The following is a 115,343-nucleotide window of genomic DNA, read 5'->3' on the forward strand; positions in this document are numbered from 1 at the left end:
CCTAATTTCGCCAAAGTTTGGCTTCTCTTTTGGTCCTTTAGCAAAGAAAGCAATTTAGTCTGAAATGATTGAGAATCTTTTGGGTCGAAGGGTTCGTAGCTGGCATCTAAAACTTCAGGTAGCACACTGGCATTGGAGGAGAAAACAGGAGTTCCTACACTTTGGGCTTCTAAAACTGGAAATCCAAATCCTTCAAAGAGAGAGGGAAAGAGAAAAAGTTTTGCTGCTTGGTAAGCGAGGGGAAGTTCAGCGTAAGGAATGTGAGATAAAAAATAAATTTTATCTGGATACTTCTTTTGAAATTCTAGAAAATCTTTTGGAATTTCTTTACTCAAACCACCAACAACCAAAGGCAATGAAAGTTTTTTCTTATCCCATAACTCTTCTAAATTAGATAACAAAAACGGGAAATTTTTATGTGTTTTTCCGATTCCAACTGTAAATAAATAAGATTTCGGTAATTTATTTTTTTTAATAAAATTAGAAACTTCGTTTGGATTTTTTTTGGAAAAGTTTTTTAAATCGATTCCGTTATACACCACAGTGATCTTTTTTTCAGAAAAACCAAAATGATTGACTAAGTCTTGTTTGGTGAATTCAGAAACAGCAATAATTTTGAGTGCAAACCATTTGATCCATCGAAACACGATATGCATATACATTCGTTTGACGAACGAACTATGAGCCGCCTTAAAATGGTAAGGAATTAGATCATGGATGGTAACAATGCACTTTCGAATGTATGGAAAAGGTATATTAAAATGAGGTATATCCAAAATATCCATATTTGCCATTTGAGGGTGGCCTAAAAATTCTTTGGGTGAATAAATATTGGTTTTGTATTCTATGATTCTTGCTTCTTTGGGAATGTCGTATTTTTTTAGAACTACCGGATCGCCGAAGATATATAAATGAGCTTCCTCCGGAGGGATAGGCCAAAATTTTAAAATATGTTGGATACGAATCCCAATCCCCGAATTTTCGATCATCCGTGCATCGTAACCTATTTTAAGTGGCATTGGATCTAGATTATGTCCTTTAGAATTAATTTAAAAAAAGGAAATGTGTCTTTTCCTTTCTGGTAGAGTCTAGTCAAATTGGTAGTGATAATTCTGCATTCATAATTTGGAAAGCAGCCTCACAAGGAACATATCTGTAAAAAGGAATCGGATGGAAAACTTAATCGAAGAAATCCTAAAACAAATTGGTGAAGATCCTAAAAGAGAGGGTCTTACGAAAACTCCGAGTCGCGTGAAAAAAGCGTATGACTTTTTGACAAGCGGGTATAAAGCCGATTTGAACCAGATTGTCAACGGAGCTATCTTCGAAGAAAACACAACAGGGATGGTTCTAGTGCGTGATATTGAAATGTATTCACTCTGCGAACACCATTTGCTTCCTTTTTATGGAAGAGCACATGTTGCTTACATTCCCAATAAAAAAATCATTGGTATTAGTAAAATTCCAAGAATTGTGGATGTTTTTGCACGTCGTTTACAAGTCCAGGAACGCCTAACCGACCAAATTGCCCAGGCCATCCAAGAAACTTTGGATCCACTTGGGGTGGGGGTTGTCATCAAAGCAAAACATTTATGTATGATGATGCGCGGGGTAGAAAAACAAAATTCAGAACTCTTTACTTCTAGTCTTCTTGGTCTATTTAAAACGGATCCAACGACACGAAGTGAATTTTTGGATTTGATTCGAACTGGTTCGCATTAAGTTCAATTTTTAAATTCTATTTTTAAGATTCATGCTGGACTTTTCTAAAAAAAAGTTCAGCATTCTCTCTCTAGAGGGAATCTATGCCGAAAGAAAGAATCGTGGCACCGTCCAAAGACTTCGCAAAACTTGCGAACGTTAGTTTAAAAGAATACAAAACCAAATATAAAGAATCCATTGAAAAACCAGAAAAGTTTTGGGCCGAACAAGCAAAACGCCTAACATGGTTTAAAAAATGGACCAAAGTCCTCAAACATGATTTTGCAAAAGCAAAAGTGGAATGGTTTGTTGGTGGCAAACTCAACGTTTCTTACAATTGTTTAGATAGACATTTAGATTCTCCACTCAAGAACAAAGCAGCTCTGATCTGGGAAGGCGACAACCCCGATGAATCGAAAGTACTTACTTATCACGACCTCCATCGCGAAGTGAATTATTTTGCTAACGTTTTAAAAAAGTTCCAAGTGAAAAAAGGGGACCGCGTACTCATTTATTTGCCTATGATCCCTGAACTTGCAATCGCAACACTTGCATGTACTCGTATTGGTGCAGTTCATTCTGTTGTATTCGGTGGATTTTCTCCCGAAGCACTACTTGGTCGAATTGAAGATTGTAAACCTACTCTTGTGATTACAGCAGACGGTGGATACCGAGGTGGCAAACCCATTGAATTAAAAAAGAATGTCGATGTTGCTTTGGAAGAAACCAAATTTAAAGTAAAAGATGTTATCGTTGTAAAAAGAACTGGGGATGAAGGAAACTTAAACTGGAAAGAAGGCCGAGACCACTGGTACCACTACCTAATGAAGGAAGCAGATGTTCGAAAAGAATGCCCGCCCGTGCCAGTAGATTCGGAAGACCCGCTTTTTATTCTTTATACTTCTGGTTCTACCGGAAAACCGAAAGGAGTTCTTCACACAACCGCAGGATATTTGTTAGGTGCCAATCTTACTTTTGCAACTATTTTTGATTATAAAGAAACGGATACCTATTGGTGTACGGCAGACATAGGTTGGATCACAGGGCATAGTTATATTCTCTATGGACCTTTGTCCAACGGGGCAACTTCTCTTATGTTTGAAGGTGTTCCTAGTTACCCCGATGCAGGACGGTTTTGGGATGTAATTGATAAATATAAAGTTACTGTATTTTATACAGCACCTACTGCCATCCGTGCCTTGATGCGAGAGGGACTTGAGCATATCAAAAAAAGATCACTGAAGTCTTTACGACTCCTCGGCTCCGTGGGCGAACCGATCAATCCAGAAGCTTGGGAATGGTATCATGAAAATATTGGAAAATCAAAATGTCCCATTGTAGATACTTGGTGGCAAACAGAAACAGGATCGATTATGATCTCTGGAGTGCCTGGTGCTATACCACAAAAGCCAGGTTCGGCAAGTTGGCCATTTTACGGTATCCAACCGGTTCTTGTTGACAATGAAGGTGTGGAAATTAAAGGAAAAGGAGAGATCTCTGGAAACCTTTGTATCGCCAAACCTTGGCCTTCGATGATGCGGGGAGTGTATGGAGATTCCAAACGATTCTTTGATACTTACTTTTCACAATTCAAAGGATACTACTTTACTGGGGATGGTGCCAACAAAGACAAAGATGGTTACTTTCGGATCACAGGAAGAGTTGACGATGTTTTAAATGTTTCTGGCCATCGTATTGGTTCAGCAGAAGTAGAAAGTGCTCTTGTAGAACATAAATCAGTGGCCGAAGCAGCTGTAGTTGGATTTCCCCATGACATTAAGGGTCAAGGAATCTATGCTTATGTGACAGTAAAGCAAGGAGTCACAACCAATGATGCCTTAAAGAAAGAGCTCATTGCTATGGTTGAAAAGGTAATTGGTAAAATTGCAAGGCCAGAAGTCATCCACTGGGCTCCTGGACTTCCAAAAACACGTTCAGGGAAAATCATGCGTCGTATTTTACGAAAGATTGCCAATAATGAATTTGATACACTCGGAGATATCAGTACACTTGCTGATCCATCCGTTGTACAATCGTTAATTGATGATAAAAAGAAATACCATAGTTAAAAATGTAATTTAGTTAAATCCAATCCCTTTCTTTTAGTAAAATCTCAAAGGAAATGGATTGGATTTCGAAATCTTGACCTCTGCATTTGAATTGGTTACAGACATTTTAAAGATCCTGTGGGAGGATAGAAAAAGGTCCTATAACTCTCAGGAATTCCAATTCTTCAAATTCTGAGTCACGATCTTTTAGTTTTTGTCTAAATTCGTTTGCCTTTGCTGTATCGTGTTTCGTAAACCAATAGATACAAAAAAGTAAATACTCTCTATTCTTACGATAAGTGTTTTGATGGTTTTCCAATTCAATCGCCGTAAGTTTGTTTTGGTTCATAAAGTCTTTTACGAGAGAGTCAATGGCTAGAGTGTCTCTATCTTTTCCTAGATTCGCATAACTTTGTCTAATGAGAAATAAAATCTCTCCTGCGTCGGAGTTCGGATAAAATTTTAGTAAATTATAAAATCCACGTCGAAACAAAGAAAGTGATTCTAAATATCTTTGTTTTTCTTGAAGATAAACTCCATACCGTGTAAAATATCTGGTTTCGTTTAAAAATACGGTGGCTGTCCACTGGTAAGCTTGTTCTAGGAGTTCTGACTGGCGGCCTCTTCTTGCAAGAATCAATGTTTCATACATAGCCTCTTCTCTTGGAAAATAAACTAAATACCGTAAACTTAAATCATCCGCTTCTTTCCATTTTTTGTTTTTGATATTTTTTAAAAGACTTGTTTGTAGAGCCTCTTTTTCGGAAACAAAAGTTTTGTCAGATTCTAAGGATTGCATGTACTTTTCGTATTCTAATTCTAATCCAAGTTGTCGGGATAAAATGGCAGCTGTATACAATCTGTACTTAGCATTTGGTTTTTGTTCTAAGTACAATTGAGTATAGAACAAAGCTTCCTTTTGTTTCCTTTCTTTTTCGTAAAAATCAGCTACGTACAAAATTAAATCGAGTTGGTCTTTTTTCTTTTTAATCGATTCTTCATAGGCATGGATTCCTTCAAAGATTTGTCCCAGTTTCATATGTGCTCTCGCCGCTAAATTGTGGTAACGAAAGTCAGGATCAGGATTTATTTCTTTGGCTTTGATGAGGAAATCGAAGGCTTTAGCGGGGGTTTCTTGGACAATTTTGTCTTCTGCCATACGCAAAAGATCTTCATAACCATAAAAGGCCTTAACAGGGTTCAGAACCTCTGTTTCTGCTAAATTTGGGCTGGAAACTAGAAATAGACTTGTTGCCAAAACACCAAATTGCCATATTCTCCTAGACCGAAGTATCATCTATGGATTCTCATCGGTCATCTTCTAAATAATCTTAGAAATTCAAATAAACAATCTCAAAGAGGATCTCATGAATGTAGAGTTAATCATAATCGTCATGGCGCTTGTTTCCATTGCCACGGCGATTTTCTACGCAGCACGGGTGGTACGCATCCAAGTGGGCGCAGACGGTGGCGACGTAAAAGAAACCGCAAAACTTAAAGAAATCTCCGCCGCGATCGCAGAAGGGGCTATGGCCTTCCTTCTCAGAGAATACCGAGTCATTTTGCTATTTATCAGTTTCATGACAGTTCTCATCTATTTACTTTTGGACAATCCAAAGACAGAGTTCAACGAAGGGATTTATACTTCCGTTGCCTTTGTATCTGGTGCCCTCATTTCTTGCCTTTCCGGTTTTATTGGAATGAAGATTGCGACAGCAGGGAACGTTCGTACGGCCCAAGCAGCAAAAACTTCCCTTTCCAAAGCATTCCGAGTGGCTTATGACTCCGGTGCCGTAATGGGTTTTGGACTGATAGGTTTGGCTGTTCTCGGTATGATTGGACTTTTCCTTCTGTTTACTGGTGCAAACGTCGGTGTAGCAAAACATATCCTTATGGAATCACTTGCGGGATTTGGTTTAGGTGGTTCTTCTGTAGCACTGTTTGGTCGTGTGGGTGGTGGTATTTATACCAAAGCTGCAGACGTAGGTGCTGACCTTGTTGGTAAGGTAGAAAAAGGAATTCCAGAAGATGATCCAAGAAACCCTGCAACCATTGCTGATAACGTAGGAGATAACGTCGGTGACATTGCTGGTATGGGTGCTGACCTTTTTGGTTCAGCAGCGGAAGCCACTTGTGCAGCTCTTGTGATTGGTGCCACAGCATCAGCACTTGCTGACAATAACTCAGCTTTACTTTATCCACTTTTGATTTCTGCGATTGGAATCCCTGCATCTCTCATCACAACATTTTTTGCTCGAGTGAAAGAAAATGGAAATGTTGAGAAGGTTTTAAAATTCCAACTTTGGATATCTACTTTTATCGTAGCGATCGCTCTTTACTTTGCTACTGATATCTTTATGATTGATAGTTTCCAAATCGGGGACAAAACGATCACAAAATGGAATGTTTATATTTCAGTCGCATTAGGTTTGTTTGCTGGTATGTTCATTGGTTGGATTACTGAGATTTACACTTCTCATTCTTACAAACCAGTGCGTGAAGTTGCAGATGCTTGCGAAACAGGTGCCGCTACAAATATCATTTATGGCCTTGCTCTTGGTTACAAATCCACAGTGATTCCGGTGATCCTACTTGTGATCGTGATTGTTGTTTCCAATATCCTTGCGGGTATGTATGGAATCGCTATCGCTGCGATTGGAATGATTTCCACCATTGCAATTGGTCTTACTATTGATGCTTACGGCCCAGTTTCCGACAACGCGGGTGGGATTGCTGAAATGGCAGAACTTGGAAAAGAAGTTCGCGATAGAACGGATACCCTTGATGCAGCCGGTAACACAACTGCGGCAGTAGGAAAAGGATTTGCTATTGGATCTGCAGCTTTAACATCACTTGCTCTATTTGCTGCCTTTATCACAAGAACACAAAATGCTTCCAAAGAAATGGGAGAAGGTGCGATTGATCTTACTTCGATCGAACTTTTAGATCCTTTGGTGTTTGGTGGACTTCTTTTTGGTGCCATGCTTCCTTTTATTTTTTCTGCCATGACTATGAAGTCTGTAGGAAAAGCAGCCCTTGATATGGTAAAAGAAGTTCGTCGCCAATTTAAAGAAATCCCTGGTCTCATGGAAGGAACTGCAAAACCTGAGTATGCAAAATGTGTAGATATTTCTACTTCAGCAGCTCTTCGCGAAATGATTCCTCCAGGTCTTTTGGTTCTTTTAAGCCCAATCGTTGTAGGATACCTGTTTGGTGTGAAATCACTTGCTGGTCTTCTTGCCGGTGCCCTTGTATCGGGTGTAGTACTTGCTATCTCTTCTGCCAACTCTGGTGGAGCTTGGGACAATGCAAAAAAATACATTGAGAAAACTGCCGGTGGAAAAGGTTCTGAGAAACACAAAGCAGCGGTTGTAGGTGATACAGTAGGAGATCCGTTTAAAGATACTTCTGGCCCTGCGATCAACATTTTGATTAAACTTATGGCGATCACCTCACTTGTGTTTGCTGAATTTTTTGTAACAAAAGGTGGTATCGTTTTAAATTTCTTTAAATAAGAAATCGAATTCGAAATTACTTTAATTTAGTGGAGACTTTCTTCGGGATGTTTCTGTCAAAGAAGCCGGCGGAAACGTCGGCTTTTTTGTTTATAAAGTAGTGAAACTAAAACTTGTATTTGTGCCTAAAGTCAGTCCAAAAATCGATTGGATGTTTTGATTAAGAGTGATGGTATAAGTAGTTCCCGTGACGAGGGCACTTGCTGGTGTGAGAGTGATGGTTCTGTTGGAAGCACCACCTGTGAGACTAGGGCAAGAAGGAGAACAGCTTATATTTGTATTGAGCGAAGTCGATTCGATGGCTTGTGTCATTACAATGGTGATAGTGGGAGTCAGTGAAACACCCGTTGCCCCATTACTTGGATTAGTTGATTCTATGGAGAAGTTAGCTGATGTTTGTGTGATGAGAGGAAGTACAAGGACTCCTAGAAGCGAAGGTTTTGGCTCAGGCAAACAAGCCAGAGAGGAAAAAACAAATAAAACCAGAATTCGTATTTTCTTCCACATTGGCATAGGTTCTAGATTTAGTTTCGACTAATTTCCCTTGGTAACCGTACATAGTTTTGCGTAAATCCCCAAGAAATTGTAACTTTCCAGTTCAATAGACGTAATTTCTTTGATGTTTCCGTTTTTCTGGGAGGTTTCCACTGAAGCATCTCCAAGGGCCAGGAGGCCTAAATAGGACTTAGCACAGGCAATTCCTTCTTTGGTCGCAGAGAATCCCGTTTCCATCAGACTAATTCTTTGGTCTTCAAAAAGTAGGCCTTGAGTTCCGAATCCAGAGCTTGCACAGGAAAATGAAAAAACGAAGCAGAAAACGTAAGTGAACTTCAAAATTTGGGTTCGTAACAAGACTGTCTTATTTTTTAAGTTCCTGATCCAAGGCTTGCGAAAGTTTATTTTGTAAAATGATGATATCGTCATAGAGCTTTTTGATTTGTTCTTCTTTCTTTCGAATTTTGTCTGTCAGTGCATCAAAAGATTTACTGGAAACATTATTTTTTTTGGAATGAAATTCTTTCAATTTGGATTCGATTTCTTCATAAATCAATCCGCTCTTAATTTTTTTTGCGAATTCACTTAAAGAGTCAATGTTTTGTTTCATCGGCCTGTGACGCGTAAACAAAGTTCTTGGAAAAAGAAATACTGATTTTTGTAGTAATGGTCTAGGCTTAAAATTTCTATAGGACGGGAATGGCGAGGAATATAATCCAAACTAGCATTCCCTATGCTCACCAATCCAAAATAATTTGTCGTACAAGATTCTGCAAATCTGTCTGAAGCAGTGGGAACTTTTCCCGGTGAATACCAACCTTCTTGACCTTTGTTATGAAACAAAGTTACCGAAGGATTTCCAATTTGAATGCTTAAACATTGAAAAGAAAATAAAAGCATTGGTAACCAAAAAAGTTGTTTCATACACTATGGGCTTGTATCGAAGAAATAAAAATAGGAAAACCGAATTCCTCGATCCATGGCATTGTCTGATTTGGGAAGAACACCCAAAAGTACAGAAAAACTAAAAGTTCCCAAACTCTCTGTATTCATAGAGATACCTGGATACAAATTAAAGTATCTTAAGTTTTTATCGGCAGTTCTATCCAAAGGTTCTCTATATTCAAGTTCTGTAAAAATACGGACGGAGTCAGCTATAGCAAATGATGGCGCAATTCCAACTTGGTAGAATCGTTTGAATTCTTCTAAACTAGATTCTTTTCCATGTTTGTTGGTTTCCGTTTGGAAACGGAACTCTGACATAATTTGGAAGATACCATATTTGTAACCTAAGCCAAAGTTAGGGCGAACTAAATAGAAATCAGGATTTTCTCTCTCTCTGAATTCAGAATTTCTTTTTTTATCGTAGAGTCGTAAACCAGCACCGATTAAAAATTGTGAGGAACCATTTTCAAAGATTTTACCATACTTAATTCCTGCATTCCAGCGATCCCAAGTAACTTCTTTTGCTGTATCTGTTTGGGAATATTGATTTCTACCAATCGAAGAAACTACGGAAAAGGATTCTGAAAATTTGTATTCCCCTTCAATATTGATATTTTTATTAATTTCTTTGACTTGGTTGTAGTCTTTATCCCAATAACTGGCGTTTCCTCTAATTTTAGTATAAACTGCTACGGGATCAATTTGTAATGGGTGTGCAAATCCACTGTTTGTTGGTTGTGAAAACAATGAAGGTACAATTAAAAAGCTAAAGAGAGAAATTATAATTTTATTTTTCATATTTAAAGTCCTTGATTGGTGATCGGATAAATGAATCTCGCAAATTTATCTGCAAGAAGCGTATAACCTAAGTTATTTGCATGTATGCAATCTAACATAAATTCTGCACGTGACATTGGTTTTCCGCCCAGTGTACTTCTCAAATCTACATAGATGAAAGATGGTTCTTCGCGAGTAATTTCTAAAAGAAGATTATTGAAAGCATCTACTTGAGTTGAAGTAAATACAGCCGCATCGGGAACAATGAGTCCTATACGATCAAACTTGGATTTACAACCTTCTTCTGAGCCAGCAATGACTGATGGCATATAAGGATTTGGATAATCGTATCCGTGGATGATCCATTTTAATGGTGGTCCACCAAATCTTGCGATTTTGTATGCATTTCCTGTAATGATCATTTGTTTGAGGTTTGCTTTGATCGTTGCAAAACGCTGTGCTTGTACCGCGTCGATATTTCCAATATATTGGGAAAGATTTGCTTGGATATCATTCCCCCCAAGAGAAAGAATGATTACCTTCATATCCGCGCCACCTTGGTCGATGACTTGGAATTGGAGGCCCTGGCTGACTACTTGTTGTAAAGTTTTTCCACCTAGGGTGGCACCAACAAATTTATAATGAAATCTGTTTTCTAACTGAGGTCTTAGAGTTTCTACAAATGGAAAACCAAGAAGAATATCTGTCCAACTATCACCAATGATTCCTGTTTTTGCAGGTGTCTCCCCATTACAAATTGCATAGGTAGTGCAAAGTAGGTTTGCGCCGATATCATCGAAATAATCCTTTTTGGTATCACAATGGGTTAGGAATATTAACATTCCTAACAAAATTGAGTTTTTAAATATTTTCATTGGGGTTTGTTTCCTTCCAGATATGGTCCATAATAAACGCGCAAGATAGATCGCCGGTTAGATTTACTGAAGTTCTACACATATCTAAAAAGCGGTCAACTCCAAAAAGGATTGTGATTCCTTCTATGGGAATATGAAAAGTATGGAGGATGGAAGCAAGGATTACTAGTCCGACTCCTGGTGTGGCTGCTGTTCCAATGGATGCGGCGGTAACCGTTCCAACTAACAAAAATAAGTCTAATGGAGAAAGATCTACTTGGTATACTTGGCTAAGAAAAACTGTAGCGACTGCTTGGTATAAAGCAGTTCCATCCATATTGACGGTGGCACCAAGAGGAAGAACAAAGTCAGCCACTGTTTCTTTTAGTTTTAACTTCTCTTTAGCAAGCTTTAGAGAATACGGAAGAACGGAACTTGAACTAGAAGTAGAAAATCCAAGTAAGGGGATTTCACGAACCTGGTTCAGGAAACGGAAAGGATTTTTTCTCGTAAAAACCAGGATCAATAAACCGTAAAAAACTAGGATACAGAAAAGTCCAAAAAGGACAGTTCCAATATAGGAAAGAAGTCCCAAAAACAAAGAGAAACCAATTTGAACAATGGCAAAACTCATTAAACCTAACACGGCTAAGGGGGCTAATTTCATTGCTGTCGCTACAACCCAAAGACAAAAACTTTCCAAAGAGTGACAAAAGGCTTTTAAGCCAGTGCCTGACTCTTTTGATGTCAGGAAAAATATTCCTAAAAACATACCAAAAAAAACAATCGACAACATTTGTTGTTTGGACCAAACATTGACTAAGTTTTTAGGAATGATCGTCGCTATGATCTCAGGAATTGATTCTTGGTTTTCATTTAATTTTGTTTCTTGAACATTCATCTTGGATTCTATCGTTTGCGATTGAATGTATTTACCAGGTTTGATGACTAGAGTCAGTGAAATTCCAATGCTTACGGCGATAACGGTAGTAAAAATAAAATAGATAAGAGTTTTGCTTCCTAAACTCCAAAGGTCTTTTAGATTGCGTAAACTAGAAACTCCGAGGGCGATAGAGACAATCACCAAAGGAATCATAATCATTTGGAGGAGATTTAAAAAAATATCTCCTGGAAGTTTCATCCAAGGCAAAAATGGTTTTAAAGTGTTTGAGGATACAAATCCAGTTTCAGGATTTAATAGAATTCCGAATAACAAACCTAACAATAAAGATACGAGAATTTGAATCCAAAACGCGATTTTAGGAAAGAACATTTCCAAATTCTATTGTTCGGAAATTCTATGTAAATGAATTTAAATGCTAATGTAGGTTTGGTAAAGTCGGATTCTGTGGAAAATGGTGGCCCCATTTTTAATTTTCCGAATTTCTACCGTGTATTCGTCTTTTGCACGTTGGATTTCTTTCATGGTTTTGTGAAGGACTGCTTTTTTTTCAGGACGATTGTCCCATTTGTAAGCGGCCTCTTGACGCATTAGTTTTTCTTCCAATTGACGTATGGTTTTTTGATGAGAAAGTTCCACTTTGTATTCTTCTTTTTGAAAAATTGACAAGGTTTCTTTTCTAAGGATTTCTTTTTTAATCTCTGCTTCTGATTCTACGATAGGATAACAATAGATAAACGCTTCTTCCAGTTTTGAAAGAGGAATTTCCTTTTCGGGAACATAGGTTTTTGTTTCTGTCCATTCCGTAGGTTTTTCTGTGAGAATAGTGGTTTTTTTCTTTTTTAGATCAAATTCAATAAAGAAAAGATCCTTTCGTTTGAGTGAAAAATCAAATTCAACTTGGAAGACAAAAAGAATTTTTTGACCTAAGTTATTTGCTAGCAGATACTTTTTTTTTCGACCAACATCGCTTAGAGTAAGTAATTCTGTTACCTTCTCCACAAAAGGATGTCCAAAAGCTAAAAATTCCAGTGAGTCATTGGTTAAAGCCAGATCGGAATCGAAGGTTGCTTTTTTAATTTTTCCTTCTGCGTTTTTATATTCGTAAGATCCTTTGCTAATTGGTGTTAGAGTACCAGGTAGCTGGTTTTGAAAAAATTTCGCACCTTGAGCAACCACTTCCTCTAAATGGCTATTGTTCCATTCTCTTTCTTCAAGAGTGTGATCGTAGTAATCTTTTAAATTAAAATCTAATACTTTAGGAGTGACAAGTGCGTTTAGTTTTTCAAATCCTTTTTGAGCTACTTGAATCCGTAGATCAAATTCAGTTTCTAATTCTTCTTTTGTTTTTGTCCCAGTTACAAATTTCATCAAACTAGAATTAAAATCCAATTCTTCTTCGATAGTTCCTAAAAGATCATCAGAAGCACCAATTGATTCTTCAAACAATCGAATTTTATTAGTAAGAACTTCCAAAATTCTTTCGGCAACCGTATCTTTAGAAGCGAAATTAAAGATATAAACATTATCTTTTTGTCCGAAGCGGTGGATCCTACCGATTCTTTGTTCGATCTTTAGTGGGCTCCAAGGTAAATCATAATTAAAAAGTATATTTGCAAATTGTAAGTTACGACCTTCTCCACCAGCTTCTGTACAAATTAAAATTTCGTAGTCTTCTTTGAATTTTTGGATCGCAACTTCTTTTTCATCCATACTTAAGGAACCATGGAAGGGAGATACTTTGAAATCAGGTTCTAACACAGATTGTAAATGGTCTTGAGTGGTTCTAAATTGAGTGAAGATAATGAATTTTTTATGGCCTTCTTTTTTTAAACGATAGAGTGTTTCTTTTAGTTTTAGAGTTTTTTTATCTTCTTTGATTTGTTTTCCCAAATGGATGAGTCGGTTCAAAGTGAATAACTCACGTTTGATCCTTTGAAAACTAGACATTTCTTCATCTTCTAATTCTGTGATGAATTCTTCGACACCTTCCGTTTCATCCAAATCCCAATCATCTAGAGTGGTTTCGTGTTCCTTCATGTAATGGAATTTGGATTCCAACATAAATTTACGTTTTTGTAAGGCAGAGAGAAGTGCGATCACAGAGGAATCCAATAATTTTTGAAAGACTACCATCACAAAACCAATGGCTCGGTTTTTGGTTCCCATCGCCATATTGTATTCTCTCTTCACATATTCAGTGGTTTCATCATAAAACGCACGTTCAATGGGAGAAAGGTCAATGCGTACTGTTTTCGCAAATCGTTTGGTAAATCCGCCAACTTCTACCTTTCGACGACGAAGGAGTACTTTTGATATTTTTTCCTTTAAATCACCTTTTTGGCCCACTACATAATCATTTACGAAAGTGTGGTACGGCCCAAGGATATTTGGATCTACTAAGTGTAATAGATAAAATAGTTCTTCTAGTTTTCCGCGAAAGGGTGTGGCCGTGAGAAGAAGTAAACATTCTGTTTTACGAGCAATTTTTTCTGCAAAAAGATAACCACGAGTGATTTTTGAATAATCACGTCTGAGTCTATGAGCTTCATCAAAAACAACGATGTCCCATTTAGTACTTAAAATTTCTTCAGCATACCTTGGGTTTTTTATGAAATCGATAGAGGTGATGATTTTGTTAAAATTGCGCCAATGGTCGGGGCCGTTTGTGACAAAGTTTCTTCTTCTTACGATGGCAAATTCTTCATTGAATTTGTTTCTCATCTCTTGTTGCCATTGGACAAGAAGCGGAGAAGGTGCAACAACAAGGACTTTTTTAAGTCCACGGCGAAACATCAGCTCTTTTACAGCAAGACCAGCTTCAATAGTTTTTCCAAGACCCACTTCATCAGCTAAGATAAATCTAGGTTTTAAACTATTGGCAACGATAAACGTAGATTCAATCTGATGAGGAAGTAATCGCGTTCTAGAATTTGAAAGAGAGGAAAGTTTATTAAAATTATAAGTGAGTTTTAGTTGGCTTGCCGCAAGGGCTAAGTCCATTGCTTTCGGAAATTCTTCCCAAACGCGTAGTGAATCAGGATATTGATTTAAAAATTGTAATTGTTTGTTTGATTTATTAACGGTTCTAAAAATTTCTTTGGATTCAAAAAACAATTCAACAGAAGTCGCAGTTTCATTTGTAACTTTTGCTAGACCTAACTCCGGTTCGTCGATGAGGAATCCATACTCATTTGTTTGTTTTGGTTCAACCGTTGTTTCAAAATCTAAACTTAATTGAGTAGGGATGTCCATCAAACTCCTTTCTGATTTCCCCAAAGAACTTTGTGAATTTGAAGCGACAAACGACACTTAGGTGGATTGTCAACTTTGATCCATTCGACTAGTTCTTTGGCATCCACTTCACCGTGGACTGGCGAATACAATATATTTGTCTGTATTTTTTGTTCGCGAATGACTTCGATACTTCTATCAAAGTCGATTCTATCTCGCACAACGAACTTGATTTCGTCAAGTGAATTATGTCTCTTTTCTAGAATCCTGAAATTTTCCTGATTCATTCGATCTTCCATACCTGAACCCGGTAATTTGTAATCCATAGTAAAAACAAAAAAGGAATCATCGGTGATCTGTTCGCTCCCATTGGTTTCTACTCGGGGAGCAGGGTAGGGCCTACCGAAATTCATTCGGTGTTCGTAGATTCGTTTGGCAATGGCTACGGAGAGGTCGCGGTTTTTTCCTTCCAAAGGTTCGCCTCCCGTCAGTAACACTTGGTATCCATGGTGCGAATCCAATGTAACTAATTCATTCCAAACTGTTTCCAGAGATTTTTCTTCGCCTTGGTTTGGTCCAAGTGCGTAAGCTGTGTCACACCATAACGCTCTTGTTTCCGTTTTGCCACAACGTAAGGAACATCCAGCAAATCGAATGAAGACAGTAGGGATTCCTTGTGAAATTCCTTCACCAGAAATGGAAGAATAGACTTCATGAATTTTTCCAAACATTGTATTGATTCTCTCTGTGTCAGATTACTTGAAATTGTTCTTGCGAAAACATTTATTCAGAATTTCATTTTATGGTCATGTTCGTAGATGCCAAATTGGAATTTCCATTGATTCAAGAAAAAGAGGTACAAGAAAACCATCTCTTACTTCGATTTCGAACACCTGCCAACCCAAAAATCGATGAACGTAAACCTTTGGTCATTGGTCTTGCTGTGGACAAAAGTTGGTCGATGAAAGGTGAAAAAATGGAATCGGTCATTGATGCCTCTTGTGCACTTGTCAATTGGCTTACAAGACATGATGCTGTGACTATCATCGCTTATTCTGCAGATGTACAAATCATTCAACCAGTAACCCACCTAACAGAAAAAGTTTCTGTTACTGATAAAATTAGAAACATTCAAGTAGCTACTTCAACCAATCTGAGTGGCGGGTGGTTGTCTGCCTTAAAAAGTCTTAGCCAATCCAAAATACAAAACGCTTATAAACGCGTTTTATTACTTACCGATGGCAATCCTACTTCGGGAATCAAGGAAAAAGAAGCTTTAGTAAAGATTGCAGCGGACCATTTGGCAATGGGAATTTCTACCACAACCATCGGAGTGGGAAACGATTTTAATGAAGAGATGTTAGTGGAAATTGCCAAAGCTGGTGGAGGGAATTTTCATTACATTGACAATCCAGAAAAAGCATCGGATATATTTTTTGAAGAATTTGGTGACATTGGCGCACTCTATGCGCAAGCGATCGATGTAGAATTACAATTGGCTCCCGGTGTCCGGTTAAAACAGGTTCTATCGGAAACTTCTCACCAAATTGCGGAAGAGTTTGATGAGTTTTTAGGAGATTCCAAAACTATTTCCAGACAAAAAATCAATCTCCAGTTAGGTGATCTTAGAGCGGATGACATTCGCAATTTAGTGTTACGTTTGGAAATTGACGATCGGGTGAACCAAGCGGAGGCACCATTTTGTGAAGTAAACGTTTCCTATTATAATTTATTACAACAAAATGCTTTGGAGTCTGTGAAAGAATCCTTTCGGTTTTCGAGAGGAAATAATCGTGGTAAACAAGACCCTGATGTTCTTGTCGAAATTCTGATCGCCAATGCAACTCTCGGAATTAAGGAAATATCAGATTTTATCAAACGTGGTCATATAGAAGACGCCAAAACATTGTTATTTGGACTCATTCAAGATATAAAAACCAATTTACATTTTGCTCCCAATGCGTTGGGATCGGTTCTCAGTAGATTACAAGTATTAGAAAATAAAATTACCACCAAATCAGATGATTTGAACAAACATCTATTTATGAATTCTCAAATGATGATGAAAGGTCCCGAAAAGTTAGATTTGAAAGATGTGTTAGTTCATGATCAAATTTTTGAATACCATAGTGTGGGAGATATAGATTTATATAAATGTCCTGAAATCAAACTTCTGATGGAACAAAAAATGTCAGAAGGATTTCGGTATGTTGTTTTTGATTTTGCAAATACATCGCATATTGATTCGTCTGCGATTGGTATGGTGATTCAAATCGTGGGATGGTTACGGCGCCGTGGGGGAGAACTTGTGGTTGCCAACATTCATGATTCCGTTAAAAAGATTTTTGAAATCACTCGGTTGTACAACCACATTCGTGTGGCAGAAAATGTATCCTCTGCGAAAGAAGTATTACAAAGGATTATTTATGCAAACGAAGGAGATACTAACTAATAGTTTGTTTATGCTAACCAACGTTCTGCTTCTTCTATAGCTTCTTTTAATTCACCTACAAGAGTCGGTGCAATGGCTATGCCTTTTTGCGTAGGTTTTAATTCTCCATTTGGATCGGTGTACCAAACTCTAATATTAAAAAAAGTTTGGCCTTTGTATTCGGAGATTTCCACGCGGATGACTTCTCCTCTACCTTTATCAATGTCTCGAATGATTCCTGTTTTTGCCATGTTAGTACGTCTCTACAAAAAGTTGTTCTTTTTCCTCTAGGTGTTTTTTAAATTCATCATACGAAAGATCAGTTCCACAAGCGGACATGATTTCTTGTATCACTCCTTTTTCCATTCCCTTCGGGCCGCCACAAATATAAAACTTACCGTTTCCATTGACAGCATTTTTAATCGTTTCTGCATTTTCTTTTGCACGGTGAGTGATGTACATCTTTCCGCCATCGAAGGAGTTTTTTTCCTCTCGGCTAATTGCTGTTATAAAATGAAAATTGGAATGAATTTTTTCCATTCCTTCAAAATAATCTCTTAGAACGATTTCATCAGTATAAGGTGCACCATATACCAAGTAAAGATTCCCTTGAAAGGAGATGAGTTTTTGGACAAGGAGTTCTTCTACCATTCCCAAAAATGGACTGATTCCTGTTCCTGTGGCAAAAAAGAAGATATCGCCAGTAAAATCCATTTGCGGAAGTAAGAATTTTTTGCCTGCGGGCCCTGTCATCGTGACTGTATCACCAGGTTTCAAATCACAAAGATAATTGGAACAAACTCCCTTATGGACTAGATTCCCATTTTCATCGTACACATTGTCGCGTTTGACAACAAATTCAATATTGTCTTTGGTTTGGCCAAAACTGAACGATGGTGACGCGATCGAATACAAACGAATGGTATAGGATGGGTCGGCCGATCCTTTGGCCTGTTTTTCTGGATCAACACCAGGAGGGATGATGCCAGCACTTTGTCCGATCATATAGGGATAGGTATTGTGGTCGATGGCGATCGTGATTCGGTGGACTGCGGAGTCACCTTCTTTGGTTGGACGTTTTCCCTTACCTGGTTCCGGAGTCAAACGGGTGTTCGCGATCACCTGGGCTAGGATGGGATTGGATTTCTTAAAGAGATTGATTTGAGGGGTAAGCAAGGTCGTCCTCGTACAGAGTGGTTTTTGGTCAAGTTTGGCATTCGGATGGTTCGGGAAAAGGAGAAGTTGGACTTTTCATTTTTCCTCCTCGGAATTATGTCTCTTCCTTGACTGTATTTTTCCATTTTTTAAACTTTAGTCATTCCGGCTCCTTCGCCGATCCTATAGACAACCGGGAAAACAAATTGCATGAGATCGACTGAAGCACAAGAAAAGAAACCAACTACATTTCCAAATACCGTCCTTCATCAGAAATTGGAATCATTCACAAATACAATGATCCAATCCATGCAAACCAAAGCGAAAGAAGAAAAAACATGGGCAGTTCTCTCTATGTCGGGAGAAATTTTAGCGCAAGGCCACCAACTTCCCCAAATCGATCGTAATTCTGATTCATTATTTTCAATCTAAGTACGGAGGTTTCTATGTTCAATCGTAGAATCCGACTCATTTTTAAAACTCAACTAACTATCATTAGTTTAATTTGTCTTTTTACTTCTGCTTCTCTTTTTGCGGAGCCCTATGGAATGGCTGGTTGTGGACTTGGTTCTATGATTTCAGTATGGAAAAATGATATTGGACAAGTCCTTGCTGCTACTACCAACGGAAGTTTGTCTTCCCAAACGTTCGGAATTACATCGGGAACTTCTAACTGTACTAATGATGGAATTGTCAGAGCCGACAGAGCTCAGGAAGTATTTGTAACTTATAATGAACAACCACTAGAGTTAGAAACTACAAGTGGAAATGGAGAAAGGATACAAGCTTTTGCTTCGTTATTAGGATGTCCTACTCATAGTAAAGAACTCGGAAAACTGATGAAAGAAGAACATTCTTTTATCTTCGAAAAAACAAAAGAGGCAAATTCTGCTTCACGATCCAAAATAATTATCTCTCGATTAAAATCAAAGATTGCAGACGATCCTGAATTAAAACTAGCTTGTTTGTATTAATCTCGAATCACTCTAGAAATTTCTGAGTTATAACGATAAGCAGCCTCCGTTTGGTTGAGATAACCGAACGCACCTAGTTCAAATAAAAAAGCAGCAGTGATTCCGTAACCGCCATCAGGTACATCGTCACAACCTTTTTTGCCTGCAGGATGAATTTTCCAATCACGTGGATTGAGAAATTGAAAGTTATCGGGACAAACCACGTGACCATAATTTTTTCCATCCGCATGTCTTGCTTCATGTAATAAAACTATGACTCGATCCAATCGATTTAGACTAAAAAAAGCGCGACCGAGTAATACATCCCCATCATGATACATTGCAATATAGTCGCCAGTGGATCCGTAAGAGTATTTTTTGATCCGAGATTGAATCCAACGAGAAAGTTTTTTTCCTGAAAAACCAAACTTAAAAATAGATTCAAATTGTGTAAGTCGGTTGTAGGTAGGTTTATCAATTTTGATCCGTTTTGGTTCGAGAGATTCCAAATAGGAAAAGGATTCCTTTAAAACTTTGGATTGTTTCGCATTTAACTTTGATTCATCGGAGTATATAGCTATCCCAGACAGGCAATAAAGAACAAAAACAATTAATACTGTTTTATGAAATTTGAATTCAAAAAGTGGCTTGGAGTCCACCATAGTAAAACCTGGGACGTATAGGATTGTATGTAAGCTCGTATTGGTCTAGGACGTTGTCTACTCCTAAAAACAAAGACATCCTTCCATCAAAGAATTTTTTCTCCATTCTGACGTTCAGAAGGGTGAAAGGCTTTCCATACACTACTTTGTTATTTTCTTCTACGCTTTTGGTTTGTTGGTCGATTAGTGCAGTACTGGAACCCGCAGTAAATTCATTGGTTGTACTATAAAACGGCCGTTTGTCTAAACGTTTGGCACGAAGGGCAAATTCCCAACCACCTGGTGCGTTCACAAAAAAGTTCATTGTTCCTTGGTGAAGGGCTCTTCCTTCCAATGGTCTATCTGTTGTTAGGTCACGAGTGTCCGTTTGATTATATCCTAGTTCTAAAGCAAAATACTTAAGAAATCGAACTCGGGATCCTGCTTCCACTCCTCTGGTATAGGCTCTTTGAATGTTCTTTAATTGGAAGTTTGCAAATTCACTAGTTCTTGTTCCAAAACTATATTGGATGAGATCAGTGATATCATTTCGGAACACACTAAGAGAAAGTGTCCAAAATTTATATGGCGTGTATTCAAGGTCGGCGTTAACTGTTGTTGATCTTTCTGGCCTTAGTTTGTCATTTCCATCCACAACATAACCCACACCAGGGTTTTCAAAACGTAAATATAGTTCTCGAAATGATGGTGGTCTGAATCCTTTTCCATAACTGGCACGAAAAACTAAGTTACTTGTGATATCTACTTTGGTCGCAATTTTTGGTGTGGTTTGTCCACCAAATTGAGAGTCCACATCATGTCGAACTCCGGGAACCAATCGCCAAACAAAGCCTTGGCGCCAGATAACCCATTCATCTTGAATGAAGGCTGCTCTTCTAGTTCTATATGCATTTCTTCTTTGTAATCTGTCTGATTGTAATTCTTCAGAATAAGATTCCACCCCGGCAGTAACCATATGGTCTTTATTGATTTCATGATCAATTTGAGCTACGCCCTGTGATGAAAATTCATTTGTGAGTTCTTTTACATCCAATTCATTGGAATTTCTTTGATCTAATTTATAGTGATTTTCCCAACGAGAAAAATTTCCACGTAGTGAAACCATATTTCGTTTTCCGTAGGAATATTCTAGAGCACCTAACCCAAGAAAGTCGTTAGTTAAATTGGTTCTATCGAAAACACCGCCATTGGCTCTCGAATCAACTCCTGCTTGGTTCCGATTTAAATAATTAATTCCAGTTTTTACCTTAAATTGGCCATCGGGATTGAAAATCATATTTCCACCCAAGTTGTTGTCTTGGAATGCATTTCCAGTGGTCGCTGGAGTTTTTGGATCTAAATCGTAAGCTGCTGATTGGTTGAATCCGCCAAAAAAATTTGTAGCAACAAAATCATTTTTAAAACCCACATCGGCGATCATGTTTTTTTCGCCTTGGGTTCCAAAGTTAGTTTGTCTACCGTTTCCATACGAAGTTCGGAATTGGTAATGTTCAGGTTTTTCTGCTTGTTTGGTGATGATATTGATAACACCACCAATGGCATCGGCACCGTATAAAGATGAAGAACTTCCTTTTACTATTTCAACTCGTTCAATGTTTTGTACTTTGAATCGAGTAAGGTCGATAGTGTTATTCAACCTTCCTGCAACACGTTGTCCATCTACTAGAAAAAGTACGTATTTAGAATCGAGCCCGAGCATTTGTACTTGGGATCCTCCAAAAAATGGAGTTACATTAATCCCGATTTGAGTATCTAGCACCTCACCTAAGTTACGTGCTCCTGTTTGTTCGATTCTTTTTCTGGATATTACTTCTGTCGCTACGGCGGAATCTTTGAGTCGTCGCTCCCCACGAGAACCAGTAACTACAATTCCATTTTTATTATCTAAATCTTTGAACCGGTCCACTTCCTCAGAATTTGTTTCCTCTTTATTGCCTTCTTCTGGTGTGGAAACATTCGGTGTAGTAGTTCCTGTTTTTTGTAAATTTGGATCCGTAGGAATTGTTTCCGTCGGGACCGAAGGTGGAGCTGTGGTAGTGTTTGGTATTTGGTCTTCCGTTTTGGTTTTTTTTCCAGTTTCACGAGGACGTGTTTGGGAATGAACCTCACCAATAAAAAGTACAAAAAGACAGAGGATAGGAAGTAAAAACTGAAAGAAAGAATGCATTAGGGAAGTTTTTTCCATCGGATGGTCGGATAACCAGAAGTTCCCGCATCACTATAATAATTTTCTATATGAACGGCATAGGTAGCGAGTCCTGTTCCAGAACGAATGAGGAAAATATCAGGTTTTGGAGTTAAGTTTCCAATGGTGTAAAAGTACCACTCCGTAACGATTGCATTTCCAATATATACGGCTCCTGCTCCTCCAATTCCTTGTGTGGTCGTAGCGACATCAACAGTAAACGTGTTACATCCTTGGCTTGAAGCAGAATTTGAGCTAGCAACTCCAAAGTCAGTGGTGTTACTTTTACAAGCACCGCCGAGGCCAAAACGATTGGTTTCTCCTGAATTAGTTGCCGCCTTGTATCTGTTAAATGCAATATCCCAGGTAAGGGAATCTTTTTCTGAAAAAGGAATTTGTTTATTCCCTTCGAATTGAAAGTAAATGTAAAAATCTAAATTGGTCGCATTGAATCTTGTTGTATAACTTCCGTCGCCGTTGGCCCGAGAAAATACAATTTTATCCAGAGCATTGGGATTCCCCGCATTGATCAAATTTGTGACCAATTGATTTACAAATAATTTTTGGTCCGACAAGGCACTTTCTTGTCGGGCACAAAAACTAGTCAGTAATAGAAAACAACCAATGCTAAGGAATCGAATCACTGTTAAGGGGTAAAAGTATAGTTCACAGCTGCCGATTGCCCGTTTCTTGGAATCGCGTAAATGAATACATAATAGTCACCCGCTCCCTGAGCTCCGTTGAAAGTAATGGTAGCCGTTTGGTTTGTGATTTTATAGGAACTTGGAAATTCACTATTGGAATCAGTTGCTGTTGCAATTGAAAAATTGCTTGGTGTAGCTGCAACATTACTTGTTGTCAAAGGACATGCCGACGCTTTGTAAATAATAATGAAAGCACTTCCATTTACAGTAAGAATTGTAGATGCATCAGAAGTTAACTTGATGGCAGCAGTTGTATGTCCTACAACAGGAACTGAACCCAATTTGGAAATTGTTCCTGCAGTAGTTCCTGTAACATCAGTGGTCCAAGTGTTGATGGTTGCTTTACCAGAAGCAGAAACAGAACAGTCGCCAGCAGAAGTTGTCAAAGCCGCAAGAGCTATGATAGGAGTTAGGTCTTCCTCTTTTTTCTTTTCACACTGGAAAGTAAGTCCAGCAATCAAACCCAAAACGATCAGTAATTTAGTCTTATTTAGAAGGGATTTCATAGAACCTCGGTCATTTTTATCCAAACTTGTGCACTGGTATTGAGAATCAAATTCATTTTATCGTTTTGCCTTTTTTTTCGAACACTGACAAAATCATGACAGATGTCTTAGGAATGTCTTAAAATTGGTCATATTATTTTCATTCTAATCAATAAGATAAGCAGAATGGATACAAAGCAATGGTCAAAAAAATCAATTGTAAGGAAAAGGATTTTTCGTCTACTATGCCTAGGTCATGTCACTCAAACACATCACTATCTATATTGAAGAGTTTGATCATGATTTCTACAACCGACTTCTACGCGACATAACCAACATTGAAACCTGCAATGTACATAGCTTTCATTCTATCTTAGATATTAAACCAGGCACAATCCAAGAATCCGCAGTCTTCTTTTTTTGGAATGATCCCAAAGTTTTAGATAAACAAAAATTTATTTTTGAACAATTTCCTGAATCTCCTTATATTTTACTCTCTGTTGAGCCATTAGCACCTAATGAATTAGCAAGAGCGGCCCATCCAACCTATTTACATCTCACAGAAGAAATCTATTCAATAGGTATATTAGATTTAGTACTAAACTTTGCTGAGCGATTGATAGAAGATATGAATCGTTCCATTGCTTATGACAAAATCAGAGAAAAGGTAATCGTACTTCAGAATGTGTTTGAAGAGTCATTAGACATTTTAATGCAGATCGATCCAGGCACCAAACAGATCATCAACGCAAATAAACAAGCTGTGGTTGTATTGGATTATCCTTTGGAAGAAATAGTAGGACGAGAATTTTCCTTCTTTATGCCTCCTGTAGAAGTGGACGAAGATGAAGAATTTGAAGGTAACTTAATTGAAAGTACTGCTTTAAAAACAAAGTCAGGAAAATTGATTCCTACAGAATCTTCGTTTCGATTGTTTCCCGTAAACGGCAAAATGGCAATTTGGGCCACATTTCGTGATATAACAGAAAGAAAACGATCGCAAGAACAAGTAAAAAATCAAAAAGCTTTTTATGAATTTATTCTAGATAATCTAGACTCTGATATTGCTGTGTTGAATGCAAATTTTCAATATGAATATACTAATCCAGTTTTTTTGTCTGATAAAGAATTAAGAAAATGGTTATTTAAGAAAACAGATGTGGATTTAGCGGAGAGGTTGGAACTACCTGCAGATTTTCATGAGAAAAGAAAAAAATATTTAGAAATTGCAGCCAAAGAAAACGAAATTGTTCAGTTTGAAGAACTCATTCAAGATAGTAACGATAAGGTTACGTATCTATTAAGAAAATACATTCCTATCGATGATACAGAAACAGATCAAAAAAGATTTATTAGTTTTGGCGTTGATATTACGGAAAGAAAACTTTCCGAAGAACGAATTACTTACTTAGCGTATTACGATGCATTAACAGGTTTATCCAATCGTACATTATTTATTGATCACGCAAACCAAGCTTTAAAAAATCATAAGTCAACAGAGACATTACTTGCTTTCTATTTTTTTGATATCGATAACTTTAAGTTTATTAACGATAGTTTAGGCCACACCAAAGGCGATATCCTTCTTCAGATGGTTGGTGCCAGACTCAAACGTGTCATGACAGAAGTAGATACAGTGGCGAGATTTGGTGGAGATGAATTTGCCATTTTAAAAGTGGATGTACCTAATAAAAGTGCAGCTGCCGAATTTGCTCAAAAAATTCTAGATATTTTAAGCCAACCTTTTCACATCATGGGTCGTGACTTGTTTACAACCATCAGTATGGGAATTGCCCTTTCTCCAAATGACGGCATATCCTCTTTAGAACTTTTAAAGAATGCAGATACGGCAATGTATAAGGCAAAGGAACTTGGTAGGAATAATTATAAATTCTATACGAACGAACTCATCCTTCGTTCGGAGAAACGTTTGTACATTGAAAACTCTTTGAGAAAGGCCATCCAAAACGAGGAACTTCTACTTTTTTTCCAGCCAAAGATTTCTACTGTCACCAACCAAGTATGCGGAGCAGAAGCTCTGATTCGTTGGAAACATCCAGAAAGAGGGTGGGTGCCACCCGTTGAATTTATTCCTGTGGCAGAAGATTCTGGTATTATTGAAAGGATTGGTGATTGGGTTCTAGAAGAAGCCTGTCGGCTTAAAAAAGTCTGGAAAGAACAAAACCTTCCTACTTTCCCTGTAAGTATCAATGTCAGCGGAAAACAACTAGCGCGCGCTAATTGGTCTCATCGGGTCCAGTCTACAATTCTTCAATATAATATAAACCCTGAAGAAATTGAATTAGAACTTACAGAAAGTTCAATTATGGAAAATCCAGAAAAAAGTATCGAAGCATTTGAATATTTATCTGGCCTGGGAATTAAAGTTTCTATCGATGATTTTGGGACTGGTTACAGTTCTTTAAGTTATCTTAAAAAAATCAATGCTGATGTTTTAAAAATCGATCGTTCTTTCGTAATTGATTTGGAATTAAACGAAGATGATAGAGCCATTTGTAAGGCAATTATCAATATGGCACATTCCTTAGGTATGGAAGTCATTGCAGAAGGTGTTGAGAATGTCGCGCAAAGGGATTTGTTACACGATTTGGGTTGTCATATGATCCAAGGATATCTTTATAGCAAACCTCTTCCTGCAGAAGATTTTGTTGTTTTCGTACAAAAATTTAACGAATCTGCTAAAACAAAATAGCCGAAATTGAAAGAGATGATACGGCTATTATCCTTATTGATCTTAATTTTATCTTTTGTGCGTGCGGTACCTGCGGAATCTCGTGAGGTCAAAAAAAAACCTACAAGATCCACTCCTTCTAATTATTTTGTAAAAAAAGAAGAAAAGAATTTTTCCTTACTTATGGAAGCTAGAAGATTCGGAAGAGGAGAAGTGATTTTTTTACGTCTCACACCGAAAGATAAAAAATGGATTAATGAATCCTATAAAATCAGTTGGTTAGGAAAAGATGTGATCCTGACCAAACGAGAAAATAGTATGGTAGCTTTTTTGCCCATTTCTCCAGACACACCGGCAGGGGCTATGACTCTGGAAATTGTATCAAAAATCTTTTTTGTCAAACGGGGACAAAAACAATACCAAATCATTTTAGAACCAACTAAGTTCCAAGTAATCAAAAAAAACCAACAGATCAAAGTGGATGAGAAGTTTGTTACCAAAGAACTTCCGAAAGAAACTTTAGATTTTATCCAAGAATGTAAAACAGCAAAGGAAGCAGCTTTTTCAAAACAAAGCAGACTACAATTTTTAGGTAATTTTAAAAACCCTTTGGAAAAGATATTTATTACCAGTAGATTCTATGTTAGACGAGACTATAATAACAAACAAGGTCGTCCCCATGGTGGTGTAGACTTTCGCGGAAAAACAGGAACACCCGTGTATGCGATCCAAGATGGAGTGGTAGTCCTTGCACGTAAAACTTACTACGAAGGTAATTTTACGATCTTAGATCATGGAAATAAGATATTCTCTTTTTATATGCACCAAGAAGAAATCAAAGTAAAAGTGGGCGATGTAGTCAAACAAGGACAAGAAATTGGTACTGTTGGTTCTACAGGAATGTCTACGGGACCGCACCTTCATTTAGGTGCAAAAGTAAACGATATCTTAGTGGATCCACTTTCTTTAATTGCTTTGCAATCGATTTCCGAATCGAACTGAAGATAGGAAATCACGAATGCCTTGTTCGTGGATTTCGCCTTTTTCCAAATTTTCTGTAATATGTAACAAAAGTTTGTCGTGATTTGGTGTTTCTACAAGTATAAAACCAGTTTTCGCATAACGGGGACGTAGTAGATCATAAAAAGTCCAAAACTTGGATGTCAGAACAAATGGTTCCAATTCTTTTTGTTGAATTTCTTGAATGTCTTCAATATCACCTTTGCTTACTTGGATTTTAAGAAATTCTGAAAACTCCGAGATCGCTTGGTTTTCTTGAAAACCTAAATAATCTGGAAAATAAAAAATCCGAACAAATGGATATCTTTCCGCATCATGATCACTGAAAGCGAGTAGGCCGGCAATCTGGCCTGCTCCTGTTTTGTTTTCCATGGTTAAGTCTTCTGGTTTAAAGAAGTAAAATCCTTCGGGAAGAGTAAATCCCAATTGGAGTTCCTCATTCCAATATTGGTTGTTGTCAGTGACCACCCAACCATTCAGATCCTTTTCCTCAATTTGGTATTTGTTTTTGAAAAGAAGATATGCTGATAAAACTTCTGCTCCCTGTAATGCTTTAAAAGCAATCAATGCATTACTTGCAATAAGACAGGCTGCAACTAAAAGACGTGCATACTCTTCGATTCGCAAAACTCGAATGAAAAAAGCAATGGCTACAAATAAAAACAAAAATACAGTTCCGGCCTCAAAGACTAAAATTTCTGTGAGCCATAGAGCAAATATAAATACAACGACAACACCTAACTCAATGAATGGATGGAAAGTTTCTGACCAATACCTTTGGATGACATACAAACTGGCATAAGTGATGAATAATCCAACGATTAGAGAAATGATACAAAGTGCAAAGATATAGTGCCAAGGCAAATGGGATTCATGATAAATGAAAAAGGGGATGGCTATCAGAGAATATAATATGAGTAGGTTTCTTGTGGTTTTTGGAGCTAAGAATTTGCTAAAGAAACCACTTGCATGATTTTGGATTTTGATTAGTATTTGCTTCATGTCGGCGATCACAGACTTCTTTCAAAAAATCCAAAACCAAATTCTCGAAATTCAAACTACCATCAACCAGATCAAAACCAGTTGGGAGAATTTTCAAAAGTTTTGGGATTTGTTTTTTACTTTAGTCCCTTGGGAAGTTCTCCTCTTACTCATCTTTTCTGTCATCCTCCTTTCCATTTTCAATTCAGTTTCTCCCAAAACTCCTAAAACCAATCTCACGATTGCAGTTTTGTTACTCGCAGCTCTCTGGATCTATTTTTGGGGACTGTTTTCCAAAGAGGTAACTTATTCCAAGGTCATCATCGTTTCCCTATATATTTTGGTTCCTTTGCATGCGATTGGTTTGTTTCAGATCCTCTTCCAGTGGGGAAAAAAATGGTATTGGAACAAAAAAAGGATCCAACCGAAACATTGGGAATCTGCTCTTCACCAACTTTCGTTGGACTACCACCAATTGGTAGGTAATGCTCATTTGAATCATACTGAAATTCAAGAAAATCGGGACAGTTTGTACAAAGAAATAGAAAAACTGGAACTATCTTTGAAAGGAATGAAGTCTCTACTTTCGCAAACTAGTCAAACTAATGAGAACCAGTGAAACCTAATGCCAAAAGAAAGAGAAAAAATAAAAAGATTACATTAGTTCCATTCAATACGAAAGAAAGGGAAGAGAGGATATAAAACGAAAAATTCCCTTTCCTTCTAAAAACGCAATCATACAAAATCCAACTGATTCGGACGATTGAAAGTAATCCTAAAAATACAATTCCATACAAAAGTAGAAGATTCACTTTTTTCGTGAAATAGAAAAGTAAACTAACTAAGGAAAGTAACCAAAGCAAAAAATCAATGAATAGAATTTTCATATCAGATGAGGAATTTCTCTATTGGATTGGAACTCAATTCTCCAAGATCATAAATAAATAAAAATTTATTTATTTTTCCCAATCACGAGCGGATAAAATCCAAGAGGGGATTGGACATCATGATCATGGGCTGGAATCACTTGTAACTCTGGATTCAATTTTAAAAGTTCATGGACTCGGGATATTTCTTCTCCAAGAGCGACTTTGTCGTAATCTACAATCCAACGTGCGCCTCTTGGTTTATGTCTTTTGTTGCTAAAACCTTCTCGCCTCCAAACAATATCTCCTGTAAGAAAGTAGGTTTGTCCATTTTCGGTATTTAAAAATAAACCAACAGATCCTTCGCTATGGCCTTTCATCGGCACAAAAACTGCGGTACCGTCCCCAAACCAATCAAAACTTTTTGCATAAGACGCATAAGGTTTATTTTGAAATTGTAAATGACTCCAATGTACAGAACTTCCATCAAACTGTGAGGAAATATAACCTAATTCAATCTTCGGATTGTTTAATTCACTAGGTAAAGTATGTATTTTTGCAAATGGAAAGTCTTTCAATCCACTCGCATGATCCCAATGTAAATGAGAGAAAAAAACATCTTGGATAGAATCAAGTTTTACACCATTTGTTTCTAATTGTTCTTTTGCAGTTTGTACCAATTGATATTCCATTAATATTTTTAAATACAAAGGAAAAACCTGAAACTGTTCGTTGATTTTGGTTCCAAGACCCGTATCAAATAAAAAATTACCTTTGGGGTGTTGGATATAAAAACCGGAGTGAGCCACTGTCACTATCTTAAATACAGATCCACCTTCGATTACAAAGGCTTCTAATGTTTTTGCTTCTCCCGTTTTGAGAATCGAAAATACTAGAGATGATTTCCCCTTTGGTTTTGGAATCTGAAATTCAATTTCTTTTTGTCCTGAGAATGTATCTTCAATCGTTTCCTTGGGATATCCTAAAAAATAAAGAAGGAAGAGAAAAAGGGGAAGTGCAGTTAGGCTAGTTGCAATCAGAGTTTTTGATTTGAGTTTCATATTCGATAGTTATCCTTTATAAAAAATTAATTTTGTTTGAAGAGTGATTCGGCAGTTTTTGCAGCAACACGGAGTGGTTCAGGAGACTTTTGGAGTTTGGAAAGTAACAAAGCTCCTTCCCATAAAGAAAGTAGAGATAGTGAAAGATTTTTAGAAGTACGAAGTGGGTAACCCTTTGTCACTAGGTAGGATTCAAAAGTTTTTAGCCATAAGGAATAAACTTCTGTGCAGGCATCGGAAACCATAGGAACAGAACCTGAAGTTTCCATTGCCGTTGTGGCAATGGGACATCCCTTTTTATAATCACTCGAAACAATCCGTTCTTCCAAAGCATGGAACACTTGTTTGACGGCCTCTGTGGGTGAATCAGTATCTTTCAAAACGGACAAAAAAAACAAATTCAGTTGCTTACCAGAATGGAGAAGGGCAAGGCTTGTCAGTTCTTCTTTCCCACCAGGAAAATGAAAGTAGAGAGAACCTTTCGGAGTGTTGGTTTCTTTTCCAAGCTCACTCAGTCCACTCGCTCCATACCCTCCCGTTTCCAAATGTTCAGCCATCACCTCGATCATTCTCTGTTTTGTGGTTCCACCTTTTATGCCCATAAACCATCCATTTCAAAAATAATAGACCGGTCAACATAAAAAATTGGTATGGGAAATTGATCCGGTTTTATAATTCCTATGTTTTTGCGTTGGTTTGGATTTCTTCAGTCCCAAATTTTCCCGAAGAATAAATCTCATTGTTTTTTTGGGACCCGGCCGATAAACTAAGTAGTACGGATTTCGGGACGAAGTATGATCAATAAGAAGCCATCGCTTACAGGAAGACAAAAGGCCGCCATCTTTTTGGTTGCTGTTGGAAACGATGTGGCATCCGAAATCTTCAAACACCTCCGTGAAGACGAGATCGAACAAATCACGTTTGAAATTGCTCGTTTAGATAAAATCACTCCAGAAGACAAAGAAAAAGTTCTCGTTGAGTTCAATGAACTCATGATGGCTCAGGAATTTATCACCAATGGTGGTATCGACTTTGCACGTGGCCTTTTAGAAAAAGCTCTCGGAAACCAGAAAGCGATCGATATCATCAACCGGTTGACATCGTCCTTACAAGTAAGGCCGTTCGACTTCATTCGTAGAACGGACCCGGCCCACCTCCTCAACTTTATCCAGGGGGAACATCCGCAGACCATTGCCCTTATTTTATCTTATTTGGATCCGCAAAAAGCATCCAACATCCTATCCAACTTACCACACCAAATCCAGGCAGAAGTGGCCAAACGAATAGCAACCATGGACCGGGTATCACCAGACGTACTCCGAGAAGTAGAGCGCGTGTTAGAACGGAAACTTTCCACTCTGGCATCAGAGGATTATACTTCCGCTGGGGGTATCGATTCCGTGGTAGAAATTTTGAACTTGGTAGACCGGGGAACAGAGAAAACCATTATCGAAGCCCTGGAAGAAGAAGACCCAGAACTTGCAGAAGAGATTAAAAAACGGATGTTCGTATTCGAAGATATCGTATTACTCGATGACCGTGCGATTCAAAAAGTAATGCGAGAAGTAGATAACACTGATTTGGCGAAAGCCCTTAAGTCTGTGGATTCTGAATTACAAGATAAAATCTTTAAAAACATGTCCAAACGTGCAGCAAACCTTCTTCGGGAAGATATGGACTTTATGGGTCCAGTTCGTTTGAAAGACGTGGAAGATGCTCAGCAAAAAATTGTAAACATTATCCGTAAACTGGAAGAAGCGGGCGAGATCGTTGTGGCTCGTGCGGGAGAAGACGAACTTGTGGTTTAGTCCGCAAGTTTAGTTTTTATTTATTTCGGTTACTGAACTTACCCCATTTGGGCGGAAATTCTACTAAAGCATCCTTGGATGTAATTTCACCACGTTCTAACCTTTGGTTTAAGGTGATCAGTTTATGAAGGTTCCCCATAGAAAATGAAAATTCCGTAATATCAAAATCATCCAAACGTACTTTTGCATTTCGACAGAATAGTTTGAGTTCTGATAGAATCAAAGTCACTCTTGCGTTAGCATAACGAGCTACGATCTCTTCAAATTCTTCTTCATTAAAAAATTCTTTTTCTAAGTCGTAGTCAAATTCACGTTTAATCAGATCGATGAGGGACAACCCAAGCTCTTTTGCAACTATAACGACATAATCAAATTTAGATCGGATCCAATCTTCCGATTCTAAGAGTTCGATGGCAGATCTCGGAATATTCAATTTATCTGATAGTTCGACTCTTGTAAGTTTTCGTTTCTCTCGGTAGTTTCTGAACGGGTTTACTTTTTCCATGGTTTAAAAAAAAATCTAAAATTCCGTTAATAACGGTCTGAAACGGCTCCAAAAACGTTTTAAACGTTCCGAAGGAATAAGATTCGCATGGATCGGGTTGACTTACAGCTGGAAAGAACCGCTAGGCTCTAATTACGCTAAATTTCCTTTCTGGAGTCCGCCACCGAGGTTACCTTAGGTGGTGTGCTCGTTTTTTCCAGCCTTTTCTTATTTCTTAACCTCGAATTCAATATTTTTCTATGTTTTGTGATTCAAAGACCATTCGGTAACGGGTATTTCCCTATTTCTTAGAGGTAAAGAGGGTATTCTTTTTAAATGACCATTCGAAAAATTTCTTTATAATCATTACAAACGGTTACGATGGAACCCATTAGAAAGGAAACCATTGATGTATAAAACCCAATCATTTAGAATTAGTTTACTCTTAGTTTGCATTGCACTTTATTCCACCAATTGTGCAACAGTGGAACCTCCCACACGTTTACGTAAAGAAATCGATTTACAAGGCCACCGAGGGGCAAGAGGACTCAAACCGGAAAACACTTGGCCCGCTTTTGAAGAAGCGATCAAATATAAAATGGTTACCTTAGAACTTGATACCGTTCTAACCAAAGACAAACGAGTGGTCATTCATCATGATTCCGAAACCAATCCAGTCATTTGTCAAAATGCGGATGGAACAGAGATAAAAAAAACATCTCTTTATGAACTGACTTTGGCTGAGTTACAAACCTATGATTGTGGATCTAAAAAAAATCCAAACTTTCCAAAACAAATTCCTGTTCCTGGAACCAAACTTCTATCCTTAGAAGAATTTTTTGAGAAAGCACTTGCTACGGAAAAAAAATCAAAAGAGATTTATGAATTCAATATTGAAACAAAATTTCCTGATGATGGATCCGCTCCCGATAGTCTGGTAAAAGAACATACGGAAAAACTAATCCAAATCATTGAAAAGTATAAGGTTACGGAAAGGTCCACCATTCAATCGTTTGATCTTCGCACCTTGGTCGTTTCCAAACTAAAAAATCCAAAAATCAAAACAAGTGCCTTGTTCGTTCCTACTTACTTCCAAGGATTTTTAATGACAATTGGTCTAGGAAATGGATATCGAGAAACAATTCTTAATGTAGCAAAAGACAAAAAAGCCGATATCATTTCTCCTTACTTTCTGTATGTAACACCAAGGTTTGTGAATGAGTCGCATAACAAATCAATGTTGGTGATTCCTTGGACTGTAAATACGGAGAAAGAAATGACAAGACTTGTCAATTGTGGAGTGGATGGAATTATCTCTGACTATCCAGATTTATTGGATTCAGTGGTTCGGAAAAAACCTTAAATTCCCCAAACCACAGTACAAAGCGAAGAATAGAGAGAAAGGTAGTTTGTAGCCTCTTTCTCTATTCTATATATATCTACAATCCCTCCGGCACTAGCAGCAGTACCAATGCTTGCATTTCCAGAAGTAAAAAGAAATCCATACCGTTTTATACAAGCCTTCCCCTTTTTTAACGGTTGTTTGGGTAAGTTCCTTTCAGACAAACCTAACGAATAGGATGCATACAAAAGTCCTGTTGGACCTAATCCTTGTGGTTGTCCCAAGTTTACACAACCGTTGATAAAGAAACCAATGAGAACCAGAATTCCCAAAGTGAATGAATGTAAAAAGGGGAGTTTTGTTTTCATTCGTTTCCTGAGATTTCTACACATAAATTCGCATAAATACCGAGGATGGCAAAAGTTGTCCAATTTGTCTCGGTGACATTTTGAATTTTCGATCTAGACTTTAAAAATTCCAAAGAAGCATCACCATAAGATAAAAGACCAAGTACAGAGTGTACACAAGAAGTAGCCCTTCGTTTTGAAGTTTCCCCTGTACCAAAAATTCCGATTTTTGTCTTTGTATACAAAAATCCCCTGGGACCAAAACCAGGGGAGGCACAGTGGATGAAAAACAAACTAGAGATTAAAACTAGTAAAATAGAAAAACTTAAAACTCGATTCAAAGATTTTCCTTAATTGTTAATGAGTTCTTTATGTTTGTTTTTGATTTGGATGCACTTTTTTTCTGAATCAATTTGTTTCAAAAGAGTTTTTTTAACCGGTGCAGGAAGTTTTGGATGGTTGCCAGTAAACTTTTTTAAAATGAGAAGAGTTTCATCAGTGCAAAAATCAGGTGCTAAACTTTTAGCAAAGGCATCTAAATAATTTTCATCTTCCCCGTTACTGAACTTGTCTAGTGCATCCAAATAGGTATCTAAAAAACTAAGTTGAATGTCTTTTTGATGTTCCGGAAATAAGGAATACGAAACAACCCGTAAAGTTGAGGAGGAGAATTTACTTGATTTGGGATTCAGTAGAATTTGGATCCATTTCTCTTTTACAGAACGATTGGGTTCAGCCCCTTCTGCCGCCAAACTTGAGTTCACTCCACGACTGGATGGATCAATTTTTTTCTCTCGGTCAATGATTGCCTGGATTTGAGTTCTATTTGTTTCTAAGGAACTAAGTTTTACGATTAGACTCCATCTTAAGTCTTGGTCAATTTTTAAGCCAGTGACAGAGAGTTTGTTTTCTAAAAAATCATACAAACGTTTTTTCGCTGTGAGCGTATAACTAGAGTCAATTAACGAATTAAATAAATACCTTTGTTCATCACTTCCTGGTTTTGCCTGGTTTAGCTCTTTCCATAAAAAAGTTTGTAAGGCATCAAAGTCCCGAATCCGTTTTTCTTCTGGAAACCAAAAACGACTAGTTACATAAGTGGAACCGTTGTCGGAAGCCAAACGAGATAAAATCCAACGTTTGATTTTTGTGTCTGGTTCATTTGGATACAAACGGATAGCAGTGTCTTTAAATTCATCAAAAGTGATATTAGCAAGTTGTACTTGTCTAAAATAATCTGTCCACAGAATGAGTTTTCGCATAGGATCTGTATCAAATTCCAATACATATTCCAAGTTTTCTTTGTTAGGTTCTGTCCATTTCCAAATTGCAAAGTCATGGTCTTCTGCATTGATAAAACTATAATTTGGACAAGTGTTTACAGGAAAAATAGCGTTCGTAGAACGACCGGAATAAATCACAGGAACTTCCTGAAAGGAGAGTTGTTTGTTTGGTTTATCAAAAAAGTAAAGTCCGAGGACTGTTTTATGGTCTCTAAGTTTATTTTCTAAACCTGGCGCGGATTGGACAATTTTCCAATAAAACTGGTTGTCCGCACAGAGAGTTGTTAGTTCTACTTGGTTGGTTCCTTTGGTTTCCAACCAATGTTTGGACCACTTTTTCATAGGAAATCCACTCGCAAATTCTAGTTCTTTTAAAAAGTCAGCAAGTGTAGAATTGGAATAGGAATACTTACGAAGGTAATTTTGAACTCCTCTCTGGAAGGCATCTTCCCCTATAAAATAAACCAATTGTTTGAGGACAGAAGCTCCTTTTCCATAAGTGATTCCATCAAATTGGGTGAATGCTTCTTCTGTGTCGGATACTTTTGCTTCGACAGGATGGTTTGTAATATAACTATCCTCATCATAAGCCCATTGTTTCATTTTTTCAAAAAAACTAATCCAAGTTTCTTTAAATTCGGAATTCTTTGCTTGGGCTAAACTTGCCATATAGGTCGCAAAACTTTCGTTCAGCCATAAACCATTCCACCATCGCATTGTGACTAAGTTTCCAAACCACATATGGGCCATTTCATGTAAAACTACATCAGATAAATTTTCCCTCTGGGATCTTGTCATGGGGGCCCGAGAAACAAATCGTTCTGAAAATGTAACGGATGCTACATTTTCCATAGCCCCAAAATTAAATTCAGGTACAATGATTTGATCGTATTTTACGAATGGATAAGGAATACCAAAATAAGAATTAAAAAATGCAAAACCTTCTTTGGTAAAGGTAAACCAGTCTTTGGGGTCTACGTATTTGCTAAGTGACTTTCGAACAAAAAGTCTAAGAGGGATGGATTCAAATTTATCTTCCCATACTTGGTAAGGACCTGCGTGAAGTGAAAAAACATAAGTCGCAATTTTTGCTGATTCTGGAAACGTATGAGTTACTTCTTCTGAGTTTATAGATTTGGTTTGGGATTGAGAAAGAGTGGTAGAAATCACTTTCCAATTTTTGGGAACTGTAGCATTAAGTTGAAAAGTAGCTTTTAGATCTGGTTGGTCAAAACAAGGGAACATTTTGTTCGCATGGAAGGCTTCAAATTGTGAGTAAAGATATACTTCTTTATCATCTGGATCGGTGAACTTATGAAGGCCGTTTCCCGTTTTGGCATAAGGTGTTTCGAATGAAACAGTGAGCGTATTATTTCCAATCATTAGGCTATTTGCTGGAAGTTGGATGTGGCCGTTTTTGTAAGGTAGGTATGTTAAATCTTCTTCGTTTAGGATGATGGATTTAATTTTTCCTTCATAATAATCCAAACGAAGGTCTCTAAGTTTTTTTCCAAAAAAACGGATTTTGACCTTTCCTTCAAACGAATCTTTCGGAGTTAAATGGACATCCAATTCATAATGAATGTCTTCTAAAATTTCAAATCGACTTTCAGCTTCAGATTGTGTTAGGTGGTAGACAGGCTTTTTGAAACGGCAGTCCAAAACGAAAACGATAGAAAGTAGGGAAAGAATATGTAAGATCTGTTTCATAGAGGCTCCGTCTCGTTAAGGTTGAAAGTTACGATATAAAATGGCCCAGTCGATAGACTTTCGATTTTTCCATTCTGGTTCACTATAGTATTTGCCACCAATGGAATTTAAGATCATTTCCATATAATCTTCCCCTGGATCAAAGTCTTTTGCGTTTAGAAAAATAGAACCACCCCATTTTTTTTTGGCTTGGGTATGGCTGAAAACTCCAGATAAGTCCTCTACTTTTTCGTTTGATAGGGGGATCTTATACTTTGTTGTAAGCTCTGTCACAAGATCTTTCACTGTTTGGATTTGTTCCGGCTGTTTTAAAAGTTCTTCTGTATCTTTTGCTACAATTTCGATTTGGATGCAGTTATCATTTGTACCTGTGGCAGCAGCAGCCCTATCTTCCAAAACATCCACAAGTTGGTATGCCTTTCCATTATTATCCACCATGATGGAAGCGGTTAGGTTTCTTGCTTCTAATGTACGAAGGGATTTGAAATATTCAGAAATGGCAGTATAGTGCAAAACCACACAACTTGGTTTGATTTTTCCGCGGAACAGATATTTAACTCTGTATTCTTCTGGTGGAAAACCTTTTTCATCTTTTTCAATTCGTGATATGTTAATCTTTTCTGCTTTTGTGATCCCTCGGCCGTTGGTAGGTTTAAAGGTTTCTTTTAAAATTTCTTTGTTTTCTTTTTTTAAAACCCAACCAGTGACGAAACGATCTTTCCAATCATCTTCTTCAAAAAATTTTCCATCAATTTCGGATAGGATTTGTTTGAGGGCAAGTTCACTTCCACACGGAGAAAAATCCACAAAACCACCAAATCTTCGTTTGGTTTGATTGTGAGTAAAAACTCCCCGTTTCGAAATGACATCGTAATTGGATTTAGGTATGTCGAGTTCTTCAGCTAAATAAGAAACCACTCTGTTTAAAATCGCACGTTGTTTACGATTGTTATAGAGAGATTCTTGAGTGCCTTCGTATACAATATGTATGGATTCTAAATCAATACCGGGTGCGGCTGACCATTCATGATTTAGAAAATTTGGATCTCCAAAGAGATTGCCTTCCGAGTCCACGTAGACATGAAACATAAATTGATTTTCAACAGAAAGTTTTAAGAAATTGGGAAACGTTCGTTTTCCTGAATTATGAAGTATGATTGCCGTAACAGATTTTGGATCCCTTTGTTTGGCAAGTGAGTTCCATTTTACATTCTTAACCGACTCAAGTTCGCTATAAGATACCAAACCTTCAATGCGAATGGATGGATAATCAGGTGCCTTTCGAAAAATACCAATACAACCAGTGAAAATAAGGAAAATGAGTGATAAATTTACAAGATTCTGACACAATGGGTTCAAAATCTTAGCAAGGAAAAGAGACTTGGAGCCGTATACACCCTTTACTTTATCGCGAAATCGTTTCTTAAAATTTTCTCTCAAATGTTTTGCCCTAACTGCCGTTTCGATTCACGGAGTGAATTGTGGTCCTGGTCTGAACACTCCGGCCCTCAGGGGGATTTCGCCAGAACAATACCACAGTTTTCGTAGCTTACAAGAAGTCTTCCTCCAAGACAACCCCATTCCGAATTTTGATCTAGGACTTGCTCTGGACAATTATGTATACGGACACCCTTATCCCATTGAAACGGAAAGCGTTATACAGCTGTTAGCTAGTGTTCCTTCTTCGATTTTAGCTGCCATAGCACTGGATTTTTCTTTCACACCCATAGTAAAACTTCCTATGGAAGAGAGGATCAAACGTTTGCAAGAGTGGAAACATTCCTCTCTCGGCCTCAAACGTGGTGTTTATGCCATCCTTAGGCAAATTTCATTTTTCCTTTTAAGTTCTGACAAAGAATACCAAAAATTTGTCGGTTATATCCAATAAGGCGGACCAAATGGGAATTCCAGTATTTAACGAAAAAATCATCACTCCAAAAAAACATTCAGAGATTATCAAAGAAAATAAAATCCAAAACGGTAAGTGGGAACTGAGCGCCGATGTTGTTGTCATTGGATCTGGTGCTGGTGGCGCTGTAGCTGCAAGCGAACTCGCACGTAACGGTTGGAAGGTTGTGCTTATCGAAGAAGGAAGTTACTTCACACCGGCACAATTTAGCTCTGATGAATTCATCTCACAAGCAAGACTCTATCGAGACGCTGGATTTATTGTTACGGAAGAACAGACGTTATCGATTTTACAAGGAAAGTCGATTGGTGGTTCCACTACTGTGAACTGGCAAACATCTTTATATCCACCAGACTATGTAACAACGGAATGGAGTGAAAGATTCGGATGGCAAGGATATTCACGAGAAGAAATGGATTCCTATGTTTCTGAAGTTCATGAACGATTGGGTGTCCATGAAGTGCCAGATAATTTGGTTAATGCCAACAATAATGTACTTCGTGTGGGTGGAAAAAAAATCGGACTCACTCCACAGGTTCTTCGAAACAATAACCGAGGTTGTATTGGTCTCGGTCGATGTGGTCTCGGTTGTCCTATCAATGCAAAACAATCGGCTTTTTTAACTTGGATTCCTGATGCGATTGAAGCCGGTGCCATTGTGGTTTCTAATATGCGAGCAGCAAAGATCAAAGAAGGAAAAATCAAAACTGTCATTGCAGAATTTACACCGGATGCTTATGAAACCGCGCCTACCAATATCATTGAAATTATGGAAATCAGTGCTCCGGTTGTGATTGTCAGTGCTGGTGCCATTGAAGGTCCTGCATTATTACAAAGAAGTGGAATTGGGAATGGATGGGTGGGTCGAAATCTAAAAGTCCATCCCACATCCACTATTTTTGGTAAATTTGATTCTGAAATCAAAATGTTCCAAGGCCCTCCACAATCGATTGTAATCAAAGATGGTCACAACCAAAATGGAACGGGTTATGGTTTTTGGTTGGAAGCGGCCCCTTACAGACCTACCCTCGCTTCCTCACTTGTTCCCTTTTACGGCAAACAACAGTTTGATGTCATGAAAGACTACACCAAATACAACGCAGGGATTGTACTTGTACGTGATGGTGCCGATGGAGAAGCGAATGCGAGTGTGAAGTACAGTTTAGGAAGACGAAAGGTTTATTTTGAACTAACACCTACAGACGGTCTCAATATGCTTCGAGGACTCAAAGCCCTCGCAGAAGTGACTGTGGCTGCAGGTGCAAAGGAACTCATTTTTCCATTCACAAGGTTTACAGAGCCTTACAAAGTTACAGGTAATGATAACTTTGATTGGATTTTGAAAGAAAGCATCAAACCTGGTGACCTAACCGTCGGTTCTGCGCATCCACATGGCTCGATTCAGTCTGCAAACGATCCAGAAAAGGGAGCTGTTGATTTAAATTTGGAAATTTATGGCCATAAAAACATATTTGTCATGGATGCCTCAGTTTACCCTACAGGACTATCGGTGAATCCACAAATAACGACAATGAGTATCGTTCTCAGAGCATCGAGAAATTTGGCCGCACAAAAAGAAGAAAGAACGAAGATCTAACTTTTTTCCAAAAATCCCTTTCATTCCCATGGGTTCCAACTAGTTTGGAATCCGTGCGGAAATATCTTTCCTTAGTTTTTATCTTTGTAATCCTTCACACTACAGTCTTCGCGATTGACAGTGATGCAATGAAGGAAGGCAAAAAAGCTTTTTCAAAAAAAGCTTATGGCGAAGCGATTAAAAAATTTAATAAACATGCCGACTCACACCCGCAAGACGGTGAGGCATATATGTATTTGGGATATATCTACGAATATAAAAAAGATTATCCAAAATCCATTCAAAACTTTAGAAGAGCGGCCGATTTGGATTTGGACAAAGACCAAAGAAAAACTGTCCTTCTAAAACTCGCACTTTTTTTTAACTACCACCAAGACTGGAATTCTTCAGCAACTTATGCAGCTCGGTATCTGAAATATGATCCAAAAAATGAAGAAGTTCAAAAAATATACAACCGGGCTGTGGGAAATAAAGGAAATCCTTCTTCTACGCAAAATTATACTCATACAGTCAAAGTAGATTCAAAACCTGCGGAACCTAAACAATCTGATTCAAAAAAAGATTCTACTAAAAAACCAGACGAAGTTACTGATAACTCAGAAGGTACAAAACCGAGTGAGTATTATGAACAAGTTTTAGTAGGCCAACCTAATTTAGAAGATGTACGTTGGGATTATGTTTTAGCTTTGTTTGAAGAAAAAAAATATGATTTAGCAGAAACCAATCTAAAAACTTTGATCGAAAAAAATCCATCTAGATCAAGATACCATTATAAACTAGGGATTGTAAAACTGAGACAAGACGATCCTAAAGCTGCCATTGAATCTTTTGAACGTGCCAAAAAAAATCCATTTTCTAAAGACACTAATGTATTTTTATATTATGTTTATTTAAATGAAGGTATCGCCTATCAAAAGTTAGTCGAATTAGACAAAGCAGAAACTTCCTTCCATCAGGCGTACAAACAATTACAAAAAGATCCTCCACTTTTGGCTTTATCAAGATTGTATGAACAGAAATCTGATTGGGAGAATTGTATTTCTTTTGCTGACAAAGCTCTTTCTCTCAATCCAGAACAAATTGAGTCTCATATGTTTCGTTTTGTCTGTATGTTTGAGGCAGGAAAACGGACAAAAAAGTTTGAAACTAGTTTTACTAAGTATTCTGAGTTTATTGATTCCAAATTTTCTGATCTGACCCAAACTCCTGAAAAATACCAAGTGGGATTTATCAAGTTAGCTAGACGTTATACGGAAACCAATGCCTTCGACAAAGCGGAAGCCTATTTTACAGTTTTGGAAAAAGTCCCGGCAAACTTAGAGTCGAGAGAGTATTTATTTTATCGTGGTAGAAATTATTTTTATTCAGGAAAGGTGGATTCTGCTATATCCATTCTACAAAAAGTTTCCGGTTCTTCTGCAGGAAACTATTTGCTAGCCAGATGTTATTCTAAAAAAGGCGATCTTTCAAAAACCAAAGAACAATTTAAATTAGCCGCAGATTTGAAACCAGAGTATTGGACTTCCGAATCGTTAGAGAAGGATTTTAAAGATGTATGGAAAGATGTTAGTTTTCGCGAATTTATTAAAACAAAAGCCGGCACGGTGAGTGCCCAGGCCCAACCTTAAAATGAACCTCGGGTAGGAATCACTGATCCGAGGATTATCGACATTAACACTAATCTTCTTTTGAATCCTTTCCAGAGTTTGGACTTTTAAACAAATCGGCCCGCAGTTTTTTGAAAGTATCTACTGAAATTTGGCCAGGGGCTTTTGCTTCACCGAGTGTCATATAGGTAAAAGACGAGTGGAATTTATCGCCAAAAACTCGAGAGATAATTCCAAGTTCCCCCATACAGATTCCAATCATCGTATTGGATTTGGCTAAAAGTTTAATATCGTTTAAAAAATCTGCCGTTTCTTCAATGTCTTCTGGTGTAATGGCAAACTTAAAGATAGGGTTTTTCTTTTTTACTGGTTTTGCTTTGTTGATGTAATTCATCATTTCATTCGCAAGGATCGATTTTTTAAATGAATGGTAGGAATAGATAATTCTATAGTTAAGAGTATCGTAATTGCGAAAGATGGTATCTTCACGATTCAATTCAATATCTAGATAATTTGCGTTATCGTTAAAATCCTTTAAAATCCCTTCCACGTCTTCATGGAATAGTTTTACATAGGAACGAACACTGCTATCTTCTGCCCTGCGGTAAGTAAAAAGCACGGGAAGTCCTAATGCTTTTAGCTTTTTTTTCATTTCCTTTTGGATGTAATTTCTAGAAAAAAGATCCAATCGGACTTCGATTACATCAACTTCCTTAACATCCTTTTTTTGAAGATGACGAAGATCATCTTCACCAACAGAAGCTATGATTTTATAAGATTCAGGCATAAGTTATTAAAGTCCTTTTTGTAATAAATCGTGAAGGGAAATCATTCCAACAAATTGACCTTTTTCATCTACAACGGGAGCCACAGATATAGGTCGTTCTCTTCCTTCCATTTTGATTAAAACATCGTAAGCTTTTTCCTCAGGTCTAAAACTACTAGGATTTGCATTCATCATGTCTTTTGCAGTGACTGTTGGTAACAATGTATTTTTTGTTAGATACTTACGAATATCATAATCAGTGATGAGACCTATGAGTTTAGATTGAGAATCCACAACACCAGTGGCACCAATTCCTTTTTCAGTAATTTCTTTGAGAATGGTTTCTAAATTGGCATCGACAGGAATCGAGGCATTTCTTTCCCCTTTTCGCATAACGTCCGATAAGTACAACGAAAGCCTTTTTCCGAGTCTCCCAGCAGGATGGTACAAAGCAAAGTCATTTGCTTGAAAGTTTTTTAATTCCATGAGTGCCACAGCGATCGCATCTCCAAGAACAAGCGCAATGGTTGTGCTTGAGGTAGGTGCTAAATCTAAAGGACAAGCTTCTTTTAATACCGGAGTTATGATAACAATATCAGAAAGAGAAGCTAACTTCGATTTTGGGTTTGCAGTGATCCCAACAATTTTGGCGCCGATTTTTCTAAGAGTAGGCAAAATGTAATTTAGTTCTTCGGATTCTCCACTTTTACCAATGGCAAGAACTACATCCTCGGGTCCTACGATCCCTGAGTCGCCATGGGAGGCATCCGTTGGATGTAAAAAATAAGCAGAGGTTCCTGTGGATGAAAGTGTATGAGAGATTTTTTTTGCAATATCTCCAGACTTTCCAACACCAGTGACAATGACCTTTCCTTTTGATTTTAAAATCAAATCGATACAATCTTTAACGGATGGATCTAATTCGTCTCGGAAGTGGATAAGAGATGAAATTTCATCATCTAGCGCTTGCTTTACGATTGCTATGGTATCTTTTTCATTCATACGATTAATTCCTCCCAGGCTAAATGATCCACATTGATTTCATAGGAAACCGCAGCATCAATTCCTGGAAACCTTAGGACAACTAAGGTTTTATTTTTGACTTTTAAAATTTCCATTGTTTTCCCAAACATAGGGCCACTGATAATTCGAACTAGTTTTCCTTTTTCTAAAATCGATTCAGGACTCACTTTCAAACTATCTGCATATTTTTGAAGGCCTTCTTCTAATTGATCTAATTCCTCTTGGGAAACAGTCGCCGGTTGGCCTTTATGAAATACAAAATGATGAGAACCTGGTAATTGGAGGACTTTATTTTTATCTCTCCAGAAGACAATTTTAACAAAAATGTAGGAAGGGAGGATGGGGACATGAATCCACTTAAACCGATCTGTCCATTTCTTTCGTTCTTTCCGAATGGGAACATAGTTTTCCAGTTGATACTTGGTAAGTAATTCACTCAGTTTTTTTTCCGCTCTGGGTTTGGTGTAAACGATGTACCAAGCGCTTTCTTCGATGGGGGGGTTAGTCTCGGACATCTAAACGGAACCTAATGGGTAGGACAAAATCTTTACCTTTGGAATATTGGAACTGCCAATCGGCAAGTTGCCGACGCACCTGTAAATCAAAGACCGCATACCTACATGCTGTGACCACTGCAATTTTTTCTAAACTGCCATCTTCTTTCACACTGAGTTTATAAACGCAGACATCTTCTAATTTTTGTTCCAAGGCCAGCGGAGGATAACTCAAACAATTTTGAAAATCAGAGATTTCCTCTTCCAAAGTTTTGGTTCCTTCTGCGTTTGTTGGACTTGTGGCGGAGGAAGGACTGGGACTTCCCATTCCCGAAGAAAAATACAGACGAAGGGTGGATACAGTTCCTCCTTCTTTCCATTTTAGAAATGGCGAATCTATGTCCCTTTGGAGGTTATAGCCAATTAGGGCGAATATTAATAAAGCGTGAAATCCGAAAGCTATCAAAAGAGCCTTATATTTCGGACCTTCAAAGAGAATGTGCATTCCAAGTTCATGAAAAACTTTATTGGAGAGAATGCAATCTCCATTTTCATTGTCCGTATATGCCTTCTAGTTGGGGAAAAATTTTTAGAGTATCGACGTATGGTGAGTCCCACGGAACTTCCGTTGGTGTTGTTGTGGACGGAGTTCCTGCAGGTCTTCCCTTTCCTGAAGAAGAAATCCAAAAGGATCTAACACGCCGTAGACCTGGCCAAAATGATCTAACCACTCCACGTGATGAGAAAGATCGAATGGTTGTGGAGTCAGGTGTTTTTGAAGGAAAAACTACTGGTAGCCCGATCCTTATGAAAGTGAACAACCAAAACACGATTGGTAGTGACTACGATGAAATGGCTCATGTCTTTCGTCCTTCGCATGCAGATTATACTTATTCAGAAAAATACGGTCACCGTGCCCATGTCGGTGGTGGCAGGTCTTCGGTACGCGAAACCATTGGACGAGTGGCGGCAGCGGGTCTTGCTCGAGTCATCTTAGAACGCGAGTTAGGTATTTCTACGGTTGGTTGGGTAGATGCGATTGGACCAATCGATTCCCATATTAGTGAATTGGAATATCCCAATTCAAGAGATATAGTGGACAGGTTCCCAACAAGATGTCCTAAACAATCAGCAAACGATGAAATGGAAACTCTCATTCGCAAACTTCGCGATGAAGGAGATTCCGTCGGTGGAGTAGTAAAAATCGCAGTTCGAAATCTACCACCTGGCCTAGGTGATCCTGTGTACGATAAGTTAGATGCGGATTTAGCAAAAGCAATTCTATCAATTTCTGCTTGTAAAGGTTTTGAAGTGGGTTCAGGATTTAGTGGAACTCGCCAAACAGGCAGTATACATAATGATGAGTTTTATATTGAAGAAGGGACTGGTAAAGTTAAAACTAGAACTAACAATTCTGGCGGAATTCAAGGTGGAATTTCCAACGGTATGGATTTAATTTTACGTGCTGCATTCAAACCAACTTCTACCATAAAAAAAGAACAAAAAACAATTAACGATAAAAACGAAGAAACCATTTTGAAAGCTAAAGGTCGTCATGATCCTTGTGTGTTACCGAGAGCAGTGCCAATTGTGGAAGCTGTGGTAAACTTAGTACTTGTGGATGCATACCTTTACCAACGAGCATTACAACCAAAATGGTTTATGAAATATGCAAATTTAGATTCTATCCCGGAACAATAAAGGAATCCTAATACACATGAATCGACCAAAAGTTTATAAAGTCCTCCTCCTAGAAGATGATGAAAGTAGTGCAAAACTATTGTTACATACTTTGGAAAGGTATAACTTTGATGTCACTCATGTTGTGGATGGGATGTCCGGTCTTACAAAAATCAGAAACAATAGTTATGATTTGGTGATTAGTGATGTAAATATGCCCTATTTGGATGGGATTAGTTTTTTAGAAAAAGGGAAGGAGATGTTAAAGATGACTCCTGTCATCATGTTAACCGCTGTGGGTGAAAAGGACCAAGTAAGAAGAGCAGCACTTAGTCACGTCACGGCTTACCTTCTCAAACCTATCGCGAACCAAGCCCTTTTGGAAAAAATTGCGCTGGTTTTACAGTTAAAACCGGAAAATATCATCGATAAAAAAGATTTTCCTTTAACGATATCTGTCTCTGAACTTTCTATTTCTCAAATGCTTTTGGAGATCAAGGGTTGTCCGGGCAAAAAAGCCCAAGAGGAAATCTACGATCGCTTTATGTTGACCTTGGGCGGCCGCGGAAGTTTCACCAATTTGAGAATCAATCTCGATAAGACCTTCTTTTACGAAGTTCGTTCCTTACAAATCTTGGATGATCTCATTGCAAAAATTCTCAAACAAACAAATATACGTTCGAGTTCTCTATTCCTGGATTCGGAATTCTTCAATGACAATGTAGTGGATTTGCAACCCTTCAGCTATCTTTCCGAGGTAAATATAATTTCAAAATGAAGGTTTGACAAAAACCTATGATAAGGTCTAATCAAACGTAGGGGGCCTGTTCTTTGGTTAAGATAAAGATAGACGGAGTCGAATACGAAGTCGACGAAAAGAAAAACCTCATCGACGCCACAAAAGAAGTTGGAGTCGAAATCCCTTACTTCTGTTACCACCCAGCACTTAGCATTGTCGGTATGTGCCGCATGTGTCTCATTGAAATTGAAGGTGTTCCTCGGTTACAAGCAGCTTGTAACACTCCTGTAAAAGAAGGAATGGGGATCATTACCAAATCCGATCGAGTCAAAGAAGCTCGAGCTGGTACTATGGAATTCCTTCTCGCAAATCACCCGTTAGATTGCCCAGTTTGTGATAAAGCTGGTGAATGTCGTTTGCAAGACAATGCATTTGGTTCCGGTACTGGTCATTCAAGGTTTGAATTTGATAAACGTAATATTCCTCAAGAAGAGATTGGAACCAATCTTATCATCAATCATAATCGTTGTATTGTTTGTTATCGTTGTGTGCGTTTCGAAGAAGAAAAGGTGGGAGAATCCAATCTTGGACTTTTTGAGCGTGGAAACCATTCCATCATTGGTCTTGCTAAGTCAGAACCAATCGATCACAACTACCAAGGGGCTTTGGCGGATATCTGTCCTGTGGGAGCCCTTCTTAATAATAAAACTTTGTTTAAATCACGTGTTTGGTGGTATAAATCTCATAAATCAGTATGCCATGGTTGTTCTACAGGTTGTAACGTAACAACAAATGTAAGAGACAATAAAATGTATCGTTATATGGTTCGCGAGAATTATGACCAAGGTATGTTTTTCCTTTGTGACAAAGGAAGATTTGATTTGGATTGGATGAACGAAAATCGTCTGCTAAGTTATTTAGACCACGGAACTCCTTCGACTTCGAAAGAAGTGGTTTCTAAAATAGCAGAACGAATGAAATCTGCAAAGTCCATTGCAGTTATCGGCGGGGCCCATGAATCCAACGAAACACTGGAATCATTAAAAAAAGGTTTTGAGAATATCTCCCGAGAGTTAGGTGGAAAGTCCATCCAATGGGAATCTAGAGTAACAGAGCCTCAAAACAAAGAAACCGAACAAGTTGATTTTTTACTGACCAAAGACTACCACCCTAACACTCGCGGAGCAGTGGATTTAGGAATCACCACCAATACGGGGATTTCTGGAATCATCGCTGGAGTTCAGTCGGGTGTTATTGATTTGGTAATAGTTTTGAAAGAGTCAATTCCGGAAGGGATTGATCCCTCCAAAGTGATTGTATTTGATACTAATTTGACAGTCGCAGCAAAAAACGCAAGTTTGGCGGCTCCAATTCAAATATTTGCAGAAGCGGCAGGAAGTTTTACTAATAAAAACGGCCTCAAACAAAACTTTGAACAGTCAATGACTGCAATCAAAGGATTGTCTACTTCTGCAGGAGTGGTGGATTCTATCTTTCAAAAACTAACCGAAAGAATGGAGGCAAGTGTTGGGAACAGTTAATGTAGTTAACGTCGCTAAAAGACACCAGTTCTCTTGGTATGAAAAGTTTTATTTTTGGTCCATTGGCAAAGGCCTTTGGATCACACTCAAACATTTTCTCAAGGTAGCTTTGTTTAACAAACAAGTGACCATTGAATATCCAGATAAAAAACGCCAGTATTCTACTCGGTTTCGTGGAATGCACTCCATGAAACGAGATGAACAAGGCCGGGAACGATGCACTGCCTGTTTTTGTTGTATGTGGATTTGTCCTGCCAATGCCATTCACATTGAGGCGGCGGAAGTTTCTTCTGAACGCCAACACTTACATTCTGAAGATAAATACGCAAAGAAGTTTGAAATCAACTTACTCCGTTGTATCTTTTGTGGACTTTGTGAAGAAGCCTGTCCTAAGGGTGCCATCTATTTGGATGGAACGGGAGAGATGGCTGCTGACAACCGTGAAGATTTATTTTTAACCAAAGAAAGAATGATGGAAAAGACTGGTGGCCCGATTCTCGGCCAAAGGAATTAACTTTATTCTGCCATATCCACTCTATCCCCCGGTAGATGTTTCCTATGGGAAACTGCCGGGTTTCTTTTTTTTAAATTCCACTCTCTGATTAATTTTGTGAATTCATCGCTTGTACGTTTAAAATACAGTAAAAGTCCCTTTGGTAGAATTTTTTCTAATCACTCCAAAGGAACAAAATACTTCCGTTACTGTTTTTATATTTTTATTTGGATGTTTCTTATTGGTTTCCATTCTGTTCTATCTGCAGAGACAACCATCATCGATAATGAAGAAGATGAAAAACGTGTTTTAGAAAATCATGCCTTTGAAAAGTTAAGATTTGGTCTCGCCAATCATATTCATTATTACAAGGTTAAAAAAACAAAAAACACCGTTGTGGAACAACGATCAGGTCGCAAACGATTGTATGATCATAATTTGATTCTTCGTTCTATCTTTCGAAATCGAATATTACATCATGAATATGGTTCCATTGGACGGTTGTTAAATGGTGCTAGTTTTATTGATTTTGGAAGTGCCATTCTTTATGAAGAAGGGGCTGTTACCGTTCGTGATTTGTATGAGGACCAGTTCCTTTCTCGTTATATCAAAAAAATTGTCGCAACCGACATTAATGACCCGGAATACGATCATACCCGTTATATAGAAATCCACATGACAGAAAGGGATCCATTCCCTTTTGCCTTTAATGAAATACCTTACCGGTTGGATGACCCAGAATACATTCGAGTCCTCACAAGGATTTATACTCCCAATGAATTTTCACCAGTCATCTTTCGAAGTACCAATTCAGGGCCTGATTTGTTTTATACAGTGGAAGAAATGAGGGAACATTTTCGTTCGGTTCTGGATGCAAACCCCCACCGAACGATCCTTTACTTCTTCAACCGATACATTTTCTTTCGAACTCCCTGTGAATCCAAATTCCAACTCCTGGGAACCATCGACGAAAAGGTTGGAGTGAACCATAGTTTCAGCGCTTGGCGCTATGTAGACTGGAACAAAAGGGAATTTTCAGAGGCCATTGAGCCCAACTTTCGGTACATTCGGATCGCCGAAGAACGAAATGAAAGCAAGGCAGATCGCATAGATTCTCTGATTTCGGGTTATGACTGCCAAATCCGAGCAAAAATAAACCACTACCGTCACAAAATCATGAAAACTATGACGAAATGATGATTTTTTTACTTTTCTTGTGGAGCGAACTCTGTACGTTTTTCCTAGAAACACCCAGAGAGAGGTAAACCCATGGGGAATTCCTATATTATTGATGCTGTCCGAACTCCGAGAGGAAAGGGCAAAAAACGCGGGACACTTGCATCCGTCCATCCACAAGAATTAGCTGCTGCCACATTAAAAGCCATCCAATTACGTACCGGAATCGATCCAAAAACGGTTGAAGAAGTTGTAATGGGTTGTGTATCCCAAGTTGCTGACCAAGCTGCATGTATCGCTCGTTATGCGGTTATGGCAGCTCATTGGCCAAAAGATGTTCCAGGTTATACCGTGAACCGTTTTTGCGGATCTGGATTACAAGCCCTTAACAACGTAGCAAACCATGTTGCTTCTGGAGCAATGGAACTCGGCGTTGGTGGTGGAGTTGAATCCATGAGCCGCGTGAAAATGGGTGATGATATGATGGGACGTGATTTTAACGTTGGTAACGATAAAATTGCTGCTCACTACAACCTAGTCCCACAAGGTATTTCTGCTGACTTAATCGCAACAAAGTATGATATTTCTCGTGAAGAAGCAGATCGTTTTGCAGAATCTTCACAACAAAAAGCACATGCAGCGGTTCAAAATGGATACTTTAAAAAATCTGTGATCCCAATTACTTTGGATGATGGAACTGTTGTGACTGAAGAAGAGAACCCACGTTTGGAATCAGACTATGCTTTCCTTTCTAGCCTTGGTCCAGTATTCAAAACTATCGGTGAAAAAGAATTGGATGCCATTGCATTACGTTCTTATCCAGAAGTTACAAAAATCAATCACATCCATACACTCGGAAACTCTTCCGGTATCGTAGACGGTGCGGCTGCTATTCTTGTCACTAATGATGAAGGACTAAAAAAATACGGTTTGAAACCACGTGCAAGAATTCTCGCTACCGTGGCAACTGGTGAAGATCCAACAATCATGTTAACAGGACCTGTTTCTGCTTCTCAAAAAGCGTTAAAACAAGCGGGTCTTAGCGTGAAAGACATTGACCTTTGGGAAATCAACGAAGCATTCGCCTCTGTAGTGTTATATGTAAAGAAAACACTCGGAATTGATGAATCCAAAATCAATGTAAACGGAGGAGCCATTGCTCTTGGACATCCACTCGGAGCAACTGGAGCTATCCTTACTGGAACTGTTCTTGACGAGTTGGAAAGAAGAGACCTTCGATACGGACTCATTACTCTTTGTATCGGTGGTGGTATGGGTATTGCTACTATCATCGAAAGATTGAAGTAAAACCTACCATTTACAAAACACGTTTGGATCTCGTGAATGCGGGATTTAAACGTGTTGCATTAGCCTAACAGATAAATATCCGCCAAATCTTCGCCTTAACATTTGTTTTAGATTTTAAATTAAAAAAAATGATTTACAATTTAGATTTGTTATGCGATCTCATACCAGATGAAAAAGCTATTATTAATTCTCTTTACGTTAATTGGGTGCTCTTCCTATGAAAGTTATACGATCCCTGATTCAAAATTCACTAAAATTACTCCCGAAAAGAGAATCGCTTTAATAGGTTTTCTTCCTTATGACTATCAATTAAGAAAAAATCGACATGGCGATGAAGTCCGTGCTTCAGCAACGGTTGATTATGAGAAATCCATGAAGCCATTGTTTCTGGATGGAAAAGATATAGAGCTTTACACATCCAAGAGTGGAAATTCGCAAATTACTAGAGATAATTGTATAGATTTCGTTTATGCATATATAAATGTAGTAAAGGACTCTGGAAAAGATGAACTTCGAAAATTTATAGACTTTGAACTAACGCCTGATATCTCAAAAACTAAATGTATTGTAAAATCAGAAAATGTGGATTTTTATATACTTGGGATTCCGGGCAAACCTTTAAATCCTTGGCGAGATTATGATGAAAGTTTTCTTGGATTTTTTAAAAGTGCTTTGTCAGTCTTGACATTTTTTATTTACCCAACAAAGAAAGTAGAACCTGTTAATGCTACTTTTAATGTCTACGATTCAAAATTAAATTTAATCGATAAGTTTGATTACAAGAAACAAGTAATAATTACTACTTCTTGGTGGTTTAATTTAAATTTAAATAACAATAAAGTATCTAAAGATATTGCACATAGTATAACACAGTCGCAAGAAAATATTACGAAAGAGTTTTCCTATGATTTTAATGAAAAATATCGGAAAAAATAATTAAAAAACCAAAAACAATTTAGAGGATAAACAAAATGAAATTTAACATTAGATTACTTTTTTTACTTACTATAGTTTCGCTATACAACTGCGTTCTTGTTCCTGATTATTCAAAGAACTTTAAGAAATATCAGGTTAAATCAGTTAAAAGATCTATTTCGGTAACAAAACCTGAAGGTAGATTTGAAATGTTTGCGACAAAATTTTACTATATTTTGGCTGCAAATTTAATTGAAGAAAATTTGAAGTATTCGGAGTTATTTTCCGAGGTAAAAGAAAAGGATGGGGAATACATATTAACAGCAGAAAGAATAGAAGATAACGAGTCAACTGGAAGCATAGATGTATCTTATTCTATTAAAGTTGAGTATTCCCTTTTTCTAAATAATAAGCTAGTATTTAAGAATACCTACGATGGTTCTGCAATTTCAGAGTCTACTGAGAATTTTATGTATGAATTTAGAGCAAGATTGGCAAGAGAAAGAGCTCTTCAGGTAACAATGAATAAGCTCTTAGATGATATTGCGAATATGAAAATTTTGAAGTAAGGATTTTTATTTAAAAATTTCTATCATTGTATAACAACGGCTCTTCACTTTGCGTTTGGTTCTTTACCGTCGCTTTAGTGGGGCCATTTTTTTTTAAGGAAGATTTATGTTTGGAAAGAAATCTATTTTGCTGTTAATCACATCACTTTCTTTGATTTCGTATTGTGGATCCTTTCGAGAAAATAATATCCCGACTGTAAAGGAAAGTGAATATAAATCAGATAAAACGGAAAAAATCAAGGTCTTTAGCAGGTGGACATATAATTCTACTGCTCCTGATGCGATCCCTAGATCGGATGTTCATAAACGATGGTTCGAGAAGGCGATTTTAGATTCAGGTTGTTGCATAATTGTCGATAAACCAACAGAAGCAACGCTTGTCATAGATGGAGCTGCTTTTGATCGTAGTCATCCATTAAGGATTGTTCCTCTTTTTATTAATATATTCACGGCGATGGCAATACCGTATTGGGCCACAACTACTGTAGATATCCAAGTTGCTGTAAATAAAGGTAATAAAAAATACGAATATCAGCTTAAAGATTCATTTACTATGGTACAATGGTTGCCTATGGTTTTTGTATTTCCATTCACTGGCGGACCTATCAAACACAGAGATGAACTCTATATAAATACATATCAAGCTTTAGTGGTTAAGATTAAAAAAGATGGTTTACTCTAAGATAGTTTTTCTTATGACTTTGTGTCTGATAAATGGATTGTAATTAAATCTGGGTCAACTGAGAAATGTACTATGAACGTAACACAAACATTCCCTGGCACATCTTGTAACCAATGTAACTTCAAAGTTGCGGAAGTTTTGGATGGTTGTCCCTCATGTGGGAGTGAATCCACTGAAAAAGTAGATTTAAAACAGAATGGAATCATCCATTCTTTTACTATTGTGTATGTAGGTTTTGGGCATATGACAGACCGAGCACCTTATGTACTAGCAATTGTGCAAACAGAGGAAAATGTAAAACTTACCACTGTAGTAGAAGATGTTACCAACTTCGAATCAGTAAAAATTGGAGATAAGGTTCGATTCAAAAACTTGGATCCAAAAATTGGACCTATCTTTCAATATTAAGATATCCATTGGGCCACTGCCCAAACTTCGAATCAAAATCAATAGTTTGAAAATGATTTCATTGAATTGGATAATGATCTAATAAGCAAAATTAAACGCTACTTCCAATGAAAACCAATTCAAAGAGCAAACAAAAATACTCAATCCCTTCCGAATCCCTTTCTGAATATTATTCTAATCTAACACCAATCATGTTGGATAAAGTAATGGAAATTCGTGGTTGGATTTATGAACTTGCCCAGTCTGATGAGCGCATAGGTGAAATCGAAGAATGCCTCAAATGGGGACAACCCAGTTTTTTAACTCCAAAAACTAAATCAGGTTCTACCATTCGGATCGGTAAGGTGGACGATCTTGAATTTGCACTCTACTTTAATTGTAAAACCACTATCGCAGAGGAAATTGCTCACGAATATCCGGAATGGAACTGTGATGGGAAAAGGGCATTGTATTTTAAAGTAAACCAAAAACTTTCCAAAACAAAACTGATTGCTTGTCTACAAAAAGCGTTGTTATATCACAAAAGAAAATCTAATATTTGTTAGTTAAATTCAAGTTTTCCTATTAAAACCAATATGAATCAAATCAGTAACATCATGCTCCTTTTTCGGAAGCAAAAGACTTTCAATGAAATCAAAAGAAAATAATTTCCAATATTCGTTCCGAGTTCGGTATTCAGAAGTTGATTCACAAGGGATCGTATTTAACGCAAATTATCTAAATTATTTAGATGTAGCTATTACCGAATACTTTCGTTCCAAAGGAATTTCTTATTCAGAATTTATTGAGCGTTACCAACTGGATTTTCACGTAGTTCAATCGCTCATAGATTATCGTAATGGTGCGAAGTTTGATGATGTATTAGATGTCCTTTTAAGTCCGAGTTACAAATCTTCAAAGATTTATTGGTCTTTTCAAATCAAATGTTCTGAAAAAAATATTTGTTCGGGTATGCTTACTTACATTACTGTAAGCCATGTAACAAAGAAAATTGTATCGTTACCTGAAGAGGTGGGTAGGTTGTTGGAATTTTCAGTGAAGGTGGATACAAAAGAATAATACTTTTTTAAACATGAAGAATCTCTGCGCCACCGATCGCAGAGGAAATCCTATCATTTACTATTTTCCAAAAATTACTGCTTCATTTGGCAGCAAAACCAAACCACCATAGTCCAATTCCTTTTCTAGATCAAACGAAGATGTTCTGTTCGCTGAACTAAATAAAATTTCATTTAGGATCCATTTTCTTGGATAGGAAACTTTGACTGGCTTTGCAGAGAAGTTTAAAAAAATATAAGTTTCTTCTTTTCCGTCTCTTCTTTTGTAATATAATGCTTGTTTATCTTCCGTAATAAGAATTTTTAATTTTCCTTTGCGAAGAGATTTGCGGTCCTTTCTAATTTGGATGAGTTTTTTGTAAGTGAAAAACAGTGAATTAGGATCTGCTTTTTGAGATTCCACATTGATTGTGTTAGCTTCTTCATACAAAGGAAGCCAGGCTTTTCCCGTAGTGAAACCTGTGGATTCGGATCCATCCCAAGGCATAGGAATTCGTTCCGGGTCACGACCTGGATGGAAGGGCCAATAACGTTTTCCTACAGGGTCTTGGATTTTTTTGTAAGGAACTTTTTGGCGTTTCATTCCAATTTCTTCACCATAATAGAGAAACGGTGTACCGCGAAGCGTTAACATCATACAGGCGGCGAGTTGGGCACGGGCTTTAGTATCGGCACCTTTTTCGTAACGAGTGATGTGGCGAGGAAAGTCATGGTTGGATAAAGTATAGTTGGGCCAGTTGTCTTCCCCCAGAGCGGATTCAAAGTCCTTGACAATTTGAAAAAATTTTTCTGCCTTCCATGGTGAAAAAAGAAACATAAAATTGAATGCAAGGTGTAATTGGTCATTTCGGCCGCAGTAGGTAGCAGGAAGGAGGACGTTTCCAGGGAAGTCTTGCATAATCTCGCCAACAAACATGCGTTTGTCGGAATAAGAATCGAGAAGTTTACGCATTCGGCGTAAGATTCCATGCATTTCAGGACGATCACGATCATAGGTATGGACTTGTTTGTCGTAAGGTCTTGGGCCTTTCATAAAGTAAGAAGCATTGTTTCGAAGAAATTCATCTTTTACATACAAGTTGACAACATCGAGTCTGAACCCATCCACTCCCATATCCAACCAATACTTCATCATTTTAAAAATGGCATCTTCTACGTCGGGATTACGCCAATTGAGGTCAGGTTGTTCTTTAAGGAAAGAATGGAAATAATACTCTCCAGTACGTTTGTCGTATTCCCAACCGGAACCGCCAAATGCACCGAGCCAGTTGTTAGGTGGACCTACATGGGTTGGTTCTTTCCAAATGTACCAATCTCTTTTGGGACTATTGACTGAAGATCTGGATTCAATAAACCATGGGTGAAGGTGAGATGTATGGTTGACCACAAGATCCATGATGATTCGGATCCCACGTTTGTGAGCTTCCTTTAACAACCGTTTGAAAGTTTGAGTGTCTCCATAAACAGGATCAATTTCTTCATAATTAGAAATGTCGTATCCAAAATCAAACATAGGTGAAGGATACACTGGAGATAACCAAATGGCATCAATTCCAAGGGAATCTTTGGACCCAGCAAGGTAATCCAATCTATCGATGATTCCTTCCAAATCTCCTATTCCATCACCATTGGAATCTTGAAAACTACGTGGATAAATTTGATAAATAACTGCTTCTTTCCACCATGCCATATTAAAAATTAATCTCCATGATTCCTTGATTTTCTTTCACTCGCGCTACCGAGAGGATTTTTTCTTTGATGGCCAACAGTAGGCCTGTATCTTCAATTTTTGTACCATTTTTGGTTTGTATATGAAAGGAGTCATAAGCAAAATCCGCACTGGTGGAGATCCTAACAAAAATTACTTCGAGTTCAAAGTCGAGTAATGTTTTTAAGATTCTATACACAAGTCCAATAGAGTCGGGAACTCTCACTTCTAAAACAGAATAAGATTCTGATAGATCATTAGCAAATTTTACCAACTCTTCCACCATTCCGTCGGGAATTTGTGGTAATGTTTTCCAAATGTTGGTTGTGGAGGCCAAATCTTCTATATTGATTTTTCCATCGATACAATCGGCCAGAGTAGATTCTATATCAGAAATCTGTTTTTCTGCGATTTCTCCACTACCAAATTCATCGGTGATTTGTGCTTGTAGAATGAGTTGGTCTTCATCAGTTCTAAATAGTCGCAGTCCTACTAAATTTAATCCCAAAGAAGAGATAGTTCCAGAAAGATAAAGTAACATTTGTTTGTCGGATTGTGCAAAAATTGATAAAGTGACAAAGGCAGGTTCTCTTTCTGTGATCATTCGAAATGGCAAGCCCGAACTTTTCCAATCATAAAGTAATATGAAATGTTGGTACACTCGTCTGGGAGTATTGTAATTTAAATACGAGGAAGGTCTGATTTTCATTCCAAACTCAACGATTCGTTCGGATTGTTCGGCTGTAAGGCCTTCTTTTTCGATTAAATAAGTTTCGAGAGTGGATTCTATACGCTCTTGGGTGTCAGCAAGATTTCCTTTTTTTTGCAAATAGGTAAGCGTGGAAGTGAATAGGAAGTGTAGAATTTCCTTTTTCCAGTTGGTTAGGATACCTTGTCCTACGGACTTTGTATCAATGATGGTAAGAATGTATAACAAACGTAAAGTGTTTTCATTAGAAAATTGTTTCGCAAAAGAAGCGATGAGTTTTGGATCATAAATATCTCTTTTGGAAGAGAGTTCCGACATTACAATGTGTTCGGCCACTAGGAAAAGCAAAAGTTCCGTATCTTCTTCTGACAAACGAAACCTTTCGGCTATGATGAGTGCAAGTTCCGCTCCGTATTGGCTGTGATCCCCTTCTTTTACTTTACCTGCATCATGAATAAGAATTGCGAGAGCCAAAATTTCAATTTTTTGACAAACATTGAATACTTCCTGGATTTGCCGATCTTCCCATAAATCAGCGATGAGTACATCCAGTTCTCGCAAAATAAGAAGTGTGTGTTCATCCACCGTGTATTGGTGGTGGTAACTAAACAGTGGAAAATTTGTACAGGCTCCAAATTCGGGAATCAGTTTACCTAAAATATTACACTCATGCATTAAGGTGAGTGTATGCCCAATCCGTTTTTTCTTTCGTAACATCTCAAGAAAAGTGTCTAAAACTGACTTTTGATTTTTAAAATCATCATCTAAGAAGTGTGATGCGAATCTGATTTCATTTAGATCGATCCGGGAAGGTTCTTCCTCGTTTAATTGTGATTCAGCGAAGAATTGAATGATGTCATCATACAAACTATCTGGATTGGATAGTTCACGTTGGATTCTTTTTTTATTGCGATTGGTTTTTTCATCCAAATAGGTTCCAATATAAAAATACACTTCCTTTTGGGCTTTGTAGAATTGGCTCATAAAGGATTCGAGAGTTTTGATTTCGTTTTTTGGTCCGAAACCTAAAAACTCTGCGACTTCCGCCTGTAAGCCCAAATCCAATCTGTCATTCTTTCGGCCGCTGATGATGTGGAGAGCTGATCTTGTTAAAAGTAAAAAATCATAAGCTGATAAAAGAGTTAAACTATCACCAATCAAATAAAAATCGAAAATACCACCATCGGCTGAATCGGCCAATGGATTTGTTTTTTCAATCCAATACATATGTTGAATATCACGAAGTCCTAACGGATCGTTTTTAATATTAGGTTCAGAAAGTAGGATAGGATTGTAAGAATTAATAATTCTTTCACGAAGATATGATAATTTCCAATCGTTAAAAACTTTGATGGTTTTTTCAGGAATTTTTCCTAAAAATTCTGCCTTGTATTTTTGAAATAAAACTTCCGATCCTACAAGAAACCGTGAGTCCAGAACAGCATGGAAGGTTTCGATTTGATCCAAATACAAAAAGGATTCTTTGATGGTGCGGCAAGAATGTCCTACTTCCTTTTCGTTATTATATAAGAATGTATTGATCTTCGAAATAATTTCGCTAAGAAGTTTATCGGAAAGTTTTCCATCATGGAGGTATAGAAGATCGATATCAGAATAGGGGGCTAGTTCCCGACGTCCATACCCACCAACAGCAATTAGACAAAGATGGTCTTTTAATGGGATTCCTTCGGAGACCTCACTAAATAGAGTCCGGATGGATTCATCCACAAGATTACTCAACTGGCGTGTAAAAAGCCTTCCTGAGGAAACTGTTTTGGCTTTTGGGAATGTCCTTTGCAGTTTTGCCTTGAGTTCTGATTTCATCATGTTAAGATGGGATCTCCTACCTTATTGGACAACTTTAACATGAATCCGAAGATTAAAATCACAATTCAGTTTATTTTCAGCCATCTTTCCGCATATCTACTGGTTTCAATTCCCTATTTCCAGTTGGTAATGAAGGATTATTATGAAGGCGATAGTGCCGTATTTCCATTGTTTCTAATTACAGCAAACGATGGTGCGGCTTGGTCGAGAGCGATGACTTGGTTATTCCCGACTTTGATATTTCAAGCAATCTTAATTGTTAGTTTTTTAATTGTGATTTGGGATTGGTTTTGTGTGCAAACTTTCGGCAAACAAATGTTTGTATTGGTTTGGATGAGGACTGTCCTTGGTGGACTTGCCGCTATCTCTCCGGCTGTGGGAAGTCTAGAAGGAATGGTATTTCTCATTCCAGAGGTGACACTATCGATCCATCTATACGTAGTATTTGAAATTTTCTTACAGTCACTTGTCCTGGCAGGTATTTTTCTTTTTTTCGTGAACCGTTTTAAATAAATCGAAAAACAGATAACAATGGATTATAAATATTCTAAAGTGTTCACAAAATTAAATTGGAAAGAAAAGAATTTACTTATGTTGAAATCTATCTTTTTCATTGGTTTTTCTCTAACTATTTCCACCAATTCATTATTTGCGGATGGATGGGAATCTTCGATTTGGAAAGATAAAAGTTACCGTAACCAAAGGATTTCAAGTGCAGATCCTACCAATGGTAATGATGATTTTATCAAAATTCCAAAGAAAAAAACTGTAACCTTAGCTGAGATTAAAACTAGGGGAGTCATCAAACATATTTGGATGACCCTTGCCAGTAAAGATCCAATGGCTCGTAAAAATGCTGTCATTCGAATCTATTGGGACAACCACGAGTATCCTTCCGTAGAGGTTCCGTTAGGTGAGTTTTTTGGACAAGGTTGGGGAGAGGAATACATTTTAAATTCGGCTCCTTTGGTTGCAGCCCCCAAAAAAGGAAAGTCAATGAACTCTTATTTTTCTATGCCCTTTGAAACAGGAGCAAAGATTGAAATAGAAAATGAATCGGATGAAGATATCAGTAATTTTTATTTTTACATTGATTATGAAGAATGGAAAGAACCACTAGGTTCCAATTTAAGGTTTCACGCCCAGTGGAATCGAAGTGTAACAAAACCTAACACGGTGAATGGGAAGGAAAACGAATGGGGCCTTCTTGGAGAAACAGAAAAGACTGTTTTTAAAAAAGAAAATTACTTTTCTGTTCTTGAAACTGAAGGCAAAGGCCAATTTGTGGGACTTAACTTGTATGTTGATTCCCCAACTCCTCTTTGGTATGGCGAAGGGGATGATTTGATTTTTATTGATGGGAACCAAACAGAGGCCAACTTAAAAGGTACAGGAACAGAAGATGTTTTTAATACCGCTTGGTCACCAAAAGAAATCTTTATGCATCCATACTTCGGATATCCACGTGTCTCGGATTCTGTGGGTTGGCTTGGCAGAACTCATTTGTATCGATTTTGGGTGGAATCCCCAATACGGTTTGAAAGAAATTTCCTATTCCTTTTAGAACATGGGCATGCAAATTCCTTGACCTTAGATTTAATCTCTGTTGCTTATTGGTATCAGAGTCTGAATCCAAAACCAATGAAGGTTTTGCCGAAAAAAGAATTCCGAACCAACAAACCGGAAATTAATTTTCGTCATATCCACAAGTGGCGGGATTCATTCCGAAGCGAAAAAGGTTATGGGGAAATTTGGGGAAATGAATGAGATTAATACAGATGTGTTTGCGAGAGAAATTGTTTCGCAATCCATCGATGCCATTGTTGTTTTAGATACTGATAGTAAGATACTCTTCAGTAACTTAGCGTTACAGTCGTTAACTGGATTTACAAAAGAAGAATTATATCAAAAAACGTTTTCTTTTCTTTTTCCTCCGAATGAAAAAGGGGAACAGAATTCCATAGAAACCTTTGTAAGTTCCAATGATTCTCATTATATTGCTGGGTTTCTTAAAGAATTGGAACTAGTCACAAAACCAAAAGGTACAATCCCGGTTGAGATTCGTGCCTTTACCATTCGTAATGAAAACCAAATGTTTTATGCAGCCATCATACGTGATGTGAGGGAACGGAGACGACTAGAAGAACAAAAGAATGTTCTCATCAATAGTTTGAAACGATTGGCATATATGGATGAGCTTACCATGTTGCCAAACCGACGTTCCTTTTCCGAAAGTTTGCAGAAAACTGTTGCCACCGTCAAACGTCGTAACCGCGAATCAGTACTCGCCGTCCTTGACATCGACCATTTTAAGGTCATTAATGATACCTATGGACATGACATTGGGGATTTGGTATTGAAAAAAATGGCCAATATCTTTGTGGATTGTCTAAGGGAAGAGGATACAATCGGGAGGATTGGGGGGGAAGAGTTTGGTTGCATTCTACCTGACACAACTACGGAAGGTGCCACGATTGTTCTCGACCGCCTTCGCGAATCTGTAGAAACACACCGGTTCTTTATTTTCGATAACTACTATCTCAATATTACTCTGAGCATTGGATACACCAAGGTGCACCCGATTCAAAAACCAGAGGAAATCTTGAAGTTAGCGGACATCGCTCTCTACCAAGCGAAGAATCATGGCCGTAACTGCATCCAAGTTTACCCTGTGTGACATAATTTTAGCAGAGTTTTCAAGATTCTGCTAAATTTCCCAGCTACATTCTTCTTCCTGCTTGACGAAAAAATACCAAATCCGTAAACTTTAAGCATAGATTAGCACTCTAATCATCAGAGTGCTAAAGGAAGTGCCAAGAAGGATATGGATCTTTCGCCTAGACATCGTTCTATTTTGAAAGCATTGGTTGAGGAATTCGTTTCGGACAACAAACCGGTCGGATCCAAAACTCTTTCTGAAAAATACGATATCGGAGTCTCACCCGCTACCATTCGGTCCTGCTTGGCAGAACTAGAGGAGATGGGTTTTATTGTGGCACGCCATACCTCGGGCGGTCGGGTTCCGACAGAACGCGGGTATCGGTTGTATGTGGATAGTTTGGTGACGCTTTTTGAGCTTACCATGCGAGAGAAACAAAGGATCCAGGAAGAGTATCTTCGGATGCAATTTCGATTGGATCAGGTGCTTGTCGCCACATCCAAAGTTTTGGCTTCCCTTTCGCAATCTGCGAGTGTGGTTCTCGGTCCGGAAGGATCTTTGGATACACTCAAACATATTGAACTCATCCATGTAAATGGTGGAGAAGTTCTTATGATTCTTGTTATGCGGTCAGGAACTGTGCTCAATCGAAATATTTTTTTCGATTACCACATCTCGCAAGAGACTCTGTACCAAATTTCAAGATATTTGAATGATAATGTCAAAGGTTTTGATGTTCATGAAATTCAAAGTAATCTGATTCCTCAGATGATGATGCAAAAGGAAGGTCCAGAAGGATTTGCTTTGTTTGCACCATCGATTGCACGAGCAATGGGAACAGACAGTCAATCTGTTGATAACTTATACATCGATGGATTGAAAAACTTATACGAAAACTTTAAGGATGAAGAGGAACAATTAGAGAACATCCTGCATCTATTTGATGAAAAACAGTTCCTCAAAGAATTTTTTAGCGATTATGTTCCGATGGATGGTGTTTATACCATTATTGGAAAAGATGGTAATGAAAAGTTAGGTGGTGTGACCATCATTACAACCAATTACCGAATGGGTGAAAAGAGGATTGGTTCCATGGGAATCATTGGTCCTCAGAGGATGAATTACAACAAAGCATTACCTTTGATTGAATTCACTTCTAAGTTAGTTTCAGAAATGATAACGAAATTGAGTAGATAGTAGGAGGAAAAATGGCAGAAGAAACAAACGGGTCCGTGGATGAACAAAATGTGTCAGTCGAAGAAGGACAGACCATTACGGATGAAGCCATTGAACAAGCAGTAGAAGGTGCCGAGAAAGAACTCGATAACGCCAAAAAAGAAATCGAAACTTTAAAAGATTCTTGGTTAAGGGAACGTGCGGAGTTTCAAAACTACAAACGTCGAACTGCAAACGACTTGTTAAATGCAAGAAAAGAATCCATCAAGAAGTTTGCTGAAGGACTCACAGGTGCTTTAGACAACTTGGAGCGAGTATCCAACGTTCCGAACCAAACTCCGGAAGTTGTTGCTTTCGTTGAAGGAATCAAGATGGTTCAAAAGGAATTTTATTCCGTATTGGAAAAGGAAGGAATCAAACGTTTGGATCCGAAAGGAATGCCGTTTGACCCAATGCTAATGGAAGCAATTGCTTCCGAGGAAAGTGCAGAGTTTGCCGAAGAGACTGTTGTGGAAACTTACCAAGCTGGTTATTACCATGAAGAAGGTGAGAACAAACAATCCATTCGTCCTGCACGTGTAAAAGTGGGAAAACCACAAAGTTAATATTAGTAAGAAGGAGAAGACTATGTCTAAGGAAAAAATTATAGGTATCGATTTAGGAACCACTAACTCTTGTGTGGCGGTTATGGAAGGTGGAGATCCTGTTGTCATTCAAAACTCAGAAGGGGCAAGAACCACTCCTTCGATTGTTGCCTTCACAGCAAAGGGTGAAACCATTGTTGGTCAGTTCGCAAAGAACCAGGCAATAACGAATGCAGTAAATACGATTCGTTCTGCGAAACGTTTTATCGGTCGTCGTTTCAACGAGGCTGGTGACGAGTCAAAGATGGTATCTTACAAAGTGATTCGTGCTGGAAATGACGGAGTCAAATTTGAAACCGTTTCTGGTGAATTCACTCCACAAGAAATTGCGGCTCGTGTACTTCAAAAAATGAAAAAAACTGCAGAAGACTTTCTTGGCCATGAAGTGAAGAAAGCTGTGGTAACCGTGCCTGCATACTTCAATGACGAACAACGACAAGCAACTAAAGATGCAGGTCGAATTGCTGGCCTTGAAGTAGAACGTATCATCAACGAACCAACAGCTGCAGCTCTTGCTTATGGTTTTGATAAGAAAAAAACCAGTGCAAAGATCGCAGTATACGACTTAGGTGGTGGAACATTTGACGTTTCTATCCTTGAGCTTGGCGACGGGGTATTCGAAGTAAAATCCACAAATGGGGACACTCATCTTGGTGGGGATGACTTTGATAACGTAGTCATGCAGTGGATGATTGATGAGTTTAAAAAACAAACTGGGATTGATATCTCTGGAGATAAAAACACAGTACAACGATTGAAAGAAGCTGCTGAAAAAGCTAAAATCGAGTTGTCTGGAACATCTTCTACACAAATCAATCTACCGTTCATCACAGCAGATGCATCTGGTCCAAAACATTTGGATATGACACTCACCAAAGCAAAGTTTGATGAAATCACAAGATCACTAGTAGAAAGAACTCGCATTCCATGTATCAACGCATTGAAGGATGCTGGCTTAACTGCAAGTGAAATTGATGAAGTCATCCTTGTGGGTGGATCCATTCGTATCCCTGCGGTGCAAGCCCTTGTAAAAGAAATTTTTGGTAAAGAACCAAACAAATCAGTAAACCCTGATGAAGTAGTAGCAGTAGGTGCTGCGATCCAAGGGGGAGTTCTTGCAGGTGATGTAACCGATGTATTGTTACTTGATGTAACTCCACTTTCCCTCGGTATCGAAACTTTGGGTGGTGTGATGACAAAACTCATCGAAAGAAACACTACTATTCCTACAAGAAAATCACAAGTGTTCTCAACAGCGGCAGATAGCCAAACCACAGTTTCGGTTCATGTATTGCAAGGGGAACGTGAGATGGCAAGTGCCAATAGAACTCTAGGTCGTTTTGACTTAGTAGGAATTCCATCGGCACCAAGAGGAGTACCTCAAATCGAAGTAACTTTTGATATTGATGCGAACGGTATTGTTCACGTATCGGCAAAAGACTTAGGAACAGGAAAAGAACAAAAGATTCGTATTGAATCTTCTTCTGGATTGTCTGAAGAAGAAATCAAAAAGATGGTGAAGGATGCAGAAGCTCACGCGGAAGAAGATAAAAAACTTCGCGAAGCTGCGGATACTAAAAACGAATTGGAAGCGATTGTTTACCAATTGGAAAAAACCATCGGAGAATCTGCTGACAAACTCGACGAATCAGAAAAACAACGTGCTCAGGACGAAATCAAACGCGGTCGTGAAGCTATGGAATCTGGTGACGTGGAACGTATGAAAGCTTCTCGTGATTCCATCCAAGAAGTCGCAATGCAAATTGGACAAAAGATTTATTCACAAGCAGGTCCTGAAGCTGGTGCTCCGGGAGCGGATCCTGGTGCAAATGCAGGACAAGGTGCAAGTGAATCTTCTGCCGGTGGCGAAAAGGTCGTCGATGCGGATTACACCGTAGTCGATGAGGACAAAAAATAAATAGAGAAGAAGTAAAACTATGAGCGACCGTGGTTACTACGAAGTATTAGGCGTTTCGAAAGGTGCCTCTGATGATGAGATCAAGAGCGCCTATCGTAAGTTAGCCATCAAATATCACCCTGATAAAAATAAAGGTGATAAAGAAGCGGAAGAAAAATTCAAAGAGGCTACGGAAGCCTATGAAGTGTTACGTGATGCACAAAAACGTGCCGCGTACGATCAGTACGGCAAGGCCGGTGTCAATGCCGGTGCTGGCGGAGGATACGGGGCTGGTGCTTATACTGATTTCTCTGATATTTTTGGAGACTTCGGTGATATCTTCAGTGAATTTTTCGGAGGCGCAGGTGGTGCCGGTAGCCGCGGTGGTGGAAGAAGGTCCGGTCCTCAAAGAGGATCGGATTTACGTTATAATTTAGAAGTTAGTTTAGAAGATGCGGCCCTTGGTAAAGAATATAAAATTGAAATCCCACGACTTGAAACTTGTGTGGATTGTTCTGGTTCTGGCGCATCTAAAGGTTCTTCCCCAACAGTTTGTCCTGATTGTTCAGGAACTGGTCAAGTGAGAAGGACACAAGGATTCTTTAGTGTTACTACAACTTGCCCACGTTGTAAAGGAAAAGGAAAAGTCATTTCCAATCCTTGTAAAACATGTAAGGGAGAAGGCCTAACAGAGAAAAGACGAACTATTCATATTAAAATTCCTGCAGGTGTGGAATCCGGTAGCCGGCTAAAAGTTTCAGGCGAAGGAGAATCTGGCCCGAACGGTGGACCTAGTGGGGATTTGTATGTAGTCACACATATTAAAAAACACCCGACCTTTGAACGCCAAGGAAATGACTTAATAGTTCAAAAAACAATTTCATTGTCTATGGCTTGCCTCGGTGGTGAGATTGAAGTGCCTTCCATTGATGGAAAAACCATCAACTTAAAAATTCCAGAAGGAACAGAAAGTGGACAAATCTTCCGATTGAAAGGTCATGGAATTCCTTATCTTGGTTCTTACGGAAAAGGGGACCAACACGTAATCATCAAAGTCGAAATTCCCAAAAAACTTTCTAAAAAGCAGAGAGAACTTATGGAAGAATTTGCCCGCGAGTCCGGAGAAAAGGTTGGTAGCGGTGGAAAATCGAAGTTGTTTTTCCGCTGATCATTTGGAGTATTGAGAGCATCTATGGAGAAAAAAGTCCGACTCGGAGTCATCGGTACTGGCCACATGGGCCAATACCACGTAAACGTTGCTAAACAGCTAGCCGATGCTGAACTCATCGGGATATTTGATGCCAACTTAGAACGTGCCACTCAAATAGCTGAAAAACACAAAACAAAAGCGTTTTCTACAGTGGAAGAATTGTTAAAGGAAACAGATGCGATTGTCATTGCAGCACCAACTTTCCTTCATCATAAAATCGCAAAACAGGCATTAACTGAAAAGAAGCATGTTTTGGTGGAAAAACCTATTTCACAAACGGTAGAAGAAGCAAAAGAACTTGTGACTTTAGCAAAACAAAACAAATTAATTTTACAAGTAGGTCATGTTGAAAGGTTCAACGGTGCCGTGTTGGAGCTTGGTAAAATTGCCGAACATCCACTACTCATTGAGTCCAGAAGGATAGCACCATATAACAGTCGTATTACTGATGTTGGTGTAGTTTTGGATATGATGATTCACGACATTGATATTGTTTTGAACTTGGTAAAATCAGACGTGAAAGAAGTGAAAGCAGTTGGATCTTCTGTTGTATCGAATCACGAAGATATTGCCAGCGTGGTTCTTACTTTTGCCAATGGATGTGTTGCTTCCCTAAACGCTTCTCGTGCCTCCCAAGCAAAAATCAGAACACTCAACATTTCTCAAAAAGATTCTTACGTATTTTTAGATTTTACCAACCAAGAGATTGAGTTACATAGACAAGCAAGTTCAACGACTCAGCTTGGAAGTGGAGAAATCAAATATAGACAAGAATCGATTGTGGAAAAAATCTTTGTTCATAAAGACAACCCACTCAAACAGGAACATGAACACTTTGTTAAGTGCATTAAAGGAGAATCCGAACCTATGGTGAAGGGTGATTCTGATATTCGTACTTTAGAAGTGGCTTACAAAATCCTGGAAGAAATTCACGGCAAAAAATAATGACAGAAATTCCTGATTCAACTCGCGGAAAGTTACTTATTTCCAATTCAAGCGTGATTCAGGATTTTTTTCACAAAACCGTCATCCTTATGGTAGACCATGATGACGACGGTGCCTTTGGTCTTGTTTTAAATAAACCTACTGACCAAACAATGGAATCACTGATTAAAAATCTTCCAGACACTGTATATTCCAACAAACAAGTGTTTTCCGGTGGTCCTGTAGACAACATGTTTGTATCCATAATACACAATGGGAAACAAACGGAAGATCCGGGTGTGGAAATTGTTCCCGGAATTTATATGGCTAGAAGTTTCGATACTATGATTGAAGTTCTTTCCTCTGATCAGATTCAGTTTCGTGTTTTGCAAGGATATGCAGGTTGGTCATCAGGCCAATTGGAAAGTGAGTTTGATAGGTTGTCTTGGGTAGTTTCTGACCAGGTAGATGAATCAATTGTTTTTCGAGAAGACGATCCCGAGGTTGTTTGGCGGGAAGCCCTACGAAGCAAAGGTGGGATCTATAAATACTTTGTTGACCACACAAAAGATCCTTCTCTCAATTGATCTACTAGTTAAAATTGCCGATATGAAACTTGCTTCTAAAAAGATAGTACTCAGTTCAGGTTCTTCTCCTTTAGGAAAAGAACTTCTACCTCTACTTCTTTCGGAAGGTGCGCTTGTGGTTGTTGGTGACTCCAATCCAGAAGAAATTCCCAATCATCCTAATTTACAAAAGTATAAAATTGATCCTTCCAAACCTGACCAAATGGAACGATTGATTGAATCGGCCATTGAAACATTAGATAAAATTGATGTTTTTATTTTAAATTCAGAACAAATTACTTATGCAGAAGATGAAAAAGAAGATTGGAATAAATTAAAGATTTTGTTTCATTCAAATACACTCGCTCCGATTTATACAGTACAACGTTTAACTAATTTAATTTCCGTTGGTCTCCATATAATTGTTGTTAGTTCCGATCTCACCAAAAATCCTACTCCTGGATTTGGATTGTATGGATCTTCCAAGTCAGCTTTGGATTATTTTTGGGATTCTTTTCGTAAACAAATGGGAAGAGAGTTCCGATTTTCTCGTGTCATTGCTCTCGAACCAAAACTTTCCAATCCAAAACGGCTTGCGAGTCGAGTCTTACAGTCAGTCCTCCGTCCGAAAAAGAGAAGGTATGAACATCTTTCTCAGTTGGGAAATCGGTTTTTGTTAAAATTTTTACCTTTTTTACGTTTTTTCCGAACCTTGGCTTACGGATTTAGGCTAAAACAAGAAAAAAAGAAGAAAATTTCTTCAAATGATTTGTCTCCATCTACTGAAAACTAATCATTCCGTACCGTTTGTAAACACTCCCACCTCTACTTTTCTCCCAATGCTTATTTTATAAACAGAAAAACCCCATCCCCTAACCTTGTTATGTCGGATGAGGCTGGAATCCATCCTTTTAGGTCATATCTTCCATTTGGTACAAATATTGCTAACTAAGTAAGCAGAGGGTACCCCCATGTTTATCGCCGACTATAGTGCAAAGAATATATATGATGAGATGTTTTCTAGCGAAGGTTATCCGCGTAAAAGTTACGACTTTGTAAAAACAAAAATGGAGAGTTTGGGTGGGATTGAACTTGTTAAACGTAGTACTTCCGCCGAACGGGCTCTCATGTCACTGGGTATCACCTTTACTTTGTATGGTGATGGTGGCGAACAAGAAAGGATTATGCCTTTTGATGTGATTCCTCGGATTGTACCGAGTGAAGAATGGGTGAGTTTAGAAAAAGGACTCAAACAAAGAATCCAAGCATTAAATTTATTTTTAACTGATATCTATGGCGAAGGAAAAATTCTAAAAGATAAAATCATTCCTCGGGACATGATTGAGTCTAGTTCTGGATTTTTAAAACAGTGTATTGGTTTGAAACCGCCAAAAGATATTTGGATTCATATTACTGGAACCGATTTGGTACGTGATGGAGCAGGCGCCTTTCATGTGTTAGAAGATAATTTGCGTTGTCCTTCTGGAGTTTCTTATGTTTTGGAAAACAGAGAAGTGATGAAACGGACGTTTCCTGAACTTTTCGAAAAATTAAACATACGTCAAGTTTATGATTACCCTTACCATCTTCGCTCTATGTTAGAAAACTTAACAGATGTTGTAGATCCAGTGATTGCAGTTTGGACTCCAGGGGTATACAATTCTGCCTATTACGAACATAGCTTTTTAGCCCAGAAGATGGGTGTCTATTTGGTGGAAGGATCGGACCTTATTGTAGAAAATCATAAAGTGTATATGAAAACTACCAAAGGCCTTCGTAAAGTAGATGTGATCTACCGTAGAATCGATGATACATTTATGGACCAGTCCAGTTTTCGTCCAGACTCTTTACTGGGAGTGAAGGGAATATTTGAAGCATATAAAAGAGGAAATGTGGCACTTGCCAATGCTCCTGGAACCGGAGTTGCTGATGATAAAGTGATTTATTCCTATGTTCCAAAAATAATTAAATACTACTTAGGTGAAGAACCAATCATTCCAAACGTACCAACATATCTTTGTTCTGAAGGTCCAGATTTACAATTTGTTTTGGAAAACATCCATAACTTAGTTGTGAAGGCAGCGAATGGTGCTGGTGGGTATGGAATGATAATTGGTCCAAAATCAACTAAACAAGAACAGGAAGATTTTAAGGAACTCATCAAAGCAGATCCAAGAAATTATATTGCTCAACCAGTATTAAACCTCTCTACAGTACCAACCCTAATTGCGGATAAAATTGAATCTAGGCACGTTGACCTCAGACCGTTCATTTTGTACGGTAAAGACATCTATGTGATGCCAGGTGGACTCACTCGTGTGGCTCTTCGCAAAGGATCTTTGGTGGTCAATTCATCCCAGGGGGGCGGTTCAAAAGACACCTGGGTTCTAGGATAAGGATAATTATATGTTAAGCCGAGTTGCAGAATCAGTTTTTTGGATGAATCGATATATCGAGAGAGCAGAAAACTACTCTCGGTTCATTGACGTCAATCATCAGTTATCATTGGATTTAAATGAGCAGGTTCCAAACCAATGGTTACCACTTGTTCATACAACAGGTGACGTTGAGTTATTTGAGAAAAGATATTCAGAACCAAGCCCATTGAATGTCATTCGGTTTATGACATTCGATGAAGAAAATCCCAATTCCATATTTCAATGTCTTTCTAGGGCAAGAGAAAATGCGAGAACCATTCGTGAAAATATTTCAACATCTATGTGGGAAGTATTGAATGAGTTTTATCTTTTGATTAAAGACTATCGCAAAGTTTATATGGAATCTTCGGACTTACATGGAGATACAGTTTCCATGGATTTGTCAGAATTTTTAAGTACAGTGAGAAAGAGCTGCCAAAGTTTTTATGGCTGTTCGGATGCGACAATTTCCCATGATGAAGTTTGGAATTTTTCTCTTCTTGGAAGATTTTTGGAACGTGCGGACAAAACAACTAGGATCTTAGATATGAAGTATTTTATATTACTTCCTTCGGTCCATGATGTTGGTTCTACATTGGATTTATTGCAATGGTTATCGTTATTAAAGTCTGCCTCTGCTCATGAGATGTACAATCAGAAATACAAACGAGTGGATCCAACAGATATCGCAGAGTTTTTGATTTTAAATGAAACATTTCCAAGATCGATTTTCTTTTGTATTCAAGAGATGCAAGAAGCTTTGGAAAAAATCTCTGGGATTAAGGAAGGACTGCCTCGAAACCTTGCCCAAGATGCAACTACAGTTTATTTGAATCGACTAAGGTCAGAAAATATAAAATCCATCTTCGATAAAGGTCTACATGAATACCTAGATGACATTCAAATTGAATTGAATCATATCGGCGCAAAAATCGTGGAACGATTTTTTACAAACTAACTATGAGCATACGAGTTGCACTTTCCCATATCACAACCTATCAATATGACAAGTCTATCAAACTTTCACCCCATGTAGTAAGATTAAGACCAGCCCCACATACAAAAAATCATATTGTCTCTTATTCCTTAAATATATTACCGGAACAAAAATTTCTAAATTGGCAACAAGATCCATTTGGAAATTATTTGGCTCGATTAGTATTTCCAGAGAAAACTAATATATTACAAGTTGCAGTTGACTTGGTTACTGATTTAAAGGTAATCAATCCGTTCGATTTTTTTGTTGAAGAGTATGCCGAGAACTTTCCATTTACATATGACAAAGTATTAAAAAAAGAGTTAGCTCCTTATTTGAAGGTAAAAAAACCAGGGAAACTACTCGCATCTTATCTCAAAACTATTGATATAGAATCAAGAAGAACTGTTGAGTTTTTAGTTGCACTGAATGCTAAAGTATACTCTGACGTTGGTTATGTGATACGGATGGAGCCTGGGATTCAAACACCAGAATTTACTTTATCTTCACGTATGGGATCCTGCAGAGATTCCGCTTATTTATTGGTTCAGATTCTAAGAAATATGGGTCTTGCAGCAAGATTTGTATCTGGTTATTTGATTCAATTGAAAGCGGATGTAAAATCTTTAGATGGTCCCTCTGGTGCTGAATCAGATTTTACAGACTTACATGCGTGGGCAGAAGTTTATATTCCTGGTGCCGGCTGGGTTGGTCTTGATCCCACTTCCGGTCTTTTTACGGGAGAAGGCCATATCCCTTTGGCGGCAACACCAGAACCTGAATCTGCAGGACCAATCCAAGGATTTGCTGAAAAATCTAAAGTTGAATTTTCATTTCATATGGGTGTGGAAAGAGTTTTAGAAACTCCAAGAGTCACCTTACCTTACCAAGACGATGATTGGAATCGAATCATTCGGTTAGGTGATTCCATTGACAAACGAATTAAAAAAAATGATATCAGGCTTACCATTGGTGGAGAACCAACTTTTGTTTCGACTGAAAATCGCGAAGCGCCTGAATGGAATTTTGATGCCTTAGGTTTTGAAAAATATTCCAAATCAGAACAATTAATCAAGAGGTTAGGCAAACACTTTGCTCCTGGCGGACTTCTTCAATATGGACAAGGAAAGTGGTACCCCGGTGAACCTCTCCCAAGGTGGGCGATGATCTCCTATTGGAGAAAAGATGGGGAACCTATTTGGAACCATCCATATCTACTCGCCGATGATCGTTATACGGGCTCGGCAACAACAGAAGATGCAAGAAGATTCATTAGCGTACTAGGTGAATATCTACGTGTTCCGACCACATCCATTCACACAGCTTATGAAGATAATCTATACTATCTTTGGCAGGAAGCAAATTTACCTGCGGAAACTGAATCTATATTAGATGATTTGAATACTTACGATGAAATGGAACGAAAAAGAATCCTGAAAGTAGTTGATTCGGGGTTACATCGGGAAGTGGGATATACTCTACCCTTAGATTATGATGTTGTGAATCAGTCTTGGAAATCGGATGAATGGATTTTTCGACGTGGGAAAATGTATCTCATTCCTGGAGATTCACCTATTGGATTAAGGTTACCTTTGCATTCGTTAGGTGGGAAACAATCATTTTCTCCTCCTGAAGACCCGGCTGCTCCGAAACCAAATCTTCCAAAAGCAAAAGAACTAGGCCAGTCACCATTTTTTACAACAACTGCTAGTTATACGATTGCTGAAGAGAGGACACGAACTGCTCTTTGTGTAGAACCAAGAAATGGAAATATCAGAGTATTTTTACCGCCAATCAAATCACTGGAAGGTTGGTTACGTTTGATTTATGCGATTGAACAAACGGCTCTAGGAACAGACATTCCGATTGTATTGGAAGGGTATGAAGCTCCTCAAGATCCAAGGTTAAATCGTTTTAAAATCACTCCAGATCCGGGAGTCATTGAAGTTAATTTCCATCCATCCTCTTCTTTTGGAGAGATTGTAGAAAAAACAAAAATCCTTTATGAAGAAGCGCAGCAACTTCGATTGACTGCAGAAAAATTTTTAATGGATGGTCGACACTCTGGCACAGGTGGTGGAAATCACATTACCTTGGGTGGAGCCTCTGTTGGAGATAGTCCTTTCCTGAGAAAACCTTCGCTTTTACGAAGTTTGGTGGCTTATTGGCAAAACCATCCTGGTCTATCCTATTTATTTTCAGGGATGTTTATTGGTCCAACATCACAATCCCCAAGGATTGATGAAGGAAGGAATGATTCATTACATGAATTAAAAATTGCATTCCAACAAATTGATTCCAATAGACATACTTCTCCTTGGATGTTAGATCGTGTATTAAGAAATATCTTGATCGATATCACTGGCAATACTCATCGAACAGAAATTTCTATTGATAAACTGTTTGATCCTGGATCACCAACCGGACGATTGGGACTCATTGAAATGCGTGCTTTTGAAATGCCTCCTCATTACCAAATGAGTGTGATTCAACAAGCGTTTATGATGGCAATCATCTGTCGGTTTTGGGAAGATCCTTATTATGGAAATCCTATCAATTGGAATACGGATTTGCATGACAGATTTATGTTACCTTACTTTGTTTATCGTGACTTTAAAGAAGTGATACTAGATTTACAAAATAGTGGATTCGGTTTTTTATCAAAGGACTTTGATCCGTTTTTTGAATTTCGATTTCCACAATATGGAATTTGTTATCTAGATGGAATGGAAATTGAGTTGCGTATGGCCTTGGAACCTTGGAATGTTCTTGGCGAAGAGAATACTGCGCAAGGAACTTCACGTGGTGTTGATTCAGCAACAGAACGAGTTCAAGTAAAAGTAAAAGGATTTCATCCAGACAGATATCGGTTGAGTTGTAACGGGTACGAAGTTCCGCTACAAGCAACATCTGTTCATAATGAATATGTCGCCGGAGTACGATTCAAAGCATGGACTCCTGTTTTTACTTTACATCCTCACTTACCTGCTCAACAATCTTTGGTATTCGATGTTTACGATACTTGGAATCATAGAGCCCTTGGAGGATGTACATACCATGTATCACATCCTGGAGGTTTGTCTTACCAAACCATTCCTATTAATGGATATGAAGCGGAATCGCGTAGGATCTCTCGTTTTTGGACTCATGGCCACAAGATCGGAAAGAGTTTACCACCAGTTCGATTGGAAAATAAAGCCTTTCCATCAACATTGGATCTTAGGATGGTAACATTCAAATAGATGATGACTCAAGACCCTTATCATTTAATCGGAAATTATAGAACGATTCCTGGAGTTTATGATGAACTCTATGATGCAGATGGTCAAATTCGAAACAAATATAAGTTCTTGGTCAAATCCTTCCAAGAACTTGGACCAGCCGAACTAGTCAATCGCCGACGAGATACGGATCGAATTCTAAGAGAAAATGGTGTAACTTATAATTTATACCAAACCGACTCACCGGAAGCAAAAGAAAGGCCATGGGATTTAGATTTATTCCCTTTGGTTATGGAAAGTGAAGAGTGGAGAGTGTTGGAAAGAGGACTTAACCAACGTGCAGATTTATTAGATGCACTGGTTAGAGATGTTTATTCCAAAAGACGACTGTTACACGAGAAAAAAATTCCTCCAGAAATTCTTTTTAATGAAACATCCTTTCTTAGGGCTTGTGATGGCATGTATGATTCCAACCACTTTCTTGCGAGGAATCCGGCTCTGCTTTTTTTTGTATGCGATTTGATTCGCGCAGCAGATGGAAATTTTTATGTTTTGAATGATAGAGTACAGGCCCCATCTGGCTCTGGTTATTCCCTCGAAAACCGTATCGTACTCTCTAGAATTTTTCCCAGTATGTATCGTGATGCAATGGTTCATAGAGTTGCTGTATATTTTCGGTCTTTACGAAAATCATTAACTCAGCTAGCGGGCGTTACTGGCCGTGAACCAGTAATCGTATTATTAACACCAGGCCCATCGAATGAAACTTACTTTGAACATGCATATTTAGCCGGTTATTTAGGTTACACCTTAGTTCAAGGCGAAGACCTTACTGTAAGAAAAAATAAAGTATACATGAAGACCGTAGAAGGTTTGCAACAGATCGATTTGATATTACGAAGAGTCGACGACGATTTTATGGATCCACTCGAATTACGAGGGGATTCTCTTCTGGGAGTTCCAGGACTTTTGGAATCGGTTCGTTCTGGAAATGTAAAAATTGCAAATCCAATTGGAACTGGATTTTTAGAAAACAGAGCCTTATTACCATTTTACTCAGATTTATGCCGCTTTTATTTAGGCGAAGATTTGATTCTTCCCATGGCACCAACGTATTGGATGGGAACACCACACCACTTTCAATTGGTTTTACAAAATCCCGAAAAGTATGTTTTTAAAACGGTATCGCGTACGGATGAAGAAAAACCGGTCACTTTTATTGAACTAAGTGGGGACAGAAAAGATTCCTTTTTATACAAACTAAGATTATCACCGAATCGTTTTATAGCGCAAGAAATGATTGCTTCTGCCACGGTACCTGTGTTAGGTGAAAATGGATTTCGTCCAGGTCGTGCCATTATGAGAACCTTTGTCTCCTCTTCTGGATCAGGTTACCAAACCATGGCAGGTGGACTCGTCAGAGTATCACCATCCTTAGATGATTTTTTTATCACCAGCCAAAGGGGAGCTTGGAGTAAAGATTTATGGGTTCTCGCAACGGAAACTCAAAAAGAAGAATCACTACTCGTTCCAAAATCGGACCAAGTATTAATTTCAAGAAAAAGTGCCGGTGTGCCGAGCCGGGTTGCAGACAATTTGTTTTGGTTGGCTCGTTATTTGGAACGTTCAGAAAACCAAACAAGAGTTATACGAGAAGCTACTTATAAAATATTACAAGTAGAAGATGGATACGAAAGAGAATCATTAGAAAATTCGTTAAAACTAGTCACACATGTTACTAATAGCTATCCAGGTTTTATTGGGGATGATGCGGGTGATCTATTCTTAAATCCATTCCCTGAACTACAACGATTGACTACAAATCGTCAAGTGGTAGGAAGTTTGGCGTTTCATTTGAGAAGTTTGGTATTGGCTTCAAAATCAGTTCGGGATCGTCTTTCCGAAGATATGAAAAAGATTTTATTGCAGTTAGAAGACCAATCCAATCATGAAATTGAATCGTATGATCAAATCATAGACTTTTTACAAAAGATTGTCGTGAACTTATCCTCTCTCACTGGATTGTCCTTTGAAAATATGAGTAGAGAAGCTGGTTGGTATTTCTTAAATTTAGGCCGAAGAATAGAAAGATCTATCAATATGATATTGATGTTACAAGGAATGATTCGGTGGGATAGTTTTAGAGACAAAGCTTCTTTTGAAACATTTTTGCGCATTAATGATATTCGATTAACATATAATAGGCGATATAGTGGAAAAATTGATCAGGAGTCAGTATTAGATATTTTGTTATTTGATACTACCAATCCTAGGTCTTTTGCTTATCAGTTAGAACAAATTAATTCAGACATACAGTTTTTACCTGGAAAAGATGAGAAAGTAGTTTATTCGGAAGATCGAGCCGCCTTACAATTGTATACCCACTTTAAAATGAAAGACATATCCATTTTCTTTGAATCAGAAAATCCTTTAGAATCAGTTTCTGTTTGGTTAGAAGAATTACATACTTATTTGAAACAATTATCGGAAGCATTATCAGCTAGATATTTCAACTATACCGAAGAACAAACAAGGATCGGTGATGGGAATGGCTGATTTTAAAGTGATCCACAAAACTAAATATAGTTATGATGATACTGTCGCTTATTGTCATAATATGGCACACATGTATCCATTGACATCGCCTCATCAGGATTGTTTTCGAACTCATGTGACCGTAAATCCCAAACCAGTAGTTTCTTCTTTTCGAAGAGATTATTTTGGAAACCAAGTATTTTTATTTTCTGTTGAGGATCCGCACCGATTTTTAGAAGTCGTTGTAGAATCTACAGTTCGGACTCACCACTCGTTAGGATTAGATTTATATAAATCCACACCTTGGGAAAACATATATTCACTCATTCACGAATCCACATTAGATGCAGACCTTCTTTCCATAGAATATATCCAGCCATCTTCTTTCATTGCAGCTAAAGAAAGTTATTCAGAGTTTGCTCGGATGTTTTTTACGAATGGTAAACCTGTTTATGCAGCTGCGTTGGATATGACGAGTTATATTTACCAAACATTCCAATATGATCCGAAGGCTACCAGTATCAATACTCCTATAGATCAAATTCTTTATGAAAGAAAAGGGGTTTGCCAGGATTTTTCCCACTTAATGATTGCCGCATTACGCTCGCTAAAGATTCCTACACGTTATGTGAGTGGATATTTAGAAACATTACCCCCTCCCGGAACTCAAAAATTACAAGGAAGTGATGCGACACATGCTTGGGTTTCTGTTTATTGTCCTACTTTTGGATGGATGGATTTTGATCCTACAAATGGTAAAATCATAACAGAGGAATATATTATAACAGCTGTTGGGCGAGATTATGCTGACGTATCACCCTTAAAAGGGATATTGTTCGGAGGCGGAAAACACAAACTCAAAGTTGAAGTAGATGTAATTCGTGAGCAAATATGAACTTATAATTAGAATTTTTTGTAAGAAGTGAATTCTAATGGAGAGATTTGTGGTATTGTGATAGAAGGAATGCATTGGGTGGCGGGTCTAGTTCCCCACCCTGGATCGGGCGGGGATACCAATATCCCATCTGTACCGCCGCTACCCCAACTTTTCCTTCCACTCCTCTTCTTTAAACCCAACCAAAACCCAACCCTCCCCAACGACAAACGGCCTTTTTACCAAATTCCCGTTCGCAGAAAGTTCCTTAAAAATCTGTTCTTCTGTAAGAGTTCCCAACTTTTCCTTCCAATTCCCTTCTCTGTAGTCTTTTCCTGAAGTATTAAATAGTCTCTTGATATCACCTAAGTATTGTTTTGCTTTTTTCAGCTCGGCAGTGGTGGGTGGAGTTTCTCTAATCGGAATTTGTTTGAAATCTACTTTTTTAGATTTCAAATACTTTAGGGCATTGCGACAGGTACTACATCCAGAATATTCGTAAACTTTGGGATTGGAACGACTCATAAGACAGATTTTCTTACTTACGATTTTTGCGGAAACTTTTTATTGGAACTATCTATGTTAGTCCAAAACAATATTCCCTTGGCACCACTTACGACATTGCGATTGGGCGGAGAGGCAAGATTTTTCATTTCAATTAAGACAACGGAAGACCTAATACACGCTTTAGAATTTTGTAAAAAGGAAAACTTACCTTATTTTATTTTAGGCGGTGGCTCTAATACCATCTTTCTGGATTCTGGTTTTCCAGGTGTTGTCTTTCAAATCCAAATTCCTGGTATTCGTTGTTTAGATGCAACTGAAAGTCATACCATTTTTCAAGTAGGTGCTGGTGTCATTTGGGATCATTTTGTTGAATATACAGTAAAACAGGGATTAGCTGGAATTGAATGTCTTTCTGGAATTCCAGGCTCGGTGGGCGCCTCTCCTATACAGAATATTGGAGCATATGGCCAAGAAGTAAAAGATATCATTTTAAAAGTCGAATGTATGACTCCAACTGGCGAAATTATTTCAATATCAAAAGAGGATTGTAAATTTCGTTATCGTAATAGCGAATTTAAATCAGGAATCTACAACGATTGTATTGTTGTATCGGTTACATTTCAATTATCAAAATTGACTCCCCCCTGTTTGCGTTACCCGGAAGTACAAAAAGCATGGGAAAAATATAAATCTGAAATTTCTGCGTCGGAGTTGCCTTCCTCAGAGCTAAGAATTTTTCAAATGGAAGCAGTAAGAAATTTGGTCATCCAATTAAGAAAGAAAAAATCAATGGTATTGGATGAACTAGATCCAAACACACGTTCGGCGGGTTCATTTTTTACAAATCCTATTCTCTCCGATGGGGAAACTGAAAGATTTTTAGAAACTGCAAAAATGCTTGGTTTTGACAATCCCCCTGTGTATCCAGAATTGCCAGGATACAAAAAAATCTCTGCAGCATGGCTAATCGAAAACTCTGGCATTCAAAAAGGATCGAAATATCCTGGAGGAGTAGGCATCTCAGAAAACCATTGTTTGGGTCTAATAAATATAGAGGGTACGACTTCTGCACTTCTGCAAATGGCTGAATCGGTCAGAAAAAGTGTTTTTGAAAAATTTTCCATTCGATTGGAAATGGAACCGGTCATAAGACCCTAAAAAAGATTTGGTAATTGTCGATAGAACAAAGAGAATGGGGATGGAATGAACTCGAAACTTAAAAAATACCTGATTCTATCAGGACTTGGTGTTTCCTTACTACTGGTTTTAGCCTTAATTGGTTTTTTCGTTGTCGACGAAATCAAAGGGGGAGCTGTTGGGGATGGTCAAAACAAATACGAACTCATCATTGATTCAGGAGAACCATCTTCGAGTGTAGTGCGCGAGTTAGCTGCTGCCGGCATGATCAAATCTTCTGTGTATTTCAACTATCTGATTAAATTCACAAGAGCGGGAAACAAAATTAAACAAGGTGTCTACGATATCAATGATGGTATGAGTTCCCGTAAAATTCTAGACGTCATTATCTCTGGAAAAGTTAAACTTGTAAACTTCACAGTGCCCGAAGGATATAACAATCGTCAGATTGGAGATTTATTGGTATCAAAAAAACTGGCAATCTCCCGAGAAGATTTTTTGAAAGTGGCACAAAGCCCTGCTCTACTGACAAAATATAATATCCCTGCAAAAACTTTAGAAGGTTATTTATTTCCTGAAACCTATTCAGTTCCTTTAAATTATCCTTTAGAAAGAATTACTGAAATGATGATCAAACGATTCTATAAAAAATTAGAATCCATTCCAGAAGCAAAGGATATCAAACCGGCCGAACTCCATTTTCGTGTAGTCCTTGCATCTATCGTAGAAAGAGAAGCCGTAAGAAAAGAAGAAAGGCCCATGATGGCAGGTGTGTTTCTCACTCGCATTGAAAAAAATATTAATTTGGAATCTTGTGCCACCATACAATATTTATTTGATAAACCGAAAAAAAGACTCTTTGAATCTGACCTAAAAATTGTATCTCCATACAATACATACATCAATGGTGGTTGGCCACCAGGACCTATTTCTAATCCCGGTTTACCAGCGTTAGAAGCTTCTTTCAAACCAATGAAGTCAGATAAATTATTCTTTCTTTTGAAACCAGATGGTTCCCACTATTTTTCTGCGACATTCAAAGAACATTTGGATGCAAAGAAAAAATTTATAGATGTGTTGTACCAATAAAAAGAAAATTAAGGTTAACAATTAGGATAGCTAATATCAATCTACAATGGATGAAAATATAGTTGAACTAAACATTGCAATCGGTGGGATTTCTAAAGAACTTTTAGATGTACAAAAAGCCTTAGACGCCTACCGTGAAAAACAAAAACGGAAAGAAGCTATTGATGAAGAAGCCATCGTCTTTGTCACCAAAGCAGAACTTGTCATTGAAAAAGCCGAAAATGGGGAGCTCCAACTAACTTCTGACCAAATTCGTCGCATCAAAAGTAATCTTTCAAAAATATTACAAAGACTACAAAAATAGTCCTTTAACCAAACCTTCATAAAACCTTCACCGGCTTGTCATCCCACTGTAACAAATAAAGAACATAGTTTTCAACAGCTAGAGGGAGAATTTTTGCAAGTCCCTTTCGGGAAGACCCGCTAGCGAAACAAATTCGAATATTTTCGAAAGAGGATTTAAAATGAAAAGAATTATTAATAGAAGCCTTGTTTTGGCTCTCATCGCTTTGATGGGCCTTACTACGGTGAACTGTCCTGGTAAGAAGGATGATAACACTTTGCTTTTTGCTGGTTTAGCTTTGTTGCTTAACCAACCGGAATACACTGTTGTACTAACGGGTACATTAAAAACTTCAGGTGGACTCCCGATCAAAGATGGAAAAGTTACTATCACTGATGCAAGTGGAGTTTTATCAAGTGGACAAGCTGCTCTTTCTGACTTTACAACATGTCAAACCAATTCTTACGCAACAGCAGGAACTGCAGGTGCTCTAGACGGTGAATTTGTGTTGAGCTTTCGACTCACTTCATTGACTGGAAATCTTACTTTATCTGCTGTAGAAGCAGTAGGTGCAGATAATACAACAGCTTGTTCCACAGTGACTGCATTGGCTGGAACTGCATTTACTAACTCATTAGGAGATGGAACACTCGGAGTAAATATTGATCTAAGTAACAGAACAAATGTTGCAGCGTTTCCAGTTACAGCCGCGGGTTATTCTGTAACCGTGAAATCAGTAAACGTATTTGTTAAAGGTGAATATCCAATTGTAAGTCCAACGGTTGGAGAAAATGTTTGCGACGGGAAACGCCTTTCCGGTGGACCAGTAATTAAATCTGGATCTATTTCAGCGTCAGAAACTTGGTCTGGTGGAATTCTACTTCAAGGTACAGTATTTATAGAAACTGGAGCAACTATTACAGTAACCCCAGGAACTGCTATCTTTGGGCAAAGAGGATCTTCCATTTTCTTTAAACAAGGTTCTAAGTTAGTTTCAAACGGAACTGCCGCAGATCCAATCTGTTGGTCTTCTGCTAGTGCACTTGGGTCTCGTTTCCCTGGCGATTGGGGTGGAATTGTTGCAATTGGAACTAGTGGTGCTTCAAGAGCTTCGAACACAGAAGGTACTACACCACAAGGTTATGGTGGAGCCATAGGTTCGGATGTTGAAAATATAAACTTGTCATACAACATAGTTGAATTTGCTGGAAACGAGGTCGCACCAGGTGACGAATTAAATAACCTTTCGATCTATGCATCTAAATCAGTATTAAGTCATGTTCAAGTACATAGAGGTTTGGATGATGGAGTGGAAGCTTGGGGAGGATCGGGAACTTGGTCTAATCTTTTAGCAACGGGTGGATTGGACGATGACTTCGATTTGGATGAAGCATTTACCGGCACGATGACAAATTTAATTGGTCACAAGTATCCTTCTACATGCGGTGGTTCCTTTTCGACTGATCCACATGGCTTTGAAATGGACGGAACTGACGCAACGAGCGGTGCCGGTTCATCTTGTGCTTCTGGATCTTTAAACAGATGTACGAATCCAACGATCACAAATGTAACTTTAGTCGGGGCTTCAATTGCTGCAGGTCAAGGGATGAGACTCAGAGAAGGATTTGCTGGAACTATCAATCGAGCGATCATTTTTGGATTTGCAGATGCCGCTGCGGTTAGTACGTCTACATCGGGAACTTTTCCAGCCGTAACAGGAACAATTTCTAATTTAGCATATGAAACGGGAAAGACTACGGCAATTACGCCTACTGGTTCTACTACAATTACTGCCACACCAATCACTTCTGATGGATCAACAGCAAATTGTGGATTCGGGGATACAAAACCTGACTATAGAACTATTGGTTCCCTTTCTGGAACTTACATTGGTGGTGCTTCCACTGAATGGTATAAGGACTGGACTGTTTACAGAGCTAGATAACAATTAACTCTTTACCTAGTGACCTTACATGGGTCACTAGGGTCATATATGCGGTTTCTTTATTTAATTTTATTACTCCTATTAACTACTTCTTGCGATCGAGACAATTGGCGCGATCAAATGGAAGAAGAAAATAAAAAAGTCATTCTTAGAGTCGAACAAGACCACAAACAATTTGATTTCTATCGCTTAAATCCAAAAGAATGGTCTGTTGCATCAAAGACCAAAGAACTAGCAATCGAAAACTTTCTATACGAAGTTTCTAAAAATAGTAAGGCAACATCTTTTTATGTTAGTTGGGAAGAAAAACTAACCATAATTTTTCCAAACATAAAAGGAGCAGGGACATTACTTGACACAACTCCTCTAACTGAATATAGGAAAGTATTAGAAAGTCGTGAAGAAATTGCATTTGCAGATCTAAGCAAACTTCTTTCAGGAAAGACTTTTAAAATTGAAAGCATAGATTGGGAAAAACCAAGAATATATGGAAATTTAAGAGGTTATAAACCTAGTAATATAAAAATTAAAATTATGGGAAAATCTTTCTCTATTCACCAAATTAAAATGGTCTTCCAAACTACATCTGGATACAAAGTCGGGGTTGTTGGTCCTTAAAATTGTAATCGTTTTGTAATAATTAGTTCACGTAATCGTAACTCAATCTAATCCCCTTTTCATTTACGTACACGTAAATTCTATAAGCTTGGCTCTGAAGGAATTTATGAACTTAATTAAGAAGATAATCATTCTCCCTGCACTGATACTATTTACTTCTTTTGGCATTCTAGCGCAAAGTAATGGATCGATTCGAGGAACTATCATTGATTCAGAAAACGGAGAGCCGGTATTCGGTGCTACTATCGTTGTAAGATCTGAAAAAAAATTCGCTAAAACTGATTTTGATGGAAAGTATATTTTAGAACTTCCTCCTGGAACCTACCAAGTGGAGTATCAAATGTATGGATATGGTCCACAAAACCGAACAATCGTTGTAGGTTCTGGAAAACCGAGCCAAATGAATGTAACATTTGGTGCTCAAGTGTTACAAACTGTTGAAGTGAAAGATCGTGCGATCAATGAATCAGATGCTTCCTTACTACAAGTACAGAAAAAATCGGCAACAGTTTCAGATGCTATCGGAGCTGAATCAATTAAAAAATCACCAGATTCATCGGCCGGTGATGTGATTAAAAGGGTCACTGGGATTACATTGATTGGTGGTAAGTATGTCTTTGTTCGAGGCTTGGGTGAAAGATATTCTTCCACATATTTAAACGATGCATATATACCTTCTACAGAACCTGACAAAAGGGTTGTACCTTTAGATTTGTTTCCAGCAAATTTAATCAAGAACATTCGAGTAATCAAAACTTTTGTACCAGAAGAGTCAGCAGAGTTCTCTGGAGGACTTGTTAAAATTGAAACAAAAGAATATCCTGATGAATTTACGATGAAAGTTGGTTTTGGCGTTGGTTATAACGGAAACACAACGAGAAAAAAATGGCAAACCTTTGATGGTGGAGATTTTTTTGGAAGACCAACTTCTAACCAGGAGCTGCCTTCTGCAGTCAAAGCTGTTCCTGATTTTCTACCTTTTGAGCCAGGAAGTCGTTTCGGTGGAATTAATCCTACACTCATCAATATTGGTGCTACTTCTTTTCCTTCACAATGGACACCAGACACTACAAAAGCACCATATGATAAAAACTTTAACTTAACTGTTGGAAATACTTTTAAGTTAACAGAATCAGGACAAAGACTAGGAGTTATATTTGGTACTACTCATTCTGTTGACTATCGTTTCAGACGGCAAAAAGACGTAAGATATATTCCCGGAAACCCAGTTTCTCTAGCAGTTAAAGATTTAACAACGGTCTCTCCTTTGCAGACGCAAGATGCAGATATCTATGTCGAAGATCGTTTATTCGGAAACAATTTAAACTTTGCCTATGAACCAATGAGTGGCCAACAATTCTTCTTAAAGAATTTCTATTCAGTATCTTCAGAGAAATCAGTTAGGGAATCAGTCGGAACTAATAATATTGATAACTTTCAATTCTTCTCTCAAACTAACGACTTCATTAGCAGACAATTGTTTAATTCAAGTTTTGGCGGTAAACATGCGGTCAATTTAGGTTCTTTAAGTAGACCTCATACACTTGATTGGCAAGTCAATTATGGAGAAGCGAAAAGAGATGAGCCGAATTTGACACAACAGGTTTGGCGAAGGTCTTCAACAAGTCCTGTAACGACTGTTCCCACAAGATTAGGAAATAACCCTGATGGTTCAAGGTTCTACTCCACCTCTAATGATACTGTTAGAAGTTTTAGTGTGGCTTATGAAATCCCATTTGACCAATGGAACGGACTTAAGTCTTCCTTTAAGTTTGGAGGTTCCGCCTTGGATCGCTTCAAATCATTTACCTTTAGAGAATTTGGATCCAAATCTAACATAGGAACTACGACCACCGACTTATACCCAGTGCCAGGAGAAATTGTTTATAATCCCTTAGAATTTTTGCGAACAAATAGTACAGGTCTTGCAAATAGAACTTTTTCCGAAAGACAAGTGGAACCGAATGCGTATGACGCATATCAAAAGTTACACTCTTATTTTTCTCAATTTGATGTCCCATTATTCCCTAAGTTTAGGTTTATTGGGGGAGCAAGGTATGAAGACTCCTACCAAAAGGTTAAAACATTTGTTCTAAAGGAACAATTCGATGTAAGACGACCAGGTTATGGTTGTGATACAGGATCTGAAGGAGAGCGAATTCTATTAGTAAAAAATAATATTTGTTCTGCTGATAATAACGGTGTTGGTGAAATTAGAACTAAAGATATTTTGCCTAGTGTTAATTTTGTTTATGAATTTCTTCAAGATCAAAATTTAAGATTTGGGTATACTCAAACACTAACAAGACCTGATTTCAGAGAAATGTCTCCATTTGCATTTACTCCTTATTTCGGTGGAGATAGAATCCGAGGAAATCCAAATCTCCAAAGAACTTACATTCATAACTTTGACTTTCGATATGAATACTTTATGGGTGGAGCAAACTATGTGGGGGCTGGTGTATTTCATAAAGACCTCTCCAATCCGATTGAGTTGATTGGACAGCCAGTCGCTGGTCAAATTTCACCTTTTTTCACTTATGCGAATGCGAATCGTGCAACTATCCGTGGTGTAGAGTTGGATTTCCGAAGAGAATTTTTTGATAAATTCCGATTTGAAACCAATGTGTTCTTTATCAAATCTCTTGTAAATGTTGTGTCTTGGGAACAATATACAATTTCGAAGGCAGGATTGTTAGATCCTATCGATAGAAGTTTTTCTTACGATCCCACAAACATTCGACGACCATTACAAGGACAGTCTGACTTCGTAGCAAACTTGAAGTTTGATGTGTATTTGAATAAACTAAAAACAACTACAATTGGTTTATATTACAACTACTTCGGGGATAGGATCTTTGTTGTTGGTGCGAACGGAACTCCAGATGCTTATGAACGCGGTGTTGGATTAACAGACATTGTCTTCTCCCATAAGATGGACGATAAATTGGATTTCAAATTTGCAGCAAAAAACGTAACAGATCAAAGATTTAGAATCTATGTGAAGGATGAATTACTCAACGAAGAAAAACTTTTCCGCTCCTATCGGGAAGGGGTTTCTTTCTCGATGTCAATGGGTTATAAGTTCTAATTAATCTATAAGATATAGTTTAAGAGCTATCAAACTTTGCATTCAGAGTTTGATAGCTCTCAGTTCTTAAAAATATTTCTGTTCAAAACATTTTAGAAAAAAATTGAAATTTTTACTTTTGAATTAGTATATAAAATTCTCTAAAATAGATTTTCTGACTCCATTCCTACTTCCCATCTGCATTCACGATGATAGGCAATCCATCCTTCCCATTGGGAACAAAAATCAATTTGTTATTCGGATTTTCCATTGCCTTCAATTGAATGTATCTTGGTGTCAATGATTCCGAAATCATCTTTTGCGCTTTCGCTTGTGCTTCGGCCTCAATGAGTACAGCCTTGGCTCTACCATCGGCACTTATTTGTTGGATTTCCGCATCTCGTTTGGCAATATTGATTTCGAACTTCATTTGTTCTTGTTCTTGTTGTTTAGTGAGTTTGCTTTCAATCGCTTTCAAAATCGAAGGACTATACTCTACATCATCAATAATTACATCATCAATTTCGACATGTTTGTCTTTTAACTTTTCAGTAAGAGATTTTTTAATTTGTGAAGAAACATTTGGTGTTTCTTTGGAAATAGAAACCATATTGTAAGCAGAAAGAATATTTCGAATGGCAGTTCGAAATTGAGGTTTGACCACCTTTTCATAGTAGTCCCTTCCTATTTCCATTTGCAATTCATAGATTTCATTTTGGATCGGTCGTATAATGATCGCCGCACTTACAGTGATTGTTAAATCATCGCGAGTTAGAACCTCTACCTTTTCTTGGTAGCTACTCCATTGGATGGAGTAGACATAAACGCTATTCCAAGGCATGTAGGTTTGCACTCTGGATTCGAGTGGCTTTTGGCTGAGCCCCGTGCTATACGGCCGCCACATCAGTCCTACCTCTCCTGGACTTATGATTGAGATACAAGACGCCAAAGAAAGGCTCACACCTAAAATGGAGAGGAACTGGAAACTGTTTGGAAAAATGGATCGACGTTTCATGGCTAAACCATTAGACTAAAACCGATGTTACAATTTCTATCCAGTCGATTTTTAACTAAATTCCTTTTCATTACAATTTTTTCGCTACTGGTTGGAGTCAATCTTTCCTGTATCGAAGATGAAACTGTAGTGAAAGCTCCCATGAGTCGGGAACTTCGTCTTTTCCAGGCAGTGGAAAAAGGTAACTTAGAATTAGTAAAAGACCTTTTGGCCGAAGGAGTTTCCATCAATGCAAAGGATTCCTTAGGCAATTCCGCGCTTATCAAAGCAGTGGATGAAGAAGAGTTAGCAATTGTAAAATTTTTGATCCATAAAGGTGCCAATGTCAACTTACGGAACACCACCGGTGAGACAGCCCTTTACCGAGCTGTCTACCGTGGCAATTTGGATTTAGTCAAACTTTTAGTGACTGCTGGAGCAGAGACAAAAGTGAAAACGGTGGGAGGCATTAGTGTTCTGGAGCTTGCCGAGGAACGGGGAGAAGAGGGGATTTTAAACTATTTGTCTTCTCGAAAATAGGAAATCCAACTTAAGTAGCGGTTATGCGTCTATTGATCATTAACGCATCGCTTCGGGACAATCTCGAGCTCGACCTTCGCCACATAAGCTTTTGAAATACCAGTAGATATGATTTGCAGAAATTGAAAAGCTTACATATAGTTTCTGCAAATCTTTTTCTCTTCTACTGATTCATCTCCACTAAAGTTTCAAAAAGTATTTTTGTTCCGAGTTCCAAGTTATCAATAGTCATGTTTTCATTCTTTCCATGCATTCCATCAATATCTTCCGATTTGAGAACTGCGGGAATCAAACCATAGGCTTTGATTCCTACTCGTCTTAAATAGGAATTATCCGTTTTCCCTGGCGAAAGAAAGGGAGTCACTGTACTATTCGGAAATTTATTTACGGACACTGCTGCCAATGTACTAAAAAAACGCGTGTTGATAGGAGATACATCCGTTGGATTGATATCGGTAAAAGTAATTTCTGCTTTGTATTTCTCCGCGATGGATTTAACTTTTTTGGCAAATTCCTCAATGTCAACACCGGGAAGTGTGCGGATATCCAATCTTCCTGAAGCCTCTCCTGCAATTACATTCTCTCCCCCTTCCCCTTCTGTCGTGCGAAACCCAGTGATTGATTTCGTATTAGTTGTCATAGCCGTTAGGTGGCGGTTACTTCGAATGGTTCCGTGCAATAAGGGTTTGATCAAAGGGTTTCTGGCATTCTTCAAAAAAAATGAATTAGGAAAAGAGCTGATAGTTCCTAGTTGATAAAAAAATGCATCAGTTTCTGAAGTTATACGAATATCAGATTCCAGTTCTCTTACTTCATTAAAAAATTGGATTAGGGATAACGCAGGATATTGAGGTGGTGGAGAAGATCCGTGTCCACTCGTTCCTGTGATTTTCGCACGTAACCAGATGTTTCCTTTTTCCGCATACTGAATGTTAAAGATGGTCGCACCAGGAATCACGATGTCCCTTGTCGCCACTCCGCCTTCATTGATAGCGTATTCATATCCTTCAAAAACTTGTTTTTGTTTTGAAGTCATGTATTTTCCACCTAACACAGATCCTGATTCTTCGTCTGCAAGAGCCAAATACATGATCTTTCTAGTTCTTGGAATTCCCGATCGTTTGATCTCAAGAAAAGCGATTAATTCCATAACGGCCATTCCTTTCATATCAATCGCACCACGCCCCCAAACACGACCTTCACTCACTGTTCCCGATAGAGGAGGCAACTTCCATTCTTTAGTATCAAATTCTACTGTATCTAAATGGTTTGCGAGGATGATTCCTGATTCTGGATTTTGCACTGTAGCAGGTAATTCTGCTATCAAATTGGGTCTTGTTGGGTATTTGGGAACAAAGACAAAACGAGAAGGGATTCCTTCTTTAGCCAGAACTCCTTGGATGTATTTTGCAACCTGGATTTCATTTCCACGAACAGAAGGGATCTTTAATAGATCTGATAGGAGTTTGACCGCTTCTGTTCTACGAGCTTCCCAATTGACTTTGGGATAAGACTGTTTCAGTTCTGCATACTTTACTTTTTGACCGAAGGAACATTGTAAAAAGAATCCTGTTACGATTGATAACGAAATGAAAAACTTCATGAAACTATTTCTCCTTCTTCTTCCGAAGAAAGAGAATCACGGATTTCGAAACTTGAAAGAAAAAACTAACTTAGATTTTTCGTAAAACAAGGCGGACAATGGCAGCCTTTCCTCTATGGAACGGACTTTCGTTTAGTTCAATCTCTAAAGCCTCTTCGTATTCTACGTTCATTTCTGAAAAGTCCATACGCAAATCTTTTAGATTACTTAACATATCCGGATCTTTCGGACCACCTGAAGTATATTGTAGTTGGTCAGGGGAGAATGCTTCTAATAACAAAATTCCACCAGTTTTTAAAGTCCGAACACAATTTCTATGAATGGTAGTTCGAATTGATTTGTGAAAGTGACAATAAATCAAAGCAACCATATCCATTTGCTCCGGAGCGTAAGGATAATTCAATGCATCAGAAATTTCGTAATGAAAACTTACATTTTTTTCTTTTGCAAGAGCCGTTGCTTTTTGTTTTCCTTCCTCGGATTGGTCAAATGCAAATACATCCCAACCTAAGCCTGCAGCAAATACAGCATTTCTCCCTTCTCCTTCGCAAGGAAAAAGGATTCTTCCTTTTTTTAAATTAGGCAAACGAGTGCGTAAAAAATCATTTGGATCTTTGCCGTAAACATAATCCTCGTTCGCATAACGTTCGTTCCAGAAAGATTTAGAATACATAATATCCCTGCTGTTTTTTATTTTTATAGTCGGATCATCATATACTAATCTTTCTGAATAGGAAGTTCTTTTTCAATAGAAACGAAGTAAATCTTCAGCTGATTCCCTTGGCGTGTGGAAACGATTGAGATCTGAATCAGGTTTTGGATATCCAATACTTAAGCCCATGATCACCTTTTCTTCTTTGGGTAATTCAAGAGAAGCCCGAACCACATCCGGAAAAGCTCCAAGTGCCGCTTGTGGACAAGTTCCCAATCCTTCTTCTCTTGCTAAAAGCAGAACCGACTGAACAAAACAACCCAAATCAATTCCGACAAAAAAGTTAAGATCAAATTTGGATGTTATAAAAACTGCTGTAGGTGCTCCAAAAAATGCAAAGTTACGAAGCATAAATTGGTCTCTTGCTTCTTTATCTTTTCTATCAATCCCTGCAACACCGTAGATTTTCATTCCCAAATCAAACATTCGTTTTTTGGCATCACTAGGATAGGATTCTGGCCAATTTGTTTCTGGCTGCGGTGTAGACTCACGAGCTGCTTTTGTTAGGTTTCTTGCCAACAGGTCTTTTTTTTCCCCACTCACAATATGAACCTTCCATGGTTGTGAGTTTTTCCAACTGGGTGTCCGCAGAGCTTTTTCAAAAATTGTCTTCAGGGTTGTTTCTGGAATTGGTTGGGGTAAATACTCTCGAATGCTATGTCTAGTTTCTAAAGCTTCGGTGATGGTGGCTGTTTTTCCGTGGATGGATATCAATTCAGAGTTCATTTGGTTTCTCCTAGGCTACATACATACCAGTCGGTATGTATTGGCAAGAACTTTTCATACAGACCAGTTGGTATAAATTCTTGCATAGATTCGGTAACCGTCGATTTTGGGGGAGAAATGAAAAAAGAACCAACTCGTGTACGCCTCCTCCAAGTCAGTCGGCATCTTTTTTTAAAACAAGGTTATTCGGAAACAGGACTCAACCAAATTGTAGAGGAAGCAAAAACTGTTAAAGCCAGTCTATACCAACATTTTTCTTCCAAGGAAATGTTAGGGAAGGAGGTGCTTAGGTTATATTCCGAAGAAAATCTAACATTGCTTAAATCCTTAATGAAACGAAATCCAAAACCATTAGATTTTGTAAAAGCTTGGGTTCGTATCCTTTCCAGAGAGGCAAGGGAATCACAACTTTATGGTTGTGGTATGGCTAACTTTCGTGCACAAATTGCTCCACAAGAATTAGAGATACTTAAAGAAATTGAAGAAATTGCAAACAAAACTATCAATTGTTTGGCAGAGTATTTGGAAGAGTCGGTTGAAAATGGTCATTTAAATTCTAAAGTAGATTGTCGTTTACTCGCCAAACATTTATTCTTTGTTTATGAAGGGGTTTTGCAAGGATACAGGTTGCTTGATGACAGAAGGTCATTGGATGAATTGTATAAAATTGCTGAAAGTTTGATCCCATCTCCTAAATGAAATATATACGAATCTATCTACTGATCATATGTTTTGCCTGGCAGAGTTCCACCTTTGCAGAAGGCAATCTAGAAATTGTTTTCCAAATTGTGAAATCCAATTCTGGAAAACCGGTAAGTAATGCTGTCGTAATTTCTAAAAAGGGAAAAACCAGCGGGGTATCCAATGAAGAAGGGATCGCCAAACTTCGATTTCCCGAACCTGGGTATTATGAAATCAAAGTTTCTACCGCAGACCGAACGGAATCTATATTTCGAGAAGTTCGTTTCAAAGGCCAAATCATTTTGGTTACTATATCGGAATCCAATCTAGCGGGAATTTTAGTGAGTGGTGAAAGAGATAAAACTCCACTTTCCCGATATGGACTCGTCCAAGACGAAATCAAACGTCTTCCCGGAGTGTCCGGCGATTCCTTAAAGGCTCTCCAAACCATTCCCGGTGTTGTCATTGGTGCGCCTGTGGGAATTTTGCCATCTGTGTTTACAAATATTGGAACCAATTTACTAACTGGAAATCCTTACTCCAATAGTGAGAGAGGGGACTTATCTCTTCGAGGTGGTGGAACTCGTCAAAATCAATATTACTTTGATGGATTTCCACTTCCTTATCCTTTCCATTTGGGAAACCAGTCTTCTGTTCTCAATAACAATCTTATTAAATCTTTTGATGTATTTACTGGTGCTTTTCCAGCTAAATATGGTTATGCGACTGGGGGAATTATCGCCATCGAAGGAACCGATCGCGTTGATGAAAATAAAACTGTTATAAATACCAATTTATTTTTATCTGATATTTATAATCAAAGTAAAGTCCTTCCTGGGCTTGCCATGATTAGCTCTGGTCGAAAGAATTATCCTAACTTAGTTTTATTGCAGGCCTATCCGCAAGGGATACCTGAAGACGCCAAATATGCGGAATACCATGACTATCAGTGGAAATTGATTTGGGATATCAATTCCGAACACCGACTCACTATACAAACCTTTGGAACTAGAGATCGACAAGCATACACCAAAGCACAAGCCGATTTGGAAAGAGGAGGGCAAGACCCACGTCCACCAACTGGCCTCGATCGTATGTTTCGCACTGATGCCATTCGTTATATATGGAAAGGGAAAACTTTTCGAAATACTTTATCTTATTCACGTACATCATTTAATGAATTTTTTGAACTTCGATTCACTAACCCTCTGACTGCAGAGAATATTTTTGGATTACAAAATAGAACCGCTGATTCGATTACCTATGTTCACAATGCCTTTGAATGGGAACTTTGGGAAGAACATCTCAAACTAGAAGCTGGTGTACAAGGTAGGTTTCGTGAAACTACTTTAAAGGGCGAAAATATTTCTGCTTATAACCGATTATTCAATAATATATTTAATGACCTTTTAAATTCCAATGCTGCCTTTCGATCTGTGATCGACGGAGATCGTGTTCGGTATCGTGAAAAATCTGCTTATGCGGAACTACCTTTTAAATATGCAGGTTTTCGCCTAACACCAGGAGCACGAGTTGACAATTATTCTGGCAGTAATGAAACCAACTTGGCTCCTAGGATTACAGGTGGGTATCTTTTTGAATCGACAAAGACTGGTTTTATGGCCGGGCACGGAATTCATTACAATGCACCAGTTTCGGTGGAAGCTTTGTCTGCCAAATCAGGAAATCCCAATCTCTATATGGAACGTTCGGAACACAATTCCGTAGGGATTAGCCAGGAGTTTGCAAACCTTTGGCAAATTAAAATTGAAGGGTTTAGGAACATCTTTCAAAATATCATAGTCCCGGATGCCTATATTGTAGATCCCTACGCTCTAAACAATGACACTCGAATCTTTGTAAATGAAACAGCCAAAGTTCTCGCCAACCCCATCACTCCTAAAAATTTAAATTATTCCAATGCGGGATATGGTCATTCGGAAGGGATCGAAATTTTTATCAAAAAAACAAAAGATCCAAGAGAACAATCAGGACTCTTTGGTTGGATATCCTATACTAACTCCATCACAAAACGTATCAACAACCAATCTCGAATGAACAGTGATGAAACGAGAAATCGAACTTTATTAAACAATTCCAGAACTCTACTTGCTCAGTCCAAATTCGGCACTAACTATATCAATTATTATGATGATAATCAGTTTGAAGTAATCTACAATAATGACAAAGAACAATTGTATGATTTGGACAGAACTCATATTCTTAATATTGTTTTTGGTTATAAATTCAATCAGGAATGGATGGTGGGGGGAAGGTTTCGTTATTTTTCAGGGACTCCTTACACTCCCATTACAAGTGCTACACGGGCAAGCCAAGCGGCAACGTTTGGACTAAATTTATACTTTCCCAATTATTCAGGAAATTATAACAGCGATCGATTTTTGCCTTTTCATCAATTTGATTTGCGGATTGACCGAATTGAAAATTATTCCTGGGGTTATATCAATACCTACATTGAATTTGTGAACTTTTATGGTCGCCGCAACCAAGCCGGTTTTGATTTTGATAACACTAAAAATTACGAAAGAAATCAAAACCCCGCACCAACGTATGATACAGTCAATTCTCCCTTTATCATTTCCCAAACTCCCAACGGAAAAATGGCGATTATCCCTCTGATCAATATTGGTATAGAGGTGCGATTTTGAAACAGATTCTTCTCGGCTTTAGTATGATTCTTTTTTTGGCCTCTTGTTTTGAGAGTGGGGAAGAAGTAAAAAAGGAAGAAGAAAACAAACAAACTTTTTACCTAACAACTTTCTATTTGGTTCGCCAATCTGGCAATTGTATCAAAACAAATACTTCCCTAACTTCGAACAATCAGTTTTGTAGTCGCCGACCTTTAGGTGTTTGTAATGTAAACCAACTCATTGTAACACAAGCAGAAGTGAATGTCATTTTGAACGAAGCTAGAATCATTCAATCAAGAACTGTCGATTGTCAAGAATCCATTTTACAATCTGGTGTTTTGAGTTCCAAAGCAACCACTGTCGCTAACATTGATTCTTTCAAATCACAGTATACCTTTCGAGTTGTGGAAACTTGCGAATTAGAAGGATTCCAGGAAGCGAGTGGAACTAGGTTAGCTAATTTTACAGAGATCCAATGGTTGGAGTCTGTCCGAGGTAAAATTGCAAAAGCAGCGAAATCCATATCTGCCAATACTTTTTTACCGCAAGCCAACCGTGATCGTGCTAACAGTTGTTTGAATTTAGAATTTAAAGATTGGGAAAAGGATTTAGCTCAAGGAAATATTGACAATAAAATCCTGGTCGAAATCGTTCATCCTTAATTCCAAAATCCGCTTTCCTTAACCTTGGCATCTTACATTTTGTCTTTAATCCAAAGGAAATTCAATTATTATGACTTTGAATCGATACAGCCGCACTCTTACCCAAGACGAATCCCTTCCCGCCTCTCAAGCAATGATCATTGGCTCCGGCGTTCCATATGAAGATTTAAATAAACCTTTCATCGGAATTGGAAGTACAGGATTTGATGGAAACCCTTGTAATATGCACCTAACCACACTTTCTGCCCTACAAAAGAAAAGTGTTTTAGATACAAAACAAATGGTGGGTTTACTTTTTAATACCATTGGTGTGAGTGATGGAATCACAAACGGAAATGATGGAATGCGTTATTCTTTACCTTCACGAGAAATCATTGCCGATTCCATTGAAACCATTGCAGGTGCACATTATTATGACGGCCTCCTATTTACTGCAGGTTGTGATAAAAATATGCCAGGAGCTATCATGGCAATGGCAAGACTCAATCGTCCTTCCATCATGGTCTATGGTGGAACCATTAACGGTGGGAACTATAAAGGTGAAAAATTAAATATTGTCTCAGCCTTTGAGGCTTATGGAAAAAAAATTAACGGTAAAATCACTGAAGATGATTTTAAAGAAGTGATTAAAAATTCCTGCCCAGGTCCGGGTGCCTGTGGTGGAATGTACACGGCAAACACAATGGCTACTGCCATCGAAGTTATGGGAATGAGTTTGCCTTATAGTTCGTCTTCTCCAGCTCGCAGTGAAGAAAAGAAAAAAGAATGTATGAATATTGGAAAGTACATGTACAATCTTTTAGAAAAGGACATTAAACCATCTGATATCATCACTCCTAAATCGATTTTAAATGCCCTTCGAGTAGTGACCATTCTTGGTGGTTCTACAAATGCTGCCTTACATATGATCGCAATAGCAAGAACAATGGGAATCCCTCTCGACTTAGAACAAATTCAGAAAGTAACCGATAAAACTCCACTCCTAGCAGATATGAAACCAAGTGGAAAGTATCTTATGGAAGATCTACATGCCATAGGTGGAACACCTGCGATCATGAAATTCATGTTAAGCGAAGGTTTAATTGATGGATCTTGTTTGACTGTGACTGGAAAAACCATTGCAGAAAACTTAGAAGGCCTTCCGGACCTTCCCAAAGACCAAGACTTACTTCGCCCTGTCAGTAACCCGATAAAAAAAGAAGGCCATATCCAAGTTCTTTATGGAAACATTGCCAAAAAAGGGGCTGTCGCAAAAATCACGGGCCACGAAGGGGAAATGTTCGAAGGAAAAGCTATTTGTTTTGATTCCGAAGTAGAAGCAAATACCGGAATTCGTGACGGAAAAGTGAAACCAGGCCATGTGGTTGTGATTCGTTATGTGGGCCCGAAAGGGGGTCCAGGAATGCCAGAGATGTTAAAACCTACTTCTGCCATCATAGGGGCTGGCCTTGGAGATAATGTAGCACTCATTACCGATGGTCGGTTTTCTGGGGGAAGCCATGGATTTGTTGTGGGGCATATCACACCAGAAGCTATCGAAGGTGGGGAATTGGCTTTGGTTCAAGATGGGGATACGATTCTTATTGATGCTCGCACAAACCAACTCGAACTTAAAATCTCAGCAGAGGAATTGGAAAAACGAAGAGCTAAATGGGTAAAACCACCTTACCGCATTACTACAGGATACCTTTGGAAGTACATCCAAATGGTAAAAGATGCAAGTACCGGTTGCCTAACAGACCGTTAGGCGTAATCTTTAAATTCCCACTGGTTTAAGTGGGAATTTCTTCCTTTCCATCCGCATGTCTGGCAAATCTTCCTTTGCCAACATGAACCGGATCATAAGAATCCCAAGGCCAACCACCAAACTGTGTTTTGCGATAATCATCAAACGCTTGTTGGATTTCTTCTTGTTTGTTCATAACAAAGGGCCCATACTGAACCACTGGTTCTGCAATGGGTTTTCCTTCTAAAATCAAAATCCGACCCGTTTCTGATCCATTCTTCAATGTCACTGCTAGATCCGATGTAAGATTGTACATATGTTTGCCAGGAACAACGACATCATCTAAAATCAGGCCTTCGCCTCGGAAATAATAAAGGTTTCTGTTGTTTCCTTTGGAACTACCTGGAATGACAAAACTGACATCGGGATCTAAATCTAAAATATAAATTCCCACTTCGTTTGTAGGATCTCCTGCCCAAGAATCCGGGGGAGGATCCAGTGGTTTTTCGCCAAACAAAGATCCTGCGACGGTTTTAATTTTTACTTTTTTCCCATTCGCATCAGATACATGTTTCACGGGTATGTCTTCGTTCCAAAACATTTTGAAATGAGGATCTACAAATTTATTTTTTGCAGGGAGGTTGAGCCAAATTTGGAAGAGTTCCAAAGTATTATCGCTCGTCTCGTCTACTAAAGGAAACATTTCGGAATGTTGTATACCGGCACCGGCAGTCATCCATTGTACGTCACCATCTCCATACCTTCCTGCTGCACCTTGGGAATCCGCATGATCAATGAGGCCTCTTTGGACTACAGTCACCGTTTCAAATCCGCGGTGAGGATGACCTGGAAATCCAGGAATGGTTTCGCCGTGGTACATCCTCCAACCATCTTTACCTGCAAAATCTTGGCCAATTTGTCTTCCTTGTAAGGAGGCATCAGGGCCAAATTTTCCGTTCCCTTTGGGATAAAAATCTTCATGGTGGACACAAAACAAAAAAGGATCCGATGTGGGCCATTGGAAGTCGAGTTTTTGGGCGTATTGTATGGATTTATGTTTCATCTCATCCTGTCTTTGAGATTCAAGTCTCTATTAATAAGACAGGAAATCGGGATTAAAAGTTTTTTACAACGGAAACATTCACACCATTCACACCATTAGAACCAAATTCTTTGGAACTTTGCGATGAAATGCTATTAAAAACAGTGATAAGTTCCTTATCATTTGGAAAATCTTCCGCAGGCAGGATAAATATATTTAGGAAATATTGGTTTGTCCTAATTGAAAAAAGAAAGTAGAGCCTTTGTTTGGTTCACTTTGTACCCAAACAGATCCATTATGTTTTTCCAAAAATTCTTTACAAAGAATGAGCCCAAGGCCTGTACCAGATTCTTGTCCTGTTCCTGGAGTGGAAATTTTTTTATCCAATCGAAATAGATTATTTAACTGCTCTTTTTCCATTCCCACACCTTGGTCTTTGACATAAAAAACAGGGGAAGTCGTTTGTGATTCGTTAGAAATACCAATAGTTACTTCGTGATTAGAGTAACTAAATTTGATTGCATTGGAAATTAAATTTCGAACAACAGTTTCAATCATTAATAAATCAGCAAATATTTCTAGGCCTTTAGGAATTTGGTTAGAGATGATCACTTTCTTTTTGTTAGCGGAAAGATTTAAGAGTCCAACAACTCTCTGTACTAGATCATAAAAAAGAATTGAAATAGGTTGGAAGGTGATATTTCCACTTTGAGAACGGGACCAGTCCAAAAGGTTTTCTAGTAGGGAATAAACCAAATCAGAAGATTCTTCTAACATTTTTAAATATTGTACCCTTTCGGTTTCTGAAAAATGGGAATCATTTTCACTTAGGATTTTAGTAAATTCGCGTTGGGTTCCTAAAGGGCCTCGTAAGTCATGGGCAATGATAGAAAAGAACTTATCTTTCGTTGCGTTGAGTTCTGCTAATCGGATTGCCGATTGTTTCAGTTTGTCCTCAGAAAGTTTTCGTTCCGTGATATCGCGTATGATTGCACAATTATATTGTTTTCCGTCATATTCTACTAAGTTTACGGTAACTTCTATCGGAACACTAGTTCCATCTTTTCGTTGATTGATAGTTTCTATCGTAAAGGATTTGCGATCTAAAATTTCCTGCCAGTGTTCATTCCAACGCTCCACACTAAACAACGGATCCACTTGAAACATTTTCATCGATAGTAATTCTTCTTTCGTATATCCATAGTTTTTACAAGCAGCATCATTTACAAAAACAAAGTTTCCATCTGCATCTATCCAAACGATGGTTTCTGAAATTGTATCAATGGAAAATTGTGTGAATTGAAGGGTATGGATTAAATTCGTATGTTTCGATGTGGTATCGTCACAAGTCTGTTTTAACATTTGGTTCTCTTTTTCCAAACGGTTTAGATCACCTAAAATGACTTCGTATGTCTTGGGTTGTAGAGACATGGATAAATGGTAAAATACAATTTTGGAAATAAAATGCCAAGAACTAAGTGTAAGGAAGAGTTTATTTCGATTGGCTAGAATCGGACTTGACTTAAGGAGTTTTCCTAGATAGACCTAGACTCCCCGAAACCCTATGCCTTGTTTATTTTGCCAAAAAGGATTAGCCCGTTTTTCCCGTTTAGAGCCCGTTCGGGATGAACGGGAAACGCACAATTTTCCAACCGAGGATATTGTTGGAAATTCTCTGAACTTGTTTCAGGAAATCTATGAATGTAAAGATTGTCATAGCCTTTGGTGGATCAAAACTAGAGGCACAGGGGATCCCCGTTCCACCTATCCAGAGTATTACGAACAAACAGCCGAGCGATTTGATGATCAGCGTTCAGAATTGATTCGTAACCCTTCCGTTTCTGGAATTCTCGCTCATAAAAATTCATTATTTCCTTATGCCTTCTTTGAAGAAATTTTAGAAATCCTTTCGCAAACAGAAGCGGAGGCTTTAAAAACTTTATACTTAGAACGCGATTCCAGTTTGCCTACTACTGTCAAAAGGTGGCTTCTCCAATGGTATCAAAAAAGTTTCCCTGATGAATTCCAGGAAATCCAAACCAAAGGTTTTCCGTCTTCCGCAATTCCGCTTTTTACTTTGGATCAAAATGAATCGGTAATAGTTTCTGAGTTTATTGCAAAGGACCAATTTGCATTTCTTAGTTCCCAAGAAGAGAAATACTATTTACAAGCCTATGATCTAACCCAAAAGAAAATACTTTGGAAAGTCACCATTCGCAAACCCTTTCTGGAAGGTTTACAAATCCCCATTTTATTTTACCAATCGGGTTATCTTTGTTCTTACCAAGGATTTCAAAAAGGATCGGAATACTTTTCAAAACTGAATAGACCAGATACTCTTTGTATTTATGATCTCGAAGGCAAACTCATCCTATCCATACTTCTTGCTTTTCAGTGTTATGAGATCCTATCAACAGAAGAACGTGACGTCTCAGAAAATCGAATTTCGCATAATTTTTGTTTTACGATACTGGGAGAAACTTTGTATCTTCCTCACCAATCGGAAATTCACGTTTATGATTTGAAATCGGGAAAACGAATCCGAAGTATAGGATTACCAAAATTTGAAATTTTTTCCGGTAAGGCTTTCGAAACTGAATCTGGAAATATCCTTTTCCATACACTCAAAGGAATTCTCGGTATCGATTCCTCTGGAGAAATTATCTTCCAATACTTGTCTTCTTACCATCCTGTGTTCATTGATTCACAGTACCAATTATACTATTACTATGCCAAAGTAGAATCAGCAAATACAGGTGAAACAATAGAATTTAAAAAAACTCACGATTCGGGTATATCTTTGGTTCGGGAGTTGGCATCCATTCCAGTAGAATTTCCTGGTGGAGTTTATTTGTCATTTGCCTTGGATGGATCCCTTCTTCTTAATTCCCAATGGGAAACCATCAAAGAATTTCCCTTTAGTGCCACAGACACTCTCGGTCCTCATTCCTTTGGAGTTGCAAAAACTCCTGTGATCGTGACGGAAGATCGTATCATCATTACCAATGATTTTTCCGGAATCTACATGATTGATTTTTTGGGAAATGTTTTCTTAGAAAGGTCGATCCAATCAGAAGTTCTGTCTGTATTTACGTTTGATGGAAAACATTCCATCATCATTCTCAGCTTTCACGATGACTTTAGTGATAAGGAAGAGATAGAACTATTCTTACTTTCTCCGAATGGAGATTTCATCGCAGAAAAAAAACTCCCAGGCCCTCAGGGGTTGTCAGTGAGTTTTGATGGGATTTGTGTTTTTGCAAAAAACAATCAAATGTTTTCCCTCGATCTATTTTCCTCAGAAGAGTCCAAATGAAATTGGTTGGTAGGCCAAAGTTTCTAATTTCTGTTTTTTTGTTTTTAACTGCTTTGGAAGTTTCTGCTGAGACCTTGAGCATTGATATTCAAAAAAGTGACAGTTCCCCCCTCTATATCGCGAAATCAATGTTAGTGTTTGAAGATAAAACAAATCAATTGGACTTTGATTCCATTCGTTCTCCTCTATTGGAATCAAAATTCATAAAGGTTCCTTCCTCCGAAGAAGCTTTTAATTTTTCCTATTCCCAATCTACCTATTGGCTAAAGATCCAATTAAAAAATTCAAATCTAAATTCGAAAGAAATCGCATTGGTCGTTTCTTATCCACGATTGCAAACACTGGAATTATACTTTCAAAGTTCCAAAGAAGTGAAAAAAATCCCGTCTGGTTACTCTGTTCCCATGACCAAACGTCCCTACCAAAGTAGATTCTTTGTGTTTCCCGTTTCGTTTCCAGGAAATACGAATGCTATGGTTTTTCTAAAAGTAAAATCACCAAATTCGATCAATATCCCCATCCAATTATGGAACCGAGATTTGTATGATCGTCATGAAATTGATGATCATGTCATTCAAGCCATGTACTTTGGAATTGCTTGTGCTATGGTGTTATTCAATTTGTTTCTATTTTTTATACTTAAGGATTCAAATTACTTTCTTTATGTTTTAGTAGTATCTAGTACTGCCTTTACCATTGCATCGCATAATGGAATCGCTTCCGAATATCTATGGCAGAATTCACCGTGGATGGATCAATATTCAGTGAATCTATTTATTTCAATCGTTTTGATTCTCTTTTTAGCCTTTATGAGAAGTTTATTAAATACGAGGCAGTTAATTCCAAAATTGGATCAAATCAGTCTCTCGCTCATCTTCTTACAAATTTTATTACCTATTTTATATATTTTATCTTTTGAATCTTTTATTAAAATCATCGTGCTTAGTCATGCGATTACATCATTTTGGATTCTGTTTGTAGGCACTATTTGTTCTTTTAAAAAAGAAAGAATTGCATATTTCTTTTTATTAGCATTTGCATTTTTATTTTTAGCTCTAATTGTATCGACACTGCGGGCGTTAGGATTGATTCCTACTAATTCCTTTACTATCGATGGGCCCCAATATGGTTCTGCCGCCGAAATGATGTTACTTGCTTTTGCTCTTGCGGATCGTTACAACACAATCATCAAAGAAAAAGAAACAGCGGAAGCACTCGTAAAATTTAATTTAGAAAAGTCCAATTTAGATTTAGAAGAAAAGGTGAAAGAACGCACTCAAACATTAAATCGAACACTCAGTGCGATGAGGCGAGACCTCTTCGTAGCGAAAAAAATTCAAGAGAATTCTCTCGTCACCGATGATAGGCTGATCAAAGAATTAAATCTTGTGTATCGTTATCTTCCCGTATCAGAAGTGGGTGGCGATTTTTTTGATATTTGCCAATTAAACAAATCCAAATATCGAATCCTTATCGCTGATGCCACAGGCCACGGTGTACAGGCTGCAATGATTACAATGGCAATCAAAGGTTTGTATGATAATATCAAAAACTTTGAATTACCTCCATCCAAAGTGATGGAAATTTTTAATGAAGAGTTTATGGATAACTTTGTCTCCCTCAATAGCCTTCTGACTGCTTTGATTTTAGATATAGACCTAATCGAAAGAAAGATCCAGTTTGCTTCCGCAGGCCATCCTGCTGCTGTATTTTTCCAAAATGACCAATTGCATTTGTTAACAAAAACAGGTAAGATGATTGGGCTTAAAAAACAAATCCATTATGAACAGTCGGAACTTACTTTTGGTCCGAAGGATCGGCTCTTTGTATTTACCGATGGAGTTTTTGAGGCTTTTAATGCAAAAGATGAGGAGTTTGGAGAGGAATCTCTTTACCATCTTTTTCAGTCCACAAGGCATTTAACCCTAACGGAAGTGGAAGACCACCTCCTAAAAACACTACAAAATTTTCTCAATGGTCAGGATCGGCAGGACGACCTAACCATCCTTGGGATCGATTTTTGATTTTTTTTTTTCAAAATTAGTTTAATATTAAATAAATATAACATCAAATCATTTAAGTTATAGTCTATTGATTAATAGCAAATAAATTGGAGAACCTTGTGAAATCATTATTTTCAGAAGCGAAGTTAGGAAATCTTTCCTTAAAAAATAAAGTGGTGATGGCCCCGATGACTAGATCCCGTTCCATTGGTAACGTACCTGGTGACCTGGTTGCCACATATTATGAACAAAGAGCAGAAGCAGGTCTAATCATCACAGAAGGTACTTCACCTTCTCCGAATGGTCTTGGTTATACGAGAATTCCTGGAATTTTTTCAGAAGAACAAACCAAAGCTTGGAAAAAAGTAACCGATAAAGTCCATAACAAAGGGAGTAAAATTTTTGTTCAACTCATGCATACGGGTCGAATTGGTCACGAATTGAATTTACCGAAAGGAGCAAAAGTCCTTGGACCTTCTGCCATACTTGCCAAAGGACAAATGTGGACAGATACGGACGGAATGAAAGACCATCCCACACCCCAAGAAATGACCAAAGCAGAAATCAAATCTACTTTGGAAGAATTTGTGACTGCATCGAAAAATGCAATCCAAGCTGGATTTGATGGAGTAGAATTGCACGCAGCAAATGGATATTTACTCGAACAATTTTTACATCCGTCCTCTAACCAAAGGACAGACGAATACGGTGGTTCCATAGAAAACAGAATCCGATTCGTTGTGGAAGTTGCATCTGCAGTGAGTGCTGCTATCGGAAAAGAAAAAACAGCAATCCGTTTGTCACCTTACGGAGCCTTCAATGATCTTTTTCCATTTCCAGAAACACATGAAGAATATTCGTTGTTAGCTGAAAAGTTAAATCAAATTGGTATCGTATACATCCATTTGGTTGACCATTCCTCAATGGGTGCACCGACTGTAGAGCCAGAAACAGTCCAAAACATTCGTAATGCATTTAAGGGAACCCTCATCCTAAGTGGTGGGTATGATGTTGAACGCGCAGAAAAGGATCTTTCTTCTGGACTTGCTGACCTTGTCGCTTTTGGAAAACCTTTCCTTGCCAATCCCGACCTTGTCACTAGGTTCCAAAAGAACATTGCTCTTGCTTCCTTTGACCAGACAACGCTCTATACACCGGGTGAAAAAGGTTATAGTGACTATACATTTGCAAGTTAACTACAATGAGTAGAAGAATCGTTATCTCTTAATCTTATTTAGATTTTTTAGCGCCTCAATTTCTACTAAAATAAGGATCCTTTGGTGGCCTGGACCGGGCTACTTCAGGGTCCGCATTCGCTCCCGTCACCTACCATCTAACGATGGCAGGTGACCAAGCCTTCCGTATCCCTGGCGCAAGATTCCTACCCAAAACCAACCTCTCCATTCTCTTGTCCATTTGCCAAATGCACTGTGCAGATTGAGAAGATAAATCCCTACTCAGAAAATTGTTTTCTTGTCCATTCTGTTATATTGAACTTTATTTCCATTATGTCAAACTCACTCATACAACAAGAAACAAGCAAAGTTCATAAAGAAGTCATCGGTGCCAACGATAAGTATGTATCGGAATTTGGGAAAAAAGGCGAACTAGCCCTTCCTCCTGCGAGAAGTTTTACCATCCTTACCTGTATGGATGCAAGACTTGATCCTGCTAAGTATGCAGGCCTTGCCGAAGGTGATGCCCATGTCATTCGCAATGCGGGAGGTCGTGCTAGTGACGACGCCATTCGTTCTCTTGTGATTTCTTACAAACTGCTAGGAACCAAAGAATTTTTTGTCATCCATCACTCTGATTGTGGAATGCAATTGTTTACGGACCACATCATTCGAAACCTCCTTTCCAAAAGTTTGAAAACAGCAACCATAGATTCTAATGGATGGCGCAACTTAGAAGAGTCTGGAGGTTCGGAGGAAGCTAAGTTCATCCCTTTCTTAACCTTTGAAAATTTGGAACAAAGTGTAATCGATGACGTAAAACGAATTCGTAATCATCCTCTAATTCCTAAAGACATCCCAGTTTATGGTTATTATTACGATGTGAAAACCGGGAAATTGGTAGAAGTTGCGGAGGCTACAAAAATAGGAAGGGCTTCCTAATCACAAAACTCCAATACAACTATATAAGAATCTCCTTTTTGATCCCATCTAACAGAACGTTGGTTGGGATCTTTCAATTTTTGGAATCTACATAAAACGAACTTTAGGATTATTAATAGCCTGTCACTTCGATTGGAGATTGTTAAGATATGATTTAATATGAACTTATTTGAAATAAATTAGGGTTTTTTGCGAATTGGATTTCTGAAATCATGGGATTGTGATAAGAGGAAGGCATTGGGTGGCGGGTCTAGTTCCCCACCCTAATCGGGCGGGGGTACGGATATCCATTCTGTACACGCTTACTTGCGGGCGAAGGGGCTCGCCGCCTCGGACATCCTGTCCTCACTGCGCTTCGAGGCAGGGCGTCGCTCTTGATTCGCCATCGTGGCTTTCTTACTGTAACAGTCGTTCCCTATGGGTCACTCCTGTTCCAGGTCGCACCACAGTTCGATCCCTTCGGATTAAATTCTAAATAAAGATTGGATTTTGGAAAAAGTGAGTCTGTCTTTTGCGGGCGAAGGGGCTCGAACCCTCGCCAGAAGCTTGGAAGGCTGCTGTGCTACCGTTACACCACACCCGCGACAGTAAATACATAGTTTTGGTTGGGGGTAACGGGTCAACGATTTTTGGTTCCAGAAACCGTGGGACAAAGAAAATGAGTCTATGGCTCTTCCCCAAGCACTCGAAAATTACCGAAAACAATATCGTAAAATCAAATTATTCCAAGATGTCGCTTCTGTCCTCCATTGGGATTCCGAAGTGATGATGCCAGAAGAGGGACGGGAATACCGATCGGCACAGATCGCAGCCGTGGCAGAACTCACTCACGACTGGATGACGGATAAATCTTTTCTAAACCAAATCCAATCAGCAAAAAAATCCATAAGCGAACTTCCTGAATCAGAAAGGTCACTTTGGAACCGAGAATTGGAAGTTCTTATGGAAGAAAAAGAAAAGGCAGATAAATTGCCTTCGGAATTTGTTTCGGAATTTGCAAAGGTAACAAACCTTGCACATGCTGAGTGGGCAGAAGCAAAAAAAGGAAAAAACTTCCAATCATTTTCGAAACGACTAGAGGAACTTGTTCAATTATCTAAAAAACAAGCAGATTACTTTGGTTATACGACTGAACCTTATGATGCATTACTCGATAGTTATGAAAAAGGTGCGAAAGCAGACCAAATTCAGATTTTATTTTCTGATTTGAAAGAGTCTTTGGTTCCTATTGTTGCCACCGCTCCTAAATTTAATAATCCATTTCCAGGGCCCATTTCTATCGAAAAACAAACCAAATTTTGCAATCGTTTGCCTGCACTCCTCGGACTTACGACAAAAGAATCTAGATTGGATATTAGTAACCATCCGTTTTCCACAAGTTTGGGAAAGGGAGACAAACGAATCACAACTAGATATTCTGAAACCGATCCACTATCATCCATCTTTGGTGTGTTACACGAGACCGGACATTCTCTTTATGAATCTGGACTTTCGGCAATGCACGAATGGCCCACACCTATCACAGAATTTTTAAGTTTAGGAATTCATGAATCACAAAGTCGATTGTGGGAAAACCAAGTAGGTCGTTCCTTACCATTTTGGGAATTTGTTTATCCTATCCTCCTTTCTGATTTTGAATTAACCGATAAGGAACTTCCATTCAAAGCACTTTACCAATACATCAATAGTACGGAAAAAACAAAAGTGAGAGTAGAGGCGGATCAAATCACATATAACCTTCATATTATTCTTCGATTTGAAATTGAAAGAGACCTCATCAATGGAAAAATCCAAGTAAAAGATTTACCTGAAATTTGGAATGCAAAGATGAAGGAAAGTTTTGGACTCAAAATTGAAAATGATGCAGAGGGTGTTCTACAGGATATCCATTGGTCGATGGGAGCGTTTGGATATTTTCCAACGTATACTTTAGGAAATATCTTTAGTTCTCAATTTTTTAAAAAGTTTACTGAAGAATTTCCAGATTCGCATAACAAATTTTCTGCGAATGGTGATTTTTCTGATCTATTAAATTGGCTGAGAAAAAACATCCATTCCAAAGGAAAAATATATGATGTGGATACCCTGATGAAACAAGCAACAGGAGAATCTCCTAATGCCAAACATTTGATTTCCTATTTAAATGGAAAAATTAAAGAAGTAACAAAGTAACTATTCGTTAGAGTAACAAATTATAAAAAGGATTTATATGTCAGGATCAGAACAAACTTTAGAAAAACTTAGCCAATTATCATACTTTGATAATCTAGCATTATACTATTTATGCATTGAAACACCTCCACAAACACTTGCATTGGCATTTATGCAAATGGATGAAAAAATTGCAGGCTCTATGTTAGGTGTTTTGGATGTTCAAAAAAGGAAATATGTTCACGAACTAATGGCGCTTCAAAAAGACAGTTCGGAAGAAGCTAAAAAAGCCGCCGCCGAAGGGTTGTTACTCATCGCCGACGGATTAATTTCTAGAAATCTAATTAGTAAACAAGGTCATTATTTTTTTGGTACAAAGAAATAAAAAGATCCAAGACCTAAACTAATCCAGCCAATTAAAAAACACACTCCGCCTATGGGAGTGATGGCCCCTAAAATTCGGATTCCCGTAACAGCTAGAGCATACAAACTAAAGGAAAAAATCAAAATTCCAAAAAGGAACATCCAGGTTGCTAACTTAAAATATCTTGTACTTTTGTTTGCAGATTCTAATACTAAAGATTGCTGCAGTAATAGAAAGGCTGCTAGTGCAGCTAACGTATGATAAAAATGATAACGATTTCCCGTTTCAAAAATTACCATAAGTTCCGAGCTCACAAATTTTTTAAGTCCGTGGGCTCCAAAAGCTCCGATGGCAACAGCTAAAAAACCAGAAAGACAAATCAACAGGATTAAAACCGCAGAGGATTGCTTCTTGACAAGATTCATAAACGATACTTCCTATTGCCTATGACTTCAGATACATCCGGAAAGAATACTAAATTTGTAAGAGTTTGGCGACAACTCAATGTGGAGGACGTAAAAAAACAACTACTCTATATTGATGATCTTTATGGAACCTGTGGAAATTGTAAAAAACTAGGTCTTAACTATCTGAAGGATAAAAAATGTCCTGATTGTGGAGTTACTTTCAAATATATGGCGACTAAATTGAGTAAGGTGGCAGATATTGGAAAAATTCTGAGCCGAATTGATAAAGAAGGATTGGATTTAACTTTAATTGAGAGAGAAGATTTTGAAAGATCCAGTGCATCCGATGCCGCAAGGGATCTATTCAAATCCTAGAAACAAATTTCAAACCTGGTTGGTGTTGAATAAATTAGAATTTAAACGACCAACCAAATTGTGCTGTTTTGTTATGTGCCGATGTATCTTCCCAAGCGTCAAAGGCGCGAACCGCCCTAGAAACAGCTAACGCAGCAAATATGCCAACTGCGTTGGGTGATTCCCAAACATTCCCAGCACCTTTCACATTGGCCATATTATCCCAAATATTTTTTTTAGGTAAGTTTTCCTGCGCATAAAGGTAGGCGCCACCTGCCAAAATCAAATCACATAAAAGATAAATACTCATACTCACAAATGTGTCTCGATTGGTAAATAGCGGAGAATTCCATGAGTTGTAACCCACTGAAGCCATCGGAGTGATAATATTCAGTCCTTGCGAAACCAAATGGTATTTTTCAGATAAGGGAACTGCAGATTCATGGGGAGGTTTTTGGAGTAACTCTTGTTCCATGATTTGTTTCCACATTCTTTCCTGTCCTCTTCTAGGAGACTCAATACGAATGATAGAATCTGGTGATGTTTTTCCTACTTTTCCGACATAGATGTTAAAATCATAAGGGTTTTTCCAACGATGTTTGTATCGGTAAACAAATCCTTGTGTTTTTTCATCGGCATAAAAATCAGGATCAAGTTTGTTCAAAAGTGCCACCAAACGAAGATTAACATCTTCAGGGCCACCTAAAATTTCAACCGATTCACCTGCTAAAAGAGAACTTGTTACACTCGTTGATAGAAATAGTGTGATACAAAGATAAATAACAATAGATCGGAATCCCTTAACCGATTTCATGATTGGACTCCAGGAAGTTGAAGGTAAGCATTGATTAAACCCAAAGAATTATAAGTGGCGTGACAAGCCATTGCGATCCAAATGTTTCCAGTTTTAATATATATATATCCAAAGAACATACCCACACCGCAAATAATAAATGGAATGGCAATCGAAGTTCCTTCACCATAATGGAGCCATCCAAAAATCAAAGACACAATAAACAAACCCTCTTGGGCCAGATTTTTATCGATAAATGCTTTTAATAAAAATCCTCTAAAAAAGATTTCTTCCAAAATTCCTGTAATGATTCCCACAACATATATTCCCCAAGCGAGTAGGTATCCATTTCCATGTAGGGCTTCGTATAGTTTTTTTGCAAATACGCCAGACTCTACTGGAACCGACAGTTTTTCCAAAACCAATCCAAAGATAACAACCACAATGAAACAAATGAACCCATTGGCAATTCCACGAAGTAATATGGGAATGGAAAGTTCATCTTGTAAGTTTGTGACAGGAATTTGTAATACTTTTTTATAAAGGATATACCCCAAACCCACATAACATAAAAACCATGGAATGGAATGTCCTAATAGATAGTGAGGTTTTTCAGAGAATACTTTGTCATAAAACTGAGACAAAAGCAGGCCTGGGTTCTCAGTGATATCCTTTTGGAATTGTTCTTTGATCGGTGTTACAATTTTTTCATATTCCGTAAGCATGGTGGAAAAATCTATCTTACCTTCCCAATACTCTTCATAGAGGGGGAGAATTTGATCTTCAGGAATCCGATCCCCAAGCACCGTATTGTTCACAAAGGCTAAAAAAATAACGGAATAGAAGAAGGAACAAACATAAACGAGACCCAATGAATAGGCGGTAAGCCGAAAGATCTCAAAAAAACGATTCTGCATCTGCCTTACAGTTCCTCAATTTCGGCAAGAATCGTCATCGTTTTTTTGGGAAAAGGTCGATATTCAAATCAGAAGATTATGTCTAAAACCGTCGATTTTCTGAAATGGATCCTATTTCTTACCTCAATCAGTGGATTCCCGTCTCTCATTTCCGGCCCGATCAGTTTGGCTAATTTAGAATATAGCAACCCTTCTCTAAAAAACCTTCGTTCTGAAATCAAAGAAAACTTAAGAATCTCCAAATCGGGAGCAAGAAGAGAGGAGCTTATCCCTCTCAAATACTATCAATACAAGGTTCGCAAAGAGGATAATTTTTTCAAAATTATGGCTCGAACGGGGATGGATTTGGAAACATTATCTTCTGTCAATGAGCTCAGCTCTCCTCATGATTTATCGCCAGGTATGGTTTTAGAAATTCCCAATATGCGAGGAACCTTTCATCCCGAAGAAACTGCAGGTGATGAAAAAACCAAACAAACATTAGTCGAAAAATATAACATCGATTCCAATAAATTACAATACGACTCAGAACGTGAAAAATGGTTTTTGCCAGGAATCTCTATGGGTAAGTCAGAAAAATCGTTCTTCTATGGATTTGGATTTCAGTTTCCATTGACAGAAGCTAGAATTTCATCCGGGTTTGGAAAACGATTGGATCCATTTACTAAAAAAGATACCTTTCATGGTGGAATTGATTTGGCCGCCGAACAAGGATCAGACGTGTTTGCCTCTATGGACGGTGAAGTTATTTTTAAAGGCAAACAAGGTGGTTACGGAAATTTAATCATTATAAAACATAGTTTAGGATATGAAACTCGTTATGGACATCTTTTTGATTTTAATACAAACATAGGTCAAAAAGTAAAAAAGGGACAAAAAATTGGAGAAGTAGGACAAACAGGTAGAGCGACCGGTCCACATTTGCATTTTGAAATTAGAAGAAATTCAAAACGTGAAAGACCTATTTTTCGATCTCATTAAAAAAAGATTTTACGACTCTCATTGATTCCTTTAATTCTGGGAATCAATGGACTTTGAAATTCCCCAAGAAGTGGAAACACTTCGCAAAAACATCCAAGACTTCATTACAAATGAAATCATTCCTCTGGAAAAACATTATGATTATGAAAAAGGTCGAATGCCAGAAGATATCAACCAACAAGCGCGTGCTAAAGTAAAGGCATCTGGTTTTTGGACTCCCCACCTTCCTAAATCAGAGGGAGGTCTTGGTTTAGATTTAATTGGAACTTGTATAATATTTAGTGAACTGGGTCGTTCACCGATCGCACCTTATATATTTAACTGTGATGCACCGGACGAAGGAAACATGCATTTGCTTTCTCTTGCTGCAACAGAAAAACAAAAAGAACTCATTTTACATCCCTTAATCAAAGGCAATCTGCGAACTGGTTTTGCGATGACTGAACCTGCGCCTGGTGCTGGCTCTGATCCAACAAGTTTGCAAACCAATGCGGAAAAACAAGGAGACAAGTACATTCTGAACGGTCGCAAATGGTACTGCACAGGTGCCAATGGTGCGAAGTATTTGATTGTGATGGCAAAGGTAAACGGAAGTTTTCGAAAAACTACGATGTTTCTCGTACCTACAGATGCCAAAGGTTATACGATGGTTCGAGAAATTGAACTTATGGGTTCTCATGGGCCAGGCGGACATTGTGAACTCTATTTTGAAAATGTAGAAGTTCCAGAAGATATGGTCCTTGGTCGTATTGGTGAGGGATTTCGACTCTCTCAAGAAAGGTTAGGGCCTGCCCGATTGACACATTGTATGCGTTGGACAGGGATGGCAAGGCGAGCGCTCTCAATTGCGCGAAGTTATGCGAAAGAAAGAGAAGTTTTCAGTTCCCGGATTGCTGACCATCAAGGCATTCAATGGATGTTTGCAGAAAGAGCCACTGAAATAGAAATGGCTTTTCTTCTCACTCTAAAAGCTGCTTGGTTACTCAAAACAGGAAAGGACGCTCGGCAAGAAACATCAATGGCTAAATGGAAGGTTAGCGAATCTTTATGTAACACTATCGACATGGCGATCCAAATCTGTGGGGGAAAAGGATATTCGCGTGACCTACCACTTGAGTTATTTTACCGTGATGCTCGAGCTGCAAGGATTGCCGATGGACCATCTGAAGTTCATAAAATGGTGATTGGTCGAAACTACGTATCAGAAAAATGGGATTTTTAACGGTTCATGGAAATTAAGGAATTACAGGAAAAAGTAGAACTCCACCTAACTTCAATTTGGAAGGAAAATGTAAAAGTTTCTCAGATTTATCATTTAAGTGGAGGAGCTTGCCAAGACAACTACTCGTTGGACTTGGTTTCTAGTTCTGGTAAACAATCCTTAGTTTTGCGTACGGATAAGGGAGCAAGTTTACTTTCTTCTCTTTCCAAACGAGATGAGTTCAAGGTAGCTGAACTTGTATATAAAGCTGGTGTCAAAACTCCGACACCAGTTTTTCTCGAAGAAACACCCGAAGTGATCGGTGCTCCCTTTTTTCTAATGGAAAAAATTGGTGGTAAGGCAACCGGTCGTTACATCACCAAAGATAAAGAATTGGATTCTTATCGGAAAACAAATATGGTTTCGGACTTAGCCGAAAATTTAGCGAAACTCCATACTGTAAAACCAAGTTTGGTTTTAGATGAAGAACTAAAACAAAAACTTAAATTTGTAACGATAGACAATTATATATCGATCGCCATCACCGATCTAAGACAATCATTAGACGATCTTCCTGAAGCTCACCCTGCCATTGAACTTTGTTTGTTTTGGTTGGAAACTCATGCTCCTACCATTGATGAGATTGTTCTTGTTCATGGAGATTTTCGAACCGGAAATTTTATGATGAATGCCGAGGGACTCCAAGGAATTTTAGATTATGAATTTGCACACTTCGGCGACCGTCATGAAGACATCGCTTGGTTGTGCATGCGTGATTGGAGATTTGGCCGGTTAAACAAAGAAGTTGGTGGTTTTGGAGATCGCAAAGATTTTTACGAAGCCTACCAAAAGACTTCTGGAATTGCGGTGGATCCATTTAAGGTTACGTTTTGGGAAATTATGGGAAATGTTCGTTGGGCCATTGGAAGTGCACAACAAACAGAAAGACATCTTTCTGGTAAGGACAAAGGGATTGAGCTTGCTGCCATTGGTCGGCGCACAGCAGAAATGGAATGGGAAGCGATGCGACTCATTGAGGAATTAGAACATGCAGTATAGGCCAGAAACAAAAGAACTCATTTCAGCAATCCAAGATTTTTTAATGAAAGACCTTCTTCCAAAACTGGAAGGCGATGATCTATTATCTTATAAGGCATTAGTATCTTGGAATATGTTAGGTGTGATCGCACGGGAAACAGAATCGTCTGAATTTGAATCAGATTGGGACCGTATCCTGAACTTAAACTTAAAAATTTCTAAATGGGAAGATGAATACAATCGGAATCAGTTTTTAAATTTAAGTCGGAAAGAAAAATACAACCTTCTCTTCGATTGGAATAAAGCCCTATCTAAAGAAATCAGAAACCAAACAGAAAAAAATACAGGTTTAGATTTGAAACCTGGTGGAAAGGTTTGGAATTTTGCTAAAAACCAATTGAAAGAAACACTCAGTGTTTCCAACCCGAGGTTCCAAACCTAAATGTCTTTATTGTATTTGGTGCGTCATGGACAGGCAGACCGACTTGGAAAAAATTACGATCAGCTAACAGAACATGGTTGGAAACAAGCGAAACTACTTGGAGATTATTTCAAAAATCAAAGAATAGAATTTGATTCGGTATATACAGGTACCCTCAACCGGCAAAAACAAACAGCGCAAGGAATCATAAAAAGTTTTTCTATGAATCAGTTTTGTATCCCTGAGCCAATCGAAAATTCTGCCTGGGATGAATTCGATTCAAAAATGTGGCTTGGACTTGCAGCTAAGATTCGTCATGCGAATGTTAATTTTGCAAAATTATATGAATCGTATAAAAAAGCTTGGGAAGAAGGTAAAGAGGAAACTAGAGACTACTTCCAAGAACTCATTCAAATTGTTTTAAATGATTGGGTTCATGGAGTTTGGGATCCTGTGGAACCTTATACTTTCCAAGAATACGTGGAAAAGGTATCAATCGGCCCGAAGAATATACCTGAAAATGTAAAAAGCACTCTTGTAGTTTCTTCTAGTACTCCGATTGCCATCATGATGGGTCTTTCTTGCAAAATGTCACCTGTTGAATTTCCAGTTTTTATGAAATCGATCACCAATTCTTCACTTAGTGTTTTTAGGAGAGAAAAAGACCATTGGGAACCAGTGAGTTGGAATAACACTCCTCATTTACAAGATCCGGATCTTGTGACTTTAGTTTAGAAATTTTAAAAACAAGGATTTGAATTTTTAACCAGAAGAAGAAGGTCTGTTCCTGTTTTCCGAGAACAGACCAACAGGTTTTTTATTGGGCAAATGAAGAGAGGAGTTTGATCCTATTTTTTGCCTTTTGTCCCCAACCTGTTCTTGGAAAGTTTTTATACAAGTGATCCATAGCGGCTAACTCTTCTTCGTTGGATTTACTATAACGGATTGTAATTTTTGGTTCTTCTTGGAATTTAAAATCTACAATTACATGAAAACTTCCCATAAAAACTACGGTTCCTGGTTGTAAGTCAATCCTTGATTTTTCAATTTCCGAACGGTCAAAGTCTATATCAATTTTAGTGGGTTGTTTCGTACTGCCGAATGAAAAATCGGAAGCTCCTCGATTTAGTAAGTGGACAGCATCGTAAATTTCATACTGGCCTTCCTTTAAATTTTGGAAGTAATAGTAGTGTTCAGAGCTTTCATTATACTCGAATGATTTTTCCCCTTTTTTAAGAGTTACCTTTTGAAATCTGGGATCTATCAACTCATCCAAAACCATTTCATCTTTAACAATTGTCATATGAACAATGATAAGACTACTTTGCGCATTTTTAGGACCAAAAC

Annotated in this window: 107 protein-coding genes and 1 tRNA gene (2 of these 108 cut by a window edge); 64 read left to right on the plus strand and 44 right to left on the minus strand. The window is 38.1% G+C overall.

What is annotated here, in order from left to right; all coding sequences use genetic code 11:
- Positions 1-989: the 5' portion of a glycosyltransferase family 4 protein gene (locus tag LEP1GSC203_RS04145; RefSeq protein WP_002972678.1), read on the minus strand. The gene continues 88 nt to the left of window position 1, outside the view; the window shows 989 of its 1,077 coding nt (coding positions 1-989); it begins with the start codon at positions 987-989; its stop codon lies off the left edge, out of view.
- Between the two features lie 136 nt (positions 990-1,125).
- Between LEP1GSC203_RS04145 and folE the strand changes: the two genes are divergently transcribed.
- Positions 1,126-1,722: a GTP cyclohydrolase I FolE gene (gene folE / locus LEP1GSC203_RS04150; protein ID WP_408605593.1), complete on the plus strand. Its 597-nt coding sequence runs from the start codon at positions 1,126-1,128 to the stop codon at positions 1,720-1,722.
- 83 nt (positions 1,723-1,805) lie between these two features.
- Positions 1,806-3,770 (plus strand): acetate--CoA ligase, encoded by a 1,965-nt coding sequence (acs, locus tag LEP1GSC203_RS04155; RefSeq protein ID WP_002972581.1) that lies wholly within the window; start codon positions 1,806-1,808, stop codon positions 3,768-3,770.
- A 106-nt stretch (positions 3,771-3,876) separates the two neighbouring features.
- Here acs and LEP1GSC203_RS04160 read toward each other — a convergent pair whose 3' ends face one another.
- The gene (locus LEP1GSC203_RS04160) at positions 3,877-5,046 is read right to left on the minus strand and encodes a tetratricopeptide repeat protein (RefSeq protein ID WP_002972716.1); all 1,170 of its coding nucleotides are present in this window, start codon (positions 5,044-5,046) and stop codon (positions 3,877-3,879) included.
- Positions 5,047-5,116: 70 nt separating this feature from the next.
- Between LEP1GSC203_RS04160 and LEP1GSC203_RS04165 the strand changes: the two genes are divergently transcribed.
- Positions 5,117-7,264 carry a sodium-translocating pyrophosphatase gene (locus tag LEP1GSC203_RS04165; protein WP_039937109.1) on the plus strand — a complete coding sequence of 716 codons (2,148 nt, stop codon included), beginning with the start codon at positions 5,117-5,119 and terminating at the stop codon, positions 7,262-7,264.
- Positions 7,265-7,354: 90 nt separating this feature from the next.
- On the opposite strand, the gene LEP1GSC203_RS19540 is transcribed toward LEP1GSC203_RS04165, so the two are convergent.
- The 9 genes from LEP1GSC203_RS19540 to LEP1GSC203_RS04210 are packed head-to-tail and all read right to left on the minus strand — an operon-like array spanning position 7,355 to position 15,201.
- Positions 7,355-7,777: an Ig-like domain-containing protein gene (locus LEP1GSC203_RS19540; protein WP_198008543.1), complete on the minus strand. Its 423-nt coding sequence runs from the start codon at positions 7,775-7,777 to the stop codon at positions 7,355-7,357.
- 21 nt (positions 7,778-7,798) lie between these two features.
- On the minus strand, positions 7,799-8,188 hold the full coding sequence (locus tag LEP1GSC203_RS20085; RefSeq protein ID WP_269570765.1) for a TRL-like family protein: 390 nt from the start codon (positions 8,186-8,188) through the stop codon (positions 7,799-7,801).
- A complete protein-coding gene (locus LEP1GSC203_RS04180) occupies positions 8,124-8,369 on the minus strand; it encodes a hypothetical protein (protein WP_002972562.1) in 246 nt (81 codons plus the stop codon). The genes LEP1GSC203_RS20085 and LEP1GSC203_RS04180 overlap by 65 nt, the downstream gene beginning before the upstream one ends.
- Entirely contained in the window at positions 8,366-8,683 is a 318-nt protein-coding gene (locus LEP1GSC203_RS04185) for a TRL domain-containing protein (protein WP_039937111.1), read from the minus strand. The genes LEP1GSC203_RS04180 and LEP1GSC203_RS04185 overlap by 4 nt, the downstream gene beginning before the upstream one ends.
- Before the next feature lie 3 nt (positions 8,684-8,686).
- A complete protein-coding gene (locus LEP1GSC203_RS04190) occupies positions 8,687-9,502 on the minus strand; it encodes a hypothetical protein (protein ID WP_002972733.1) in 816 nt (271 codons plus the stop codon).
- Positions 9,503-9,504: 2 nt separating this feature from the next.
- On the minus strand, positions 9,505-10,356 hold the full coding sequence (locus tag LEP1GSC203_RS04195) for an SGNH/GDSL hydrolase family protein (protein WP_002972746.1): 852 nt from the start codon (positions 10,354-10,356) through the stop codon (positions 9,505-9,507).
- Entirely contained in the window at positions 10,343-11,608 is a 1,266-nt protein-coding gene (locus LEP1GSC203_RS04200; protein WP_002972867.1) for a dicarboxylate/amino acid:cation symporter, read from the minus strand. Before LEP1GSC203_RS04200 ends, LEP1GSC203_RS04195 begins: the two co-directional genes overlap by 14 nt.
- Before the next feature lie 39 nt (positions 11,609-11,647).
- A complete protein-coding gene (locus LEP1GSC203_RS04205) occupies positions 11,648-14,491 on the minus strand; it encodes a DEAD/DEAH box helicase (RefSeq protein ID WP_002972799.1) in 2,844 nt (947 codons plus the stop codon).
- Positions 14,491-15,201: a 7-carboxy-7-deazaguanine synthase QueE gene (locus tag LEP1GSC203_RS04210; protein WP_002972300.1), complete on the minus strand. Its 711-nt coding sequence runs from the start codon at positions 15,199-15,201 to the stop codon at positions 14,491-14,493. Before LEP1GSC203_RS04210 ends, LEP1GSC203_RS04205 begins: the two co-directional genes overlap by 1 nt.
- Before the next feature lie 71 nt (positions 15,202-15,272).
- On the opposite strand from LEP1GSC203_RS04210, the gene LEP1GSC203_RS04215 reads away from it, so the two are divergent.
- The gene (locus LEP1GSC203_RS04215) at positions 15,273-16,922 is read left to right on the plus strand and encodes a VWA domain-containing protein (RefSeq protein ID WP_002972493.1); all 1,650 of its coding nucleotides are present in this window, start codon (positions 15,273-15,275) and stop codon (positions 16,920-16,922) included.
- 8 nt (positions 16,923-16,930) lie between these two features.
- Here the strand turns inward: LEP1GSC203_RS04215 and LEP1GSC203_RS04220 are convergent, their stop codons facing one another.
- Both LEP1GSC203_RS04220 and LEP1GSC203_RS04225 read right to left on the minus strand, forming a co-directional pair.
- The gene (locus LEP1GSC203_RS04220; protein WP_002972855.1) at positions 16,931-17,152 is read right to left on the minus strand and encodes a transcriptional coactivator p15/PC4 family protein; all 222 of its coding nucleotides are present in this window, start codon (positions 17,150-17,152) and stop codon (positions 16,931-16,933) included.
- 1 nt (position 17,153) lies between these two features.
- The gene (locus LEP1GSC203_RS04225) at positions 17,154-18,077 is read right to left on the minus strand and encodes an FAD-binding oxidoreductase (RefSeq protein WP_002972943.1); all 924 of its coding nucleotides are present in this window, start codon (positions 18,075-18,077) and stop codon (positions 17,154-17,156) included.
- Between the two features lie 189 nt (positions 18,078-18,266).
- Here LEP1GSC203_RS04225 and LEP1GSC203_RS04235 point away from each other — a divergent pair, with 189 nt between their 5' ends.
- Positions 18,267-18,488, plus strand: coding sequence for a hypothetical protein (locus LEP1GSC203_RS04235; RefSeq protein ID WP_002972608.1), 222 nt, complete (start codon positions 18,267-18,269; stop codon positions 18,486-18,488).
- Between the two features lie 14 nt (positions 18,489-18,502).
- Entirely contained in the window at positions 18,503-19,030 is a 528-nt protein-coding gene (locus tag LEP1GSC203_RS04240) for a DUF3015 domain-containing protein (protein ID WP_002972230.1), read from the plus strand.
- On the opposite strand, the gene LEP1GSC203_RS04245 is transcribed toward LEP1GSC203_RS04240, so the two are convergent.
- From LEP1GSC203_RS04245 to LEP1GSC203_RS04260, 4 genes are all read right to left on the minus strand, one after another.
- On the minus strand, positions 19,027-19,671 hold the full coding sequence (locus LEP1GSC203_RS04245) for a hypothetical protein (protein ID WP_039937114.1): 645 nt from the start codon (positions 19,669-19,671) through the stop codon (positions 19,027-19,029). The two genes, LEP1GSC203_RS04240 and LEP1GSC203_RS04245, sit on opposite strands and share 4 nt — an antisense overlap.
- Positions 19,646-21,838, minus strand: coding sequence for a TonB-dependent receptor plug domain-containing protein (locus LEP1GSC203_RS04250; protein WP_002972917.1), 2,193 nt, complete (start codon positions 21,836-21,838; stop codon positions 19,646-19,648). The genes LEP1GSC203_RS04245 and LEP1GSC203_RS04250 overlap by 26 nt, the downstream gene beginning before the upstream one ends.
- On the minus strand, positions 21,838-22,431 hold the full coding sequence (locus LEP1GSC203_RS04255) for an HmuY family protein (RefSeq protein ID WP_002972737.1): 594 nt from the start codon (positions 22,429-22,431) through the stop codon (positions 21,838-21,840). The genes LEP1GSC203_RS04250 and LEP1GSC203_RS04255 overlap by 1 nt, the downstream gene beginning before the upstream one ends.
- Positions 22,432-22,502: 71 nt before the next feature.
- Positions 22,503-23,066 (minus strand): LIC20153 family lipoprotein, encoded by a 564-nt coding sequence (locus tag LEP1GSC203_RS04260; RefSeq protein ID WP_002972763.1) that lies wholly within the window; start codon positions 23,064-23,066, stop codon positions 22,503-22,505.
- A 235-nt stretch (positions 23,067-23,301) separates the two neighbouring features.
- Here LEP1GSC203_RS04260 and LEP1GSC203_RS04265 point away from each other — a divergent pair, with 235 nt between their 5' ends.
- Both LEP1GSC203_RS04265 and LEP1GSC203_RS04270 read left to right on the plus strand, forming a co-directional pair.
- Positions 23,302-25,758 (plus strand): sensor domain-containing protein, encoded by a 2,457-nt coding sequence (locus LEP1GSC203_RS04265; RefSeq protein ID WP_002972540.1) that lies wholly within the window; start codon positions 23,302-23,304, stop codon positions 25,756-25,758.
- Between the two features lie 15 nt (positions 25,759-25,773).
- A complete protein-coding gene (locus LEP1GSC203_RS04270; protein ID WP_039937117.1) occupies positions 25,774-26,739 on the plus strand; it encodes a M23 family metallopeptidase in 966 nt (321 codons plus the stop codon).
- Here LEP1GSC203_RS04270 and LEP1GSC203_RS04275 read toward each other — a convergent pair.
- Positions 26,704-27,759, minus strand: a complete 1,056-nt coding sequence (locus LEP1GSC203_RS04275) for a hypothetical protein (RefSeq protein WP_002972664.1) — start codon at positions 27,757-27,759, stop codon at positions 26,704-26,706. The two genes, LEP1GSC203_RS04270 and LEP1GSC203_RS04275, sit on opposite strands and share 36 nt — an antisense overlap.
- Here LEP1GSC203_RS04275 and LEP1GSC203_RS04280 point away from each other — a divergent pair.
- Positions 27,758-28,357 carry a hypothetical protein gene (locus LEP1GSC203_RS04280; RefSeq protein ID WP_002972905.1) on the plus strand — a complete coding sequence of 200 codons (600 nt, stop codon included), beginning with the start codon at positions 27,758-27,760 and terminating at the stop codon, positions 28,355-28,357. The two genes, LEP1GSC203_RS04275 and LEP1GSC203_RS04280, sit on opposite strands and share 2 nt — an antisense overlap.
- Here LEP1GSC203_RS04280 and LEP1GSC203_RS04285 read toward each other — a convergent pair.
- The 3 genes from LEP1GSC203_RS04285 to LEP1GSC203_RS04295 form a co-directional block, all read right to left on the minus strand.
- Positions 28,341-28,625 carry a hypothetical protein gene (locus LEP1GSC203_RS04285; RefSeq protein WP_002972488.1) on the minus strand — a complete coding sequence of 95 codons (285 nt, stop codon included), beginning with the start codon at positions 28,623-28,625 and terminating at the stop codon, positions 28,341-28,343. The genes LEP1GSC203_RS04280 and LEP1GSC203_RS04285 overlap by 17 nt on opposite strands.
- A 65-nt stretch (positions 28,626-28,690) precedes the next feature.
- Entirely contained in the window at positions 28,691-29,665 is a 975-nt protein-coding gene (locus LEP1GSC203_RS04290) for an MBL fold metallo-hydrolase (protein ID WP_002972712.1), read from the minus strand.
- A gap of 26 nt (positions 29,666-29,691) precedes the next feature.
- Positions 29,692-30,267, minus strand: coding sequence for a TetR/AcrR family transcriptional regulator (locus LEP1GSC203_RS04295; protein WP_002972169.1), 576 nt, complete (start codon positions 30,265-30,267; stop codon positions 29,692-29,694).
- A 192-nt stretch (positions 30,268-30,459) separates the two neighbouring features.
- Between LEP1GSC203_RS04295 and fliG the strand changes: the two genes are divergently transcribed.
- Positions 30,460-31,473 (plus strand): flagellar motor switch protein FliG, encoded by a 1,014-nt coding sequence (fliG, locus tag LEP1GSC203_RS04300; protein WP_002972333.1) that lies wholly within the window; start codon positions 30,460-30,462, stop codon positions 31,471-31,473.
- A gap of 16 nt (positions 31,474-31,489) precedes the next feature.
- Here fliG and LEP1GSC203_RS04305 read toward each other — a convergent pair whose 3' ends face one another.
- Complete coding sequence (locus LEP1GSC203_RS04305) at positions 31,490-31,978, minus strand: helix-turn-helix domain-containing protein (RefSeq protein WP_002972769.1); 489 nt, start codon at positions 31,976-31,978, stop codon at positions 31,490-31,492.
- 388 nt (positions 31,979-32,366) lie between these two features.
- Here LEP1GSC203_RS04305 and LEP1GSC203_RS04310 point away from each other — a divergent pair, with 388 nt between their 5' ends.
- Complete coding sequence (locus tag LEP1GSC203_RS04310; protein ID WP_002972478.1) at positions 32,367-33,320, plus strand: glycerophosphodiester phosphodiesterase; 954 nt, start codon at positions 32,367-32,369, stop codon at positions 33,318-33,320.
- Here the strand turns inward: LEP1GSC203_RS04310 and LEP1GSC203_RS04315 are convergent.
- Genes LEP1GSC203_RS04315 through LEP1GSC203_RS04330 form a run of 4 tightly spaced genes read right to left on the minus strand, consistent with a single transcriptional unit; the run spans position 33,317 to position 38,079 of the window.
- Positions 33,317-33,667, minus strand: coding sequence for a TRL domain-containing protein (locus LEP1GSC203_RS04315; RefSeq protein ID WP_002972249.1), 351 nt, complete (start codon positions 33,665-33,667; stop codon positions 33,317-33,319). The two genes, LEP1GSC203_RS04310 and LEP1GSC203_RS04315, sit on opposite strands and share 4 nt — an antisense overlap.
- Positions 33,664-33,987: a TRL-like family protein gene (locus tag LEP1GSC203_RS04320; RefSeq protein ID WP_002972349.1), complete on the minus strand. Its 324-nt coding sequence runs from the start codon at positions 33,985-33,987 to the stop codon at positions 33,664-33,666. Before LEP1GSC203_RS04320 ends, LEP1GSC203_RS04315 begins: the two co-directional genes overlap by 4 nt.
- A gap of 9 nt (positions 33,988-33,996) precedes the next feature.
- Positions 33,997-36,639, minus strand: coding sequence for an aminopeptidase N (gene pepN, locus LEP1GSC203_RS04325; protein ID WP_002972666.1), 2,643 nt, complete (start codon positions 36,637-36,639; stop codon positions 33,997-33,999).
- Positions 36,640-36,654: 15 nt separating this feature from the next.
- On the minus strand, positions 36,655-38,079 hold the full coding sequence (locus LEP1GSC203_RS04330; protein ID WP_002972582.1) for a peptidoglycan recognition protein family protein: 1,425 nt from the start codon (positions 38,077-38,079) through the stop codon (positions 36,655-36,657).
- On the opposite strand from LEP1GSC203_RS04330, the gene LEP1GSC203_RS04335 reads away from it, so the two are divergent.
- Genes LEP1GSC203_RS04335 through LEP1GSC203_RS04345 form a run of 3 tightly spaced genes read left to right on the plus strand, consistent with a single transcriptional unit; the run spans position 38,021 to position 41,773 of the window.
- Entirely contained in the window at positions 38,021-38,527 is a 507-nt protein-coding gene (locus LEP1GSC203_RS04335) for a hypothetical protein (RefSeq protein WP_198008544.1), read from the plus strand. The two genes, LEP1GSC203_RS04330 and LEP1GSC203_RS04335, sit on opposite strands and share 59 nt — an antisense overlap.
- Positions 38,528-38,537: 10 nt before the next feature.
- Complete coding sequence (locus LEP1GSC203_RS04340; protein WP_002972686.1) at positions 38,538-40,145, plus strand: GMC family oxidoreductase N-terminal domain-containing protein; 1,608 nt, start codon at positions 38,538-38,540, stop codon at positions 40,143-40,145.
- A 44-nt stretch (positions 40,146-40,189) separates the two neighbouring features.
- Positions 40,190-41,773 carry a tetratricopeptide repeat protein gene (locus LEP1GSC203_RS04345; protein ID WP_039937121.1) on the plus strand — a complete coding sequence of 528 codons (1,584 nt, stop codon included), beginning with the start codon at positions 40,190-40,192 and terminating at the stop codon, positions 41,771-41,773.
- 49 nt (positions 41,774-41,822) lie between these two features.
- Here LEP1GSC203_RS04345 and LEP1GSC203_RS04350 read toward each other — a convergent pair whose 3' ends face one another.
- From LEP1GSC203_RS04350 to LEP1GSC203_RS04365, 4 genes are read right to left on the minus strand one after another with little or no spacing between them, the layout of a single operon-like run.
- Positions 41,823-42,539, minus strand: a complete 717-nt coding sequence (locus LEP1GSC203_RS04350) for a type I 3-dehydroquinate dehydratase (RefSeq protein ID WP_002972907.1) — start codon at positions 42,537-42,539, stop codon at positions 41,823-41,825.
- A gap of 6 nt (positions 42,540-42,545) precedes the next feature.
- Positions 42,546-43,520 (minus strand): KpsF/GutQ family sugar-phosphate isomerase, encoded by a 975-nt coding sequence (locus LEP1GSC203_RS04355; RefSeq protein WP_002972852.1) that lies wholly within the window; start codon positions 43,518-43,520, stop codon positions 42,546-42,548.
- Positions 43,517-44,056, minus strand: a complete 540-nt coding sequence (locus LEP1GSC203_RS04360) for a UpxY family transcription antiterminator (RefSeq protein ID WP_002972361.1) — start codon at positions 44,054-44,056, stop codon at positions 43,517-43,519. The genes LEP1GSC203_RS04355 and LEP1GSC203_RS04360 overlap by 4 nt, the downstream gene beginning before the upstream one ends.
- A complete protein-coding gene (locus LEP1GSC203_RS04365; protein WP_232225764.1) occupies positions 44,043-44,540 on the minus strand; it encodes an LIC_10042 family TonB-like protein in 498 nt (165 codons plus the stop codon). Before LEP1GSC203_RS04365 ends, LEP1GSC203_RS04360 begins: the two co-directional genes overlap by 14 nt.
- Before the next feature lie 59 nt (positions 44,541-44,599).
- On the opposite strand from LEP1GSC203_RS04365, the gene aroC reads away from it, so the two are divergent.
- The 12 genes from aroC (at position 44,600) to LEP1GSC203_RS04425 (ending at position 54,605) form a co-directional block, all read left to right on the plus strand.
- Complete coding sequence (gene aroC / locus LEP1GSC203_RS04370; protein WP_002972668.1) at positions 44,600-45,736, plus strand: chorismate synthase; 1,137 nt, start codon at positions 44,600-44,602, stop codon at positions 45,734-45,736.
- 16 nt (positions 45,737-45,752) lie between these two features.
- The gene (locus tag LEP1GSC203_RS04375) at positions 45,753-46,493 is read left to right on the plus strand and encodes a response regulator (protein ID WP_002972653.1); all 741 of its coding nucleotides are present in this window, start codon (positions 45,753-45,755) and stop codon (positions 46,491-46,493) included.
- Positions 46,494-46,546: 53 nt separating this feature from the next.
- On the plus strand, positions 46,547-47,995 hold the full coding sequence (locus LEP1GSC203_RS04380; protein WP_002972903.1) for a 2Fe-2S iron-sulfur cluster-binding protein: 1,449 nt from the start codon (positions 46,547-46,549) through the stop codon (positions 47,993-47,995).
- On the plus strand, positions 47,982-48,509 hold the full coding sequence (locus LEP1GSC203_RS04385) for a NuoI/complex I 23 kDa subunit family protein (protein WP_039937125.1): 528 nt from the start codon (positions 47,982-47,984) through the stop codon (positions 48,507-48,509). Before LEP1GSC203_RS04380 ends, LEP1GSC203_RS04385 begins: the two co-directional genes overlap by 14 nt.
- A 210-nt stretch (positions 48,510-48,719) precedes the next feature.
- Complete coding sequence (locus LEP1GSC203_RS04390; protein ID WP_002972530.1) at positions 48,720-49,685, plus strand: hypothetical protein; 966 nt, start codon at positions 48,720-48,722, stop codon at positions 49,683-49,685.
- A gap of 72 nt (positions 49,686-49,757) precedes the next feature.
- Entirely contained in the window at positions 49,758-50,972 is a 1,215-nt protein-coding gene (locus tag LEP1GSC203_RS04395) for an acetyl-CoA C-acetyltransferase (protein WP_002972897.1), read from the plus strand.
- Between the two features lie 168 nt (positions 50,973-51,140).
- On the plus strand, positions 51,141-51,908 hold the full coding sequence (locus tag LEP1GSC203_RS04400) for an Lp29 family lipoprotein (protein WP_002972701.1): 768 nt from the start codon (positions 51,141-51,143) through the stop codon (positions 51,906-51,908).
- A gap of 35 nt (positions 51,909-51,943) precedes the next feature.
- Positions 51,944-52,456: a hypothetical protein gene (locus LEP1GSC203_RS04405; RefSeq protein ID WP_232225766.1), complete on the plus strand. Its 513-nt coding sequence runs from the start codon at positions 51,944-51,946 to the stop codon at positions 52,454-52,456.
- Positions 52,457-52,562: 106 nt separating this feature from the next.
- Positions 52,563-53,138: a hypothetical protein gene (locus LEP1GSC203_RS04410; RefSeq protein ID WP_002972709.1), complete on the plus strand. Its 576-nt coding sequence runs from the start codon at positions 52,563-52,565 to the stop codon at positions 53,136-53,138.
- Between the two features lie 72 nt (positions 53,139-53,210).
- A complete protein-coding gene (locus LEP1GSC203_RS04415) occupies positions 53,211-53,546 on the plus strand; it encodes a Zn-ribbon domain-containing OB-fold protein (protein WP_002972400.1) in 336 nt (111 codons plus the stop codon).
- 107 nt (positions 53,547-53,653) lie between these two features.
- Entirely contained in the window at positions 53,654-54,091 is a 438-nt protein-coding gene (locus tag LEP1GSC203_RS04420) for a hypothetical protein (protein WP_002972542.1), read from the plus strand.
- 82 nt (positions 54,092-54,173) lie between these two features.
- Entirely contained in the window at positions 54,174-54,605 is a 432-nt protein-coding gene (locus LEP1GSC203_RS04425; RefSeq protein ID WP_002972202.1) for an acyl-CoA thioesterase, read from the plus strand.
- 60 nt (positions 54,606-54,665) lie between these two features.
- Here LEP1GSC203_RS04425 and LEP1GSC203_RS04430 read toward each other — a convergent pair whose 3' ends face one another.
- The gene (locus LEP1GSC203_RS04430; RefSeq protein WP_002972339.1) at positions 54,666-56,294 is read right to left on the minus strand and encodes a glycoside hydrolase family 13 protein; all 1,629 of its coding nucleotides are present in this window, start codon (positions 56,292-56,294) and stop codon (positions 54,666-54,668) included.
- A 1-nt stretch (position 56,295) separates the two neighbouring features.
- Complete coding sequence (locus tag LEP1GSC203_RS04435; RefSeq protein WP_002972277.1) at positions 56,296-58,848, minus strand: [protein-PII] uridylyltransferase family protein; 2,553 nt, start codon at positions 58,846-58,848, stop codon at positions 56,296-56,298.
- 39 nt (positions 58,849-58,887) lie between these two features.
- Between LEP1GSC203_RS04435 and LEP1GSC203_RS04440 the strand changes: the two genes are divergently transcribed.
- The 15 genes from LEP1GSC203_RS04440 (at position 58,888) to LEP1GSC203_RS04510 (ending at position 77,968) form a co-directional block, all read left to right on the plus strand.
- A complete protein-coding gene (locus LEP1GSC203_RS04440) occupies positions 58,888-59,361 on the plus strand; it encodes a hypothetical protein (protein ID WP_002972949.1) in 474 nt (157 codons plus the stop codon).
- Between the two features lie 18 nt (positions 59,362-59,379).
- Positions 59,380-60,615: a glycoside hydrolase family 172 protein gene (locus LEP1GSC203_RS04445; RefSeq protein ID WP_002972844.1), complete on the plus strand. Its 1,236-nt coding sequence runs from the start codon at positions 59,380-59,382 to the stop codon at positions 60,613-60,615.
- A complete protein-coding gene (locus tag LEP1GSC203_RS04450) occupies positions 60,608-61,525 on the plus strand; it encodes a sensor domain-containing diguanylate cyclase (RefSeq protein WP_039937235.1) in 918 nt (305 codons plus the stop codon). The genes LEP1GSC203_RS04445 and LEP1GSC203_RS04450 overlap by 8 nt, the downstream gene beginning before the upstream one ends.
- Positions 61,526-61,672: 147 nt before the next feature.
- Positions 61,673-62,704: a heat-inducible transcriptional repressor HrcA gene (hrcA, locus tag LEP1GSC203_RS04455; RefSeq protein ID WP_002972634.1), complete on the plus strand. Its 1,032-nt coding sequence runs from the start codon at positions 61,673-61,675 to the stop codon at positions 62,702-62,704.
- Between the two features lie 11 nt (positions 62,705-62,715).
- Positions 62,716-63,288 (plus strand): nucleotide exchange factor GrpE, encoded by a 573-nt coding sequence (gene grpE / locus LEP1GSC203_RS04460; RefSeq protein ID WP_002972535.1) that lies wholly within the window; start codon positions 62,716-62,718, stop codon positions 63,286-63,288.
- A 22-nt stretch (positions 63,289-63,310) separates the two neighbouring features.
- Complete coding sequence (gene dnaK / locus LEP1GSC203_RS04465) at positions 63,311-65,245, plus strand: molecular chaperone DnaK (protein WP_002972458.1); 1,935 nt, start codon at positions 63,311-63,313, stop codon at positions 65,243-65,245.
- Between the two features lie 19 nt (positions 65,246-65,264).
- Positions 65,265-66,392: a molecular chaperone DnaJ gene (gene dnaJ, locus LEP1GSC203_RS04470; protein ID WP_002972352.1), complete on the plus strand. Its 1,128-nt coding sequence runs from the start codon at positions 65,265-65,267 to the stop codon at positions 66,390-66,392.
- 24 nt (positions 66,393-66,416) lie between these two features.
- Complete coding sequence (locus LEP1GSC203_RS04475; RefSeq protein WP_002972402.1) at positions 66,417-67,379, plus strand: Gfo/Idh/MocA family protein; 963 nt, start codon at positions 66,417-66,419, stop codon at positions 67,377-67,379.
- An 8-nt stretch (positions 67,380-67,387) separates the two neighbouring features.
- Positions 67,388-67,945: a YqgE/AlgH family protein gene (locus tag LEP1GSC203_RS04480; protein ID WP_198008556.1), complete on the plus strand. Its 558-nt coding sequence runs from the start codon at positions 67,388-67,390 to the stop codon at positions 67,943-67,945.
- A 22-nt stretch (positions 67,946-67,967) separates the two neighbouring features.
- Complete coding sequence (locus tag LEP1GSC203_RS04485) at positions 67,968-68,717, plus strand: SDR family NAD(P)-dependent oxidoreductase (RefSeq protein ID WP_002972550.1); 750 nt, start codon at positions 67,968-67,970, stop codon at positions 68,715-68,717.
- Positions 68,718-68,895: 178 nt separating this feature from the next.
- A complete protein-coding gene (locus LEP1GSC203_RS04490) occupies positions 68,896-70,320 on the plus strand; it encodes a circularly permuted type 2 ATP-grasp protein (protein WP_002972743.1) in 1,425 nt (474 codons plus the stop codon).
- A 10-nt stretch (positions 70,321-70,330) separates the two neighbouring features.
- Positions 70,331-71,299 carry an alpha-E domain-containing protein gene (locus LEP1GSC203_RS04495; protein ID WP_002972472.1) on the plus strand — a complete coding sequence of 323 codons (969 nt, stop codon included), beginning with the start codon at positions 70,331-70,333 and terminating at the stop codon, positions 71,297-71,299.
- Positions 71,300-71,301: 2 nt separating this feature from the next.
- Entirely contained in the window at positions 71,302-74,559 is a 3,258-nt protein-coding gene (locus LEP1GSC203_RS04500; RefSeq protein ID WP_002972838.1) for a transglutaminase family protein, read from the plus strand.
- Positions 74,560-77,094 carry a circularly permuted type 2 ATP-grasp protein gene (locus LEP1GSC203_RS04505; protein WP_002972919.1) on the plus strand — a complete coding sequence of 845 codons (2,535 nt, stop codon included), beginning with the start codon at positions 74,560-74,562 and terminating at the stop codon, positions 77,092-77,094. It begins immediately after the preceding gene.
- Entirely contained in the window at positions 77,087-77,968 is an 882-nt protein-coding gene (locus tag LEP1GSC203_RS04510) for a transglutaminase family protein (RefSeq protein WP_002972263.1), read from the plus strand. Before LEP1GSC203_RS04505 ends, LEP1GSC203_RS04510 begins: the two co-directional genes overlap by 8 nt.
- Positions 77,969-78,109: 141 nt before the next feature.
- Here LEP1GSC203_RS04510 and LEP1GSC203_RS04515 read toward each other — a convergent pair whose 3' ends face one another.
- Positions 78,110-78,472 (minus strand): Spx/MgsR family RNA polymerase-binding regulatory protein, encoded by a 363-nt coding sequence (locus LEP1GSC203_RS04515; RefSeq protein ID WP_002972381.1) that lies wholly within the window; start codon positions 78,470-78,472, stop codon positions 78,110-78,112.
- Between the two features lie 54 nt (positions 78,473-78,526).
- Between LEP1GSC203_RS04515 and LEP1GSC203_RS04520 the strand changes: the two genes are divergently transcribed.
- The 6 genes from LEP1GSC203_RS04520 (at position 78,527) to LEP1GSC203_RS04545 (ending at position 86,617) form a co-directional block, all read left to right on the plus strand.
- Positions 78,527-79,612, plus strand: coding sequence for a UDP-N-acetylmuramate dehydrogenase (locus LEP1GSC203_RS04520; RefSeq protein ID WP_002972569.1), 1,086 nt, complete (start codon positions 78,527-78,529; stop codon positions 79,610-79,612).
- 45 nt (positions 79,613-79,657) lie between these two features.
- Positions 79,658-80,680 carry an endolytic transglycosylase MltG gene (gene mltG / locus LEP1GSC203_RS04525; RefSeq protein ID WP_002972174.1) on the plus strand — a complete coding sequence of 341 codons (1,023 nt, stop codon included), beginning with the start codon at positions 79,658-79,660 and terminating at the stop codon, positions 80,678-80,680.
- A 46-nt stretch (positions 80,681-80,726) separates the two neighbouring features.
- Positions 80,727-80,984, plus strand: coding sequence for a hypothetical protein (locus LEP1GSC203_RS04530; protein ID WP_002972613.1), 258 nt, complete (start codon positions 80,727-80,729; stop codon positions 80,982-80,984).
- Between the two features lie 160 nt (positions 80,985-81,144).
- Positions 81,145-82,908, plus strand: coding sequence for a hypothetical protein (locus LEP1GSC203_RS04535; RefSeq protein WP_002972827.1), 1,764 nt, complete (start codon positions 81,145-81,147; stop codon positions 82,906-82,908).
- A 120-nt stretch (positions 82,909-83,028) separates the two neighbouring features.
- Positions 83,029-83,526 (plus strand): hypothetical protein, encoded by a 498-nt coding sequence (locus LEP1GSC203_RS04540; RefSeq protein ID WP_232225774.1) that lies wholly within the window; start codon positions 83,029-83,031, stop codon positions 83,524-83,526.
- A gap of 106 nt (positions 83,527-83,632) precedes the next feature.
- A complete protein-coding gene (locus LEP1GSC203_RS04545; RefSeq protein ID WP_002972223.1) occupies positions 83,633-86,617 on the plus strand; it encodes a TonB-dependent receptor domain-containing protein in 2,985 nt (994 codons plus the stop codon).
- A 166-nt stretch (positions 86,618-86,783) separates the two neighbouring features.
- Here LEP1GSC203_RS04545 and LEP1GSC203_RS04550 read toward each other — a convergent pair whose 3' ends face one another.
- Entirely contained in the window at positions 86,784-87,611 is an 828-nt protein-coding gene (locus LEP1GSC203_RS04550; RefSeq protein WP_002972189.1) for a prohibitin family protein, read from the minus strand.
- A gap of 24 nt (positions 87,612-87,635) precedes the next feature.
- On the opposite strand from LEP1GSC203_RS04550, the gene LEP1GSC203_RS04555 reads away from it, so the two are divergent.
- On the plus strand, positions 87,636-88,130 hold the full coding sequence (locus LEP1GSC203_RS04555) for an ankyrin repeat domain-containing protein (RefSeq protein ID WP_002972681.1): 495 nt from the start codon (positions 87,636-87,638) through the stop codon (positions 88,128-88,130).
- 163 nt (positions 88,131-88,293) lie between these two features.
- On the opposite strand, the gene LEP1GSC203_RS04560 is transcribed toward LEP1GSC203_RS04555, so the two are convergent.
- The 3 genes from LEP1GSC203_RS04560 to LEP1GSC203_RS04570 all read right to left on the minus strand — a co-directional run bounded on the left by LEP1GSC203_RS04560 (position 88,294) and on the right by LEP1GSC203_RS04570 (position 91,171).
- Positions 88,294-89,733, minus strand: a complete 1,440-nt coding sequence (locus LEP1GSC203_RS04560; protein ID WP_002972460.1) for a M20/M25/M40 family metallo-hydrolase — start codon at positions 89,731-89,733, stop codon at positions 88,294-88,296.
- Positions 89,734-89,803: 70 nt separating this feature from the next.
- Entirely contained in the window at positions 89,804-90,406 is a 603-nt protein-coding gene (locus LEP1GSC203_RS04565; protein WP_002972327.1) for a class I SAM-dependent methyltransferase, read from the minus strand.
- A 72-nt stretch (positions 90,407-90,478) separates the two neighbouring features.
- Positions 90,479-91,171 (minus strand): nitroreductase, encoded by a 693-nt coding sequence (locus LEP1GSC203_RS04570; RefSeq protein WP_002972797.1) that lies wholly within the window; start codon positions 91,169-91,171, stop codon positions 90,479-90,481.
- A 117-nt stretch (positions 91,172-91,288) separates the two neighbouring features.
- Between LEP1GSC203_RS04570 and LEP1GSC203_RS04575 the strand changes: the two genes are divergently transcribed.
- The 4 genes from LEP1GSC203_RS04575 (at position 91,289) to ilvD (ending at position 96,912) form a co-directional block, all read left to right on the plus strand.
- A complete protein-coding gene (locus LEP1GSC203_RS04575; protein WP_002972736.1) occupies positions 91,289-91,870 on the plus strand; it encodes a TetR/AcrR family transcriptional regulator in 582 nt (193 codons plus the stop codon).
- Entirely contained in the window at positions 91,867-94,521 is a 2,655-nt protein-coding gene (locus LEP1GSC203_RS04580) for a TonB-dependent receptor plug domain-containing protein (RefSeq protein ID WP_039937128.1), read from the plus strand. The genes LEP1GSC203_RS04575 and LEP1GSC203_RS04580 overlap by 4 nt, the downstream gene beginning before the upstream one ends.
- Positions 94,518-95,165 carry a hypothetical protein gene (locus tag LEP1GSC203_RS04585; protein WP_002972148.1) on the plus strand — a complete coding sequence of 216 codons (648 nt, stop codon included), beginning with the start codon at positions 94,518-94,520 and terminating at the stop codon, positions 95,163-95,165. Before LEP1GSC203_RS04580 ends, LEP1GSC203_RS04585 begins: the two co-directional genes overlap by 4 nt.
- A 70-nt stretch (positions 95,166-95,235) precedes the next feature.
- Complete coding sequence (gene ilvD, locus LEP1GSC203_RS04590; protein ID WP_002972162.1) at positions 95,236-96,912, plus strand: dihydroxy-acid dehydratase; 1,677 nt, start codon at positions 95,236-95,238, stop codon at positions 96,910-96,912.
- 25 nt (positions 96,913-96,937) lie between these two features.
- Here the strand turns inward: ilvD and LEP1GSC203_RS04595 are convergent, their stop codons facing one another.
- Both LEP1GSC203_RS04595 and LEP1GSC203_RS04600 read right to left on the minus strand, forming a co-directional pair.
- The gene (locus LEP1GSC203_RS04595) at positions 96,938-97,954 is read right to left on the minus strand and encodes a pirin family protein (RefSeq protein ID WP_002972310.1); all 1,017 of its coding nucleotides are present in this window, start codon (positions 97,952-97,954) and stop codon (positions 96,938-96,940) included.
- A 195-nt stretch (positions 97,955-98,149) separates the two neighbouring features.
- Positions 98,150-99,364 carry a PAS domain-containing sensor histidine kinase gene (locus LEP1GSC203_RS04600; protein WP_039937130.1) on the minus strand — a complete coding sequence of 405 codons (1,215 nt, stop codon included), beginning with the start codon at positions 99,362-99,364 and terminating at the stop codon, positions 98,150-98,152.
- Between the two features lie 133 nt (positions 99,365-99,497).
- Between LEP1GSC203_RS04600 and LEP1GSC203_RS04605 the strand changes: the two genes are divergently transcribed.
- The 4 genes from LEP1GSC203_RS04605 to LEP1GSC203_RS04620 all read left to right on the plus strand — a co-directional run bounded on the left by LEP1GSC203_RS04605 (position 99,498) and on the right by LEP1GSC203_RS04620 (position 105,369).
- Positions 99,498-101,249, plus strand: a complete 1,752-nt coding sequence (locus tag LEP1GSC203_RS04605; protein WP_039937133.1) for a hypothetical protein — start codon at positions 99,498-99,500, stop codon at positions 101,247-101,249.
- Positions 101,246-103,273, plus strand: a complete 2,028-nt coding sequence (locus LEP1GSC203_RS04610) for a 7TM diverse intracellular signaling domain-containing protein (RefSeq protein WP_002972439.1) — start codon at positions 101,246-101,248, stop codon at positions 103,271-103,273. Before LEP1GSC203_RS04605 ends, LEP1GSC203_RS04610 begins: the two co-directional genes overlap by 4 nt.
- Positions 103,274-103,371: 98 nt before the next feature.
- The gene (locus tag LEP1GSC203_RS04615) at positions 103,372-104,448 is read left to right on the plus strand and encodes an alkene reductase (RefSeq protein WP_039937239.1); all 1,077 of its coding nucleotides are present in this window, start codon (positions 103,372-103,374) and stop codon (positions 104,446-104,448) included.
- Positions 104,449-104,760: 312 nt separating this feature from the next.
- Entirely contained in the window at positions 104,761-105,369 is a 609-nt protein-coding gene (locus LEP1GSC203_RS04620; RefSeq protein ID WP_002972587.1) for a beta-class carbonic anhydrase, read from the plus strand.
- A gap of 512 nt (positions 105,370-105,881) precedes the next feature.
- On the opposite strand, the gene LEP1GSC203_RS04625 is transcribed toward LEP1GSC203_RS04620, so the two are convergent.
- Positions 105,882-105,952: transfer RNA gene (locus LEP1GSC203_RS04625), tRNA-Gly, on the minus strand.
- 83 nt (positions 105,953-106,035) lie between these two features.
- Here LEP1GSC203_RS04625 and LEP1GSC203_RS04630 point away from each other — a divergent pair.
- Both LEP1GSC203_RS04630 and LEP1GSC203_RS04635 read left to right on the plus strand, forming a co-directional pair.
- Positions 106,036-107,541: a carboxypeptidase M32 gene (locus LEP1GSC203_RS04630; RefSeq protein ID WP_002972937.1), complete on the plus strand. Its 1,506-nt coding sequence runs from the start codon at positions 106,036-106,038 to the stop codon at positions 107,539-107,541.
- A gap of 37 nt (positions 107,542-107,578) precedes the next feature.
- Positions 107,579-107,905, plus strand: coding sequence for a hypothetical protein (locus LEP1GSC203_RS04635; RefSeq protein ID WP_002972798.1), 327 nt, complete (start codon positions 107,579-107,581; stop codon positions 107,903-107,905).
- Here LEP1GSC203_RS04635 and LEP1GSC203_RS04640 read toward each other — a convergent pair.
- Positions 107,881-108,309, minus strand: coding sequence for a DUF423 domain-containing protein (locus tag LEP1GSC203_RS04640; protein WP_002972781.1), 429 nt, complete (start codon positions 108,307-108,309; stop codon positions 107,881-107,883). The two genes, LEP1GSC203_RS04635 and LEP1GSC203_RS04640, sit on opposite strands and share 25 nt — an antisense overlap.
- A gap of 21 nt (positions 108,310-108,330) precedes the next feature.
- On the opposite strand from LEP1GSC203_RS04640, the gene LEP1GSC203_RS04645 reads away from it, so the two are divergent.
- Positions 108,331-108,666 (plus strand): hypothetical protein, encoded by a 336-nt coding sequence (locus LEP1GSC203_RS04645; RefSeq protein ID WP_039937137.1) that lies wholly within the window; start codon positions 108,331-108,333, stop codon positions 108,664-108,666.
- Positions 108,667-108,700: 34 nt separating this feature from the next.
- Here LEP1GSC203_RS04645 and LEP1GSC203_RS04650 read toward each other — a convergent pair whose 3' ends face one another.
- Positions 108,701-109,459, minus strand: a complete 759-nt coding sequence (locus LEP1GSC203_RS04650; protein ID WP_002972689.1) for a hypothetical protein — start codon at positions 109,457-109,459, stop codon at positions 108,701-108,703.
- Positions 109,456-110,355: a CPBP family intramembrane glutamic endopeptidase gene (locus LEP1GSC203_RS04655; protein ID WP_002972413.1), complete on the minus strand. Its 900-nt coding sequence runs from the start codon at positions 110,353-110,355 to the stop codon at positions 109,456-109,458. Before LEP1GSC203_RS04655 ends, LEP1GSC203_RS04650 begins: the two co-directional genes overlap by 4 nt.
- Positions 110,356-110,433: 78 nt before the next feature.
- Here LEP1GSC203_RS04655 and LEP1GSC203_RS04660 point away from each other — a divergent pair, with 78 nt between their 5' ends.
- From LEP1GSC203_RS04660 to LEP1GSC203_RS04680, 5 genes are read left to right on the plus strand one after another with little or no spacing between them, the layout of a single operon-like run.
- Positions 110,434-111,336, plus strand: a complete 903-nt coding sequence (locus tag LEP1GSC203_RS04660; RefSeq protein WP_002972814.1) for a LysM peptidoglycan-binding domain-containing M23 family metallopeptidase — start codon at positions 110,434-110,436, stop codon at positions 111,334-111,336.
- A gap of 46 nt (positions 111,337-111,382) precedes the next feature.
- Positions 111,383-112,558, plus strand: a complete 1,176-nt coding sequence (locus tag LEP1GSC203_RS04665; RefSeq protein WP_002972908.1) for an acyl-CoA dehydrogenase family protein — start codon at positions 111,383-111,385, stop codon at positions 112,556-112,558.
- Positions 112,559-112,564: 6 nt separating this feature from the next.
- Complete coding sequence (locus LEP1GSC203_RS04670) at positions 112,565-113,596, plus strand: phosphotransferase family protein (RefSeq protein ID WP_002972615.1); 1,032 nt, start codon at positions 112,565-112,567, stop codon at positions 113,594-113,596.
- Entirely contained in the window at positions 113,586-114,017 is a 432-nt protein-coding gene (locus tag LEP1GSC203_RS04675) for a hypothetical protein (RefSeq protein ID WP_002972549.1), read from the plus strand. The genes LEP1GSC203_RS04670 and LEP1GSC203_RS04675 overlap by 11 nt, the downstream gene beginning before the upstream one ends.
- Entirely contained in the window at positions 114,018-114,731 is a 714-nt protein-coding gene (locus tag LEP1GSC203_RS04680) for a histidine phosphatase family protein (RefSeq protein WP_002972281.1), read from the plus strand.
- Positions 114,732-114,813: 82 nt separating this feature from the next.
- Here LEP1GSC203_RS04680 and LEP1GSC203_RS04685 read toward each other — a convergent pair whose 3' ends face one another.
- A protein-coding gene (locus LEP1GSC203_RS04685; RefSeq protein ID WP_002972355.1) for a hypothetical protein crosses the window boundary here: on the minus strand, positions 114,814-115,343 show its 3' portion. It continues 160 nt past the right edge of the window; the window shows 530 of its 690 coding nt (coding positions 161-690); its start codon lies beyond the right edge, outside the window; its stop codon occupies positions 114,814-114,816.

It is taken from the genome of Leptospira terpstrae serovar Hualin str. LT 11-33 = ATCC 700639, from assembly GCF_000332495.1.
Taxonomy (GTDB): Bacteria; Spirochaetota; Leptospiria; order Leptospirales; family Leptospiraceae; genus Leptospira_A; species Leptospira_A terpstrae.

What these genes read in the sequence shown, in the direction of transcription:
- LEP1GSC203_RS04210 (WP_002972300.1), bottom strand. Translation starts at nt 15,201, where the DNA reads ATGTTTGGAAAAATTCATGAAGTCTATTCTTCCATTTCTGGTGAAGGA.
- LEP1GSC203_RS04510 (WP_002972263.1), top strand. Translation starts at nt 77,087, where the DNA reads ATGGCTGATTTTAAAGTGATCCACAAAACTAAATATAGTTATGATGAT.
- LEP1GSC203_RS04580 (WP_039937128.1), top strand. Translation starts at nt 91,867, where the DNA reads ATGAAATATATACGAATCTATCTACTGATCATATGTTTTGCCTGGCAG.
- LEP1GSC203_RS04240 (WP_002972230.1), top strand. Translation starts at nt 18,503, where the DNA reads ATGTTCAATCGTAGAATCCGACTCATTTTTAAAACTCAACTAACTATC.
- LEP1GSC203_RS04215 (WP_002972493.1), top strand. Translation starts at nt 15,273, where the DNA reads ATGGTCATGTTCGTAGATGCCAAATTGGAATTTCCATTGATTCAAGAA.
- LEP1GSC203_RS20085 (WP_269570765.1), bottom strand. Translation starts at nt 8,188, where the DNA reads ATGACGATATCATCATTTTACAAAATAAACTTTCGCAAGCCTTGGATC.
- LEP1GSC203_RS04540 (WP_232225774.1), top strand. Translation starts at nt 83,029, where the DNA reads ATGGAAGAAGAAAATAAAAAAGTCATTCTTAGAGTCGAACAAGACCAC.
- LEP1GSC203_RS04315 (WP_002972249.1), bottom strand. Translation starts at nt 33,667, where the DNA reads ATGAAAACAAAACTCCCCTTTTTACATTCATTCACTTTGGGAATTCTG.
- LEP1GSC203_RS04505 (WP_002972919.1), top strand. Translation starts at nt 74,560, where the DNA reads ATGATGACTCAAGACCCTTATCATTTAATCGGAAATTATAGAACGATT.
- LEP1GSC203_RS19540 (WP_198008543.1), bottom strand. Translation starts at nt 7,777, where the DNA reads ATGCCAATGTGGAAGAAAATACGAATTCTGGTTTTATTTGTTTTTTCC.
- LEP1GSC203_RS04220 (WP_002972855.1), bottom strand. Translation starts at nt 17,152, where the DNA reads ATGGCAAAAACAGGAATCATTCGAGACATTGATAAAGGTAGAGGAGAA.
- LEP1GSC203_RS04450 (WP_039937235.1), top strand. Translation starts at nt 60,608, where the DNA reads ATGAATGAGATTAATACAGATGTGTTTGCGAGAGAAATTGTTTCGCAA.
- LEP1GSC203_RS04650 (WP_002972689.1), bottom strand. Translation starts at nt 109,459, where the DNA reads ATGAAATCGGTTAAGGGATTCCGATCTATTGTTATTTATCTTTGTATC.
- LEP1GSC203_RS04640 (WP_002972781.1), bottom strand. Translation starts at nt 108,309, where the DNA reads ATGAATCTTGTCAAGAAGCAATCCTCTGCGGTTTTAATCCTGTTGATT.
- LEP1GSC203_RS04340 (WP_002972686.1), top strand. Translation starts at nt 38,538, where the DNA reads ATGGGAATTCCAGTATTTAACGAAAAAATCATCACTCCAAAAAAACAT.
- LEP1GSC203_RS04350 (WP_002972907.1), bottom strand. Translation starts at nt 42,539, where the DNA reads ATGCCTGAATCTTATAAAATCATAGCTTCTGTTGGTGAAGATGATCTT.
- LEP1GSC203_RS04395 (WP_002972897.1), top strand. Translation starts at nt 49,758, where the DNA reads ATGGGGAATTCCTATATTATTGATGCTGTCCGAACTCCGAGAGGAAAG.
- LEP1GSC203_RS04620 (WP_002972587.1), top strand. Translation starts at nt 104,761, where the DNA reads ATGTCAAACTCACTCATACAACAAGAAACAAGCAAAGTTCATAAAGAA.
- LEP1GSC203_RS04515 (WP_002972381.1), bottom strand. Translation starts at nt 78,472, where the DNA reads ATGAGTCGTTCCAATCCCAAAGTTTACGAATATTCTGGATGTAGTACC.
- LEP1GSC203_RS04675 (WP_002972549.1), top strand. Translation starts at nt 113,586, where the DNA reads ATGCAGTATAGGCCAGAAACAAAAGAACTCATTTCAGCAATCCAAGAT.
- aroC (WP_002972668.1), top strand. Translation starts at nt 44,600, where the DNA reads ATGCCTTCTAGTTGGGGAAAAATTTTTAGAGTATCGACGTATGGTGAG.
- LEP1GSC203_RS04260 (WP_002972763.1), bottom strand. Translation starts at nt 23,066, where the DNA reads ATGAAATCCCTTCTAAATAAGACTAAATTACTGATCGTTTTGGGTTTG.
- LEP1GSC203_RS04160 (WP_002972716.1), bottom strand. Translation starts at nt 5,046, where the DNA reads ATGATACTTCGGTCTAGGAGAATATGGCAATTTGGTGTTTTGGCAACA.
- LEP1GSC203_RS04500 (WP_002972838.1), top strand. Translation starts at nt 71,302, where the DNA reads ATGAGCATACGAGTTGCACTTTCCCATATCACAACCTATCAATATGAC.
- LEP1GSC203_RS04305 (WP_002972769.1), bottom strand. Translation starts at nt 31,978, where the DNA reads ATGGAAAAAGTAAACCCGTTCAGAAACTACCGAGAGAAACGAAAACTT.
- LEP1GSC203_RS04190 (WP_002972733.1), bottom strand. Translation starts at nt 9,502, where the DNA reads ATGAAAAATAAAATTATAATTTCTCTCTTTAGCTTTTTAATTGTACCT.
- LEP1GSC203_RS04195 (WP_002972746.1), bottom strand. Translation starts at nt 10,356, where the DNA reads ATGAAAATATTTAAAAACTCAATTTTGTTAGGAATGTTAATATTCCTA.
- acs (WP_002972581.1), top strand. Translation starts at nt 1,806, where the DNA reads ATGCCGAAAGAAAGAATCGTGGCACCGTCCAAAGACTTCGCAAAACTT.
- LEP1GSC203_RS04410 (WP_002972709.1), top strand. Translation starts at nt 52,563, where the DNA reads ATGTTTGGAAAGAAATCTATTTTGCTGTTAATCACATCACTTTCTTTG.
- LEP1GSC203_RS04635 (WP_002972798.1), top strand. Translation starts at nt 107,579, where the DNA reads ATGTCAGGATCAGAACAAACTTTAGAAAAACTTAGCCAATTATCATAC.
- LEP1GSC203_RS04575 (WP_002972736.1), top strand. Translation starts at nt 91,289, where the DNA reads ATGAAAAAAGAACCAACTCGTGTACGCCTCCTCCAAGTCAGTCGGCAT.
- LEP1GSC203_RS04440 (WP_002972949.1), top strand. Translation starts at nt 58,888, where the DNA reads ATGAATCCGAAGATTAAAATCACAATTCAGTTTATTTTCAGCCATCTT.
- LEP1GSC203_RS04495 (WP_002972472.1), top strand. Translation starts at nt 70,331, where the DNA reads ATGTTAAGCCGAGTTGCAGAATCAGTTTTTTGGATGAATCGATATATC.
- LEP1GSC203_RS04180 (WP_002972562.1), bottom strand. Translation starts at nt 8,369, where the DNA reads ATGAAACAAAACATTGACTCTTTAAGTGAATTCGCAAAAAAAATTAAG.
- LEP1GSC203_RS04360 (WP_002972361.1), bottom strand. Translation starts at nt 44,056, where the DNA reads ATGTCCGAGACTAACCCCCCCATCGAAGAAAGCGCTTGGTACATCGTT.
- LEP1GSC203_RS04165 (WP_039937109.1), top strand. Translation starts at nt 5,117, where the DNA reads ATGAATGTAGAGTTAATCATAATCGTCATGGCGCTTGTTTCCATTGCC.
- LEP1GSC203_RS04270 (WP_039937117.1), top strand. Translation starts at nt 25,774, where the DNA reads ATGATACGGCTATTATCCTTATTGATCTTAATTTTATCTTTTGTGCGT.
- LEP1GSC203_RS04285 (WP_002972488.1), bottom strand. Translation starts at nt 28,625, where the DNA reads ATGAAAATTCTATTCATTGATTTTTTGCTTTGGTTACTTTCCTTAGTT.
- LEP1GSC203_RS04665 (WP_002972908.1), top strand. Translation starts at nt 111,383, where the DNA reads ATGGACTTTGAAATTCCCCAAGAAGTGGAAACACTTCGCAAAAACATC.
- LEP1GSC203_RS04565 (WP_002972327.1), bottom strand. Translation starts at nt 90,406, where the DNA reads ATGTATTCTAAATCTTTCTGGAACGAACGTTATGCGAACGAGGATTAT.
- LEP1GSC203_RS04670 (WP_002972615.1), top strand. Translation starts at nt 112,565, where the DNA reads ATGGAAATTAAGGAATTACAGGAAAAAGTAGAACTCCACCTAACTTCA.
- LEP1GSC203_RS04610 (WP_002972439.1), top strand. Translation starts at nt 101,246, where the DNA reads ATGAAATTGGTTGGTAGGCCAAAGTTTCTAATTTCTGTTTTTTTGTTT.
- LEP1GSC203_RS04435 (WP_002972277.1), bottom strand. Translation starts at nt 58,848, where the DNA reads ATGATGAAATCAGAACTCAAGGCAAAACTGCAAAGGACATTCCCAAAA.
- LEP1GSC203_RS04425 (WP_002972202.1), top strand. Translation starts at nt 54,174, where the DNA reads ATGAAATCAAAAGAAAATAATTTCCAATATTCGTTCCGAGTTCGGTAT.
- LEP1GSC203_RS04415 (WP_002972400.1), top strand. Translation starts at nt 53,211, where the DNA reads ATGAACGTAACACAAACATTCCCTGGCACATCTTGTAACCAATGTAAC.
- LEP1GSC203_RS04430 (WP_002972339.1), bottom strand. Translation starts at nt 56,294, where the DNA reads ATGGCATGGTGGAAAGAAGCAGTTATTTATCAAATTTATCCACGTAGT.
- LEP1GSC203_RS04595 (WP_002972310.1), bottom strand. Translation starts at nt 97,954, where the DNA reads ATGAAACATAAATCCATACAATACGCCCAAAAACTCGACTTCCAATGG.
- LEP1GSC203_RS04605 (WP_039937133.1), top strand. Translation starts at nt 99,498, where the DNA reads ATGCCTTGTTTATTTTGCCAAAAAGGATTAGCCCGTTTTTCCCGTTTA.
- LEP1GSC203_RS04550 (WP_002972189.1), bottom strand. Translation starts at nt 87,611, where the DNA reads ATGAAACGTCGATCCATTTTTCCAAACAGTTTCCAGTTCCTCTCCATT.
- LEP1GSC203_RS04400 (WP_002972701.1), top strand. Translation starts at nt 51,141, where the DNA reads ATGAAAAAGCTATTATTAATTCTCTTTACGTTAATTGGGTGCTCTTCC.
- LEP1GSC203_RS04560 (WP_002972460.1), bottom strand. Translation starts at nt 89,733, where the DNA reads ATGAAGTTTTTCATTTCGTTATCAATCGTAACAGGATTCTTTTTACAA.
- LEP1GSC203_RS04655 (WP_002972413.1), bottom strand. Translation starts at nt 110,355, where the DNA reads ATGCAGAATCGTTTTTTTGAGATCTTTCGGCTTACCGCCTATTCATTG.
- hrcA (WP_002972634.1), top strand. Translation starts at nt 61,673, where the DNA reads ATGGATCTTTCGCCTAGACATCGTTCTATTTTGAAAGCATTGGTTGAG.
- LEP1GSC203_RS04545 (WP_002972223.1), top strand. Translation starts at nt 83,633, where the DNA reads ATGAACTTAATTAAGAAGATAATCATTCTCCCTGCACTGATACTATTT.
- dnaK (WP_002972458.1), top strand. Translation starts at nt 63,311, where the DNA reads ATGTCTAAGGAAAAAATTATAGGTATCGATTTAGGAACCACTAACTCT.
- LEP1GSC203_RS04235 (WP_002972608.1), top strand. Translation starts at nt 18,267, where the DNA reads ATGAGATCGACTGAAGCACAAGAAAAGAAACCAACTACATTTCCAAAT.
- LEP1GSC203_RS04250 (WP_002972917.1), bottom strand. Translation starts at nt 21,838, where the DNA reads ATGCATTCTTTCTTTCAGTTTTTACTTCCTATCCTCTGTCTTTTTGTA.
- LEP1GSC203_RS04290 (WP_002972712.1), bottom strand. Translation starts at nt 29,665, where the DNA reads ATGAAACTCAAATCAAAAACTCTGATTGCAACTAGCCTAACTGCACTT.
- dnaJ (WP_002972352.1), top strand. Translation starts at nt 65,265, where the DNA reads ATGAGCGACCGTGGTTACTACGAAGTATTAGGCGTTTCGAAAGGTGCC.
- grpE (WP_002972535.1), top strand. Translation starts at nt 62,716, where the DNA reads ATGGCAGAAGAAACAAACGGGTCCGTGGATGAACAAAATGTGTCAGTC.
- LEP1GSC203_RS04310 (WP_002972478.1), top strand. Translation starts at nt 32,367, where the DNA reads ATGTATAAAACCCAATCATTTAGAATTAGTTTACTCTTAGTTTGCATT.
- LEP1GSC203_RS04555 (WP_002972681.1), top strand. Translation starts at nt 87,636, where the DNA reads ATGTTACAATTTCTATCCAGTCGATTTTTAACTAAATTCCTTTTCATT.
- ilvD (WP_002972162.1), top strand. Translation starts at nt 95,236, where the DNA reads ATGACTTTGAATCGATACAGCCGCACTCTTACCCAAGACGAATCCCTT.
- LEP1GSC203_RS04200 (WP_002972867.1), bottom strand. Translation starts at nt 11,608, where the DNA reads ATGTTCTTTCCTAAAATCGCGTTTTGGATTCAAATTCTCGTATCTTTA.
- LEP1GSC203_RS04570 (WP_002972797.1), bottom strand. Translation starts at nt 91,171, where the DNA reads ATGAACTCTGAATTGATATCCATCCACGGAAAAACAGCCACCATCACC.
- LEP1GSC203_RS04295 (WP_002972169.1), bottom strand. Translation starts at nt 30,267, where the DNA reads ATGGGCATAAAAGGTGGAACCACAAAACAGAGAATGATCGAGGTGATG.
- LEP1GSC203_RS04420 (WP_002972542.1), top strand. Translation starts at nt 53,654, where the DNA reads ATGAAAACCAATTCAAAGAGCAAACAAAAATACTCAATCCCTTCCGAA.
- LEP1GSC203_RS04660 (WP_002972814.1), top strand. Translation starts at nt 110,434, where the DNA reads ATGTCTAAAACCGTCGATTTTCTGAAATGGATCCTATTTCTTACCTCA.
- LEP1GSC203_RS04245 (WP_039937114.1), bottom strand. Translation starts at nt 19,671, where the DNA reads ATGGTGGACTCCAAGCCACTTTTTGAATTCAAATTTCATAAAACAGTA.
- mltG (WP_002972174.1), top strand. Translation starts at nt 79,658, where the DNA reads ATGAACTCGAAACTTAAAAAATACCTGATTCTATCAGGACTTGGTGTT.
- LEP1GSC203_RS04445 (WP_002972844.1), top strand. Translation starts at nt 59,380, where the DNA reads ATGGATTATAAATATTCTAAAGTGTTCACAAAATTAAATTGGAAAGAA.
- LEP1GSC203_RS04365 (WP_232225764.1), bottom strand. Translation starts at nt 44,540, where the DNA reads ATGCACATTCTCTTTGAAGGTCCGAAATATAAGGCTCTTTTGATAGCT.
- LEP1GSC203_RS04405 (WP_232225766.1), top strand. Translation starts at nt 51,944, where the DNA reads ATGAAATTTAACATTAGATTACTTTTTTTACTTACTATAGTTTCGCTA.
- LEP1GSC203_RS04520 (WP_002972569.1), top strand. Translation starts at nt 78,527, where the DNA reads ATGTTAGTCCAAAACAATATTCCCTTGGCACCACTTACGACATTGCGA.
- LEP1GSC203_RS04185 (WP_039937111.1), bottom strand. Translation starts at nt 8,683, where the DNA reads ATGAAACAACTTTTTTGGTTACCAATGCTTTTATTTTCTTTTCAATGT.
- LEP1GSC203_RS04530 (WP_002972613.1), top strand. Translation starts at nt 80,727, where the DNA reads ATGGATGAAAATATAGTTGAACTAAACATTGCAATCGGTGGGATTTCT.
- LEP1GSC203_RS04630 (WP_002972937.1), top strand. Translation starts at nt 106,036, where the DNA reads ATGGCTCTTCCCCAAGCACTCGAAAATTACCGAAAACAATATCGTAAA.
- LEP1GSC203_RS04490 (WP_002972743.1), top strand. Translation starts at nt 68,896, where the DNA reads ATGTTTATCGCCGACTATAGTGCAAAGAATATATATGATGAGATGTTT.
- LEP1GSC203_RS04375 (WP_002972653.1), top strand. Translation starts at nt 45,753, where the DNA reads ATGAATCGACCAAAAGTTTATAAAGTCCTCCTCCTAGAAGATGATGAA.
- LEP1GSC203_RS04535 (WP_002972827.1), top strand. Translation starts at nt 81,145, where the DNA reads ATGAAAAGAATTATTAATAGAAGCCTTGTTTTGGCTCTCATCGCTTTG.
- fliG (WP_002972333.1), top strand. Translation starts at nt 30,460, where the DNA reads ATGATCAATAAGAAGCCATCGCTTACAGGAAGACAAAAGGCCGCCATC.
- LEP1GSC203_RS04485 (WP_002972550.1), top strand. Translation starts at nt 67,968, where the DNA reads ATGAAACTTGCTTCTAAAAAGATAGTACTCAGTTCAGGTTCTTCTCCT.
- LEP1GSC203_RS04265 (WP_002972540.1), top strand. Translation starts at nt 23,302, where the DNA reads ATGTCACTCAAACACATCACTATCTATATTGAAGAGTTTGATCATGAT.
- LEP1GSC203_RS04355 (WP_002972852.1), bottom strand. Translation starts at nt 43,520, where the DNA reads ATGAATGAAAAAGATACCATAGCAATCGTAAAGCAAGCGCTAGATGAT.
- LEP1GSC203_RS04275 (WP_002972664.1), bottom strand. Translation starts at nt 27,759, where the DNA reads ATGAAGCAAATACTAATCAAAATCCAAAATCATGCAAGTGGTTTCTTT.
- pepN (WP_002972666.1), bottom strand. Translation starts at nt 36,639, where the DNA reads ATGAAACAGATCTTACATATTCTTTCCCTACTTTCTATCGTTTTCGTT.
- LEP1GSC203_RS04600 (WP_039937130.1), bottom strand. Translation starts at nt 99,364, where the DNA reads ATGTCTCTACAACCCAAGACATACGAAGTCATTTTAGGTGATCTAAAC.
- LEP1GSC203_RS04680 (WP_002972281.1), top strand. Translation starts at nt 114,018, where the DNA reads ATGTCTTTATTGTATTTGGTGCGTCATGGACAGGCAGACCGACTTGGA.
- LEP1GSC203_RS04645 (WP_039937137.1), top strand. Translation starts at nt 108,331, where the DNA reads ATGACTTCAGATACATCCGGAAAGAATACTAAATTTGTAAGAGTTTGG.
- LEP1GSC203_RS04205 (WP_002972799.1), bottom strand. Translation starts at nt 14,491, where the DNA reads ATGGACATCCCTACTCAATTAAGTTTAGATTTTGAAACAACGGTTGAA.
- LEP1GSC203_RS04280 (WP_002972905.1), top strand. Translation starts at nt 27,758, where the DNA reads ATGTCGGCGATCACAGACTTCTTTCAAAAAATCCAAAACCAAATTCTC.
- LEP1GSC203_RS04390 (WP_002972530.1), top strand. Translation starts at nt 48,720, where the DNA reads ATGTTTCTTATTGGTTTCCATTCTGTTCTATCTGCAGAGACAACCATC.
- LEP1GSC203_RS04475 (WP_002972402.1), top strand. Translation starts at nt 66,417, where the DNA reads ATGGAGAAAAAAGTCCGACTCGGAGTCATCGGTACTGGCCACATGGGC.